This is a genomic window from Ornithinibacillus scapharcae TW25 (assembly GCF_000190475.1).
Lineage (GTDB): Bacteria > Bacillota > Bacilli > Bacillales > Amphibacillaceae > Ornithinibacillus > Ornithinibacillus scapharcae.
This window is the reverse complement of record NZ_AEWH01000059.1, coordinates 57,672-173,014: the sequence shown is the minus strand read 5'-3', so window position 1 is coordinate 173,014 and position 115,343 is coordinate 57,672. Positions and strand designations below refer to the sequence as shown.

The following is a 115,343-nucleotide window of genomic DNA, read 5'->3' as shown; positions in this document are numbered from 1 at the left end:
TAGACAAGGTTATGATCCATAAAGACACGGACTCCATGGTTAATACGATTATGAAAGCTCTATTTAAGAAGAAGTAGTTTTTACATTAACTAATGATAACTACCCGAAAATAGTTAAAAGCTTGAGGTTTGAAAGTTTCCTCAAGCTTCATTGTGTGCTATTTTTCTTGAGAGAAATAGTAAATCATTTAGTGACTAGTAACCGTCAACTGTTCTCCAAGATACTTCGCTATTTCCAACATACCATATCTTCCAGCTTTCGCCTCTGCATCCGAGTTATAATTCGTATTCGTATTCACATCGTAAGTGAAGATGTCTCCATCACTGTTCTGAATAAATTCAATGCCAGCAATTTGGATATTATTTTCAGCTAGGAACCTTTCGTATTTCTCAATAACTGGATGTTCAAAGCCTTCTATAATCTCAAACTTCGGTTTGGCATCGATTTCCTCTCCGACTGGGCAGAACATATCCTCAATGACACAGGCATCAGCAGGACAAAGCTCAAATCCCTCTGAAGTATCGACACGGACGGCATAGACAAATTTTCCGCCTACAAATTCACAACGTGTGATATAAGACTCTGGTGCCTGGATGTATTCCTGAATTAATGTAATACCATCGATTGAGGGCTCAAACGTAGGTCCATATACATAGTTTTCTAATGCTTCAATCGAATGGAATAGCTGAACACCGAGACCTTTTCCAGCTCGATTATGCTTCGTAATAAAGGAAGGGAGATTTAGTTCTTTTGCAGCTTGAATGATTTGCTCCTTTCCTACAGCGGCGATTGTCTTTGGTGTACGAATCTGATTGGAATCAAGTGCCATATATTGATTTACTTTACTAACTTCTAGCCTTAATGCCCTACTTCCGTTATAAACCTTCCTTCCGTGTCTTTCTAACCAGGCTAGAACAGCTTCTGTTAATTCGGGTGCGAATCGGTGGTCTCTTGTGTGTGATGAGGCACTGATTCGATTATAGAACACCCCTTCAGGAGGGGTATCTACTAGGTTAACGACACCTTCATCTAAAAACCATTCTTCATATGGGAGTTGAAGCTCTTCTAAACGTTTTATTAAATGATCTGTCCATTCACGATTTTCATGAATGATGTATATTTTCTCTGACATACAGGACACCTCACTTGGAATTGTTGTATAAATCATACCAAACAACTCGGGATTAGGATATGTATATGCATGAAATAGGTAAAAAAACTCCCAAAAGGGGAGTTTAGGAATTATTTTACGATTAATACTGGGCTGGTGGCTCGCTTTGCTACTTTATGACTTACAGAGCCTAAAACCATTTCTTGAAACTTATTAAGTCCACGGCTCCCGAGCACAATGAGATCGTAATTATTTTTATTAGCGTAATCGACTATAGTAGGTCCTGGATCACCATTTAGGAAAATCACTTCAAATTTCACACCAGACTTTTTAGCTTTCTGAACGATAAATTCGAGTTTTCCTTTTCTAGCATCCTCTGCATCTTTTCCCCAGTTACTTAACACTTCATCTTTGGAATGCTTTGGATCGACAACATATATGATATCTACTTTCGTATCAGAGCTTAGCTTGGCAAGTTCAAATACTTTCTCCCCTGCTCTAATCGAGTGCTCTGATCCATCTGCTGCATAGAGAATTTTTTTAAACATGGTAATCCTCCTCTACTATTCTAGTAAAGCTTACTTCTGGATTTATTTAATTATAGCATATGTGGGCGATTTTTTTAGAAAAATGAAGGAAAAACAAGATAATGGCATTTGTTACCGTTTTCTTACACATTTCACAAAATGGCAGATTCTCGATATAATACACTTTGTTTGTTACGGTCCCGACTTTCGTGAGAGTCGAAAGTCAAAAATATAGGAAATAGAGGTGCATGATGAATTTAGCAAACTTAAAAAATGAATGGTTTGGAAATATCAGAGGAGATATTCTAGCTGGTATCGTTGTTGCGATAGCGTTAATTCCAGAAGCAATTGCATTCTCTGTTATTGCTGGGGTAGACCCGATGGTTGGTCTTTATGCTTCCTTTGCCATTGCGGTTACCATTGCTTTTGTTGGTGGGCGTCCGGGAATGATATCCGCGGCAACAGGTGCAACGGCATTATTAATGGTGACTCTTGTTGCAGAGCACGGATTGCAATATTTATTAGCAGCAACTATTCTCACGGGTATACTGCAAATAATCATGGGTGTTTTAAAGCTAGGACGGTTAATGAAATTTGTTCCTCGTTCGGTGATGATTGGCTTCGTTAACGCACTAGCAATCATGATATTTATGGCTCAGCTTGAGCACTTTTCAGGGGCGAATTGGGAGATGTATGCGATGCTTGCTGGTGCGTTAGCAATCATCTATATTTTACCAAGATTTGTGAAGGTTATCCCTGCACCCCTTGTAGCAATTATTGTGATCACGGCGATCGCAATTTTTACTGGAAGTAATGTGAAGACGGTGGGAGACATGGGTGAATTAACCCAATCGCTACCTATTTTCTTGTTTCCAGATATTCCACTAAACTTTGAAACATTGCAGATTATTTTCCCTTATGCTTTATCTATAGCAATTGTAGGACTAGTGGAGTCACTTCTAACAGCATCGATTGTAGATGATATGACAGATACAAAGAGTGATAAAAACAAAGAAGCAAGAGGACAAGGGATTGCGAATATTGTTTCAGGGCTATTCGGTGGAATGGCAGGTTGTGCGATGATTGGGCAATCTGTTATTAACGTGAAGTCAGGTGGACGTGGTAGATTATCTGCCTTTGTAGCGGGCGCATTTTTAATGATGCTGATTTTACTGTTCAACGGGCTTCTAGTACAAATTCCGATGGCGGTACTGGTTGGAGTTATGTTTATGGTTTCCATCAGTACATTTGATTGGTCTTCTATAAAAAATATCCGTAAAACCCCAATAACAGATACGATTGTGATGGTGGCTACAGTTGTGACGGTATTGTTTACACATGATTTATCAAAAGGTGTTCTTATTGGTATTATTTTAAGTGCGATTTTCTTTGCTGCGAAAATTTCAAAAGTGAAAGTAACCACATTGGATAGTAATGATGCGAAGAAGAAGGTGTATCGTGTTTCAGGACAACTGTTCTTTGCATCTGTTACGGATTTTGTCGATAGCTTTGCATACAAAGAAAATGTCGAAATCGTGAAACTAGATTTATCCGATGCACATATTTGGGATGATTCTGGTGTAGGTGCAATTGACAAAGTGGTACAGAAATATTATCAAAATGGCATCACAGTAGAAGTAGTCGGGCTAAATGATGAAAGCAATAAACTAGTGGATAAACTAGCAAATTATAATAAACCTGGTGGGTTAGACAATGTCGCTAGTCACTAGAAAAGGAAGAGAGTTAACGTTCGGTTAGCTCTCTTTTTTTGCTATTCGGCGGAAGAACTGCAGATATCGCTGAACTAATTGGAAAATCCGTTTGACGTATTAAAATTATCGCCGATGCCTGTTTTTGTGTATGTACTAAAAAGGATATTCACCCTATAAGATAGAATATAATTAGATTAAACAATTAAAAAGGGGATTCAAATGAATACAAGAGAATTAAAAAGGAAACTTACCCAATTTAGAGAAACTAATTTTCAAGATCCTGGCGATATTGACATTCGTACATTAACCAATGCGATGCTTGAACAGATTGGTAATACAGACCCGGAATTAAGAGATTCATTAATATATCCTAGTTTAACGAATTTAATTATTAATGGCGTTTATCCACGGTATGAGTTAACAAGGATTTTAAACGTTTGTTTAGACGAGTATCATCTGTTTTATCAAATTGATAAGAGAAGTGATGATGCTGTATTTACCCGTTCCTTCTCTTCGTTAATTATTGCGGTGTTATTATTTGTGAACGGACAACAAACGATAGTCGATGAGGAGGGATTGGATGAAGTAGCAACTAAACTCATCGATTATGTCAAAAGAGAAGTAGATGTCCGTGGTTATGTGGAAGGTAAAGGCTGGGCACACAGTATCGCACATATCGCAGATACATTAGATGAGCTAGTTAAACAACCACAACTAAAAGAAACTAGATTACAAGAAATAGCTATGCTAATCCTCGATAAAATGAGTTTTGATCAGGATTATTTCTTGTATGAAGAGGACGAGAGAATGGTTATTCCAATGATTTCGATTTTCCAAAAAGGCTTGGACCGAGAATTGTTGATTGATAGGATAAATCACATAACAACTGAGCTACAGGAAAACTATTCAAATGGGGGAGTAAATCACTTTATCAAGCGAACCAATATCAAACAGTTCTTAAGAAGTTTGATGCTACATTTAGAGGTTTTGGATACAGAACCTGAAATTCGCGATCATATTAAAAAAGAACTTAATGCTATTAATCAACCATACTATAATCTTTCTAGTTAAGCAGTTCATTTCTAAGTTCAAGGCAAATTACCCGAAAAGTGGGTAACAAGGCCAATTAAATATAAATAGGAGGACATGATATGAATCCGATATTACTTGATTTTCCAAGCGAGTTTGAAACAGAACGATTACGAATTCGTATGCCAATGCCAGGTGATGGGAGGGCGGTATTTGAATCGAAGGAGGCTTCTAAAAAAGAGTTATTGCCCTGGGCAACTTGGGCACATCTAGAAGACACTGTAGAAAATAGTGAAATTAGAATTCGAGAAGCTCATATCAAATTTCTGGCTAGAGAAGACTTAAGACTTTTAGTTTTTCATAAGGATACAGGTGTATTCATTGCAAGTGCTGGCCTTCATGGTATTGATTGGAACGTGCGAAAATTTGAGGTTGGATATTGGATTGATTCTCGTTATAGTGGGAAAGGTTATATGACAGAGGCTGTGGACGGTATAACTAATTTTGCTTTTAACGAACTGCAAGCAAACCGGATTGAGCTTCGTTGTGATCTAAAAAATGTAAAAAGTAGGGCGGTAGCAGAAAGGGCTGGTTTTGAGTTAGAAGGGGTATTACGTAAGGAGTTCTTAGATGTGTATGGGAAAGAACTAAGAGATACGTGTGTCTATGCGAAGGTAAGATAAATATATAATTATGACTTTACATATACCTCGGAATTCTATATAGTATAGGTACCTAATATTTCTAGGTAGGTGAGAATATGTTTGATCGTGAACTCGTTAAGGGGAGTACATCTCTTCTGGTATTACAATTATTGAACGAACGAGATATGTATGGGTATGAGCTTGTTAAAGAAATGGATCGCCGAAGTGACCATAGCCTTCAAATGAAAGAGGGTACCTTATACCCAGCGCTCCATAAGCTCGAAAGACAGGAATTTATCACGTGTTACTGGCAGAATCAAGAGAAAGGTCCTGCTCGTAAATATTACCGTATTACTGCGGAGGGTAAAGAAATCTTACAAGCGAAAACCAGTGAATGGCACCGTTACGTTCAAGTGATGAATAACTTGATTGGGAGAAGTGAGTCGTGACTACAGGGGAAGAACGATTTCTTCAGGAGCTAGATCGAGCTCTTGCAGAGCACCCTGAGAAGGAACAAATCATTGCTGAATACAGATCTCACATATATGAAGTTCTTCGGGAAGAACTGAAAGCTGATAACGATAGTTATGAGTTGATTGTGAATCGCTTAGGTTCACCAAAGGAGATTGCCTCTCTATGGGCAGAAGAGGCAAAAGTAACTCCAAGACGAATGCAAATTTTATTTGTTGTTCTAAATATCTTGATATTCCTTGGTGGTATTGCTCTTACAGTTGCCTACAATGTTTTTCAATTTGAGTGGATTGAAATTCTTTGGGAAAGAGTAACTGCTGTACCATCCATTATAATTATGGTGTATATGATTTTTTGGGGCTTATTAGGTTATGAAATTGGAAAGGAATTCGGTAGTGGTGGACTAAAAATAGTACGCCGAACGTTTACATACGCAATAATCCCTAATTTAGTCTTAATGTATTTAATTGTTTTTAAACTAATACCGCACGAATGGTTTCAACCACTTTTAAATGGTCCATTCATACTTGCGTGTATTTTATTAACATTAGTGTTGTATCCGATTAGTTGGATTGGGTATCGATGGGGGAGGAAGGCATCACTTTAGTACACCTTACCCCCGATATCGCAGAACTATTTTTACCTATATACATAGAAATTCTAGGTATATAGGATATCATGCGGTGGTGGGAATATGGAAGAACGAAGAAAAACATTACTATTTTTAGTAATTTGTTTAATACTTGGTGGATTAGCGGAAGTTAGCTTATTGCATGGTGTAATTGGGGTTTCTTATCCCTTATTTATAGCTGTCTTTTATGCAGTACTGTATTTTCGCTTTGGATTTAAGTTTACACATCGGAGAATAGGGCTATTATTAATGATTGTTATTTGGTTACTATCCGCATCGTATATGTTCTTTGATAATGAGCTTTTTTATGTGTTAAATATGCTAGCCATTCCGGTCCTAATTTTTGTACATATTGTGTTAATCACAACTCCTAATCATATGGATTGGATCTCTATTCCATTTTTCCTTCGGTTAGTAGATAAGTTCTCAAGCGCAATCATGTATGGAAAACGACTGACTAAATTATTCTTCAAGCGTGTGTTGTTTAGAAAAGTAAAATCAGAAACTACTCATACGTTAAAAAAGATTGTGTTAGGGATGCTAGTTGGGAGTCCGATATTATTCTTTGTGACTATTCTCTTAGTATCGGCTGATGAGGAATTCAGGATAGTTATAATGGAAGTACCGGAGTTTATCGTGAAGTTTAACTTTATCGAAATACTATTAAGATCTCTGGCTGCTTTATTATTATCGTTATTATTCTTCTCGGTATTTCAGGTTCTAAAAAACCGATACGTCACTCCAGTTGTTAGAGTTTCCGAGGAAAAAATAGATAAGAACTGGGACGGAATTGTTGTTGGAACCATTTTAATATTATTAAACGGTATCTATGTGCTATTCGTTGCCATACAGTTTAAGTATTTCTTTGGTGAAGCAATCCAAGAAAATCTTACTTATGCAGAATATGCTAGAAGAGGTTTCTTTGAACTTCTAATAGTAACCCTTATTAACTGGTCTATTCTGTTAGCTTGTATAAAACTAGCGAAGGTAAGGAAGAAATCACTGGGCTATTTTCTTAAAGGTTTATATTCCTTGTTAATAGCAAACAGTAGCATTATTCTAACCTCAGCATATATGCGTTTATCTGAATATGAATCTGCTTATGGGTTTACGATGGATCGGGTCTTGGCTCATATCTTTATGGTGTTTTTAATGGTAATCTTTGCCTACACCTTTATTAGAGTGTGGTTAGAGGGGATATCCCTAAGTCATTTCTACTTAATTGCCGGTCTTATCTTCTACACGGGGTTAAATGTTGTCGATCTGGAAGAGATTATTGTTGGTAATAACCTCAATCGCTTTGAGGAGACAGGGAAGATTGATGTCCACTACTTAAATAACCTATCTTACAGTGGTATTAACGGATTAATTACGTTATATGAAATAGAGCCGACATATCCAGAATTAAGATTGTTATTAGTGCATCATAAGGAAAAAATAGCTGATTTAGATATAACTACTTGGCAGTCATTTAATTTCAAAAAACAACAGGTTGTTGAAAGACTTCGAGAACTGGAATTATAAAAGGAGGGGCCATATGATCCCAAAACATGTTGCAATAATTATGGATGGAAACGGACGTTGGGGAAAGAAAAGGGGCTTAACTCGTAGTGAAGGACATTATGCAGGATCGCAAACCATGGAAGAATTGATTGATGCCAGTGCGGAAGTTGGGGTTGAAATATTAACGCTGTATGCTTTTTCAACGGAAAACTGGAAGCGCCCCAAGGATGAAGTGAATTATTTAATGAATTTGCCGGTGAAGTTTTTTAATCAGAAACTTCCCGAGTTCATGAGACGAAATATAAAAATCTTAATATCTGGTGATATTGAAAACTTGCCTAAAGGAACGAAAAAGGCTGTCATAAATGCAATGAAGGAGACGGAGGATAATACGGGTTTAATTGTAAACTTCGCTTTGAACTATAGTAGTAGGAGTGAAATTGTTCAAGCAATCTATGGAATCATGCAGGATGCGAAAAGTAATCCACTACTGTTAGAAGAATTAGATGAAGAGACTTTCGAAAGATATCTCTACACAAGGGGATTACCTGACCCTGATATTGTTATTCGTACTGGTGGCGAAAAAAGAATAAGTAACTTTTTAATGTGGCAGTCCTCTACGGCTGATTTACGTTTTGTAGATGATTTATTTCCTGATTTCAAAAAGGAACAATATTTGAAAGTGATTGAAGATCAAAATCACGATGATGATTCTTGGAAGGAATGTGCTGGTTGATATGAAATAAGGTCCACCTCTCATCGAAGTGAAGTGGACCTTGTGACTTAACTCGATACTTCTCGAAAACCGATATCCACTACTTCTTCCGTATCATTAGTAAATGTAATATCAATAAAAATACCGAATTCTTTATCAGGGGCTTCAAGCCATAATTTGAATGTCTCTGTAGAAGTTTCCGCTCCTTTTTTTCTCCCAACATGAAAGTAGTCTACAATATTAGCATTTGGATATTTCTCATGTACTTTTTGCATTGCTAATCGTCCCCATTTTGCATAAGAAGGATTTGTATTTTGTGCCGTTACAACGTTAATAGGTTGTTGTATAATAAAGATACCGGCACTAAAAATGGAACAACAGATTAATGATATAATGGCTTTTCTCATCTTTGTTATAACCTCACTTAATCAGATTGGAGTGGAGAAATGATTATTGAGCTGACAATCCAAATACGTGTTTCAGATTTTCAAAGGGGATTACTTTGGTATCAATTATTATTAGACAGAGAGCCTGACTTTATACCACATGAGGGATTTGCAGAGTGGGAACTAATTCCTGGGAGTTGGCTACAAGTAGCAGAGGGTATTCCTGCTAAAGGAAGTGGTCCAGTAAGACTAGGAGTACAAAGTATAACAGAAATGCTTAAAAAATTAGAAAGAGATTATAGTATTGGAGATATAGAAGTACATACTAGGGAAGAAGTGCCAGTAAAATGGTGTACATTTTCCGATCCTTGGGGAAATCAGTTAGGGTTGTTTGAGTATCTCAATAAAGAGGAAGAAATGAAGTGCATGAGCAGGATTCATGGTCAACTGAATTAGGTAACAGGAACAGACTTATTCCGATTAAGGGATAAGTCTGTTTTACACCTATCTATTTATCTTTATTAATTAGCTGGGTCATTTGATGCCATATAGAACCTTTTGCTTCCTCTCCACCTTGAATTCTTGCAAGGGCCATCTTGATCTGCATTCTTACCTCGAATTCTGGATCATCCTGTGCTTCAAGGAGGGCGGGGATTGCTGTTTCGTCCCCTAATTCATATAAGAACATAGCGGCTCGCCAACGAACAAGTCTACTACTATCCTTTAATGTCTTTATCATTTCAGGCATAGCTTCCGTAAAACTTAAGTCGGATAAGCAATCTCCAGCAGTCCGTCTTACGTTAACTGCTTTATCTTTTAGCGCCTTATATAAGTAAGGAAGAACAGCCTTATCATCAATCATTCCGAGATATGCAGTAGCAAGTCTCCGGATGGAGGCTTTTTCGTCATCTAATGCTTTATCTAATACTGGCAAATCTTCGATAGATGGGTCCATTTTGTCTAAAACCGCGTAACGTTCTTTCCAATCTGGATGATCAAGCATCTCTAATGTTACTTTCCTCCATGGTGTTGGTGCGGTTTTATTCTCTAACGCAAAACGTACTAACTCTTTAAGTCGTTCATTATCATATGCTGCAGATATTTCTTCCAGAACTTCATTCCCGATTTCTTCTACCTCACCGTAACGTGGGCTTTGTTCGACCCATTTTCTTTCTGCTAGCATATTGTCTGATGCAACAGATGCCTCAATGGAAGCATGCATAAATCGTTCTGGTAATCCAAACCGGTATTCTTTTTCACCGTCTTCCAGCTTCACTTGTGTTGGGATGAAGCGGAACATCTGAATGAAGACTTTTATCTCCCCATAATGCTCATCAACAGCCTGTTCAGCCTTTGTTATATCATGCATATCTTTCTCAATCGAACCTAGAATCTGTCGAACCTCTGGAAGTATTTCCTCCCAAGGGGTTCGTGCATCACGCTCTAGGGCAATAAAATCGATTACCCTGTAGATTCCTTTGACCCCATTAATAGAGAATAAGCTTTGAATATAGGAAGGGGCAGTGGATAAATCATCACCAAGCTTGTAGTTTTCCGTCTTTCCATCTGGCATAATCTCATCTACATTAATTTTCATAGAATAAGGACTTGGAGTTGGTTCCATCGATACTATTTTCATCAATCATAATCCCCCTTATCAGTAACTATTATTATCATTCTATCAAAGGGGGAATAGGCATTCCAATATTTAGAGTGCATAGTAGGTGGGGGCGAAATTTCATGAATTCATAACAAAAAACCTGAAGGGAATCCTCCAGGTTTTTTGTTACTCTTACTCACCTTCTGCTTCTTTTACTCTCTTATCCTTCTCAAATAAAACAATCAAACTAGGTAATAAAATTCCTCGAATGATGAAGGTATCAATTAATATTCCTACTGCAACAATAAAGCCAAATACGAAGAGCAATTGAATAGGCTGTGTCATTAGTACAGCAAAGGTAGCCGCTAGTATAATTCCAGCTGAGGAAATAACCCCACCAGTGTTCGCGACGGCAATCTCGGTTGCTTTCTTAATGAAATGCTTTTCACGTTCTTCCATAAAACGCGATACAAGAATAATATTATAATCAATTCCAAGTGCAACTAAGAAGATAAAGGCATAAACAGGTACTCGAGTACTTATGGTGTCGATATCGAAGAATAGGTTTGTTAAGAACATTCCTAATCCTAATGCTGCAAAGAAGGAAACAATAATAGTTCCCATCATGTAGATTGGCATCTTGATTGATTTTGTTAGAAAAATAAGCATGATAAAGATCAGCAGTGTCTCTAACAAGACAATAATTATCATGTCTCGATTATTTGTATTGCGATCATCAAGGGATGAGGCAGTCTCCCCAGCAAAGTATAGTTCACCATTTATTTGGCTTCTCTCTAACAATTCGCCTGCTTTTTCTTGCATATCCTCTAATGCTTCAATCGACTCAAGTGCATAAGGACTATCATCGAACGTTAGACTGTAAGAGACGACTTTTTGATCCTCTGTTTGATTTTCTATTCGCACAGTGCTGACATGGTCTTGATTCGACAGTTCCTCTAACAAGGATTGTTTAGTTTCATCTGTCAATTCATTATCGGATTCTATTAACACGGTTGTAGGTGCAAGATCTCCTGGTTCAAATTTACTTTCCAGGAGCTCATATCCAACTCGAGATGGCATATCCTCTGGGAAGGATTTTATTAAATCAAACTCATATTTCAGATTAACATTATAAGTTGCACTTGCTAAGATAAATAATCCGACTACAATGATCGAAACGACCGGTTTCTTCGTTACAAATCTTCCTACTTTACTCCAAATCGAGCTCGATTTAACTGTCGTATCTCCAACCTTAGGAATAACTGGCCAAAACGATTTACGCCCAAAGATTGTAAATAAAGCAGGTACTAGTGTGACGGATGAAATCATAATAACCGCAAGTGCTGTACCAAAGATAGGTGCAAAGTTCTTGTAGTCACCAAGGTCTGCAAAGATAAGGATAATCATTGCAAGAAACACTGTTCCACCGGAGTAGAAGACAGGTAAACCCGTGCCCCTCATAGCTGTTTTCATCGCAGTATATTTATTATCGTGCTGTTTCAATTCTTCTCGGTAACGAGAAAATACGAATAGGGAGTAATCAATAACAGCTGCAAACAGGAGCACAGACATGATAGAAACGGACTGGGAGCTCATGAGTAATCCGGCTTTACCGAATGCTCCAAGAAGCTGTGTAACAACCTGATAAACAAATACTGCTGCTAGTAATGGAATCAATGCTATTAATGGTGAGCGATAAATCACAATAAGTAAGACAAGGATAATCCCAACTGTAGCCATGATTAATACGATATCTGCTCGCGTAAATAAATCGGTTGTATCTACTGCAATCCCCGCAGGTCCTGTCACGGATACATCAAGCTCAGCTTTGTCACCAATAATTGATGTAATCTGATCTAGTGTCTCTTTAATTTCGGGTGTATCTAGATTGGAATCTAGGTTAACGGGAATAATTGCAGTTGTTTTGTCTTCTGAGAAAAAGGACTCAGTTGCAGGTTCTGGAAGCATTCCAATGGGCACTACTTCTTTAACACCTTTTAAATCTTTCTCTATGATGGAATCTGTAATGGTAACTAAATCTTGTAACGCTACTTGGTCATTGGCTTGGAGTACAAGAATTGCTGGAAGTAGTTCACTATCTCCAAAGTAATCCGCAATCTTTTCATTAGCAATGACCGACTGCATATCATCAGGTAAAGAGTCAATACTTGTAACTTGATAATCCCGAACACTTGGGACGGCTACCGTTAGAATGACGGTGACAAGAATCCATACAAGGAGCGTCATCCACATTCCTTTTTTAGTGGATACTCTATCTGTAATATGTTGAAGAAGTTTCTTCATAAGATAAAATCCTTTCTCATTAAGTGGAATTTGGTTACATATGTGTAACTTTAAACAAAAAATAACGATTTATATCGTCATTCTTTTATTATCACGGAAGGTTACACCAGTGTCAATTTGCATTCCTGAACATTCCGTGACAGATAACTTTCTTTAGAGTATTCACCCACTCTAGGTGAGTTAGACCGGTTGTATTTGGTATATTAACCGTTTGGAAAATCATTCCTAATACAAGATTGCTGGGGATATCTTCTTTCAAAACTTTTTCTTCTCTTCCTAATCTTATGAAACCTTGTAAGGAATCATACAATTCTACATGTAGTCTATCCAACTTTTTTTTATAGGCAGCAACCTTATCATTGACAGTAGGAATATGCATACCAATTTCTCTGATTTTATATATGCTCATATCGTTAAAAATAATGTCAAATAGTGCCTCAAATTGGTCCATAAAGGTATCTTTTTTACTTATCTCTTTGAGATGTTGTAAAAAAGTATTTAATTCGAAAACCATATATTCTATTAATAGTTCCTCTTTGTTATCGTAATATTTGTAGATAGCTGCTCTCGACACTTCTAGTTGGTTTGCTAACAACGTAAAGGTATAGCCATCATAACCATGATCTAATAGTAGCTTCTTTGTTATTTGATAAAGTTCCTCTTTTGAAAATTTACGTTCACGCGCCATGTGCTTCACCTCACCCTACATTATAGAGTACTAAATGTTGTAGTGGAAATAAATATAACTGGTATAAAGACAAGCAAGCAAAACAGACTATACAAGGAAAGTACTATAAAGAAGTGAGTGGATAAATATGCCTTATCGGGAACAAATACCAATTGAAAAAGGATTAGATAATACCGCTAAGCTAATGCTGGAGGGATACAATTACATAACCAATCGTAGAAAGAAATTTGGACGAGATTTGTTCGAAACGAGGATTCTTGGTGGCCAAAAGGCAATCTGTATTGCAGGAGAAGAAGCTGTTAAAGTTTTTTATGATGAGGATAAGATCCAACGGAAAGGAGCAGCTCCAAAAAGAATAAGACAAACGCTATTTGGAGAACATGCCATTCAAACCCTTGATGATCAAGCTCATAGACATCGTAAAGAATTATTTATGTCTTTCATGACAAAAGAGAAACTAGATGAAGTTAGCGTAATACTGGAAAGACAATTAGATGTAGCCCTAGATAAATGGGTTGTTCAAGAGCGGATTGTTTTCTACCGAGAAATCGTTCAATTATTGACTAAGGTGGCCTTCGAATGGACTGGCGTTCCAATACGGCAAGATGAGATCAAAAAAAGGGCTAATCAATTAGAAGCCCTCTTTGATAGTGCGGGTGCAGTGGGTGTCCGCCATTGGAAGGGCAGGACCTCGAGAAATATATTAGAAAATTGGTTGAAACAAATTATTACCCAAGTTCGAAATGGTGACTTAACAGTATCCCAAGATACAATTTTATATCAAATGGCTTGGTATCAGGACAAGAATGGTGAACTATTGAATGAACAGATTGTTGCGGTAGAAGTACTGAATATACTTAGACCAATCGTAGCAATTTCAATCTATCTAACCTTTGAAGCATTGGCTATATATGAACACCCGAGTGAGCGGGAAAAGCTGAAGAAAGGTGGAGAGAAGTATCAAGAATTATTTGTACAAGAAGTTAGACGATACTATCCTTTCTTTCCAATGCTAATCGCTAGGGTAAGGGAAGACTTCTTGTGGAATGGCCATGATTTTAGAAAGGGTAATTTTGTGATATTAGATATTTATGGTACCAATCATCATCCTGACATATGGGAGATGCCGAATGTATTTAATCCAGAGCGATTTAGAAATCGAAAAGAAAATTTCTACGAATTCATTCCACAAGGTGGAGGAGATTACTACCGTGGTCACCGTTGCCCTGGTGAATGGTTAACGATTGAATTCATGAAAATCTTAGCAAATTTCATTGTGAATAAAGTGGAGTATTCAATACCTAGACAAGAACATCGCTATAGTATGATTCGAATCCCGAGTCTGCCAAAGAGCGGGCTTATCATGACACATGTCAAAAGAGTTTAAAAGGAAACAGGTAGCAATCAATCCTGACTGCTACCTGTTTCCTTGTTTTTTCGTATCGTTTTCTCTAGTTGAACTCTAAACTTTTGACGGTCTTCATCTGTAAATGGTTTTGGCCCCTTAGTTTTTTGACCACTTCTTCTTGCTTTCGCACTAAGATGACGAGTTTGTAGAAGTTGATCAATATTTTCATTGGTATAGGCAAATCCTTTGTGGTGTAGAACAAGGCAGCCCTTCCCTAAACCGAGAGAAGCGAGTCCATAGTCTTGTGTAATAATTAAATCATTCGGTCTAGCTAATTCCATTATCCGATAATCAGCAGCATCTGCACCAGTATCCACGTATATCGTTTCGACCCCAATAGGTTGTTCATCATGGGAGTAATGGCTAATACTCTTTACTAACACAACTTCTATCGCATGTTGTTTTGCTACCTCAATGACAATATCCTTAACAGGACTAGCGTCCGCATCAACATAAATTTTCATAAAATATCTCCTGAATTTTATTATCTTATCTCTCATGAAAGCGAATTATCGCTCATTTGTCAACATGATTAAGAATGAATAGTAATATTTATCTAATATTAGGTACTTTACAATAGTGTGTGTCATACACTATAATATCGGTAGGAGTTGATAAAAGATGAACGAACAAGAACATATCGACAAATTGATGCTCGAATTAAGACGTGGAACCATTACGATAGGCGTGCTGAGCCAGCTTTCAAGTCCTCAGTATGGTTATTCACTTGTCACATTGCTAGATGAAAAAGGAATTCACGTGGAGCCCGGGACCTTATATCCATTGCTGAGAAGATTAGAAAAGCAAGGTTTATTGGACAGTAGCTGGGATACAAATGAAGCCAGGCCAAGAAAGTATTATGTGCTTAGTGAGACTGGAAAAAGCGTGTATGAGCAGTTGTGTGTCGAATGGCAAAGCATTGTTAGTAGTTTAAATGATTTAATTCTTAATAAGGGAGACGATGTAAATGGAGATGGTTAATCGTTATGTTTATGCGGTAACACAAAGGTTGCCGCAATCACAGCGAGAGGATATCGCAATTGAACTAAGAGGGCTAATTGAGGATATGCTGGAAGAACGTGTTGGGGATGGTGGAAACAATACGGACAAAATGGTGGAAGAAGTATTAATGGAATTGGGTAGTCCTAGGACTATGGCACATAAGTACCGCGGTTCTAAAAGTTACCTAATTGGACCAGAACTATATGAATCCTTTATCCTAGTGTTAAAAATTGTATTGATTTCGGTGGGAATAACATTAGTAGGTGCTTTTGCTATTAAAACGGTTATTAACCCTGTGGAAATCCTAGATCATTTTATAGAATTTATTGTTTCCACCGTTACTGCAATTCCACAAGCGTTGGGTTGGGTAACACTTGGCTTTGCATTAGGAGAATATTATGGTGGGTTTAAAGCCGGAGATTTGAAATTAGATAAAAACTGGATGCCATCCATGCTCCCTCCTATTCCACATCCAAAGAAAACTATTAAACGGTCAGAACCCATCATTGCAATTGTATTTTATGTTATCTTGATGGGGATGTTTGGCTTTTCTAGCAACTACTTTGGGATATTTAGGTTTAGTGATGGTGAATTTGTAGGAGTTATTCCATTCCTGAATGAAGCGAAATTTCCAGAATATATGCCGTTCTTACTCCTATTGTTAGCACTGTTCATTGTAAAAGAGTGTTTAAAACTAATTTCAGGAAAATGGACGATGAAGCTAGTTGTTTGTACTACTGTAGTGAATCTAGTTGCTTTAATGGTCGTTTATTTCATGATTACTAGTCAGTCATTTTGGAACCCTCATTTTATGGAAGGTCTAATGAATGCCGGTATAGTCGAACAGGGAACAGAGGGTTACGAAATAATGGAAACAATATGGAAAAACGTAACGGGTGCTACTGTGATTATCTTTATCGTAGCCTTGTTATGGGATATTGTAGATGGCATGATAAAAGTTCGAAAAAAGTAGAAATATATTCTTTTCAAAGTACAACGAATTGATTATCATAGAAAATAATCAATTCGTTGTTTATTTGTTTTTAACAAGAGGGGGGAGTAACCATGCGGCTAGTTATACCTACTGCTGAATGGGAGAGAGCGCATCGGGAGTATTTGAATGAATGGGGTTCGTCTAGAGTCATTCCTAGTTGTTTTAATTTACATGACTTCGTAAATTATGAAAGTTATCTCGAGGAAATGATGAAAAGAAAAGATGGCTATGGTAATTGGTTACCATTCTCTAGTTATTTTTTAGTGAACCACAAGGATAGAATATTGGGAATGATTGATATTCGTCATGAACTAAATGATTTTCTATATCGAATTGGAGGAAATATCGGCTATAGTGTACGTCCTTCTGAACGACAGAAGGGTTATGCGACATTACTATTAAAAATGGGATTGGATAAATGTAGGGAATTGGGAATGGATAAAGTTTTAATCACATGCGATGAAGATAATATTGGTTCTGCCAAAGTAATCTTGAATAATGGTGGCCGAGAAGATAAGTCTGAAGTAGATGAAGACCAAACCGTTAAAAGGAGATTTTGGATTGACCTTTCCTCTAAGAACTAGTTTTAAAATGATTGAAATTACAAAAATAGTGAGTATGGTGAATAAATGGAAAAAGATATAGTGATTACATCGATGGATCCATTTGACTGGGATCAGGTTGAAGCAATTTATGTAGAAGGAATTCAAACAGGGAATGCTACGTTCGATATAGCACCTCCTATGTGGAAGGATTGGGATAGAGGACACTTAAGACATTGTCGTCTAGTAGCGAGAGAGAATAATCAGGTAGTAGGCTGGGCAGCGTTAAGTCAGTCGGTGCATAAGGAAGCTTATTCAGGTGTAGCAGAGGTCAGTATCTATATATCACAAGATGTAGCTGGTAAAGGTGTGGGTACAATGCTACTAGAGGAATTAATTCGTTCTAGTGAAGAACATGGTTTCTGGACGTTACAAGCTTTAATTTTCCCAGAAAACAAAGCTAGCTTGCAATTGCATACGAAGTTAGGATTTGAAGTGGTCGGTACCCGGAAAAGGGTTGGAAAGTTGCATGGCCAATGGAGAGATGTTGTATTTCTAGAAAGAAGAAGTACGATTGTTGGTGTTGATTAGATACAGAGATAAGAAATATTCTGGTAGAGATGCGAATGCATCTCTTTTTTATTTCAAGTAAAATTTTCAGACAAATATATGATTATATGATACTATAAAACTCCGGCTTTACATGTATCCAAAAAACTGGATAATTTAACTGTAGAATTGAATCAAGTTATACATGCTTTAAAGGCATGATTATTAATATACTCGCTATTTTAGAGAGTATTTTTTAGTTAGATAGGCACTTGACCTACACAAAAAATAATTAACCAATTTTTTTCCCCTGAATATACTATGGATGACATTAGTTTAATGGGGGTTCAAATGATGAATCATGTGAGAAGCGGTTTGGCGTTCTTCGGTTTTTTGATAACTGGTACGGGAGTTGGATTGTTCTTTCATAATATTGAAGCAGGAGGAGCGGTAGGGTTCGGATTAGGTATTCTATCCATTTTAGTATTGCGTAGAGATGATTAATCTTCCTTCTAGTGTAATGCAAGGTAATTAGGACAGGAACCCCAGTAATGTGACAGGCTGAAATAATCGTGTTTGTTTTGTGATTTGCGTTTCCACTATATTTCTAGATAAAAATGTGCGGGAATGATAAAAAGGTTGGTGCTATAGGATAAATCCGTAGCACCAACCTTTTTTTACTTTTCTTCAGACTCATAAGCACCATATTCTTTTCCATAGTAACGATTATATCGATTCCTGAACTGATCATAAATGTATGAAACCAGAACTTTTACGATTGCATATCCAGGTATTCCGAGAATGACACCTAATAATCCAAATAAGTTACCAGCTACTAGTAAAACGATAATGATGGTTAGTGGGTGAATTTTCATGGTTTTCCCCATAATATTAGGAGAGATGAAATTTCCTTCTAAGAATTGCACGATAATCCAAACCACCGCAAGCTTCAGCAGCATAAATGGAGAATTTACCATTGCGATAATTACTGCCGGTATAATAGAAAGCGTTGGACCCAGATAAGGGACAACACTCAGGACTCCTGCTAAGATTGCTAATGTAATGGCATAGTCAAGTCCGATAATTAAGTATCCAATATACAGGAGGATAGCGATACATGAAGCTACAATAATCTGTCCTTGAATATACGAACCAACTTGAGCGTCCATATTGTTTAAGATTTTATTGACATCATTACGATATTTCGGTGGCAATAATGTTAAGCTGTATTCCTTAAAACGATCTCCATCCTTCAATAAGAAGAATAAAATTATCGGGAACGTCACAATTACGACAACAAAGTTCGTGACAGTGCTTGCTAGGCTTCTAACTCCCGCAAAGGCATCTGCTACATAGCTGCCAATAATCCCAGGAATATTGCTAAAGTTCGATACGACCCAATCATATGCTTCATCATAGTACGGGGCAAGAAAAGAGTTTTGCACCCAATCATTAATATCTATCCATAGTTGTTGTAAGTACTTAGGAAACGTTGTGAATAATTCGGAGATCTGTCTCTCGATTGCTGGTGCGATTAATAGTACCAATCCTACTAATAAACCACTTATCCCAATAATGATGATAATAATTCCCCAAATACGTTTAATTTTAACTTTTTCTAATATATCCACTATCGGATTTAATAGATAATAGGCTACAAAGGCTAGAATGATAGGAGGTGTTATGGTAGATAGTATTACGAGTAACGGATTAAAGATAAACGAAACTTTATCAAATATAAACACCATTAATCCAATTAATATTAGTAATACTAATACAAATACTAGATTTTTACCTCCAAGGAATTTAATAAATCGGTTATCTGAATTCATTGAGGCGGTACTCCTTTTTATTTTTATTATAGTGGAAAGAGGAGAAAGTTTCCATTTAAGTTTTAAATCACACATGGATATAGGTATTAGGGATTATCCTTAAAATAAGTAAATCGTCCTGTTGCTGCCTTAATAGTCCTAAGACTATCATATTATATAATAAAAAATAAAAGGGAAGTGTAATGTATATGGGATATAGTAGATTGCTTGTTATTATAGTTTTTATATTAGTTCTTTTCATTACAGCTTGTGATAGCTCAGAAAAATCACAAAGCAAGGATGCCGCAGAAAAGTCCGAAGAAAATGTGGCTGAGAATGGTGGGGAAGCAGCGGACTCTGAGGATGAGGGGGATTCTAAAGAGGTATCTTTCGAAGTAGAAAATTCTAAGGCCCCAACCGATCAGGGAGATTTGAACGTATGGTTTAAAGGCGATGTCAACATTGAAGGAAACAAAGTTATAGCAAAAGGAACTACCAATCTTTTACCGGAATCCCGTATTTATCTAGATATGAGTCCAGAGGAAGGAACGTTTATTGGAGGAGATGGGAATGGTACAGTTGAACCTACAGGTGCCTATGAGATAGAAGCGAACATTCCAGATGGATTTGATGGATTATTACATATAGAACTTTCGTTTGACTCAAGCTCTCAAGTCAATGAAGAAATCCAAAAACATTATCAAGATGGGATAGAGGGAAGTTTTGCTAGAATTTATTATGATTCTTACGAGGAAAAGGTTTTGACAAAAGCAGCTTTTCGAAAGACTATTCTATTTGATAAAAATAAACAATCCTTCACTATTGAAGAACCAGAATGGGATATTCCAGAAGACCAAGGAGACCCAAATGTTTGGATAGAACCAACTGTTGAAAAGTTGAAGGATTACATGGTTATTAATTTGAAAAGCAATCTTGTGGAGGAAACCTTTATCCGTACAGACGCAAATTTACCAGACTACATCACGACAGGATTTAGCGGATTTTCTTATATTAATCCAGACGGATCAGCTGTGATTTATTTGGAGGATCCTGAGAAAGATAATAGAATAAAGAACTTGAAAGATTATACGATTGAAATTGAAGTGGACCCTTCACATGGTAACAATGGAAAACAAGTGATAGAGGCTTATGGAGAAAATGGTGAAAAACTTACAGGTGACCTTGTATATGATATGGGAAATGATAATGGAAAAGTCATTAAGCAAGAAATAACCATTCATGTGGAGTAATCCTATATACCTATACTTCATTCAAGCATTATCCCAAAAAGTTTGTTATACTTTATTTATGTTAAGCGTAAAATAACAATGGATAAAATATGGATTAAATAAAAGGGATTCTAAGAAAGTGGTAGCTTTCAAGGAATCCCTTTCACAAAAGAGCAAACTTTAGTGTTAGTTTTTAAGGAGGATATACCAGCTTGAGTGACGTGGTGAAGTTAGAAAAAGAAGTAATGCGCATGCTTAAAGAAACGAGCAGAACATTCTATATTCCGATAAAACTTTTAAAACCGAGATTACGGAAAACTGTTGCTTCTGCCTACCTATGTATGCGAGCAATAGATGAGATTGAAGACCATGAACAAATGGATGCTGAAATCAAACAACATTTATTACGTTCTACTAGTGAACTATTAAAAGATAATTTTAATGTCGAATCTTATATGCAATTAATTGAACCATACCAAAAGATGCTTCCAGAAGTAACGATAAGACTAGCTGACTGGGTTTCCTTTTGTCCGGAAGGTATAGTAGAAAAGGTACTAGATTCAACTAGTATTATGGCAAGAGGTATGGCTGATTGGGTTGGGAAAAATTGGCAGATAATAACGAAAGAAGACTTAGATGAGTATACATACTATGTAGCTGGTCTTGTTGGCGTAATGCTATCAGATATTTGGAGATGGTATGACAATACGGAAACGGACTCTGATTTAGCTATTGGTTATGGTAGAGGACTTCAAGCGGTCAATATTCTTCGCAATCAAGAGGAGGATGCTGATAGAGGAGTCAAATTCTTCCCAGATACTTGGACAAGGGATGATATGTTTGAATATGCATCAGCTAATTTAGCGAAAGCAGACGAATATATGAAAGATATCAAAACAAAGAATATCATTCTATTTTGTAGGATACCACTAGCTTTAGCTCACCGAACACTCCATGCGCTGAAAAATGGTCAGGATAAAATATCGCGCCAAGAAGTGGAAGCTACAGTTGATGAAATTATCAATAGCTAGAACTAATATTTGATAGATAATTACGAAGGTAAATCAGATGGAATAGAGGCCAAGAGGTAATGCACCCCTTGGCCTCTTTCTATGGTTCGATAGTATAAACAATAGATAAAAACTAAGATTTTGTATGCTTGGTAAAAAGTGCTCTAAAGGCAAGATGGATGATAGCGATGGCAAAGATTACGATGATAATTCCGCCAATCAGTGTTAGGACGGTTGAAACTGGTGATGTAATGATTGCTGAGGCTGGTACTAATGTTAAGGCAAATCCTGCTAAAATGGCTATGAGATATAAGCCTGCAAGTCTATCCCACACAAAAATCCCTCCTTCCACTATATCGTATGCAGAGGGAGGGGGAATGTTTTTTACATTTATATTAATTGTGTAAATTAGGCTAATTTAGAAGCATTGGAAAGAAGCGATGCGATTTAAGTCTATTCCAAAGTACACCCAACGATTTCCACGCCATCTGAATCCAGCAACAGAATTTCTACCAACAAAAGTAGGATAGTACCAGAACGCGTTACCGTTCGCGAGCCATACATAGGTGAAACGGAATAAACATCCTCTAATAGCACCAGGGTCTACAGCAAACGTTTGAAATTGTTGCTGTTGTGGTGTAAATGATGGTGGAGGGGAAGTCGGCGCACCTTGCTGCTGACCTCCTCCAGGCTGTCCAGGAAAGCCCCCTCCTGGAAAACCTCCTCCTGGAAAACCAGGGAATCCACCAGTTTGTCCTGGTGGTGTAAAGCCAGGCTGTTGACCGCCTCCGGGGAATTGAGGACCAAAGAATTGCCCCCATAAATATCCAGGTAAATTAAATTGTCTTTCGTCATCATGTGGTGATCCATATTCATAATAATTCAACTCGTATTCCTCCTTCGATAATTCTCCATTCGTTTTAATATATGGGGAAAATGACTAGAATGGGAGTTGATTCGTAAGAAATGGGCTGATGACTACCATATTGTGTAGGTGAATTATTGGAAAATGATACCGATACTAATTTTTTCCAAAAAACACTACCCTCTATATCGAATCATGTCGATATAGAGGGTAAAAGACAAGAAGAGATGGGTGAGCAGCATGAATCTAGTTAAAGATTTGATTCAAGCAGATACAATCAAGAAAAATACGTTAATGGTCATTACAATGGGGATTTCTTTATTTGCGGCATTTATGTTATCACTAACGACTGGTAATATGGATACAACGATTCTATATGGTGTTGATGTATTCTTATTGGTTGGTTTTTTCTTTTTATTTAAGGCACTCAAGAAACCGAACCTATTTCCATTAGCTACAATTATCCAGGTATATACTTTCTCCATAATTGGGATGTTTATTAGTGGAAGTAGTATACAAATCGTATTAATACTTTTGTTTTTAACGATGTTTTCGGCAATACAGCTCAGATTGGGCTGGTTCTTACTTGGTTATTTCTATGGTTTTGCAATTTTAATACTAAACCATGTTATGAGTACCGATTCGGCAGTTAAAGATTTATTTAGTTATATTATGCTTATATATATCTTGTTAGGTGTAATGTTCTTTGTTATTATTCGCTTGTCAGCGGGACAGTTTAAAAAAATTGAAGAGTTACTAAATGCGTCCTCCTTGGATGCAGAACTAAAATTAAAAGACAAAGAAATGCTTGAGTCTAACGTATCGCTTATTGTGGAAAATATTTCCGCGATGAACGAACGTATTCAACAAAATATGAATTCGCAAAAAGAAATAGCAACTTCAATTGATGAAATGGCAAGTGGAGTGGAAACGCAATCTAATCAAATTACAGATATATCTCAAAATGCATTTGAAACGAAACAAGGGATGCAAACAATCTATGATACTTCCAATCAATTGAAGGTAGAATCATCAGAAGCGTATACGGCTTCCTTAGAAGGTAAAAATCAAATTGATGAGTTAAAATTAGATATTCATGCCCTAAAAGCAACTATCGAGGAATTGAATTCAACCTATTTAACTTTATCTAGTAAACTTGAGGAAACAAATGAGTTTGCAGAAACCATTAGAGGGATAACAGAACAAACAAACTTACTCGCCCTAAATGCTTCGATTGAAGCGGCAAGAGCTGGAGAAGCTGGTAAGGGATTTGCCGTTGTAGCAGAAGAGATACGTAAGCTAGCGGAAGTGACGAGTAAGTCAACAGAAAGAATTACCGAAAACTTAATAGAACTAAATGAAAGTAACTCACAAGCCCTAGAGAAAATGAAAACTAGCAATGTTCAGATTGATACAAACGTCAAGACAACAGAGGAAGTATCTAATTACTTTATGAAAGTTACCGAAACATTACAAGTCTTGGATGAAAGCTTAACTAGTTTTACGAATCTTTCTAGTAAAGTAATGGATCAATCAACCGAAATTGAGGTATCAACGAATGATTTGGCAGCCATTATCGAAGAGACGTCTGCGGGACTCGAAGAAATGAGTGCCACAGTAGAAGGATTATCCACAGATAGTGAAGTAATCGCTAGAGATATGGATGTAACAGCGTCTAAGGCAAAAGAATTAATCAATCAAAACTAGACTGTATAAATGGTAGGGGAGAATCCTCTACCATTTTTTTTGCAGATAGAAAGTATAAATTAGCTATCTCCCCTGCATAACAAAAACTAGCGATTGCGAGTTTTCTAATAATCGATTGCCCAGTATATACGAACTTTGCAGATTTTTTTACAAATTAGTACTAGTCAATAAGAGCTACAAACGATACCATAGGTACATAGCCTGAATTTATCAGTCAGAACAAAGTAACATAATGGGGGATAATGGTTTCATGAACGTCTTATCGATACATAATTTAGAGAAACAAGATAAGGATATTCTTTTATTCCCGAAATTCAACTTAGAGATATCTAGAGGAGATACAGTATCTATTCATTCTAGTCTGAATATCCGAGAATCAATCTTGAAGTTGTTTTTAGGGAAAAGCACGATAAATGGAGAAATAACCGTACTGGAGAAAAAACTTTCGGAACGTAATAATCTTCATGAACTGGGAATAGGTATTAGTTTTCTTAACCAAGGTCTTTACCAAAGACTATCGGTACTTGATCATCTCAAGCTATTCAAAAAATTATATGATACGGATGTGTCGTTGGAGGATGTATTCACCATCACACAGTTAAGTCAGGTGAAGCACTCCGCGATACGGAATCTGACATTCTCAGAACAGAGAAGGGTACATCTTGCCATTTTATTAGTACAAAATCCGGAATTATATATTTTTGAGGAACCTGATTGGAATGTTGATATGGAAACGAGGCGAGTAATCCTCAATATCGTCAGCTACTTAAAAGAATCAGGAAAGGCAGTACTTATACTAACTGGTAATATGGAAAATGCGATTACAATGGCTGATTGTGTTTACCGATTAAATGAGGACGGAATACATAAAGTGGACATGCAGGATACAACTGTATCCCCTGAGATGGAAGTGGAAGAAGAGCCATTAGAGAAAGAGGATGTACCAATAACGGTAAACTTTAATAAGATTCCTACTAAGGTTCATGATAAAATCATTCTTTTTGATCCACCAGAAATTGACTATATCGAAAGTAATGATGGTCAATCACATGTTTATATAAAAGGAGACAGTTTTCCAAGTGTCTTTACATTAAACGAATTAGAGGAGAAACTAAAGCCGTTTGGTTTCTTCCGTTGTCATCGATCCTATATCGTAAATTTACAAAAGGTTCGGGAGGTCATCACATGGACCAGGAATAGTTATAGTCTTGTTCTTGATGATAAACCAAAATCGACAATCCCACTTTCTAAGACGAAAATGACGCAATTAAAGGAAATGTTGGGATTAAAATAAGCTCCATTCAACCTGAAAAATGCTCCTTTCATGGAAAAAATGCTGTAAAAAGCCTTGTTTTATACTAATCTAGCATTACAAGAAAAAATGAATTACACGGAGGAGAAACATGGAGAATATTATTGAGGTAAAAAACCTAGCCAAGGTTTTTGGTAACCAATCTGCATTAGAAGATGTAAATTTTCAAGTTAAAAAAGGAGAAACATTTGGATTTTTAGGTCCAAGTGGTTCTGGAAAAACTACGACAATTAAAATTTTAACGGGACAGTTGCTACAGACATCTGGTGATGCTGAAGTATTCGGTGTGAAAAACACTGCATTAAATACGGCTGCTTATCGAAAAAGAATTGGGGTCCTTTCTGATAATAGTGGATTATATCAACGTTTATCTATTGAAGAAAACTTAAAATTATACTGTGACCTGTATGATGTACCAAGAAAACGAATGGAAGAAGTATTAGATTTAGTTAATCTTAGCGGGGAAAGGAAGAAGGTTGTTTCTAAGTTGTCTAAAGGGATGACACAACGTGTGCTATTAGCTAGAACATTGCTTCATGAGCCAGATCTATTATTCCTAGATGAGCCGACGTCTGCTCTTGACCCAGCGAATTCTAAACAAATACATGATGGTCTTCGACTTTTAAACGAAAAAGGCACCACAATCTTTTTAACTACTCATGATATGAGTGAAGCGGAGACACTTTGTAATCGTGTTGCTTTCCTAAATAAAGGAAAAATTCAATTACTAGATGAACCTAAAACACTGCGCAGACAATTTGCGGATGGTAGTGTCAGGTTGGAATTAAAGAATGGCCAGATCATTAGCCTTCCAGGTGGGGCAGAAGGTGCGGATGAGGTTTATAAATATATGTCTAATAATGAGATAGTTTCGATTCACTCAAACGAGCCGACATTAGGAGACATTTTCGTAGAGATTACTGGGAGGGAATTAGTATGACATTTTCATGGAAGCGAATCTACGCAATATTCAATAAGGATTTAAAGGATTTATCTAAAAACTTGTTTGTTAGCTCTATTATTGTTCTACCAATATTGATGGCGTTTCTATATGGTGGAATGTATGATATGAATTTGGAGTTACATTATATGGTAATTAATTTAACCTTGGCTTCTGTTACTGCATTTATTCAATGTGCCGTAATAGCGGAAGAGAAGGAAAAGCATACATTAAGAGGGTTGATGCTTTCCCCAGCTTCTTTAACAGAGATTCTTACAGGAAAAAGTCTTGTTACGTTATTTCTAACTGCGATAACATTAGTTCTTTGTTCCATGATCATGGATTATGAACCAGCAAGTCTGGGTATGGTTGCTATTGCTCTAATTATTTCTATGTTATTTTACATTGGAATTGGAACTTTACTTGGACTATTATCACGTACAGTTGTTGAGGCATCTGTTATTATTTTACCGGTAATCTTTCTATTTGGTTTTGGCTCATTATTAATGGTATTAGTTGATAAGTATCCGGCACTTTCCTTTATTGAATACTTACCTAATATTCAATTAGTAGAATTTGCGTATAAAGTAGAAGAAGGCCTAGGCTTTGGTGACCTGTGGAGTCATTTAGCTATATTACTAGCATGGGCGGTTGTTTCCTTTATTGTCACTGCATTTGTTTATAAGAAAAGAGAGCTTGATTAATAGAATATCAGGTTAATAGATAGGTTCACCAGCCGCACAAGTCGACATCTGCTTGCAGTGTCTTCGTTTGGAGGTAGGTGAGCCTATTTTTGTAACGTATGAGGAGACTAAGGAAGTCTCTCGAAGTGACTTTGGCTAAGAATTCGATGGAAATGTAGTTGATGAAGCTTCTAGAGTACTTTACGACAGTGAATATCGGTAAAATTGGTAACTAACAGCTGTTTCATCACGTTCTCAGGAGTTAATCCCAATAAAAAGATGATGAAAGCTAGCTCTCATCACGTTCACGAGAATATAATTCAGTGATTTCATGATAATAACCACAATCATCATCTTATAGGTGAAAGTTTATAATACTGATATTCGCTAGAGGATCCTACTGGTATATTACAAAGGATAAGAATAGTTGATACAGTAACAATTCTTCTTGATAATCAGTACACTAAATAGAATTAGTATGGCACAACATGCCTTATCAAATTTTATCTCAATTCCTTATCCAGAAATGCGTAAAAGTCTACCCATTCATCTATAACTTTTGATGTAGGTTTTCCTAATCCGTGTCCTGCTTTAGCTTCAAGCCTCAAGACAATTGTTGAATCCTTATCAGCTTTCTCCATTAAGGTTGCTGCGAATTTCTTCGCATGGGCTGGAACAACACGGTCATCACTTTCAGCAGTTGCAATTAGAACTGGTGGATACACTACGCCTTCCTTAATGTTATGAAGTGGTGAATAGGCATATAGATATGGGAATTGCTCTGGGTTATCAGCACTACCATACTCAGGAATCCAATAACGGCCAATCGTAAACTTGTGATAACGAAGCATATCAATTACTGGCACACGACAGACAACTGCGCCAAACAAATCTGGTCTTTGCACCATACAGGCTGCAACTAATAGTCCTCCGTTCGATCCCCCCATAATAGACAGCTTTTCTTTTCTTGTATAGTTATTCGCAATTAACCATTCCCCAGCAGAAATGAAGTCATCAAATACATTTTGCTTGTTTTCTAGCATGCCTGCACGATGCCATTCTTCGCCATATTCCGTGCCGCCTCTTAGTACAGCCACCGCATATACGCCACCTTTTTCAAGCCAGCGGAGAATTGCCGGGTTAAAGGAAGGTGTCATGTTCACATTAAATCCACCATAACCGTATAAAATCACCGGGTTATCCCCGTTTAATTCTATCCCTTTTAAATAGGTTAAAAACATTGGAACCTTAGTACCGTCCTTTGAGGAATAGAAAACCTGTTTTGTTTCGAATTTGGAAATATCAATCGGTAATTCTGATTCAGTAAATACCATTAGTTCACGATTATCCATGTTGTAGTTGTAAACTACTGTTGGACTTAGAAATGATGTTATTCCAAAATAAATTTCGTTTGTGTCTTTGCTTTTTGTAATATCTGTCAGAGACCCAAGGGTTGGAAGTTCTATGTTATGTGAGAAAGTACCATCCATATTAAAAACTTTCAGCTGGTGATGGGCATCGTGTAATAATCCGATGATAAACTTATCATTTAATGATATGGCAAAATCAATTACATCATCCTGCTCTCGAATTACTTCTTCCCAAGAAGAATCAGGGTGATTAATGTCTACCTTAATAATTTTCCCGTTCGGAGTATTAAGGTCTGTTTTGAAGTAAAAAGTATTATCTTTATTCGTAACATAGAGATACTCTGCATCGGCTTTGTCCAATAGGCGCGTAAACTTGTCATTAGAGTCAATCGGCCTTAGGTAAAAGCGATTCTCTGTTGCTGTGCCTAAGAAAACGTAAAGGCAAAGATACTTATCGTCATCACTAGTAAAGGTTGAGAACATTAACTCCTTATCCTCAAGCTGTTCATGTATAAGCTGGTCGTTAGACTGGCTATCCCCAATCTTGTGGAAGTATACCTTGTTAAAATTACTTTCATCTTCAGGTTCTACATTACCAGGCTCTGGGAATCTACTATAAAAGAACCCAGTATTATCTGGTGCCCAAGTTATACTAGTGAATTTAACATATTGGATATGGTCTTCTAATTTTGAGTTATTTGTAAGGTCAAGAAGGTGAATTTCCTGCCAGTCACTACCATGAGTAGAGGTAGCATATGCTAGATAACGACCGTCCTTACTAAAGGAATAGTTTGTCATGGCAACCGTGCCATCCTCACTTAACTTGTTAGGATCAATGACAATAGTATCTGTATCCCCATCTTTCCGGAATAGAATGGCTTGATTTTGTAACCCATCATTTTTTTGATAGTAAAGTTGTCCTTTTACTACCTTTGGTACAAAATACTTCGGGTAATTCCAAAGCTCTTCTAATCTTTTTCGATCCGCATTACGAGTAGTTGTTGTAGAAAAATATGTATAACATTGTTCTCCCATCCATTGGCTCCACTCTAATGATTGCTCTGAATCGGGATCCTCTAACCAACGATATGGATCTGCGACTTTCGTTCCGTGATAATCTTCTATAATATTATCTTTCTTAATGGTTACCAATACTATTCCTCCTTTAAAAAAGTGTTACTAATATTATTCGAGGAATATAAGTAAAATCCCTTTTATATTCTAGAGAATTATGGAGTATACTTATTATTGAAACCATTCTGAGCTCATACACGTTATAAGATATATAGGGCAGAATAAAAGTATGAAAAGGAGGAAATATATTGGCTACTACAGAGGATGATCGCTTGTTTGCCATGCTATTATATGTATTAAGCATACCAGCTCCAATTTTGGGACCATTATTAATTTGGTTGTTAAAAAGAGATACTTCGGACTTTGTGGATTATCATGGAAAAGAGTATTTTAATTTCATCGTATCCTTCGCTATATACGGGTTTATAAGTGTTGTTTTAATGATTCTGCTGATTGGATTTTTACTGTCATTTGCGGTGGGGATTACAGCATTTATTTTGACTATTATTGCTGCGGTTAAAGCTTATCAAGGGGAAGCATACAAGATTCCTTTGGTTATTCCTTTTATTAGGACATAAAGAATAGAGTGTTAGGACTTTATTGTTTAAATATCGGGGAAGATTGGAATGGTTAATGGCTATCTCAATAAAAGATAGGGCGGTTCTCATGATTTCATTCATTGAATCACAAGAACCTTCCCTTTTTATCACTTAACTTCTGGTATTCCTAGCATTAGACCTACCTTTATTCCGTCTTTCTTCATCTGGTCTTTTTGCTTTATTTTGTTTTTCCTTTGGTGCATGTGAATCTTTAACCATATCGTTTCCTCCTTTGTTGGCTAAAATTAAGATTGTTGCCTAGTGTTATTGTTTTCGGATTTTGTGGTTCTATTCAGGGGATGGTTGGACGGGGATAAGTCACTCGTCTCAGTATTAACTGCATGTTCTGGAGTGCAATGAGACTATCAATATGGTTCAGAAGGAAGAGTATGTCGTGGATAACTACATAAATATCACCTAATTATCAACGAACATTATCAGTTGAGAATTTAGGTAATATTATACTTATCTTGTAGCTAACCACGGTTTTATATAAGTCCATCCTAACTTACCTAATCTTGTGTATATTTTCATCCAGAAAAATCTGCAATTCGTTTTATAATTGTGCAAAAAAATTAAAGGACTCAATCCCAATAATTATATGGATTGAGTTCTTTCTGTATCAATGGAGCATAGCGGGCTCGAACCGCTGACCTTTGCACTGCCAGTGCAACGCTCTCCCAGCTGAGCTAATGCCCCTAGGTTTAATCTTATTATACTCACTCCATAATCCTTTTTCAACATAATAAGGATACAACTATAATAGAGTAATAAGAGTAGAAAATTCTAACTTGGATATAGGAGAAGGAGTAGGAAATGAAAAAAATCACGTTTGCTCTTGGAATTGTAACGGTCTTTCTCGTCGTAATAGTTGCTGTTTTCGGACGAGATTTATTTACCTCACAGGCTACTTTTTCATTTCAGGAAGCAATGGAAATGGAAAGGGCTCCTATTGAAAAGGTCGGTATACATACCAATAGACTCATTCTACAGATTTTACAGGAGGCATCTGTAGGAAAGGTTCCGAATGTATCCATTACTGCTGGAGAATCCGATTGGAAAGAGATTGTAAAGGAGTGGGGAGAACCTACAGAGACAATCTGCACAGGAGACGGAATATTTGTAGATTATCCAGAGAAGCGTGTTAGCTTTGGCCATAAAGATTCGACTATATTTGAAGTGCGATCTTTTAGTCCTGAAATCACTTTTATCACTTTTGAACAGATTATGGAACTAGTAGGAGAACCAAAAGAACAACGTTATTATAAAGATGCTGAGGTAGATCAACTTATTCTAGTTTATCAAGTGAACGAAACCTATAAGCTAAAATTTGTCTTGTCTAGACCAACTAATACTAATGCAAATCCTAATGTTCACCATATTAATGTATACTCAGATCCGGCTAAACATTTACCATCGACTAAGAGATTACTAGAGTCTATGACTCTCGAAGAAAAGATTGGGCAAATGATTATTGCTGGCATAGATGGGACGACACCAACACCAGAAACAAAAAAGCTTATTAAAGATTATCATGTTGGAGGAATCATCTTTTTCAGTGACAATTTAACAAGCTATAAGCAATCATTGGCTTTAATAAATGTTCTAAAACAGCTAAATTCGGTTAATGAAATTCCATTATTCCTTTCTGTAGACCAAGAAGGTGGACGTGTAACAAGACTTCCTGGATTAGAGGAGCATCCATCTAATAAAGAAATAGGCTTACAGGATGACCCTCGGCTTTCCTACCAATACGGAAGCATCCTAGCAAAAGAATTACTAGCATTTGGAATGAATGTAAACTTTGCCCCTGTTGTAGATGTAAATAATAATCCCAAAAACCCAGTCATTGGGGACCGAGCATTTGGGAATAATGTTCCGCTGGTGAGTAGGCTAAGCATACCAATGATGAAGGGAATGAAGGACAATCAAATCATACCAGTTATCAAGCATTTTCCTGGTCATGGTGATACAGAGGTTGATTCACATTTAGAGCTTCCGCGGATTGATAAGACTATGCAAGAGCTCCAACAAGTAGAATTAGTTCCATTTAAGGAAGCGATAGCAGAAGGTGCCGAAGTCGTCATGGTGGCACATATTCTTTTTCCGCAATTAGATTCCCAATATCCTTCCTCAATGTCGAAACCGATTATTACCGATTTACTTAGAGAGAAACTAGGTTTTAATGGTGTTATAATTACGGATGATATGATGATGGATGCAATTGAAAATCATTATGAAATCGGTGAAGCTGCTGTTCAATCTGTAAAAGCTGGTAGTGACATCCTCTTAATTAGTGAACACTATGAGGATATAGTAAGGGCTATTGATGCAGTAAAGGGAGCGGTTGAGAACGGTGAGATAAGTGAAAAGCGAATTGATGAGAGTGTAGAGAGAATCATTCGTTTGAAGGAAAAATATGATATTAACGATAATCAAGTACAATATCAAGATTTACAGGATATTAATCAGCTAATTAAAAAAATAGAGGAGTAGGATTGCTTTTTTGGGGCAATCCTATTTTATTTCTTTGTATTCCTGGTATTCGATAGATTCTCCATTTCAGATTCGAAATCTCAGCCAAAATCGCATTGAGACGTTTTATCAACACCATTTCGACCGAAATCTCAGCCAAAATGGCGTCGAGAGGCTTTATCAACTACATTTCTACCAAAATCTCAGCCAAAATGGCGTTGAGACGCTTTATCAACTTCATTTCCATCGAAATCTCAGCCGAAATGGCGTTGAGAGGCTTTAACAACTTCATTTCCATCGAATTATCAGCCAAAATGGTGTTGAGAGGCTTTATCAACTTCATTTCCATCGAATTATCAGCCAAAATTGTGTTGAGACGCTTTATCAACTTCATTTCCATCGAAATCTCAGCCGAAATGGCGTTGAGACGCTTTATCAACTTCATTTTTGCCGAAAACTAAGCAAAATTTCCTCCCTAATCTTCCCAATAGAACAAGGCGTCAAATATTTTATAAGGCGGATCAGCAAGGATAGTTGGTATTTTTGCTTGAAAAGGCAGAGCTTGATGAAGGTAAGATTTATCCATAATTTTGTATTGGAATTTGTCTAACACTTTTTTAATGCTCTCAACCTGTTCTGTCCAGTCCCCAGGTGGAAGTCTATTTACAGTATGACTGTGAATGAAACCACTGCTTCCGCCGTTTCTATGCTTGGTAACTTGATCGCTTCCTAAAATTGCGATAGGTGCTAGTCTGTTTATATAGACCCGTATACCATCAATAGTTGTTTCGTATTCATCTATTTGAGTAGAAGTTCCATCCCTTTTCCAACAAAATACATCGACATAGGAAGCATACCCACTTCCATAGCTGTTGAAGTCTGCTTCGTGTAGTAGGTTTCTGATTCCGCCAAAAGAACCTACTACCTTTGAAATATAGGTATCTATTTCTTGATGGTTGTACTCTTTCAAGTTGTAAGGATAAAACACTCCAATAGGATCACCTGCAATTATTCTTTGCAGTTCTTGGTTCGAGAATGTAATGGACATTGTCACGACCTCCTTCTTTAGGAGTAAGTATTATTTTAATTAATTTTAGTGTTCTTGTGATCGTTTGTAAACTGGAATGGAGATTTACTAACAAGTGAGGAGCTGTCAGAAAAAAGTACTAATTATACCTATGGGTCATTCATACTGTTTTCTATAAAATCATAGTCTAATAGTAGTGATTTTTCATATCTTTACAAAAACACGATAGAAAGGGCACTTCTTATGTGGTATTAATGAATTGTAAGACACACTTAAGTAGGGTGTATCTATGAAAAAATGGAGGGAAAACATGAAGAAAGCATCAGTTAAAAAGTTATTCAATCTATTTCTTATCTTTTCACTAGTTTTCATGAATACGACAACTGTTCTTGCCAATACAGCTAGTGAAGCAGAGCAATTTGCCGAAGACTTATTTATCTCTGAGTATTTGGAGGGTGGTTCATTCAATAAGGCTATCGAGATTTATAATGGGACAGGAGAAGCGGTTGATTTATCAGCTTATCAATTGGAGTTATATAGTAATGGGGCTTCTTCACCAACCCAGACGGTAACATTATCGGGTGTACTTGCCCATGGTGATGTTTTGGTATTAGCACATCCTAGTGCAAGCGCAGAAATTTTAGCGGTTGCTGATGTAATAAATGGTGCAGTTATTAATTTTAATGGTGATGATGCAGTTGCACTTAAGAGCCAAGGTAGTTTACTAGATGTATTAGGTACGATAGGTACAAGAGATAATTATGGAGCTGATAAAACCTTAGTTAGAAATTCCTCCATCATTGCTCCAAGCGCAAGTTATAATTCTACTGAGTGGACTAATCAAGGGAAAGACAATTTTACATACTTAGGTTATCACGAGATGGATGGTGTAGATGCTGGTGACCCAGGGAACCCGGGAGAGCCTGGAGAACCAGGAGAGGTATCGCCAATTCAACAAATTCGTAATCTATCAGATGGTACTGTTGTAACGGTGGAAGGTATCGTACTTGCAGATAGTGACAAGATTAGTAATCCAGGACAATTTACAACGTATATACAGGATGAAACAGCTGGTATTAATATTTTTTCTTATGAAAAGGGAAGTCTACCTTCTTTATCGAAGGGTGATCGAGTTCAAATTGTTGGGGAACTAGATTCCTATAATGGATTAAAGGAGATTATTCCAACATCTATTGATATAATCGCAGAAAATCAACCTTTACCAGAGGTTCAAACGATAACTTTAGAAGATTTACAGAACCCTGCCATTGCGGAAAGCTATGAGGGGGAATTAGTTCAAGTTAATGCGTTTATCAATAATATTCCAGGTAGTCCTGCAGGTGGGGGATATAATGTTTCCCTAGTGGATGCGGATTTTAATGGTGCGACATTACGCGTGATGCAAAACGCGCTTGATATTTCTTTAGTAGAATCGGATAAGTGGTATGATATTACAGCCATTGTTAGCCAGTATAATGACTACCAATTAATCCCGACTGAACAGGCAGATATTAGGTTGGCTGATGAACAACCAGATCCACCTTCAGCGGGAGGGTACTATGAAACTACTGTTGCGAGTATAACAGACGGGGATACGATCCGTATTGCAACACCAGTTTTTGGTGAGACAAGAGTTCGTTTTCTAAATATGGATACAGCAGAAACCTATGATGCACATAATAATGACCCAGCACGAGCGGAAATTAACCGAAATCAAAAGTACTATGGTGAATTAGCGAAGTCGTATATTAGTGAGTTAATTCAGCCGGGTGATGAAATATACTTAAAAATTGGTGATGAGCCAACAGACGATTATGGACGAATTTTGGCAGAAGTGATTCGAAAAGAAGATAACTTAAATATTAACCTGGAAATGGTAGCACAAGGGTATGCATCAACATACTTCCTTGCACCTATTGATGAGGAAGCCTATCCACTGTACCAAGAGGCTGTTAGAGAAGCGAAGGATGCAGGTCTTGGTATCTGGAATCCAGAGGATCCATTACTGGAGCTTCCATTTGTATTCCGTGCGTTTGATGATAAAAAAGGATTATTACGATATGTTGGTAATTCAGATACACGACAATATGTAGCTCCAGAGGATTGGGCGGATGTACCAGTAGATAAACGAATTTTCTTTGTAAGCTCAGGAGAAGCGGAAAGCTATGGATTTACTCCTGCTAACGGGAATGGAAATGAAGAACCGAACCTATTGGATGTTCAAATATTAAGTATGAATGACCTTCACGGAAAAATTGATCAGGAGTATATGATTGATCCAAATGGTGATGGCGTACGTGATATGTATGGTCGCATGGATTACACAGCTTCCGCGATTAAAGAGCGTGAAGCAGAGAACCCTAATACATTAATCGTACATGCAGGAGATATGATTGGTGGAAGCTCACCCGTTTCTGGTTTATTACAAGATGAGCCAACGGTTGAGATTATGGAAGAGATCGGGTTTGATGTAGGAACAGTAGGTAACCATGAATTTGACGAAGGGCTTGCTGAGCTTCTTCGCATGGTAAATGGTGGGGACCATCCAGATGGAAAGGGAACAGAAGGGTATGATGGAATGAACTTCCCAGTCCTTTGTGCAAACTGTGTATATGAGGACAGTGGGGAGACCTTCTTAGATCCTTACTATATTGCAAATGTTGATGGCGTAGATATTGGTTTTATTGGAGTAAATACCGTTGAAACAGTCAACATGGTTATGCCTTCATCTCTTGAAGGAATAGCGTTTACAGATGAAGCGGAGGCAGTTAATCGTGCTGCAGAAGAGCTTGCGGATCAAGGAGTGAAAGCAATCATTGTATTAGCACATATGCCTGCTTACCAGTCTGGTGATAATGCAACCGGCGCTGCTGCCGACCTAGCTAATGCAGTAAACGATGAAGTGGACATTATTTTCGCAGCGCACAATCATGCGGTAAATAATGCAGTTGTGGACAATAAGTTAATCGTTCAAGCAAATGAATATGGTAAAGCCTTTGCGGATGTCGATATTCAGATTGACCGTACAACAGGTGACATTGTAACAAAAGAAGCAGAGATTGTATTTGTGAAACAAAGTGATTTTGCTCAGGATCCAGTCGTTGCTGAAACCCTTGCGCATTATGCTGAGGAAATTGCGCCAATCATAAATGAGGTCGTTGGTTATAACGCGCAGGATTTAACCGGCAGTTATTCCAATACGAGTGACCACGGCTTAGGAAATTTAATCGCAGATGGCATGAAGTGGGCGATGGGCAGTGACTTTGCGATGCAAAATGGTGGAGGAATTCGCGATATCTTATTGGCAGGCCCGATTACATGGGGTGAGCTTTATAATATCCTACCATTTGGTAATACCCTGATGACTGTTGAAATTAAAGGTGCTGACCTTTATCCAATTCTAAATGAACAATTATCTGGCTATGGAGCAGATTATAGTATTGCTGGCTTTCACTATACCTTTAACCCTGAATTGCAGCAGGTAGTGGATATTACTTTACCTGATGGTTCACCAATCGATATGGATGCTGTTTATACCTTAACAGTTAACAATTATATGGGAACATCAGATGGTCCAATAAAAGAACTAGGTAAAAATCCTACAATGGGACCAGTTGATGTTGACGCAGCAGTAGACTTTGTACGCAGTCTTAATAGTAGCGAAGCGAATCCAATCGTATATGAATCAGAAGGTAGAATCTCAACTACAGATAAGGTTCCAGGTGAAGAGCCTGAACCAGAGCCGACATTTGTGGAGATACCAGTTAAGAAAAATAATGGTACAGCAACCGTTCAGACAATTCATTTAGAAGCATTAGAACATGGTGCTCATGCTGTTATAAACATTTACAATGCAAAGAAACCTCGTAATTTACTGTTGAATAAAAAGCAAGTTGATATATTAAAAGAAAAAGAGATTGTGTTAGTGGTGACCAACGGCACTACATCTAAAACATTCGTGATGGCAGATGTAACAGATAAAGTGCTAAAGGTTAGTTTAGAAGAATAGTATTAGAGGGTATCTCCGTTTAGGGAGGTACCTTTTTTTGGTTGGAATTGCCTGAGTCCCAATAAGAATGGCCGAAAAGGATGGGGATATCGCCGTAGGTCCGGTTGAAATCGCCGATACATCAGGGAAAATTGCTGAACCCGAGATCAGGATTGGCCGCAGTATGCTGGTGAAACGTGTTCACCGAGGCTGGATTGTTTGAAAATAAAAAGGCGAACCTAATTGAGGTTCGCCTTTTGCATATCAAGGTGTCCACTCTCGATGCAACATACCGACAAGTTTCCATTCACCTTGATATTCTTCAAATATTAATGTTAATTGCATCCAACTTAGGTCATCACCTTTCACTGTCTCATAGAATGAGTACTGAACCATATGAGCAACAGGGAATACATCTCTAATTGTCTCAGTGAAAAATTCTGGACCGGATAAATTCTGTTGATTGACGTAGAAGGTATCAGGCTGTGCTTTCGTATATAGATATTCATCAAAGAAACCTGCTGGTGTCAATTCTATTGGTAAACCACTTGAACCATGATCACCCCAACGATACACGGTTGTATCTTGTAATAAGCTTGGTATTTCTTCTGTATGAAAGATTAAAGGCTCATGATTCTCAGACATGTCATTAGGCTTTACCTGAAGAAACGGTGCTATTAGTACACCTTTTTCAGGATGAACATGGCTAGATAGTTCTTCCATGTTATGTTCTGCAAGTATGCTAAATACGGTATCCGCATGTTCCTTAATACCTGGCTTTTTATAATGCAACTCCATCGCTATAATGTCTGTTTCGTTTTTTGGGTAGGAAACAGTTCCATCGTAAATGAACCGTAGCTCATAGTGCTTCAGATTATAAGACATGATACTCATAGATTCAGCATCGTTCAAAGAGCTCGGAGCACCTAGAGCATTTTCTATATCGGCTACAGTCACGTTATCTCCTGGATTCAATTCATAGCGGTAAGCCGAATACATATTTTCATCATCGTTTTTAATGAAGATGTGATCGCCATAAACATCTGCCGTGCCACCCTCTAATTTATAGGATTCAAAGGGCTCTTCAAATTGAGCAGGAAAAGAAGTGGAATCTGCTGGCACCTGAATTGCTGGCAATTTCGGCAATCTACCAATATCAGACAATGATAGAAGACCACTCTCTGGAACTAACATCTCGGACAAGGATGGTTTCTGGCTAACCAACCAATTTTCTAGTTCATATCCTTCCTTTGGCGTAGCACCATGCTGAAGTAATAGGTCACTAATTGTCTTATTACCTACCTTGCCAGCCATCCATAGTACGGAAACATCACTGTTGGAAGTAACAGTTGTATTTGGATTTGCACCAGCTTCTAAAAGGATCTTCACCATTTCTGATTGGTGCCCATAAACAGCAATGACTAAAGCATTATAATCACGAGCATTCCGATGATTTATGTCTGCCCCGTTTTCTAATAGAAGGGAGGCTACCTTTGTGTTAGTAGTTATCGTTAATGGTGTGTCTAGTTGATTGTTTGTTACATTAGGGTTTGCGTTTAACTGTAAAAGCTTTAAGACAATAGATTCTAGATTTTCCTTTGCGGCGATAAGAAGTGCTCTATCCGGGTTAGCGCCTTGCTGTACAAAGTCAATAATTTTATCCCAGTTTCTTTCGCTAGGTGCCTTAGCTAGTTCATCATCAAATAGTACTGAAATCTCCTCTCCATTATCATCCTCTGACTTTCCTTCTCCGTCCTCTTGCGATAATAGGTATTCATCTGTAAAGAACTTCTCTTTAAATTCCAGCCATTTGGAAGATTCAACTTCATACAGAATGCCATCAATGGAGACTAGTTCAGAATTACTGTTAAATTGAAGCACCTGTAGCAGTTCGCCATCTTTATCATAGAGCTCGACTTTTTCTTCTAAACCATTTAAACTCTTTACATTGCTTTCAGTGAGTTCCATAGATCCAACAGTCTCCATAAATAATGTAATCATCGGTGACTCTTCCGTTGAATAGTGTTCCTCGTTAATAGCTCCATCTATTTTTACGATATCCCCCTCAACTAAATCCAACAGTGGTAATGTAGCCTGAGTTTGTTCTTGCCCTGCATTCCCAATTACTAATACCGCAAAAATTAAAATAGCTGCTAGTGCTCCAATCGTAGAACTAATTGCTCTAAAATTACGTTTCTTCTTTCGAGTCGCTTGTGTAACACGTGTATTTAAAATCGTTTGTTTGATTTGTAAAGCTCTATGTTTGGTTATGTCCGGTTTGGGCATCATTCGTAATTGTTCATCTAACGATTCTAGGTGATTTGGTCTCTTCATAAGAGAAACACCTCCTTAGTTCTTCATGTAATGCTAGCTTTGCCCGATGATGTGTCGACTTAACTTTACTTTCACTCCATCTTAGAATTTTTGCTGTCTCTTGAACGGAAAGTTCTTTTATTCCTCTTAGAATAATGACATCTTGATAGTTTGATTTTAATTGGTGGATACAACGGTATATTGCTTTCGTATCCTCATTGAGGTCCATGATGGTTTCTGGTGATACATTTGTACTTGGTTCATTGGCATCATCAAGTGGAACCGTATTAGCCCATTTCTTTGCTTTTTTCTTCCTCGATTCATCAATAGCTAGATTGCGCGCAATACTAAATAACCACGTCTTTGGCGTAGCATTCTCTTTAAAACTGTTAAATCCCTTTAATGCTTTTATGAAGACTTCCTGCAGTAAGTCTTCTGCTTCGGATGGACCCACACGATATATTAAAAAATGATAAATATCATTCCCATAGCGTTCAAACCAATCTGAAATTGTTTCATGCGACACGTACATCACCCCCTGGTTTTCAATACATTAGACGAATAATAAGCAACAAAATTGCATTTTTTATTAAATTAATTAAAAAATAGGATAGGAAACTTTAAAACCCATCAGGTGTTGGCGGGTATTTCCATTTATATACCTTATACTATATAGTAGAAATATGATTTGTACATATGACCAGTTAAGGAGGTTCAGTCGTGCAGGATAAAAAACATAACTGGATTAAAATTGCTAACCGGGAGGCCTTGATAGGAGTAGGTTTAGTAATTATAAATTTTATATGGTGGTATGCTTTTGCATATGGGTTAGGTAGTAAGGACCCAGATGAATATCGCTATATTTTTGGACTACCAGATTGGTTTTTCTATAGTTGTGTAGTAGGTTTTATTGTTATGGTTGTTTTAGTCATCTTGGTAATCAAAATGTTTTTTGTTGAAATTCCCTTCGACGAGGAAGAGGAGAATGAATAAATGAATTGGGTTGCTATTATTCCGTTAATTATTTTTTTAGCTATCATTTTTTGGGTAGGTTTATATGCCAGTAGGTATGTGCAGTCGTCTAAAACCTTTATGCAAGAATACTTTCTTGGTGAAAGAAGTTTAGGTGGCTTTGTCCTAGCGATGACGATGACGGCCACGTATGGAAGTGCGAGCAGTTTCATCGGTGGTCCTGGAACGGCTTATACACAGGGACTTGGCTGGGTGTTGTTAGCTATGTCACAAGTAGTAACAGGTTATTTTGTTTTAATGGTACTTGGGAAAAAGTTTGCTATTGTGACAAGAAGATATAAAGCAATTACAATGGTAGATTACTTAAAAGAGCGATATAAATCTCCAGTGGTTGTCATCCTTTCTTCTATAAGTATTATTGTCTTTTTGTTTTCTGCTATGGCTGCACAATGGATTGGTGGAGCTAGATTAGTTGAATCGTTAACAGGTTTATCTTATATAACAGCGTTATTTATTTTTGCTGCATCAGTACTTATCTATGTGACCATTGGTGGATTTCGAGCTGTTGCACTAACAGATGCAGTACAGGGGACCGTTATGTTCATTGGGACATTAATATTACTAATTGCCACGATTATTGCCGGTGGAGGGATACCGAATATTATTGCTGATTTAAAAGCAGAAAATCCGAATCTCATTACTCCCTTTGGTGCAGAAGGAACATTAAGTCCAGCGTATGTGTCATCCTTTTGGATATTAGTTGGGGTCGGAGTGATTGCACTACCTCAGATAGCAGTACGCGCAATGTCGTATAAAAATGCTAAATCCATGCATCGGGCGTTAATAATCGGAACTATTGTGGTTGGATTTATTATGTTAAATATGCATCTAATTGGTGTTTTTGCGCGTCCTATCTTACCAGGTATTGATGTAGGGGATAAAGTAATGCCATTAATCGCACTGGAAACTATGCCTGCTTGGCTTGCTGGGATTGTGTTAGCTGCACCAATGGCTGCTATCATGTCGACAGTAGATTCTTTATTGATATTGGTTAGTTCTACTGTTGTAAAAGATGTTTATATCAACTATATCAAGCCAGACGCCACACACCAAACAGTAAAGCGATTGAGCCTTGCAGTTACCGCGATATTGGGTGTGATTGTACTGATAATGGCATTGGATCCACCAGATTTAATCATATGGCTGAATCTGTTTGCCTTTGGGGGTCTTGAAGCAGCATTTATTTGGCCAGTAGTTCTTGGACTTTACTGGAAGGAAGGTAACAAGTATGGAGCAATCGCATCCATTATAACTGGTGTAAGCCTATATACGTTATCCGATCTCTTACCAAAGGCATTAACCAACGTTCTATCTGCAAGTTCTCTTGATTCTATTTCATCTCTTTTCCAACCGTTTGGTATGCATGCCGTAGTAGTTCCAGTGATAGCTTCGTTCTTTGCTTATATCATTGTAAGTCTCTTAACGAGAAGGCTAATCCCAGAGCAGCTGAAACCTAAATATTGAGAAAAGCGCTCTAATATGAGCGCTTTTCCTACATGAACAAGGGGGAGTTACATTTGAAACGAATCATCTTCTTTGATGGTGAATGTAATTTGTGCAATTCAAGTGTCCAATTTGTCATTAAAAGGGATCCAAAAGGGATATATCAGTTTGCCTCGCTTCAAAGTGATTTTGGTCAACAAGTTATCTTGAAACATAGATTGCCTAAAGAGATTGATAGTTTTATCTATTTAGAGGGTGGAACCTTACATATTAAGTCAACTGCTGCCCTTAAGGTATGCAAAGGGTTAAGCGGACTTTGGAAAGTACTGTATGTATTTATCATAGTCCCAAAACCAATACGCAATCTCGTCTATGAATGTATTGCTCGGAACCGCTACAAATGGTTTGGAAAAAGGGAATCTTGTATGATCCCAACACCGGATATGCGAGACCGCTTTATTGATAATTAAATTCGGTCTTGAGACGGAGGGATTCTCCTTCATAAGGATGTTGTTTATATGAACCATTCCTGTAAACTTAATATAAATAACAGGACATAAGGGGATGAATACATGGGGATTCTGAAAGGTTTATTAAATAGTTCAAGAAAAACGATAGGGCAGGAACGATCATTTGAAATCCGAAAGCTACACGATTTTAACCTATCAGCAGATATAGCTGATGTTGGGATTATTGTACACGATCAACCAAGAATTTATATAAGCTTTGAAACATATGAAAATGGTCCGGTGTTAGAAACGATAGAGAAGGAAGATTCGTTTACAATAAGTGCAAAGCGAGAAAGTAATGGCCCGACGATCGTCATTGGAAATATTCCTAAATGTCGATTAGATATCTATGTACCTAGTGATATAGCTACCAACTGGGATATACGTGTTACATCAGGAAGAATTACAGCAGAGAATCTACTAGCAAAAACGATTCGGGTCAGTGCGACCTCAGGTAGTATAAAGTTATCCAATGTGATTACAGAGAGAGCCGAATTGAATACTAAATCCGGAAAAATCTCTGTAAATAAGTTAAACGTAGATATGTTAAAGTTTAGAGCACTCTCAGGAAAGGTTATGATTAGATCTTCCTATGGTGATATTAATGGTGAAGTAGGGTCTGGAGAAATTGCAGTTTCGGAAATTAAGGGCGATGATTTAACACTTTCAACAGGGTCTGGGCGAATTAATATAAAAGAAGTTTACTATAAAAATGTAACATTAGAAGCGGGTTCGGGAAAAATTAGTGCGGAAAGTTTTTGGGGAGAAAAGACAAATGCTCGAGTGGGATCAGGGGTAATTGATTTTAGGGATTTCCAAGGGTCTATGAAGGGGAACTCCTATTCTGGAAATATTAAAATATCTATTTCCGAAAATTCTTCTTTAGACCTAAAGACTGGAAGCGGTAATATTAATGTGGAGTTTCAAGATTTTGACATACATTCGATGTTTGATGTGAAGACTGGTTCGGGCGGTATTGTTACCAATCTCCCAATGCAAATGGAAACGCAGAAAAAGCATCACATGGTAGGGAAGGTTGGACATGGTGACAATCTAATTCGGCTTCGTACTGGTTCTGGAAAGGTCGTCATGTACACAATGAAATCTAATTAACGAAGAAGGAAGGGAAGCATACGCATTCCCTTCCTTCTTTTTTATTTTGTAATATTGAGCCTTTCTTTAGCAAATTGCTCAAAAAATACGAGTGATTCTGGATTACTTAAGGACCCTTTATTCGCAACTACATCGATTGGTTGCCCCATTAATATCTTCTTAACAGGAATCTCTAACTTTTTCCCATTTAATGTTCTGGGTAAATCATTAACCGGAATGACATCAGTAGGAACGTGTCTTGGTGAACATTGTGTTCGAATTTGATTTCGAATAGCTGTAACAATTTCATCTGTAAGTTCATGATTGTCCTTCATTAAAACAAATAACGGTACAAAGGAGTCGCCATTTACCAATGGAATATCAACTATTAAACTATCATCAATTTCCTTTATTTGATCGACTGCTCGATAGATTTCACTCGTACCTATTCTAATGCCACCGCGGTTAATTGTTGCATCGGAACGACCGTAAATGATACATGTTCCATGCCCTGTAATTTTAATATAATCACCGTGTCTCCAAATGCCTGGATACATATTAAAATAACTATCATGCATTCGACTGCCATCTTCATCATTCCAAAGATAGATGGGCATGGCTGGAAAAGGCTCTGTTAGTACCAATTCACCAACCGCATCTATCTGGGGTTCCCCTTGATCGTCGTAGCTTTCCACCTTTGCTCCAAGGCCACGACATTGAAGTTCTCCAGCATATACAGGAAGGGTAGGAACGCCTAATACGAATGCTGTACAAACATCTGTCCCTCCGCTAATTGAAGCGATGGAGAGGTCTTCTTTTACATGGTCATAGCACCACTTAAATCCTTCAGGTGGGAGCGGTGAGCCAGTTGATGAAATAGATTTTAAATGGGTTAAATCAAATTCATTACTAGGTGAAAAATCATCTTTCATACATGCCGTAATATAACTAGCAGATGTTCCGAAAATGGTCATTTTAGTTTCTTCTGCAAATTTCCATAGCATTTTTTTATCCGGGTATGCGGGATTCCCGTCATAAAGAATAATAGTGCTTCCAGTAAGTAAGCCACCAACTAGGTAATTCCACATCATCCAACCAGTTGTTGTAAACCAAAAGAAGCGGTCATTTTCATGTAAATCAGTATGGAAAGTTAATGCCTTTAGATGTTCTACCAACATTCCACCTTGGCTATGAACAATTGGCTTTGGTTTGCCAGTCGTTCCAGAAGAGAATAATATCCAAAGTGGATCATTAAAGTTCACATGCTCATAGGTTAGTTCATCACTAAAATCATGAATGGCTTGATTCCAAAGTGTTACGGAATTCAAGTCTGTGAAGGATTCCGATTCATTTAGGTAGGGTATAGCAATTGTTGCCTTTAATGTTGGTAGCTCACGTTGTATCTCCTCTACAACATCCATTCGATTAAAAATTTTGCCACCATAACGATAGCCATCGACTGTAATCATAACCTTTGGTTCGATCTGTTTAAAACGATCTATTACACTTTGTTTCCCGAAATCGGGGGAGGCGCTAGACCAAATTGCTCCAAGGCTAGCGGTTGCCAGTAAGGCTACAACAGATTCATAAATATTAGGGATATAAGCAACAATACGGTCTCCTTTAGTGACTCCTAGGCTTTTAAGTGATTTTTGGAGAGCAGTCGTATCTTGATATAGCTTCTCCCAAGTAACTTCCTGATTTCCAGTGCGGATTTCAGAGGTATGAATGATCGCAGTTTTATCTCTTTTATAATTTCTAAACACATGCTCCGCATAATTTACCTTTGCACCTTCAAACCATTTTGCACCAGGCATTTTATGAGAAGATAGGACTTTATCATAATTAGTTGGTGATTGGATATCAAAATACTCCCATATGGTTTCCCAAAAACTTTCGATATGTTGAACCGACCAATGCCAAACGGAGGAATAGTCATGGAAGTCAAGGCCTTTTTTATTCTTAAGCCAATTCATGTAAGTCGTGATATTTGCTTGATGGATTCGATCTTTATTCGGTTTCCATAATAAAGTACCTTCTTCTATTTGATTCATAATACTCCTCCCCAGTTCTTTTCATTAATCTTATTATATGTAAACGTTTTCTGTGTGTAAAGATTAGTAAAGACATCTCTGACAAAGGAAAACCCATTAATTAAATAATGGGTTCCTTCCAAATCTCTATAAATCTACGAAATAGACTTACCACTTAAACCGAAAGACTAATCAGCTTTCTGCCAGCTTATCTGCGAATGCTTTGACATAAGGAGGTAAATCAGGTGGCCTTCTACTGGAAATGATGTGGTCATCGATAATAACTGGCTCATCAAACCAAGTTGCGCCTGCGTTTTCCATATCATCTTTAATGCCAGGGGTACTGGTTACTTTTTTTCCATCTAGAATTTTAGCGGAAATTAGTACCCATCCAGCATGGCAGATTTGACCGATAGGCTTTTTGGCTTTGTCCATTTCTTTCACAAAGTGAAGTACTTCAGGATATCGTCTTAATTTGTCAGGAGCCCATCCTCCAGGTACAAGTATTGCGTCATAATCAACTATATCTATGTCATGAAATGCGTAGTCCGATTTGGCCGGGACACCGTATTTCCCTATATATTCTTTATTAGCTTCTTGGCCTACTAAATGTACAGTGGCCCCTTCTTCACGTAGGCGTAAAATAGGGTACCATAGCTCTAAGTCTTCAAATTCTTGATCGACTAATGCAATTACTTTTTTATTATATAAACGCATAAAATAACACCTCCATAATAAGTGTAACAGAAAAACACTTGTTTAAGTAATCCAAAGTCGCGATAAGAAATATTTGAGATTCACTTGCTGCATTTTGAGAGTGGTAAATTTCATAACTTTGGCTTGCCGATTTTAACGTTTCCTAACATATAAAAACCACAGTTATATCTGTGGTTTCTAAATAGGACGTTCGCCGAACTTAATAAATGTATTTTCATCTTCAACCAGTCCACATGACCCACATTGAATCCGATATTTTGGACCATTATATAGAGTGTGAAAAGGCTCTACTTGGCTGTTCGTGTAGTCATTTAAGATATCCCCGGTTTCTGGATCTAATTTTACTGGTTTGGCTACTTGCTCAATTATATTAAAGCGTGAACGATTGGTTTTACAATTAGGACAACGATACTTTTGTGTCATCATACACACCTCCAATCTTAGTATGGAGTGGAGGTGCTAAAATATACGGGGAGATATCTTTAAAAAAGACGCTTTAACTTAGACAGGAAAGATGTTTTTTTCTCTACCTCATCTTTTGTTAGTTGCTCATGATTCATATCTTCAATATAGATTTCTTCTTTATCGATTGCGTAATCATATGCCAAAACGGCTCCGATATCAGTTTCTACCTCTTCATTTGAGACTATGGTGTAAGGAACGTGATACTTATTAGCTAACTCCTTCTCTACTTTAAGGAATTTAGAAGCAATTTTGCCATTAATTAAGAGCTTCGCATTTTTATGTTGTTGTAAGCTGTTCTCGAGTTGTTGTATACCTTTGTCAGACATCACTTGACCTATCGTAAGTGCAATGACAATTCGCTCTCGCAACGTACCTAAATAATAATCCCTTTCTTCTTGCTTAGGGAGACGCGTTCCATAGATACCTTCTGTAAGATAATCCTCAACATTTTTCTTACTCATCTATTGATACCTCACTTTAGTTTTATTGTATAAAAGAACATACTAGACTGCAAAGAAAGAGGATATTTATATAAAATGGAGAACTATTTAGTGTAAGGGAGGAGATGTATTTGAAATATTTTCTAGTATGCTTGATTGTTATATTAAGTATAGCGTATCTCGTATTTGCCATATATTTAAATAAACAGGCATGGAAATACATACTAAAGCCAGGTACGATGTTATGTATTATAATTTTAGCCATGTATATAAACCCATTACATACTTCATATAGTTTCTATGTATTATTAGCATTGATTTTTTCGTTAGCAGGTGATGTGTTTCTGATGCTTGAAGATAAATGGTTTATCCATGGTTTAGCTAGTTTCCTGCTTGCGCATATCATCTATATTGTAGGATTTTTGACATCATGGACATTCGTATTTTCGAATACTTCGGCAACACTAATTATATTCATCCTAATATTAGCTACAGTATTTTTAAAAATACTCTATCCAAAGGTTTATAAGCAAGGCGGAAAATTATTCATCGTGGCAGTTGCTATCTATATTGTTATTATCTCCACCATGCTTAGCTTAGCAATACTTACCGGGTCAGTACTAGTGATAACCGCAGCTTTTTTATTCTTTATTTCGGATGCAATATTAGCATGTAATAAGTTTTATGTAAGGTTTAGATTGGCTGATTATATGGTGATGGGTACTTATTTCAGTGCGCAACTTCTTTTTGCAATTAGTGTAGGCAGCCCATTATAGGCCACCTACCATATATTACTTTTTTTTAACTCGACTATCAGCTGCAGCAGATCTCGCCTGTGCCTCTTTATCATCATGATCTGCCAGCTCTTCCGAATACTCTACATCAATTCCATCAGACAATTGATTCTTCGGAGTTTGAGCCAGAAAGTTTTTACCACCTGCACGATTATGGTCACCACGTCCCATAATATCACCTCATTTCTGGAGTATTCAATGATTAGTATAAGCAAAGCGCAAAAATAAAAACGAGTAATCGAGAGGAAAAAATTCCTTCAGATTACTCGTTTAGTTTATTTCGTGATATATGGTTGTCGTTGATCTAATGGTATTTCTGGTTCTTGTTTTACTTGAAATGGAACTCCAGATTCATTACCATAACGATATTCTGATGGATCAACAGGTGTCCAATCTTCATTTGGTGAATAGAAACGTAGAAGATCTCCATTTAAAAGCTTATCAGAAAGTTCAAGTTCACGTAGTACTTCATCTTTCGTTTTTAGCATCTCTTCTGTTGGTTCTATCTCTTCACCTTCGTTATTGTAGAAGGTTCCAGAAACTACACTGTATTCTGGTGTTATATAATCTCCATTACGGAATGGAATGATTTCCTTATGTCCTTCTGAGAATAGGTCTGTTCCAAATTGGATATAATCTTGTGCATCAATTCCTACTAGGTGTAACAATGTAGGCATCATATCAGTTTGGCCAGAGAATTCATGGACTGTTCCCATTCCTTCTACTCCAGGAACCTTTATGATGAAAGGTACACGTTGTAATTGAGCATTTTTATAAGGGGTGATTTCTTCCCCTAGCAGTTCTTCCATAGCACGATTATGGTTCTTAGAAATACCATAATGGTCTCCATAAAGAAGGATGACAGAATCATCATATAATCCTGCTTCTTTTAAATCATTAAAGAACATTTCTAGTGCTTCATCCAGATATCGTGCTGTTTGGAAGTACGTATCAACGGATTTGTCACCAGTTTCAGCAGGTGCAAGCGTTGCTAACTCTTCCGGTACAACATATGGATGGTGATGTGTTAGTGTCATCAAATGAGCATAAAACGGTTCATCTAACGATTCAAGCATTGGAATAGATTCTTCAAAGAATGGTTTATCCAATAGTCCATAGTTGATCACATTTTCTTCGCTCATATTATAGTAACTTGCATCAAAGTAAACATCGATTCCAAATTGTTTATACACTTCATCACGATTCCAGAACGATTTGTAATCTCCGTGGAAATTGGCTGAAGTATATCCTTGTTGTTGGTGCAAAATTGCTGGTAGTGCTTGGTACGTATTAGTACCTCTTGTAACAAATGCTGACCCTTGTGGTAATCCGTAAATAGAATTATCGGTAATTAACTCAGCATCAGCAGTTTTACCTTGCTCTGTTTGGTGGAAGAAATTATCAAAATAGGTAAAGTCTTGTTCCGGATCATTGATTAATGAATTGATGAAAGGTGTAACCTCTTCACCATGAAGTTCATAGTTGATTAGGAAAGATTGGAAAGACTCTAAATGGATTTTAATAATATTTTTCCCTTTAGCAACCCCAAATAATTCGGGATTTGGTTCTGCGTATTTATTTTTGGTGTAGTTCTCTACTTCTGTAATGTCATCACTGTCCGCTAAAACACGCTGTGATGATGATTTAATATTTTGAACCGCATCATAGATGGCGAAGTTATAAATTCCTAAATACTTCACAATATAATTACGGTCAAATGTCCTTTTTAGTAGTTCTGGTCTATCCGCTTCTGCTAAACCTAAGTTAAATGAAAATGCAATAAGACCAATAATAAGAACTAATATTGGTTTTCTACGACTAATTCTTTCTGTACTCCATCCTTTTTTAAACCACATAAATAATGCGATTAGGATGACGATATCAAGCGCGTAGATAATGTCGGTACCTTGAATTAGACTTGCTATACTACCACCTAAGCTACCGAAGTTATCAGTTTGTGTTAGAGTTGGCAATGTGATGTAGTCATTATTAAATCGGTAAAACACGACATTGGCATATATTAGTATACTCATTAAAGCATCTATGATGATAATCCATATTCCAGCTCGTTTTCCTTTAGCAAATAATGCGAAACCAAGGAAAACCAGTGCAGAGCTTAATGGATTAAAGAAGAGTAGGAACTCTTGCATTCCATTTTTAATATCTAAGTTGAATTCATTTACGTAAATTAGATACGATTTTAACCAGAGTAATAGTACAGCTACAAAAAAGAAGGACATTTTTGATGTTAAGATTTTTTTCATCGTATTCACCCCATCTTTTTTTGCAAATAAGAAATTATAGATTTTATTCCAATCTGCAGATACAACTATTTATATATAAACTTTCAATGAGAAAGTCGTCAAGTTTTGATTTTAACGCAAAACAATCTATGAATCAAGTGAATTACCAGAAATTTCTATTGGGAAAGTTTGGGCAAATGGTGTTTTTGTGGGTCTTTAGACCTAAACGACGGTGTTCAATTCAATAGATTTTTATGATAGAATATTATTTGCTTGTCGGAATCAGAAAGGAAAAGAATATGAAATCACAACATAGAAGATTGATAAGAGAGTATTTATTAGTAGTTTTAGGTGCCACATTAGTTGCATTATCGTATAACGTATTTTTACTACCATCTAAATTAGCCGCAGGTGGTATCTCAGGAATAAGTACCATTTTATATGAAATGTTTGAGCTTAGTCCAGCAATTACTCAGTTTGTCATAAATATACCTATATTTATTATTGGATGGTTGGTTTTAGGAAAAGATTTTGGTGGGAAAACCTTGCTGGGTACATTTTGGGTACCGTTTATTATCGGTCTAACTTCCAATACTCCAATTACAATTACCGATCCATTTTTAGGCGCGCTTTATGGTGGAATAGTGCTGGGTGTCGGATTAGGTTTTGTTTATTTAGGAAAGGGCTCCACCGGTGGCACAGCATCTATTGCGCAGATTTTAAAAAAATTCACTGGTAAATCGAGCGGCTATACACAATTGATCGTTGATGGTGTAGTGGTAACATTTTCTATATTTGTTTTCAGCTTGGAATTAACTCTTTTTGCATTAATGGCTATTTTTATATCGAGTAAAGCGATTGATTTTATCCAATTACGTACGTCTGCCAATAAGCTAATTGTCATCATAACAGAAGAAGAAGAGAGAGTTCAGGAATTAATAAGAACGAATATTGACCGTGGACTAACGAAGGTTCGCTCTGTAGGTGGATATTCCAATTCGGATAAAACACTAATTCTATGTGTAGCGGAACAAACCGAAGCGGTAAAACTAAAAGGAGTTTTACAACAAGAAGTACCAGATGCTTTTGTCATATTTGTTAATGCTTCAGAAATATTAGGTAGAGGTTTCTCTATAGATAAATATTATGGACAAAAACTATAGATAGAGGAAATTAGATAGAGGAAATTTCATGCGGAATCCATCCCAAATGAAATTTCTTTTTTTGCTTCTAATTCATGCTATTGGAATAGCAAAAAATAGGTATTCTGTACTAAATTTAACTTTCCATGACTATATGTATTACACCGTATAGAATTCCTAAAGATTCAGTCATAATAAGAAGGTGCTCAGAACCTCGAGCACCTTCTAATATTAATGTGGCATGGTTCCTTGAACAGGTGCAAAACTGTTGATATAGTTTTGCATGTCTTCTGGCTTTAATTGAGGAACTTGATAATATTGATGTTTGTTTTGATACAAGAAAACCTCATATGCCATTTCAATGATGTTTGGAATACTGTCTGCGAAGACTCTTCTTAAGACTGGGTTCGTTGTTTCTAGTGCAGCCATCGTAAACGCTGAGGCACTAGATTTCAGACAGCCCATCATAAAACCAGACACACATTCATCGTTTATTTCAGAAACAGATTGCGCGGGCTTCTTTGGTTGTGATGGTGTCATTCCATAAAGGACATCATTGCCTGTTGCCATGTTATAAGTCTGTGTCTTAACCGAAGGCTCATTTCCTGTTTTTAACGTTTCCACAAGCGTGTTGTATGTTTGCGTTAAAAAAGCCTTGTGCTGTTGCATCATCGTCTTTAGCTGCGGGTCTTGAACATATTGCTCATAAATCATATATTGTTCCATGCCGCCTACTAAGCCACTAATTGCTTCATGTGCATCGAACAGTTCATGCCCACCGTGGCTAATTTGAGCGGGCATTTGAGAAGTACCGGTAAGATTTTGCGTTTGTTGTTGGTTGTTCATCATGTTCATGGAATACCCTCCTTAAGAAGAATCAAGTATATTATTTTCTATTGCGACATTATATATCCCAGGTATTTATTAGGTAAAATATAAAAGTTTTGGTTGTATTTCTAATTACGATTAGAAGGATGTAACATGAATATAATGAAATTTCAAAAGGTAAATGCTACGATAAGGGTATAGAAAATAAAGGAGGGGAAGTATGCTAGGAAGATTACCGATTCAGTTAACAGACCGCATTCAATTAATTGATGGCTTTGATATGGGAGTTCCTTCTAGAACTGGTACATATGTTATAGAAGAAGAAGAGCTAACACTTGTGGAAACTGGGCCGAGTCCCTCAATCAAGTATATAAAAAAAGGATTAGAGGACTTAGGACATCGTTTGCAAGATGTGAAATACATCATCGTTACCCATATCCATTTAGATCATGCTGGTGGTGCAGGAGTTCTGTTGAAGTTATGTCCTGATGCAAAGGTTATTGTTCATCCCCGTGGGAAAAGACATTTAATGGATCCTAGAAAATTAGCTAGTGGAGCAAGAGCTATCTATGGCGACAGTTTCTCTGAATTCTTTGATCCAATTGATCCGATACCGGAGGACAAATTAATTGAAAAAGGTGAAGGAGATACGTTACAAATAGGTCCCAATTGTACGCTCCAATTTTTAGACACACCAGGTCATGCGCGTCACCATTTCAGTATTTATGACCCTGTCAGTAATGGTTTATTTACTGGCGATACAGCTGGAGTCCGTTATGAACAATTAGATTCCCTTGGTATTGATCTGTTCTTACCTTCTACATCGCCCAATCACTTTGACCCGATTGCTATGCACGAATCGATTGACCGTATGTTGGATATGAATTTAGATTTTATATATTATGGTCATTTTGGATACACACTTAAAACAACAGCAGCATTACATCAGGTTAAGGAATGGTTGGATATCTTTGTAGTTGAGGGGAAGAAGATTTATTCAGAAGGAAAGGGTTATGATGTTCTTGCAGAGCGATTACTTAGCAAAGTTCGAGAACATTTGCGATCGCTACAAGTGCCAGATGATCATCCTGTGTATATATTGATAAATTTGGATATGCAAGTTAGTGCATTAGGTATGATTGATTATTTTCAAAAAATGAAACAATAGGAAGGTACGGAAGCCGATACTACAGGCTTCCGTTTCTTTACTTCATAAATTGCGCACTATCTAGGATAGCGGTTGAATGTAGAACATCTATGATTTTTTGATAGGCATCATCTATATTTTGTACCTGTATGGTGATTATTTCACCTTGGAATTCCTTTGTGGAATGTTTATACCTAGGGTCATAATAATGCTCAAGCAAAAGCTTTGTTGCTTCTATAAAGCTACGATGTTGCAATAACCCTTCGATCTCTTTTGCGATAGGCGTGTGTATTCTCTTTTTTATAATGTTAAAAGCTTCCATGAATCGTTCTGGAGTATTCCACGGAGAATAATCATCTAGGATGTTTTTTACACGTTCTTCCAATGGCATTTGAAGGATAAGTTGTAGTCCTTTTTGTTTTTTCTCATAAATAAAATCAGGAATTACTACTTTCCCTATTCTCCTGCTCTCACCTTCTACAAAGACAAAAGGTGCTTGCTGGTAATTCATCATGCTTTCTACTAGTAGAGAATCGAACCGTTTTTGATTACTAGGATGTAAACCAATATGGCCAAATATTGACCCGCGATGCCCGGCGATTTGCTCAAAATCAATAACTGGGAAGCCGTTTGCTGCGAGCTTCTTAAGAATTGCTGTTTTGCCGGTTCCTGTAAATCCATTGAGAACGATGAATTCAGGCATGAATTGTTTCTTTTCTAATATATAGACAACAAAATCACGGTACGTTCGGATACCGCCTATAAGTCGATTTGCTTCTATACCCATTAAATCTAGAACTGTAGCTGCCGTTTTACTACGCATTCCACCCCTCCAGCAAAATACAGTAACAGGCTTGTTAGACTGCTTCCTGAACTCTGCAATATATTGAGGTAGTTTTTTTGAGAAAATTTCTAGTCCACGTTCTTTAGCTGCTTCAGGGCCAATTTGTTTGTATATGGTACCAACTTCTGCGCGTTCTTCATTGTTGAAGATTGGTATGTTGATACTTCCCGGAATAGTCGCTTCCTCAAATTCTTTAGGTGATCGAACATCTACTAATGTACGGCTGTTTTTATTACGTTCTTCTAATAAATCTTGTAAGGAAATATCCTGAAACATAATTACACCTTCTATTTTATTAACGTACGATAATTTTACCTTTATTCTCTTCTGTAACTTCTCCAATAATACGAGCTTCTACATCATTCTCTTGTAGTTCTGATAGCAAGGTTTCAGCATCGTTTTTGTCTACGGAGATTAGTAGTCCTCCTGAGGTAACCGCATCACATAGAATGTGTCGATCAATCAGGTCCATGTAATCTGGATAGGTTACGACGTCCTTGATATGATTATAGTTGTTTTTCGTACCACCAGGCATAGAGCCAGCTTTTGCTAATTCACGAACACGGGGAAGAATTGGAACGTTATTGGCTTCGATAATGATGCCTACATCACTACCAATTGCCATTTCTGAGCCATGACCTAATAGGCCAAACCCTGTTACATCTGTTGTTGCGTGTACATTATATTTTTCCATTACTTCGGCTGCGGTTTTATTTAGGGTTGCCATAACGGAAGTAACGCGTTTTATTTCTTCTTCTGACAACAGATTCTTTTTAATAGAGGTTGTCAAAATACCAACTCCGATTGGCTTCGTTAAAATTAATTTATCGCCAGGTTTTGCGCCTGCATTTGTTCTCACTTTATTAGGATGGACAACTCCTGTTACTGCTAATCCAAATTTGGGCTCTTTATCATCTATGGAGTGACCGCCAACTAATGTTACGTTTGCTTCTTTTAATTTATCACCAGCACCGCGCAATATCTCGGATAATATTTCTTTGTCTAAAGTTGAAATAGGGAAAGCCACGATGTTTAATGCTGTTAGGGGTTTGCCTCCCATTGCATAGACATCACTAATCGCATTTGCTGCAGCAATTTGTCCGAAATCATACGGATTATCGACAATTGGAGTAAAGAAATCTAGTGTTTGTACAATCGCGATATCATCTGTAAGTTTATATACACCTGCATCATCACTGGTATCTAATCCAACTAAAAGATTCGGGTCAACTGTTGGGGTGGGAAGATTGCGGAGGACCTGTGATAAATCCGCAGGACCAATCTTACATCCACATCCGCCTTTGGAGGAGAGAGAAGTTAATTTGATTTCTGTTTCCATTTATATCATCCTTTCGAGGTGCTATGCACCAACTAATTAGTTTAATCAAGACAAGCTTATATCTAGCACGATAGGACAGTGATCACTTCCAAAAATGGCTGTATCTGCTTTAGAATCGATGAGCTTCTCTCGTAGTCTCTCGGACACGATAAAATAGTCGATTCTCCAACCTATATTTCGCTCTCTGACAGTCTTCATATAACTCCACCAAGTATAGATACCTTCCGTATCTGGGTGAAAATATCGAAGTGTATCAATGAAACCAGCATTTAAAAATCGTGTCATTTTTTCACGTTCTTCATCCGTAAAACCTGAGTTACCATAATTTGATTTATAATTACGGATATCAATCTCTCGGTGAGCAACATTCAGGTCCCCACAAAGCACAACAGGTTTAATTCTATCATGTGCAAGTACGTGCTCAAGTAAAACATCCTCCCATTCCAATCGTACATCTAACCGGGCTAAGTCACGCTGAGAGTTTGGTGTATACACATTAATCAAGAAGAAGTTCTCAAACTCTAAAGTTAGAATTCTTCCTTCTACCTGAGATTCTTCATTGCTTAATCCATACTTAACCGAGATAGGCTTAAATTTTGTGAATACAGCAGTACCAGAATAACCCTTTTTCTCAGCATAATTCCAATACTGATGATAACCATTTAATTCTAGTTCTATTTGGCCTTCTTGTAATTTCGTTTCCTGAATACAAAATATATCAGCATCTATTTCATTAAAATAATCTAAAAAACCTTTTCGGACACAAGCACGTAATCCGTTAACATTCCAGGATACTAACTTCATATTTTCCCCTCTTTATGTTTATATTTATTATCCTAGTAACCATCATGGTATGTATTTAATCATATCACCTAAGAAAAAATTATAAAACCAGTTGACTCCAATCGTGTATTAAGCATATAATACACATTAGAGGTGTACTAAGGGCTTAATACATATTTTTTTGACTTTAGTGTATTATTAGCTTAATACAGTAAAAAGTCATCATGAACGATTAGGAGTTGTGACCATGAATATAAAATTTAATAATCGGGATCCCGTGTATATTCAAGTGATACGGCATTTCAAGGAGCAAATAGCTACTGGAAGGTTCGAGCCTGGACAAGAAATCCCGTCACGGCGTGAGTTGGCCAATCAGTTAAAGATTAATCCGAATACAGCACAAAGAGCCTATAAGGAAATGGAGGAACAAGGATTGATATATACAGAGGGGAATTTACCAAGTCGTATTACAAAAGACGCATCCATAATAAAAGCAGTTAGAGAGGAATTGATTCTTGAGGCGGTAAATTCGTTTATTGCTTCAGTTCAATCCATAAATGTTCCTTTAGATGAAGCACTTCAGTTGGTCAAGAATAATTATGAGAATTTCACTGTAGAACAGGAGGATATCCATGATTGAGATAAACGGAATGGTTAAAAGGTTCGGTAGAAAGACGATTCTCAATGGCGTATCTTTTACCGCTAATAAAGGTGAAATCACCTGTTTGATCGGAATAAATGGTGTGGGTAAGACCACTATCCTTAATGCCATTATGAATTTAACTCCTATCAATAGTGGGGAAGTTCTAATAGATGGTCAGAATATAGACAAAGGTAGTTATGAAAAGGTTGCCTTTATACCAGATGCGATTACAATGCTTCCGAGTATGAAAATAGAGGAAGCAATGGAATTTATGAAAGATTATTACGACTGTTGGAACCAGAAGAGAGCAGATGAAATGTTAGATTTTTTTAAGTTAAATCGAACCGACCGCATTGCTACCCTTTCTAAAGGAAATACAGCTAAAGTGAACATGTTGTTAGGATTAGCATTAGATGTTGATTATCTTCTAATGGATGAGCCATTTTCGGGAGTGGATATCTTTAGTAGAGAACAAATAACGAATGTGTTTACGAGTCACTTAGTCGAGGATCGAGGCGTTATTATCACAACACATGAGATTAATGATATTGAACATCTGATAGATAAAGCAGTAATCCTAAATGATGGAATCGTGTTACGAGAATTTAATGCAGAAGAGGTACGGGAGAACGAAGGTAAGTCGATTATTGATGTAATGAGAGAGGTGTACCAAGCATGATTCGCTTTTTAAAACTAACAAACTTTGAGCTTAATCGCTTCTTTAAGATATATCTGTCCTTAATCGGAATCACATTTGTTATGCAAATATTAGCTGTTGTGATAGCCTCTAGGAATTATATGAACGAGGTAAAAGAGCAGTTAGCAAATGGAAATACAATGGAATATGTGCTAAACAATTCAGGAATGTTCTCGTTGAATAATGTCACGAGAGGAATGTTGTTTACTGCTCCGGTTGCATTATGCATTGTGACATTATTAATTTATGTATTCTTTATCTGGTACCGCGACTGGTTAGGGAAGAATACTTTTGCGTACAGGCTTCTAATGCTACCTATTTCAAGGATTAAGGTTTACTTTGCAAAAGCTACAGCTATTTTTTTGATGGTACTTGGTTTAGTATCTCTGCAGATTGTATTTTTACTTATTCAAAAAGAGATTATGGTTCAAATGGTTCCAGATGTATTTCGTATCGATCAAAACTTACATGAGATTATTTTTGGTTTTGATTATATGAGAGTAATTTTTCCATTATCATTTATGGAATTCTTGATACACTATGGGATTGGTTTTATGGCTGTACTCGTTGTTTTTACCGCAATATTATTAGAAAGAAGCTTCCGTTGGAAAGGAATTTTGCTTGGCTTAGCATATGTTGGAGCAGCAGTACTTGTTTTTATTTCTCCTGTTTTATTACAGATTTCAATCTTAGAAGAATTCTTTTATCCGACCGAACTATTTATTTTAACCGTAATCACTGGGTTAGTAGTAACTGCTGGTTCCATATGGATGAGTCATTACTTGCTAAATAAGAAGATAAGGGTGTGATGAGATGTTGCTTAAACGATTATGGAAGCTAATAACGTTAACAATAGTAATAGTAGCGGTTCTCGTAACCTATTTTGTATATACATCTTTAGTTGTTGCAAAACAATTTCCGGAAGTAGTAATAGAGAATATAAAAGGTGATGAAGAATTCATAAAAGATGTTACCGTATCAGGAGATTATTACCAAGATAATGAAATCTATATGAGTGCTTTCATGGTGTCTACAAAAGGATCGAAATATAGAAGTAATCTTTCTTTTATAGAAGACCTAAACCCTAATTTTCCACCTGATGAAGTTTCTACTTTGCAAAAAGACTATAAACGTTTCATGAGAGGGAAATGGAATATACCTGGCTATTACTTTCAGAACGATGAATATCTAGCATATGCAGTGGCTAAAACGGATGAGTGGAATGGCGTTAATAATCCGGAATATTATTTTGAAGTTGAGGTACTAACGAAGGAAACGAACGAAACTAATTCATTTACTATAGATATTCCTGATCGAGAGAATTTCTATAATGTTCAAGTGGTAGATGTTCAGGTATTTAATGGGGAAGTAAAGGTTGTCACCCAAATAGGATATTACACTACCAATCAACGTTATGAGTATGAGATCAAGGTATACGCTATAGATATGAAGAATGGCAAGATTACGAGTGATGAAACCATCGGAAGAGATGAAAAAGGCCAAGAAAATTCTGATGAAGGTTCAGGGTATTCTCTTCTGAATGACTTTGGAAACATCAGTGAACAAAAACATCTAATCGTACAAAAAGAGGATCAACGTGAAGTGAAAGTAACAACGGAAGATAACATGGAATCGGTAGAAACACAAACTGTTGATCGAACATTTTTTGTATATGATTTGGAAAGTAATGAACGACAGGAATTAACCTTATCGAAAGAAATACAAAAAGAAATTATGTCTTTAGACTATTTGGTAGCTGCGTCTTCAGTGGATGGTTATGTGTATCTTACCTTTATAGTGAATGGGGACCTATCAATAGTAGGATATGATTTAGAAAATGGTAACGAGGAAATAGAATACAGGATTAACCTAGAAAAATTTGGAATGGAAGAACCGAGAGTTTTGAAAATAAAGGATAAAAGATTTTATTTATCCGATTACCAATTAACCAATGAATCTTCCGCAAAGGTTATTGTTGGGGATATTACTACTGGTAAAGTATTGTACGAGGGCGAGATAGTATTGAAAGATGCGAAGTTCAAAAGTGAAAAAGACCGACTAGAATTGACGAACATCGTGATTAATTAATGTTGGGGGAAATAACTTGATAAAAATAAAGGATTTAAGTCACCAATTTATATTGGGTAAAAAGGATCAACAAACAACGATATCCGTTTTGGAAAAAATAGATCTGAATGTGAATGAAGGTGAAATTGTCACGATTGTAGGAAAGAGTGGTTCAGGAAAGTCGACACTACTAAATTTAATAAGTGGGTTCATAAGGCCCACTCAAGGAACGATATGGATTGATGAAGTTTGTGTTACAGAGTTATCTGAAGCCAAATTTGCCGACTTCCGGCTGGATCGTGTTGGTTTTATCTTTCAAAGCTTTCAATTAATCCCAAGTATGACGGCATACCAGAATATAGAATTACCCTTAATATTAAAAGGTGTAAATGAAGTGAAACGCAAAGATATCGTTCACAGTTTACTAGAAAAGGTAGGATTAGATGATTTTCAAGATCATTATCCTAGTGAGCTTTCTGGGGGACAGCAGCAGCGAGTTAGTATTGCGAGGGCCCTGGTGCATGAACCAGCACTAATTCTAGCTGACGAGCCAACGGGTAGTTTAGACAGCGATACAGAGATGGAAATCCTAGAGATAATAAAACAACTAAATCAAGAGATGGGCATTACATTCCTTATTATCACACATGATGAGGAAGTTGCTCGAATTGGTCATCGCAGCATCGCTATTAAAGACGGCCGTCTGCTGGAGGGAGTTCAAGAGAGATGAAACTAAAGGATAAATTAAGATTTATACGGCAAAACATAAAAAAGAACAGGGCTCGTACCTTTATGACGATTCTAGCAACAGCAATGGGATGTGCATTTTTAATCGTGTTAGCTTCTGTTGGGTACGGTTTACACCAGAGTTTTGTAAAGGATACGCTTGAGGATCAAATTGTCACAGAAATTGAGATTTATGGAAAAGAGAAAGATGGTGAATATCTACCCTTAACCATAGATGATGTAGAAGAACTGGAAAAAATAGATAGAGTGAAAGCTGTAACAAGGAAGAATGAATTAAGGCAGATTCCTACCTATACAGTAGATGACTATAGAGGAGAAACACTAGCAGTTTCTGTGGATTATCCTTCGGAGATCGCTTCCGGCCTTGAACTTGAGAAAGGTAGACTGCCGGAGAAGGCTAATGAAGTTTTAGTCGGATATCATTTTACAGAATACCTATTCTTCCTAACAGAAGAGAATATATATGACCAGGAGACTGGGGAAGTAAAGGAAGAATATGTATACTCGGATGAAATTGTTGGGAAAGAGATAGTAATGACGGTAAAAAAGGATGAAGAAGTATCTGAGACTATCCCTCTAACAATTGTGGGTGTGATGGAGAAACCCACCAAGGATTGGGAAGTTGATCCATCTGTTTATATTTCGGGTGAAGTATTTAGACAAGTTGAAACCTTTACAGGGACACCTGGTGGTGAATTGGGGATTGAAACAGAACAACTTCACACGGAAACTTTTGCTTCTGTAAGTGTATACGCTGAAAATCTGGAAGCGGTAGAGGACATCGTAGAGATTCTTAAAGAGGATAATTATGCAACGTACTCGGTTGTGAGTGAAATGGAACAAATTAATGTCGTGTTCACTATAGCTAAGGCCGGTTTAATTTTAGTCGGTACCATCGCATTAATTATTGCTTCCATTGGTATATATAATACGATGACAATGGCGGTTACGGAGAGAGCACCAGACATTGGTATTATGAAGGCTATTGGGGCCAATCCAAAAACGATAAAACAGATCTTTTTATTAGAAAGCAGCTATATTGGGTTGATGGGGGCGTTTATTGGAACAGTAGTCTCATATGTAACTAGCGCACTAGTAAATGTAGGGCTCCCGCTAATCATAGAAACTGTATTTGAAGAACAGCTACCAGAAGGGTTACAATTCTCTGCTATTCCTTGGAGTCTGGTCGCTATTTCGGTTGTAATCTGTCTTATTGTAACGATTTTATCTGGTATGCGCCCAGCGAAACGGGCAACACAAATTGATGTTTTAAAGGCTATGCGTAGAGAAGTATAGAATGAACATGTGGTTGGATCATTTATCCAACCACATTTTTATAGATTTTATCAATTTTTTCTTGAAATAAGTCCATATGGACAATCCTTGCTTCACGAATGTATTCTTTTCCTTCAACAAATAGTAGAAGGACCGGAACGGTAAAGATAGAGAAGTGGCCTGCAATCTCTTCCACTTCAGCAGCATCGATGTGACCTAGTTGTATTTCAGGATATTGCTTCATGAGTTCTTTCACTTGTGGTTTAAGTCCATGACAAACACTACATTCAGGTCTAGATATGTATAAAAAAGTTAGTGTACTAGATTTGATGAACGTTTCTATAGCTTCTATTGTATGGAAATCCTTAAATTCGGGCATATTCATTCCTCCTAGTATTACTATATCCAGTATTACTATATCCGAATATGGAGAGTGTATCCATTGGTTAGAATTGTTAGCTTATCTATTATATTAGGGTGGGAAAAGTGAGAACCCCAGTCCCATAGGAATGGAACTAAGGGGTTCATCATCATTATTCAGCTATTGGTGTGACTGGGTCTAGGCATTGGATTGCACAGAAACAATGTAAATCTACTGTGATACAGATACCTGTTTCAATGAAATCTCCTGTAGTGTTTGGTGGAATGAAGCAATGGTTAGAATGTCCTTTTTGACCAACAATACAGCCTGCGTCTGTGTCAAACTTTAGCAATTCAAGCTCTACACAGCAACCTTTTTTGAACTTCTTAGCTTTAAAGACTGGAGTTTCTACGCAAGCGAATGCACCTGTTCCTGCTGCAGCGCCATTTGTGTTCTTAACGCCTGTAGCAAAGAATAGATCACAATCACCTTTGCAATATAGAAGGAATGGAATGGTGGTTGGACCATCAGGGCTAACTGTTGTTGGGTTTAATAGTTTATCAATAGCTTGAGAACAGCCTGTTGAACAGCAATCATCTTGAGCATCGGCTACTTCGTTTTGTGCAAGGACAATTTTTCTAACAACATCACAAACACATTCCCCAGATTGCTTGCCATGCGAACAACAACTCATGCTATATCTCTCCTTTACATAGTGATTTTGTTCTTACACTATAATCTATGTTGGATGAAATATCATGGTTGTTTACTAGTCTATTTCTATTAAAAATGAGTTGAATATCCCTATTAATGTGAAAATATGTGTTGATGTATCAAGTCAAAAGCCAACACTGTAGAGCGTTTTGGTGAGTAGATATATACTATCTCTACGGTTGGCCACCAGAGATATATCCTACCCATGACGAAAGGAGTCAGTTCATACTGGCTCTTTTTTTGCGTATAGGGTAGTATAATAATCATTTTCGGCTACATAAAAACTAATACATTCGTAAAAAAAGGAGTTCACGAATGTATTAGTTTTTCAAAGATGTATTTTATCTGGTAGGGGGGAGCAGAACTAGGATACGTAGCGAAAGCTATTCAGGAGTTATGATGTATATGTGGTTCTATCTCGAAAATAGGAACATCTCTTAAAGCTATAAATAGAATTGTTATGACGAATACATATAGATATGGGTGCAGCGTTAAAGTTAGAAGACGATTGTGGTGCTTCGTTTTAATAGACTTTTCTGTCAAGTATGTGATGATTAATAGTATCATCAAGACAAAAAAGGCAAGTAGTTTAACGGTTGCATCTGGATTGGACATTGTAATCATATCACCAAGCATGGCACCCATCATACCTCCCATCAAGCCAGATACACTACCATCAATTACAGCTATAATATGAAAAGGTATACCTGCAAGAAACCCTATCGTTACTCCGATAAGGATAGATATGAATGTGGAGATAAATAGGTTACCATTAAAAAATACACCTATAATAGTACCGTAAAATATACCAGCTAACATACTAACTGTCATGGAGAAAATCATACCATGCATTGACGATAATTGTTTATGATGTTTTATATTTAGGTGAAAAGCACGTATAATTTGTAAGGTGCATATCGTTAAAATAAGGCCTAAAGCAACTGTCATTTGTTCATCTCCCTAGAGTAGTTGTCCATGATTCAATTTATTCTAGAAGAGGTATTATTATGAATTGTATTAGGTCCTAGAAGGTAATTTAATATTTTTTGATGTTGGTACTATTAAAAACAAGCTAAACTGTGCTATTTTATTTTTATAGCAAGTTAGATAGTTAGGAAAGGACGTCTTTAATTTGAATAAGAAAAAAGTTGGCATCATCTTTGGTGGTAAGTCGGCAGAGCATGAAGTATCTCTTCAATCGGCCAAAAATATTGTCGATGCAATTGATAAAGAAAAATTTGATGTCGTTTTAATAGGAATTGATAAAGCAGGAAAATGGCATCTAAACGATAAATCTTCCTACTTATTAAATGCAGAAAATCCAAAGCTAATCGCGCTTAATAAAACGGATGATAATGTTGCAATTGTACCTGGATCGAGTAACAACCAATTAATACATGCCGATAATGCTGCAGGACTAGACCAACTTGATGTGGTATTCCCTATTGTCCATGGTACATTAGGTGAGGATGGAAGTCTTCAAGGAATGCTTCGTATGGCTAACTTACCTTTCGTTGGTCCAAGTGTCCTTGGTTCTTCTGTATGTATGGATAAGGATATTGCAAAGCGTTTACTTCAATCTGCAGGAATAAATGTGGCAAAAGGAATTACAGTTAAACGCTCTAACAAAGACCAGATTCGGTTTGATGAGGTAAGCAAGGCATTAGGTACTCCAATGTTTATTAAACCAGCAAATCAAGGGTCATCTGTTGGAGTCAGCAAAGTCAAGAGTGAAGAGGAATTCAATATTGCTGTGGAAGAGGCTTTTCAATATGACCATAAGATTGTGATTGAAGAAAATATTGTGGGAAGAGAAATTGAGGTTGCTGTGTTAGGAAATGACGATCCAAAGGCGTCTGTTCCTGGAGAGATATTACCTAATACTGATTTTTACTCCTATGAATCGAAATATATTGATGAAAAAGGTGCCGACTTAGCAATCCCTGCAGAGCTAACGGAGGACCAAGTGAAGAAAATTCAAGCTGCTGCAATAGAAGCTTTTAAAACGTTAGAATGTGAAGGATTGGCACGTGTCGATTTCTTCCTGACAGAAAATGATGAGCTCTATGTTAATGAGGTAAATACACTACCAGGATTTACGAAGATTAGTATGTATCCGAAACTTTGGGAGTTAAGTGGTGTTCCGTATTCTGAGTTAATCAGTCGTTTGATTGATTTAGCATTGGAAAGACATCAAAACGATGCGAAATTGAAAAGTACGATGTGGGATTAAACTTAAAGAGTCTTGTCCATTGGGCAAGACTCTTTTTTTTATTTTATATTATCCGATTTGGAATGTTTTGAGCTTTTGGCGTACGGGAATTCTTTCTTTCTTTTCTGGTGCAGCGTCAAAATAACCCATGTGTAGAAAGCCGATAATTCTTTCATTTGGACCAACTTGAAGAATTTCTTCTACTTTCGGATCATATATATGGGGATTTGTTTTCCAAACAACACCAAGCTCTTGCTCCCACGCCAAAAGTTGGAAGTTTTGAATCATACATGCAGTAGCACCGAAATTCTCATCATCTTTCTTCTGGTTATCGCCTTTTTCCATAATCACAACAAGAATGGCACTTGGTTCATTTAAATAATCTTCACGATTTTGCTGTTTTTCTTCTGGGTACGTACTAGCAATTTTTTTTGCGAAGTCTTGTTGTTGTTTTTCCCCAACAAAGATAAATCTCCAAGGCTGTCTCATTCCGTGTGTAGGAGCCCAAATGGCATCTTCCAATAATTCGGTTACAATTTCTTCCGAGACAGATTTATTATTATAGCCTTTCTTGATAGAACGGCGTTCACGAATAATTCTAGCTAATTCTGTATGTTGTTTGATGAATTGCATGGTCGACACCTCATTTGGTAATAGGTTAAATAACATGTGCGATTGATAATCATTTTCAATTAACATAGTAAAGGATTTGAAATCGAAAAGCAAATCCATTTTGAAATTATATTTCGATTAAGCTGAGATGATGATTATGTGGTATAAATCACGTACAGAAAACTTTCAAAAGGTGTATGATATGGATAAGTGAAATACAAATAGGGGGGCATTAGAATGTCGGTTTATGAAGTACTTGTATTCATTCATATTTTTTCTGCAATTTTAGGCATGGGACCTGGTTTCATGATGACATTAATCGTCTCGAAACCTTCCAACTTAGTGGAATTAAAACATGGGTATGCTATCCGTAATCGACTACATAAGATTACGATGATAGGCGGGACAATACTGCTTGTGTCTGGGTTATTGATGGGAGCGATAAACCCTTATCTATTTCAACAAGGGTGGTATATGACAAGCTTGCTTCTTTTTTTAGTTGCCTTAGCTTTTGGGCCACTATTACTATCTCCAAGGTCAAAGCCAATTAAGGAACTATTGAAGGATGCTACTGGTGATCAAATCCCAGTTGAATATGAGGGTTTAGCTAGGAAGCTGTTCTTTGTTGAGCGAATAGAGAATATGATATTTCTAATTATCATTGCATTTATGATATTAAAGCCTTTTTAAAATTTTCTTTTTTGGAAGGAAACGCTAAAGACTGGCTAAAGCTTATGTCAATAGCCATATATTCTCTATCATCGAATAAAATAGAACCATGATATATGTTAAAATAATGAAAACTAGAGTGATAGGAGAGGTTATCGTGAAGGAATGGACTAAAGACATAGAAATTAACGCCCCAATTGAACAGGTATGGAAACTATTCAATGGAACTTTAGAGGACATGCAAAAGATAATGCCTAATGTGATGGAGAATACGCTTGTAAAAGAAACAGAAAACGTTGTTGGGACAATTTATCGTCAGAAATATCGTGAAGGGAAACGTGTACAAGAATACGATGTGGAGACACTAGAATATCAAAATGAGGAAGACTTTAAACGGATGAAGGTGGGGTTTAATCTGGCAAACATGTTTGATATAACGGCAACATACGAAATGAAAAAGCTGGATGGAAATAAAACCTACTTTCGTTATTCTACATCTAATAGCCCGCAAAAATGGTTCTTAAAATTATTGGTAAAGCTTGCGAATAGTGATAAAGTGGTTGTTCAATTTGTTGAACGCGTTAAAAGTGTAGCAGAAGCATCCGCAACAGAATAAATCTGGAGGTGTGGTGTGAGAAAGAAACTATATTTGGTAAGGCATTGTGAAGCAGAGGGACAGGCATTCGGAGCTGATTTGACAAAAGTAGGCCACAGACAGGCTCTGGAATTAGAGGAATTCTTCTCAGATGTAGGCATAGAGAAGATTGTTTCTAGCCCGTTTAAAAGGGCAGTGGATTCTATTTATCCACTGGCGACTACTAGAAATCTAGAAATCCAGATCGATAAACGACTCTCGGAACGTGTACTTAGTACCATGGATTTACCAGACTGGCAGGATAAACTAAAAAAACATTCACAGACTTGGATATGATCTATGATGGAGGGGAATCTAGCAGACAAGCAATGGAACGTACAATTGAACTAGTGAATGAACAGATGCTAGGTAAGGAACAAAAAATCCTGTTTGTAACACATGGAAATTTACTAGCATTATTAATAAAGTATTATCAACCTAACTTTGGATTTGAGGAATGGGGAAAACTTTCTAATCCTGATGTGTATCTTCTGGAAATGAATCAGATGACAGTTGCAATCAATAGAATTTGGAAATAAAAGAACGGATATCTCGTAAATGTGAAATATCCGTCCTTTTATTAATCCGTGAGCTTTTCTTCCAAATATTCTTCTAACGTAATTCCGCGCTCCATGATTTCAGTAGCTGCCTTTACTCCAACATAGCGTAAATGCCATGGTTCATACTGATAGCCAGTAATATCCTCTTTCCCTTTAGGATAGCGAATAATAAATCCATATTCAGCCGCATGTTTTTCTAGCCAGATCCCTTCTTCTGTTTCGCCGAACTCTGTTACTAAAGCATAGTTGACATGTGGACTAGTGACATCCATTGTAAGACCCGTTTGATGCTCACTTTCACCTGGACGGGCGCTAAATTTATTTGCTTCTTCTTCACCATAATTACTAGCATAAGTGGCAAATAGAGAGACCTGTCGTTCATATGAACGATATCCAGACTGTGCAAATAAATCTAAGCTCTCAGCATCTGCATCAGTGAACATCTTTTCTAAAGCATCTGCTGCAACTTGACGCATTTGCTTCTTCGGTAAGTCTTCCACAAATGGAAAACGTACATCTGGAACAACGAGGTCACTAGGTATAAAGCCTTCAGGAAGTGCGTGTTGTTTATTAATTAATGCTAATACTTCATAAGGATTTCCGATTATGATCGTATCTTCATCTAAGAATTCATCTTCTTTAAATGGTAAACCATCACCTGGTTTCACGACTAATTCCTGTTCTAGGTAATTGTCTAGTTCTTGTCTCGTTTCTTCGTCGTATATTCCGGTTATAGCTAAATTTCCAGATTGAAGTTGGAAATCTGTAAGCGCCCAAACAGTTTCTTGAGAAAAGGTTTCAGAAATTGTAATTTCATAACCTAGTTCGGTTAGCACCTTTTGCAGGTTCTTAACATCTTCACTATTGTCACCTTTTTGTAGCACTACATCTGGTAATACCAGAGTGGCTTCCTCAGGCTCATTTTTTGTTGTTCCGGTATCATCTACATGTTCTGATGTATTGTTTTCTGTTTCATCTTTCGCAACAGCTTCTTTATCTTGATTACATGCAGCTAGTACGAGAAGGATGCACCCAATCAGAAGTATGTAGAATGCTTTATGGTTAAACATCGAGGTCATCTCCCTTTAGAAACTAAAATACTTATCTATTATACTATGAAGCAACTCGAATATTGTGGAAATCTATCAAAATAGTTCATTGGTAATAGAGGATATAAATGGAATTATATCTATGTTATACTATTAAGTGCAGGGATTAATTGTGCTTTTTCAATAATAGGAGGAAAGCATAATGAATCAATTATTAGATAGAAAAGTAGCGGAAATCGTGGGCAAAGTTGAGTTTTCTGGAGCACTACAGGTTCGGAAGAATGGAATGGTTATGTACGAATCGGCCTTTGGGCAATCAAACCGTTCAGATCAGTTAGCAAACACGTTAGAAACTCGTTTTGGTATTGCATCTGGTTGCAAGGTTTTTACGGCAGTAGGAATTGGTATCCTTGTTGATGAAGGAAAGTTAACCTTCCAAACTCGTCTAAAGGACTGTTTGAATATTGATTTTCCCCATTTCTCAGAGGATGTTACGATTCATCATTTACTAACACATACATCAGGAATTCCGGATTACTTTGATGAGTCGGTTATGGATGATTTCGAAGAACTTTGGAAAGAAAATCCTATGTATAAGATGTGTGCCCCTAAAGACTTTTTACCTATGTTCCAAAATCGGGAAATGATGTTCCAATCCGGAAGCAAGTTCCAATATAATAATGCTGGATTTATCGTATTAGGCTTGGTAATAGAGTATTTATCCGGAATGAGCTTTACGGACTTTATGGAAACAAAAGTGTTTGCGAAGGCTGGTATGCACCAATCAGGCTATTTTTCATTAGATCAATTACCAATGGATACGGCGATTGGTTATATCGATGATGAGGAAGCTGGAACCTGGAAAAGTAATATCTACTCTATTCCGATAAAGGGTGGTGCTGATGGTGGTGCGTTTACTACGGTGGAAGATATGATGACATTCTGGAAGGTTCTCAAGGATCATACATTATTAACAAAGGAAACAACCGAACAGCTTTTAACTCCGCATGCTTTAAGTGATGAAAATGAGTATTATGGCTATGGAATATGGATTGACAAGGCTGATGACAAGATTACGAAGCATCATGTGATGGGCTATGATCCAGGGGTTAGTTTTCATGCAGCAGTGTATGTAGATGGGACGGAATTAGTTATTCTTTCGAATAAAAGCGTTGGCGCCTATGGCATCATGTTAGCAATAGAAGAAGTGCTTTCACTTTAATAGGAAAAGCACATATACTCCCACGAATTCATATCTTGAGTAGGAGATAATCTAGAAGGAGTGGGAGTAAGATGAATCAAAATGTAATAGAGCAACCATTAGGTAGAGTGCGCTACAATTTAATTACATTTATCTTGTTTTGGTGTGCATTAATCGTTGTTTCGGGAGCTTATGTAACGACACCACTCTTTTCTGTCTTTGAAAGTACGTTTCAAATATCGAAAACGATGTCTGCTTGGACGAGCAGCTCGTTTTCTTTTTTTATGCAGTAGGTTTTTTATTGTTTGGACCACTAGCAGACCGATTTGGACGAAAGCCAGTTATATTATTTGGCCTGGTTTCCTTAACTGTTATTACACCACTAATTAGTATCGCAAATAGTTTTACGAGTTTAGTAATTTTGCGAGGTATTCAAGGATTTGTAGCATCAACTTTTGCACCATCTGCCTTAGCATATGCTTTTGATGTATTACCGCAGAAGAGATTGGTAACAACCATAGGTTTTATTAGCTTCGGTTATGTGACTTCTGGTATTTTTGGTCAGGTGCTTGCGGATTTGTTGTATCAATGGAATAGTTGGAATATGGTCTTTATCGTGTTTGGTGGATTGTATTTCATTACCTTTGTAGCAAGTGTTCTATGGTTGCCAAACCCAGGAAAGCCTATGGTGAAAAAAGGTATAACGTATTATCTTCATCATAGTAAAGGGATTTTTAGACAGAGAAACTTTCAATTAATCTATCTAATCACGTCTGTGTTATTGTTAACCTTTATGGGGATGTATACATTACTCGGAAGCTTTTTAAGCAGCGAACCATTTTTCCTGAGTGATAAAGAAATATTAGGCATTCGTGCAATTGGAATTATGGGGATGCTAATATCTCCTTTTGTAGGAATGGTAGTGCGAAAATTTGGGGTATTAAGAACCCTTAGAGTTGGCTTGGGATGTGCGGCGATGGGGCTTTTCTTCCTAGGGATAGGTCATGGTGTAACATTTGTTGTGTTCATGAGTATTATTTATGTCTTTGGTATTTCGTTGATTTTCCCTTCGATTATGGTCTTGATAGGGGAACTTGGTGGAGATAAGCGAGCGCTCGCTAATGCCTTTTATGCGTTTATCCTTTTCTTAGGAGCGATGCTTGGTCCAATAGTGGCACTATATTTATTTAATATTAGTAGTTATTTTATCACTTTCTTCCTATTGGCAGTGCTATTAGTTATAGGACTAATATTTTCAATTTTTATTGTTTATCAGGAAGAACCATAAAAAATCGAAGGCTGCATTATGAAGAAGTTTAACTTCATAATACAGCCTTATGTATGTTAGTTTTCTATTTTCTTGCCTCGAATAACTTACAAATCTCTACAATTACTTTTGTTGCTTTTTCCATATTATCTACTGAGATGTATTCGAACTTTCCGTGGAAGTTCTCCCCACCAGTAAATATATTTGGTGTTGGTAATCCCATATAGGATAACTGTGAACCATCGGTACCACCACGTACAGGTTCAATTACTGGTTCAATATCTAAATTCTTCATTGCTCGTTTTGCTACATCGACGATTTCCATTACAGGCTCAATTTTTTCACGCATATTGTAGTATTGATCCTTCATCTCAAGCACTACATTATTTTCGCCATATTTTTCTTTCATCTCATTAACGAAAGTTTCTAATGTAGATTTTTTTTGTTCAAAGCTATCGCGGTCAAAGTCACGAATGATATAGTATGCGCGAGTTTTTTCAACATCTCCAGTAATCGAGATGAGGTGATAAAATCCCTCATATCCTTCTGTTTGTTCAGGTGATTCCTGCTCAGGGAATTTGTTTACAAATTCAGCAGCCATTTTACCTGCGTTAACCATTTTGTTCTTAGCAGTGCCAGGATGTACACTATTACCTTTAAAGGTTACTTTGGCGGCTGCAGCATTAAAACTCTCATATTGCAATTCACCAAGTGGTCCCCCGTCGACTGTATAGGCAAAATCAGCATTAAACCGTGCTACATCAAATTTATGAGGTCCACGACCGATTTCTTCGTCTGGAGTAAAGGCAACGCGAATTTTTCCATGCTTAATCTCTGGATGGTTAATTAAGTAATCCATAGCAGTCATAATTTCCGCAATACCTGCCTTGTTATCTGCCCCTAGTAAAGTCGTTCCATCCGTTGTGATTAGTGTATGTCCTTTATAGCTAGGAAGCTCGGGGAAATCCTTGCTTGATAACACAACATCCAATTCCTTATTCAAAACAATATCATTTCCATCAAAGTTTTCAATAAGCTGTGGGTTTACATTTTTTCCAGTAAAGTCAGTAGCTGTATCGACATGAGCAAGAAATCCAATGGTAGGGACTTGCTTATCCGTATTAGAAGGCAGTGTTGCAAAGACATATCCATTGTCATCAATAGTTACTTCTTCCATACCGATATTTTTTAATTCATCCACCAATAAATTAGCTAGTTCTAGCTGGCCTGGAGTGGATGGTGTTGTTTCACTATCTTCATTAGATTGTGTATCTACTTTTACATATGTAGTAAATCGTTTAATAATATCTTCTCTCAATTTCATTCTCTCCTTATAGGAAAATAAATTCTATGATGCTAATTATAACGTATTTCGAAATAATTAGGAAACTTAAAAAGTTTGTTTGAAAAAGGAAAATAACATTGTCTGTCGAATATCAATACTAGTGGGATTTGTTTGAGGAGGTCTAACATGAGTTATATAATCACGGTAGAAAAACTAAGGAAAAGAATGAAGGAAGACTCTAAGAATCTAGTCATTGTCGATACTCGTTTCCGATTAGATGATCCGGAAATGGGGAGACGGGAATACGAACAGGATCATATCCCTGGAGCTGTTTATTTTGATTTGGAAAAAGATTTATCTGATGAAGCTCGGGAACATGGGGGAAACCATCCCTTGCCTAACATCACTACGTTTGCAGAAAAACTTGGAAACGCAGGTATTGATCAGAATACCATGGTCGTCGTATATGATAAGGGAAATGATATGTTTGCACCTCGTTTCTGGTGGCTTTTACACTATCTTGGGCATGAAAATGTTTATCTGTTAGAGGGAGGCTATGGGGCTTGGGTCCAGGCGGGTTATTCCGTTACAGATGAGATGACAGAGAAGAAGAAAAGAATTTTCACTCCAGTTGTTCGGCATCAAGAGATTGTTGACATTCAAGAAATTAAAGAAAATATAAAGAAAGCGTATGCGACACTGATCGATTCCAGAAGCTATGACCGTTATATTGGAAAGGTGGAGCCACTTTATAAAAGGGCTGGACATATACCAGGTGCAAAAAATTACTTCTGGATGGATGTAGTAAACGAGGACGGAAAGTGGAAGAGCAAAGAGGAATTAGAAAAGCATTTCGAAGAACTGGATAAAAACTCCGAAATCATTGTGTCATGTGGGTCGGGGGTTTCGGCCACTCCTAATATTATGGCACTAAAAATGGCTGGATTTAAGCATGTGAAACTCTATCCGGGTAGTTATAGTGACTGGATATCTTATCATGAAAATCAAGTAGAGACAAGGGATGAAACCAATGAGTAAGAACCGTTGTGTATGGGTACCAGAGGATGATAAATTGTATCAAGATTACCATGACCAGGAGTGGGGAAGACCAGAGCATGATGACTATAAGCTCTTTGAAATGCTGATTTTAGAGGGGGCCCAGGCTGGGTTAAGTTGGATTACTATTCTTAGAAGACGTGATAATTACCGGGAAGCGTTTGATTTTTTTGATCCTACCATTATCCAATATTATGATGAGGATAAAATACAATCGTTGTTAGCAAATGATGGAATCATCCGTAATGAGCGGAAAATTAGGTCCGTTGTTTCGAATGCTCGTGCCTTTTTGGACATTCAGAAAGAGTTCGGTAGCTTTGACCAATATATATGGTCGTTTGTCGGTGGGAAGACAACGTATAACCATAGGAGTAGTAGTAAAGAAGTACCTTCACAAACGATGGAATCTGAGCTCATGAGTAAGGATTTAAAAAAACGAGGATTCAACTTTGTTGGACCAACCATTTGTTATTCGTTTATGCAAGCAACTGGAATGGTAAATGACCATACAAAAGATTGTTATTTGTACCGTGAAAAGTAAGAAAGGCTGGGATTTCCCAGCCTTTCTTACTCCTATCTTATAATCTAAACACCTTTAATTCATGATTAAGCTGTTCAGCTAGTTTCTCTAACTCTTCCGCACTATTCGATACTTCTTCCATAGAGCTTGAAGTTTGTTGTGCTGATGCAGCTGCTTGTTCAACCCCTGCAGCAGACTCCTCTGAAACCGCCGCAATTTCCTCGATTAAGTTATTCATATCGTTGCTATTGTTGGCGATCTCTCTTAAGTTAGCAGAGATTGTGGAAATTTTAGTAGTCATTTCATTTACAGAGTTATGGATTGAAACAAAGTTCTTGCCTGTCTCTTCAATCTGTGCAGCGCCCTCTTTTACCTCTGTATAACCACTGTTTAGAGAATTAACAACAAGACCAGTTTCATTTTGGATTCTGGTTACAATAGTAGTAATCTCCCCAACAGAAGAAGCAACCTGTTCAGATAGCTTTCTTACTTCTTCGGCAACTACAGCAAATCCTTTACCATGTTCACCAGCTCTTGCAGCTTCAATTGCAGCATTTAAGGATAATAGATTTGTTTGACCTGCGATATCTTTAATAACGGATACTAGTTTTGTAATCTCTGCAGATTGCTTATCAAGTCCACGAACCTTTTCAACAGCCTCAGAGACAATTCTGTCAATCTGGTTCATTTGAACAACAGATGATTTCATTAATTCTTGTCCTTCATTTGTTAGTGAAAGTACATTGGAAGAAGTGCTAGCAATCTCTAACCCATTCTCCTCAGATTGGCGTACCTTTGTAACGAAGTCATTCATGCGTTCTGCTAAATTAGAAGCACTGTTCGCTTGATTTTCAGACCCAGAGGATAGTTCTTCCATCGTTGTTGCAATTTGCTCATTTCCCTCGCGTACCTCTTCGGCCGATTGGGACAGCTCGACACTTCTTGATGAAAGTGTATTGGAGGCAGTAGCAACTTTCGATAGAATACCTTGAATATTGTCCTTCATTGTATTGACTGCAGCTGCAAGCTGACCAATCTCATCTTTTCCATTATAATCAACTGGCTTAACTAAGAGGTTACCTTTTGCAACTTCTTTGGTCATATCTACAACCTTTTGCAGGTTAACAGTGATTCGCTTACTAATAATTAGCAATAGAACTATTCCAAGAATGATTGCTGTAATAGTTCCGATACTTAAAGCAGTGATACCAATTTGTAGACTGCTTTTAGATTGAGCTACAACGGATTGTTGTTCTTGTTTCACAATTTCCATAAGTTGATTGACAAGATCGACAGTTTCCCCACGTAATTCTGATGAACGAGTACGAATGGAGGCAGCCATGTATTCTTGATTGTTTTTTACGGAGTCACTAATGTCCCCATAAAACATCTCATTAATTTTCTCGTCATTTTCGACGATTTGATTAAAGAGATTCTTTTGTTCATCTGTATCTAGAGTCGGACCTATTTTGGCTTTTAATTCGTCAAATTGAGTGCGGTAAACTTCGAAATTTTCCACAAAGCGATTCTTTTTGGAGAGTAAATAATCTGCAATTTGAACGTCCTTAATCTGAATTAATGCAGATAAATCTGCCATATCGTTGACACGAGCACTATACGTATCAATTGCTTCCACATCTTGTTGTCCTTTTGCCATCAATGTATATACAACGGTACCAGCTAAAAAGAAAAGAACGGCAGTAACCAAAAATACATATAAATATTTACGGCTTAGCTTCACGTTTTGTAAGAAATTAAGATTGAGATTGAATTTAGGTAATGTCCTTGTTTTAACTTTCTTTTGTTTCATTTCCTTTTTAATCTTCGGAATTTTTAACTTAGATTTCTTCATTTATGAGCCCCCATTGTAGAAATTATGTACAGTTTTTTCTTTATATCGGAAATTTTGTCGAATTTTAAAGTATTATTTGAAAATAGTTTACAAAACCAACCTTTACTTGAATATAAACTACTTATCTAGTACAATAGCAAACTGTATGCCTTTTTAAGTAGAATTGGGTGGGAGGTGAACTGGATGTACCAATCGGCATTTCTACAAAAACAGAAAAACAAAGAAGAAATAAAGAATGAACTGGATACGTTAGAGATTCAACTTTTTCGTATGCAAAATAATATAAAAGAAATTGCCAAAAAGTCGGAAGTAATTAGTATAGATCAGACCCCCGAGGAAGAATGGGTTGTTGTCTATGCAGATCGCGAAGAAAATACCTGGCAACTTATGCTCAATAGTTGTATGGAAGCATATAAAGGTAACTGGCACTCTGCATTGCAGGCTCGACTGATTGACGATAGTACCATTCATATTGCAGCAATAAAAGGGGAAGAGAATAAAGGTTATGGGTCTGTACTGATGGAACATTTGAAAGAAATAGCTAGAGAAGAAAATGTTCAATATATAACAGGAGACCTTGTTGAACGAGACTTTGATCATGTGGATAGGCTAAAGCATTTTTATAAGAAACATAACTTCGAAGTGAAGGTCGATCATGAGGAGAAATGTGGCGAAATAATTTGGAATGACGACGAATGATAATTTGGACTGCTTTATGATTAGGAAGCGGTCTTTTTTTATTTTTTCTTCCGTGGTAAAGATTATAGTGACAATGTAAAATAGGGAGAAAGATTCCCCCTATGAATGAATTTTCTTTTATTAAGAATAATCGCTAAACGCGCTCAAACAAATGAAAGTGAAGCCCATATGGATCTGATAACATGATGCTCTTATCACTGTATTCACGGATGATTTGACAACCATGCTGAAGTAAAATGGATTTTGCTTGCATCATGTCTTGGATAGCAAACTCGAAGAAAACCTTGTTTGCGTCATTATCTTCTATATATAAATTTTGCCCTCCAATAGTTAGTTTGGATTCAGCTTTATTCTCCCAGACCTTTTCCATACCGAGAATAGTTGTATAGAAATGTTTTGCCTTTTCATAATCACTCACTTGTATCGCGATGTTATTAGTTAGTTCAAAACTTGCATTTCTATTAATCTCCCTTGCTGGCTGGTATCCTTTTCGTCCTGATGGAAGTAGATCGAATAAGTACCAGACAGAACAAAATTCATCTCCTGGTCCAAAAGGAGCATCAGCAACATGATAGATATTTCCTTCATCATCCTTTTGAAAGGTAGACACACCTGGGTACTGGTATCCATCCTTCACAAAGCCCATATCCTCTTTAAAGGTGTTGTCCATGGTGGAAACCATTGGGAATTGCCACCTGCGCTCTGCTGCATAAGCATCTTGAACCTCTGGGGAATCAGGAGAAGCTACTACAAATGCTGCCTTTTTCACGATATGGTGATAGACGCCATTGAACCCATCTGCCCACATCGTACAGTAAGAACATGATTTACCCATGTTTTGAATAACGATAAGCTCATCCTTATCCCCGAATAACTCCAGGAGACTTATTTCTTTATTAAAGGGACCTCTAAACGCGTAGTTTTGTACATTAACTCTTGGAACGGATTTACGCAGCTCCATTAACGTTGTTTTCTTTTCGTGTATCTCTTTTTCTAAAGCATTGATTTCTTCTAATATCTCATTTGGTTGCATGCTTATCTCTCCTAATTTGTAAATTCAATAATTTCAATTTGATTGCCGGAGTAATCTTCTATGACAAAGAAGTATCCTGGTGGACATGGTAGCGGCTCGTTGGAGAGTATGTTTACTCCTTTATCACGAAGCTGCTCAAAATCATTCCTTATGTTTGTAGAAAGAACTCCCAGCAGTGTTCCTGAAGAAGTTGGTTTATTCGTATCCGAGGCTTTCTCCAAAATAATCGGTAATCCGTTATGTTCTAGAAGGGTGATGTTTTCTCCATATCGTTCTGCAATCCTAAAATCAAGTATTTCCGTGTAGAACAGTAAATCCTTTTCCATGTCCTGAATTTTTATCGTAATGACACAAAGCTGATTTAGCATTTGATTACCTCCACGTTGATTCAATTCGTATCCATTAAAACATAAATTGTTTTAGGAAATTTCTTCTTGTTTGCGAATTTTATCAAATAATAGTTTTGGCAGGTTAACTAAAATAGGTGGGTCATATGGTAGTGGATCTCTTAGTTGGATTTTTACATCTTTATGATTAGCGCTAATAATCTCGATTCGACTATCTGTCTTTCCTCTTAAGGCACTGTCTAGTATGAAATAGTTCTTTGGATTCAAGCTTTTCGGTATCCCTGCGGCCAGCACATAATAATCTCCTAATGGAACCTTTGAAAATGTACATCTGGTCTGGTTGTGCGTTAATGCAGTTCCTACAATTGGGGCTTGGTCAGGAATGGGCTTAGGAAATAACCCAACAAAGATAATCCCCTTAAACGAAGGTGGTGCAATAATGTGACAGGTAATAGATGGCCCAATGTCTTCTAAGGGGAATCCTTCATTAGGGAAGTTGTACTCATGTATAAATTGATGTAAGGAATGCATGTTTTTTTGAAACTGTTTTGGTGATAAACCAACAAATTGTTTAAATTTAGAACTATACGTACCAAAACTACGAAAACCAACCCCTAATAATGTCTTTAATATGGAATTAGAAGAATTCACCAGTAATTGCTTTCCAGATTCAATTCGTAATGCAGATAAATAATGGCGAGGCGGTACACCTGTAACCTCTTTAAATACTCTACTAAAATGATAGGGACTGTACCCAACGTACTTTGCAAGGGAATCAGATGTGATTTCCTCATCTAAATGTTCTTTCATGTACTGAATTGCCTTCATAACCACTTGAACTTTGACATCTGACATAAGGACCCCCCATATACGTAAAATTGTTATATATATCTTTTCGACATTTTTCTTCCCATACCTTTTTTTACTCGAAGGCTAGTAGTTTTTTCTTCTGCTTTGATTATGGTAAAATGAAAATAATTCTATAGGGAAAGAAGTGGATAATATGGAATTTGTTACATTAAACAACGGCTTACAAATGCCGAAGTTAGGTTTCGGGGTTTGGCAAGTGCCTGATGATGAGGCAGAAGCGGCAGTAAAAAAGGCAATCGAGGTTGGATATCGCTCTATTGATACGGCGATGATTTATAAAAATGAAGCTGGTGTTGGTCGTGCAATTGCTTCTTCTGGAGTCTCAAGAGAAGAGCTCTTTATTACGACGAAGGTCTGGAATAGTGACCAAGGATATGATACTACGCTGAAAGCTTTTGATGAAAGTCTAGCTAGGCTAGGTCTTGATTATGTTGATTTATATTTGGTTCACTGGCCAATGCCAAATGATGATCTTTATGTGGAAACATATAAGGCATTAGAAAAGCTTTATCATGACGGAAAGGCTAAGGCGATTGGTGTATGTAACTTTAATATTGACCACTTGCAACGCTTACTAGATGAATGTGAAGTTCCTCCTGTACTTAATCAGGTAGAATGTCATCCATATCTACAACAAGTTGAGTTAAAAGCATTCTGTAAAGAGCATGATATTTATTTAGAAGCGTGGAGTCCATTAATGAATGGTAAAGAAGTGCTAGAAAACGATGTAATTAAAGAAATTGCTGCAGCACATGGTAAAACTGCCGCTCAGGTCATTTTACGCTGGCACTTACAGTACGATAATATTGTCATTCCAAAGTCTGTAACTCCTTCACGAATTGAAGAAAACTTCCAAGTATTTGACTTTGAATTAAGTGCAGACGACATGAGAAAAATCGAAGCACTCAATCAAAATAGAAGAAACGGCGCAGACCCAGCCGAATTTCATGTAAAATAATTGGACAAGGGGACAGGTTCCTTGTCCCTTTTCCTTTTTCCCCATTAATCAAGAAAGCTTTCTTCCGTGTAAGATAACCTCAGCTGCCTCCGCTGAATAGGCTTTTAATATGCGGACGGAATCATTAGCAAGTACGCCACCTAAATAGCTATGTACACGTTTTTCAATATATGGATTAGAGGCGATAAACGGCTTCATGTTCATATATTTATCCTCTATTGCAAATACAATATTGCGGATATTCGCCATTACAATTGTAGTCAAACACATAATACAAGGTTCTACCGTTGTGTATATAATACAATCTTGGGCGTGTTCCTTTAAAAAAGCTGCACATTGATGCATCGCATCTATTTCAGCGTGAAGTAGATTACTGTTTGCAGTTTCGATACGGTTCGATCCTCTAGCGATTATAGTATCCTGGTGTACAATGACCGAACCTATGGGTCGATCGCCACGTTTTCCTGCCTTTTCAGCTTCTTTCAATGCTTCCAACATATAATATTTATGATCTAGATTATCCATCATAATTGTCACTCCTACATCCACCTCGGTACCCCTTAGTAGGAATATTATCATACACGATTGTTTCGTTTACAAGTAGAAATAACAGAAATATTTCTGTTATTTGAATTTTTTAGTGGCATTTTGCTAAAAATATAGTATTCTAATATAGAATAAATTGGTTCATCCATATTAAAGGAGTGGTGTTTTATGAGAGAAATGATTCGTAATGAGGTAAACCAACATAATACTTTTAATTTGGAGGAACGGTCGGCATAAGAGCGTATCCTCCTGAAAATCAAGGAGGAAGCTATTTGAATAATTTAGTAAAACTAGGTTGGAATAATGAGGTAGAATGGAACGAGGAAACTGTAGCCCGTGTTTTGACCATTCAAAAAAACAGCTACCAAATTTCTGATGGAGAATTGGAATACCATGCACATTTAAGCGGAAAGTTTATTAATGAAGCAATGAATTCATTAGATTTTCCTGCGGTTGGTGACTGGGTAGAGGTTCAAAAAATACCTGATGAAAGTAAAGCAGTAATCAAAAGAGTACTGCCTAGGAAAAGTCAATTTGTTAGACAGGCTGCTGGAAATCGTACGGATGCACAAATAGTAGCAGCTAATATCGATACTATTTTCATCGTAAACTCGTTAAATCATGATTTGAATGTTAGAAGAATAGAGCGATATATCTTATTGGCCTATGAAAGCGGAGCAACGCCTATATTGCTACTTACGAAAAAAGACCAGGCTACCGAAGAAGAGATAGACAACGCTCTCTCATCTGTAAACGAAGTGGCAATTGGTATTCCGATTATTCTAATCAGTAGTATAGATGGTGATGGAATAGAGGAATTGAAAAGCCACTTATCACCTGGAAAGACTGCAGCGTTATTAGGGTCTTCAGGTGTAGGGAAATCGACCTTAATCAATACGTTATTTGGCGAAAAGATACAAGAAACAAAAAAAATCCGAGAAGATGATAGTAGAGGGCGTCATACCACTACCCACCGAGAATTGTTTCTCCTTCCAAACGGTGCGATGATAATTGATACACCAGGAATGCGAGAGATTCAGTTATGGGATGGGGAAGATGCCATAGATACGACTTTTCAGGATATTGGGGCATTACAACTAGAATGTAAATTCTCTGATTGTACGCATACTAATGAACCTGGTTGTCGCGTACAAGAGGCAATAGAGGATGGCAGTTTATCTGCCGAGCGTTACAAGAGTTATGTAAAGTTGCAACGAGAAATTGCATTTGAAAAACGAAAACAAGATCAAAAAGCGAAGTTAGAAGAAAAAAGTAAGTGGAAAAAGATTAGTAAACAGCAAAAGAGCTTCTACAAGAAAAGATAAAAAGAAAGGCGTTGGTCCTCTAGGGCAAACGCCTTTCTTCTTTATAAAACATAACTAACCAGGCTATAAAATATATAGAAGCCTGCTAAATGGATGGTAGCAGTCCTAATGTCATTACGTGAAATGTACAAGTATGATGTCATAAATACCCCGACATATAAAAGTGTTCTAGCTAAAGAACTCAACCAATAATGAATCGTAACATCCAATAATTCTAGGGGGATAGAAAGTAGCAATAATATACTTGGTATCACCAGTAGAGCCCCTAATTTTTCTAAGAAAAAGTTAATTTCATACGGAGTACCAGTCTTAGCTGCTTGGTTCTTAAATACAAATAATAAAAGGATAAGAGCTAATGCATAAGAAATAGTGCTATTAAAGTAAGAAAAATAATCTTTAAAGCCAAAGTATTCAAGTAACTCTTTTTGTGATACTAGACCAAGCAAATTACTGATTAAGATAAGTGCAAGAAACGAAATCATCGTGATCAGTCCAAACTGATGCTTCGCTTGAAATTTGTCAGACAAGATATCTTCAGGGTGTTTTATCGTTTGAACAATGTATTGCACATAGTTGTTAATCTGTCCATTACCCGAGGGCTTTTCTTGCCCGTCAACTATTTCGGCCTTGTTTTGATTTTCCATCCTCTATTCATTCCTCCAATATAATAGTCTATCGTTCCTATCATATATAAAATATAGAATTCTGAATATAAGATATTGGAAAAATAGTCCTTTTTAACCATACATTACCTAGAAAGGGTGAAAATGTTTAACCGAACACTTTTTTGACTAAATTCTCATATTCAAGAAAATAGGCTGGTATTTCATGTTCATGAAGACCATTTTTCATATATTGTGCGATGGATTCGTTGTACCACTTTTGCTCCTCTATTCCAGCATTAAAGTTTTTCCAGACAGAGGGACCTAACATTTTTAAATCCCGTTCTAAACCTATTAGGTTATCTAGCTTATCCGCAACAATTAAATATTTAATTTCTTTATCCGCTTGTTTTATTGTATCAATCGTATGTTGCTTTCTATCTTTCCATGATTTTGATTTATCCTCCGTGTGGGCGGCGACCATATCCGCAACTTTTATACCGAATAACCTTTCAATGTCTTCTCTCTCATAGATAGTATCCTCGACTACATCATGTAAATATCCTGCACAGACTAATTCATCAGAAAATCCTTCCCTTTCCAATCTTTCTGCAACCCGAATAGGGTGTGTGATATAGTCGTCATTCGAATTTTTTCTCTTTTGTCCGGCATGTGCTTTTGTGGCAAATTCCCTAGCTTTTTCTCTCATAATCAAGACACCTCTTTATTGTTTATTTCCTTATTATATAGGATAGAGCGTAGCTTGTTAAAAAGTCATCACTTTACTTTCATTCGGTGATGGAAACAAGTAAACTATAGATAGATAATTTTTGATTGGAAGTGTTATGATGGCTGAACAAGGAATAAACAAACGAAAAACAGAACATATTCGTTTATGTCTAACAGACCAAGTAGAAGGCGTTAATAAGTCAACCGGATTAGAGGGGATTTCCTTTATTCATAATGCATTACCAGAAATAGATTTTAATAAAATTGATATAAAAACTTCTTTTTAAATAAAGCCTTAAATGCTCCTTTTCTAGTAAGTTCCATGACCGGTGGTTCTGAATTAGCAACGGAAATCAATCAAAACCTTGCCATTGCAGCAGAAAACAGGGGTTGGGCCATTGCCCTTGGTTCAACAAGGGCATTGCTTGAAAGTGATAAACACCAGGAATCATTTCTAATTAGAAAACAAGCACCAACCGTCCCGCTTATAGCCAATCTAGGCGCTGTTCAGCTAAATTACGGTTACGGCCCAGAACATGCTCAAAGGATAGTGGATTTAACCGAAGCAGATGCACTTTATCTACATTTAAATACGCTACAAGAAGTCATTCAGGATGAGGGTGACTTGAACTTTGAAGATTTGCTTCCGAAAATAGAAGCAGTTTGTAAAGCACTTACCGTCCCGGTTGGTGTGAAGGAAGTTGGATTTGGAATAGATGGTTCTACGGCGAAAAAGCTATACGATGTAGGGGTGTCATTTATTGATGTAGCAGGTGCAGGTGGTACGTCATGGAGTCAGGTAGAAAAGTTACGCTCTAATGACCCACTACGCAAAGCGGCAGCAGAAGCCTTTAATAGCTGGGGAATGCCAACGAAGGATTGTATTGTATCTGTACGAAGTGAGTTAGGACAGGTTCCGCTAGTTGCTAGTGGAGGTATGAAAACGGGACTAGATGCTGCTAAAGCTATAACAATTGGAGCAGACATAATTGGTTTCGCAAGATCACTGCTACAGGCGGCAACCGAATCTGTTGAAGCAGTGGAGAGAGTAATGGAACAGATTGAATTTGAGCTTAAGATAACCATGTTTGGTATTGGAGCCCAAGATTTAGGGGAACTAAAAAATACAAAGCGTGTTTCGATAATGGGCAAATCATTGTTAGATCAAGACTAAGTGGTAGTTACTTAGTCTTTTTTCTTTAGTTAAAGGAAGAGAAGATATTACTAAATAATTTTTCATGGACACTTTTCTCAAAAGATATCTAATAAGCACAACGTTATTACCGCAAAATAATGTTGTGCTAAAATATAGTTAGTTAAGAGAGAGGTGCAGTTATGAAGATAGAGATATGGTCGGACTTTGTCTGTCCATTTTGTTATATAGGTAAACGTAGGCTAGAGCAAGCATTGCACGAATTTGAGCATCGAGATCAGGTAACCATTCACTTCTTAAGTTATGAATTAGATCCGGATTCTGAAGCGAAGCCTAATCAAAACATTCATGAATACTTAGCAACTAGAAAAGGAGTGTCTGTCGAGCAAGCCAAAAGATTGAATGAAAATGTTGGGCTTGAGGCGAAAAAGGTTGGACTGTTATTTAACTTTGAGACAATGCAGCATACCAACACATTTGACGCACATCGGGTTGCAAAGTATGCCGATACTCAAAAGTTAGGTAAAGAAATTACGGAGAAATTTCTACATGCTTATTTTACAGATTCAGAATTAATCAGTGACCATAAAACATTAAAAAAACTATCTTTAGAGGTTGGTCTTAATGAAGAGGATGTAGAGGAACTTTTGGGCACAAATCGTTATGCAAACCGAGTTCGTGATGATCAAGAGCTTGCTAGACAAATTGGCATTCAAGGAGTACCTTTCTTTGTTTTCAATGAAAAGTATGCGGTATCTGGGGCACAGCCGAAGGAAGTGTTTATGGAAGTACTTACAAAAGTATGGGATGAGGAAAGTAAAAACTCCAATCACAAATCGCTTACCAAGACATCCTACTGTACTGGTGAAGGTTGCGAAGTGGAAGAATAATATGGTGAGAGTGGCTTGCTGGAAATCCTAGCAAGCTTTTTTTGTGGACGGAATAGTAAACATACGTTGTCTCCATATACTAAAAACCTAACAAATTAACTAACATGCGGTTGTTTTGTTCAAAAAGGGTTTCAGAACTTTTATCACTGTTAGTCATTCTGAAATAGGAAAGAGTTTGTTAGGAAGAATAGAAAAGTTGTTACATATTTGATAACGGTTTCTCAGAAGCTTGATTTTATTGCTATCTATTTATATAATGAAGCTATACTTGGAATGATAATCATTTTCAATTAATATTCTAAGAATAAACAGTTATGAGGAAAACATATGCGATTGTGGATGTTAATAATTTTAGGTATAATCCTGTCCATTATATCACTATTTATAGGTGCTATAGATATTAGTATAAGTGATTTACTAGACTTGGATTCTGATAAGCTACAAATCTTCCTAGTCAGTAGAGTACCGCGTCTGTTAGCAATTATTCTGGCAGGTGCTGGGATGAGTATTGCGGGCTTAATCATGCAAAGCTTAAGTCGAAATAAGTTTGTATCCCCAACAACGGCAGGGACGTTAGATGCAGCTAAACTAGGAATCATGGTTTCCATGCTGTTCTTAACGAATGTAACGTATACACAACAAGTTATTTTCAGCTTTGCGTTTGCATTAGCAGGAACATTTATTTTTATGCAGATTTTGGATCGTATAAAATTTAAAGATGTCATCTTTGTCCCCTTAATCGGAATTATGTATGGAAACATTTTGTCTTCCATTACAACATTCCTAGGATATGAAGCAGATCTTCTTCAGAATGTCTCATCTTGGTTAATGGGAAGTTTTACTTTAATTATTGCGGGACGTTATGAATTGTTATACGTAAGTATTCCAGCTGTCATTCTAGCTTACCTTTATGCGAATAAGTTTACTGTTGCAGGAATGGGCGAAGACTTTGCAAAGAATCTAGGATTAAGCTATAAATTTATTTTAAATATCGGGTTAGTTCTTGTTGCAATTATTTCAACATCTGTCGTACTAACTGTCGGTGTGATACCATTTTTGGGTCTTATTGTACCAAATATCGTATCACTTTATATGGGTGACAATTTAAGAAAGACCATCCCCCATACAATGGCACTTGGCGTAGTATTTCTATTAATCTGTGATATTATCGGCCGTGTCATCGTTCATCCATATGAAATACCTGTAAATGTTACGGTTGCTGTTATCGGAAGTGCGATCTTCTTAATTATGCTGTTTAGGGGGAGAGCATATGCGAAAAAATAGCTTAAAGTTAATTACTTTATTTATATTAGCGATTATTAGTATACTGCTATATGCTTTTTATGATATTAAAGGTGGCTTTGACTATGCCTTTCCAAGACGTGTACTAAAAATTGCGGCGATGGTCGTAACTGGGGTTGCCATATCCTATGCGACGGTCGTCTTCCAGACGATTACTCAGAACCGTATCTTGACCCCATCTGTTATGGGAATGGACTCGATGTATGGAGTAGTACAAACATTAATCTATTTCTTTGCAGGATCAATGTCCGTTTGGGTAGTTAATAAGTACTTGAATTTTGGTGCGGCAATTATTGCGATGGTTCTATTCGCCCTTATTCTATATCGATTCCTATTCCGATCGGATAAACATCCTATTTATTTACTGCTTTTAATTGGTATGATCATAGGAACGCTATTGGGTAGCCTTGTCACGTTTATGCAAGTACTAATTGACCCGGTAGAATATTTAGGATTACAATCCATGTTATTCGCTAGTTTTACGAAGGTCAAAGCAGAACTACTATATATTGCGATTGCGATATTAATAGTCTCATTTATATATGGATTCCGAATTATGAGCAAGCTGGATGTCATGTCACTTGGACGCGAGAATGCGATGAACCTAGGGGTTAATTATGATCGCATGGTAATGAATATTTTAATCCTATCTTCAGTCTTAATTGCCACATCGACTGCATTAGTTGGGCCGATTACATTTTTTGGATTAATAGTAGCAAACTTATCCTATCAGTTTTTAGTAACATATAAGCATTCTATTTTAATATTAGGTGCAAGCTTAATTAGTATTATCGCATTGGTTGGAGGACAATTCCTCGTCGAGCATATATTCGAATTACGTACTACTTTAAGTGTCATTATCAACTTTATCGGTGGTATATACTTCATTTATTTATTACTAAGAGAAAGTAGGGCTGCAAAATGATAAATATTAAAGATTTGTCAAAGCGCTATGGAAAGAAAAATGTTGTAGAAAAAGTGTCACTCACGATTCAGCCTGGAACCATTACATCGTTCATTGGGCCAAATGGTGCAGGGAAGTCAACATTATTATCAATGGTCAGTCGTCTATTAGAAGCAGATACAGGTGAAGTATTACTCGATCAAAATAACGTGAAAAAGTGGAAATCTGACGAGTTTGCCAAGCGTGTTTCTATCTTGAAGCAGTCTAACTTTATGAATGTACGTTTAACAGTTCGTGAATTGGTATCATTTGGACGTTATCCTTATTCAAAGGGGCGTTTAACAGATATAGATGAAAAACATGTGGACCAAGCTATTGATTATATGAATCTGCATGATATGGAAGATCAATTTATTGATGAACTATCTGGTGGGCAAAAACAACGAGCATTTATTGCAATGGTAATTGCTCAGGATACGGATTATATTTTGTTGGATGAACCATTAAACAATTTAGATATGAAACATTCTGTACAAATTATGAAGATATTACGGAAGCTTGTGGATGAGCTTGGTAAAACGGTTGTAATCGTCTTACACGATATCAATTTCGCTTCCGTGTATTCAGACCGTATCGTTGCGTTGAAGGATGGTAAACTAGTGAAGAACGGTCCTACTAGTGAAATTATTAATTCAGCATCTCTACGCGAAATATACGATATGGATATTCCAGTTCAAGTTCAAAATGGCTGTCGTATTTGTGTATATTTTAATTCCCATGGCTAAAACTATTAATAAATAAGATGAAGCGTCTTGAATAAAGAGTTCGTTACCTACGGCTATTTGTTTAAGGCGTTTTTTTGGCAGATAGGCTAGCATAAAAAATCTTTCCCTATTGCATAAGGAAAACTAGCAGCACAAGGATGAGCGATTGCAAGTTTTTCTAGTTAGAGGTAAATATAATCAATACGAGGATTGATTAAAATAAGGAATCACGCTATTCAGGCAAGACTTAGCCAAGTTGAAAAAATATTAGTAAATATTTCATTTTTATGTTGACTATTGGTAAACAGCCATTTATAATGAGAATTGTTATCAGTGATAATGATTCTCATTATTAATAAAATACATATTAAGGGAGAAGAAAATAATGAAAAACTGGAAATTACTTAGTGTAATATTTATCACATTAATTCTTGTTCTTGCCGCATGTGGTGGGGATGATTCAGAAAAAGAAGAAAATAATTCTTCTAATAATAATAAACAAACTAGTCAAGAAGGAGCAGAAGAAACAAGTTCTGCCTATCCGATGACAATCTCACCTACAACTACAGAAAGTACTGGAAGAGATGGAAGTGAATCCTATACATTCGATGAAATAACATTCGAATCAATGCCTGAGAAAATTGTTGTCTTTGATTATGGCTTCTTAGATACGTTAGATGCACTTGGAGTGGAAGGAATTGTTGGGGTTGCTAAAGATTCTACATTACCAGAACACCTTGAAAAATATGCAGGTGACGAGTACGAAAGTATCGGAACGTTAAAAGAACCTTTACTAGAAGATATTGCAGCATTAGAACCGGATGTAATCTTTATTTCTGGTCGTCAAGCACCATACTATGAACAATTAAAAGAGATCACTCCAAATGTTGTGTTTGTTGGAGCAGTACAAGAAGATTATTGGAACACTTTCTTAGCTTCAGTTGATATTGCAGCTGAAATGTTTGGAAAGGAAAAAGAAGCAGAGGAATACCTTGCTAAGTTTGATTCATCTCTAGAAGAAATTAAAGCTCTAGCTGGAAATTATGAAACTAGTTTAGTAACGATGTATAACGAAGGTAACTTATCTGGCTTCTCTACAGGATCCCGTTTTGGATATGTATATGATGTATATGGATTCAAACCGGTAACAGAAGATATCGAATCTTCATCACATGGTTCCAATTTTGGATTTGAAGCAATTCTAGAATTTGATCCAGAAGTATTATTTGTAATTGACCGTACTGCAGCTACTGGTGGAAAATCAAATATCGACAAAGATATGGAAAACGATATTATTAAACAAACTGCAGCATATAAAAATGACCGCGTTATCTACTTAGATGGTCCATTATGGTATTTAAGTGGTGGTGGACTTCAATCTGAACTTGCTAAAATTGAAGAAATCCTTAATGAATTAAAGTAGCTCTATATGAATCTGAAAGGCTCTCGATAAGTTAAGTAATACGGACTTATCGAGAGCCTTTTTCTCCATGTATAAGAGTGAGGATGAGCGGGAGTTTCCTGGCAATTATGTTAGAGGATGTCGTAGCTTCTTGCATTTAGGGGGCTGAATATGGTTGAATAGAAATACAACTTTAGGAAATGAGGAATAGTATGAAGAAGATAGTAAGTATACTTATCATCGGATTAGTTTTAGTACTAGCTGCATGTGGAAACGATGAAGAGGAAAGTAGCAAGACAGTTAGTAATCCTGAGGAAATAAAAATGGATAAGGACGAAACGGTAGATGCAGACAAAGTTGTTGTTAGTATTAATGATACGGAAGTAAAAGGAGAACGATACAATGCCATTTACTTGCAAACGAAAATGAGAGCTTATCAGTTCGGACAAGATATAGAAGACAAAGATAATATTAAAGAAATCACATTAAATGAAATAATTGCGCAAGAACTAATTAAACAAGAAGCAGCAAAACAAGGTATTGAAGTGACAGAAGACTCTGTCCAAAAAGAATACGAATCATTAAAATCTCAGAATGAAGGGAAATTTGATGATTATTTGAAGCAGTATAATTTGACAGAGGAATCGTTAAAAGAACAGATTCGTTTCGCACAGACACTAAATCAATATATGGAGAAGGAAATCAAGGTAGAAGAAGTAACTGAGGCAGATGTGAAAGAGGCATATGAAAAGTTAAAAAAGATATGGATGACATCATGAAGTTTGAAGATGCAAAACCTATTATTGAAGATCAGCTTACACAACAACGAGAAGCAGATGCACTTCAGGTTAAAGTGGAAAAATTAATGAAAGAAGCAGATATTAAGGAACATATATAAGAATAGTAAAGCACATAGTCGAATGGACTATGTGCTTTTGGGTTCTAATGTTAACCATTTTTCGTCTCTCTGATAATTTTTGTTAGCTTATTTTTAAACACCTCCATCTGTTCAGCTGTTCCTATTGTAATCCGCAAGTAATTGTTTATTGGCTGTTTATTGAAATGTCGAACCAGTATGTTGTCTGCCTTTAACTGATTATATAAATAAAGCGCCGGTACTTCCTTATGTGTAGCGAACACAAAATTAGCTTGTGATGGTAGCACCTGAAATCCAAGCTGCGTTAGCGTTGCGGAGAACCACTTCCGCGTTTCCTTTATAGATTCTGTCGTTTGTTGATAATAATCTATAGCCTGCCATGCAGCTGTTGCACCGACAATGGCAAGTCGGTCAAGTGTATAAGAATTAAAGGAATTCTTAATTCTCTCTAGCCCCTCAATTAAGGAAGGATGTCCTATTGCACAGCCTACACGTAATCCAGCAAGTGACTTTGATTTTGAGGTTGTCTGAATGACAAGTAGATTGGGATACTTATGAATAAGTGGTACAGCAGATTCTTGAGCGAAGTCTATATAGGCTTCATCAATGATGACAATGCTATCTGGATTGTTAGCAATAATTGCTTCTACGTTATCTAATTCTAAATAGATCCCAGTAGGTGCATTGGGATTTGGAAATATGACACCACCATCAGAATGAAAATAAGATGGGGGATTGATGGTAAGGTCATAAGTTAGATCTAATTCCTTATAAGGGATATTAAAAAGTTTGGCGTAAACAGGGTAGAAGCTGTAAGTGATGCTTGGAAAAAGTATCTGTTTACCAGGTTCAAAAAATGCCATAAATGAAAAAGCTAGCACTTCATCAGAGCCGTTTCCAATAAAGATGTTTTCCTTTTGTAAGCGAAAATGTTTCGCAATAACGTTCCGCAGTCCGTCAGTAGTTGGTGATGGATAAAGCCTTAAAGAATCCCCTAATTCCTTCTGGATAGCTTCTATTACTGATGGAGCAGGAGGATAAGGGTTTTCGTTGGTATTTAGCTTTATAATGCTCGAGTTATTCAATTGTTCACCAGGTATGTAAGGGTCAGCACGTTTTGCAAAGGAACTCCAGTACTTATTCACCTAAATCCCCCACTTTTGTGACATGTCTTTTCACTAATTCAGCTTTCACATCTGAAATGGTGATATCCTTCACTTCCATCAGAACCAATAAATGAAAAATAAAATCGGAAATCTCCCAGATAAGCTCATTCTTATTCGTATTCTTTGAGCCGATAATGATTTCACTAGCTTCTTCACCGATTTTCTTCAATATCTTATCAATCCCCTCACGGAAAAGATAAGAGGTATAAGAACTTTCTGTGGGGTTTGCTCGTCTATTCTTTATCGTATTGACTACTTGTTGAATGATGAGAAACATAGCTTGGTCATCCTGGAATAATGTGTTGTGAAAACACGATTCCATACCAGTGTGACAGGAAGGACCTTTAGGGCTGACTTGAATAAGGAGACTGTCAGAATCACAGTCAAAATCAATACTTTTGACGACTTGTTTATTACCGGATGTTTCTCCTTTGTTCCAAAGTTTTTTTCTTTTCCTTGAAAAAAACCATGTTTCTTTCGTTTCTAATGTTTTTTGCAGTGATTCTCTATTCATATAGGCTAACATTAATACCCTTCCACTAGCTTGATCCTGGATAATGGCAGGTATTAATCCGCCTTCAGAAAAGGTAAGGTTATCTAATAAAGTTGGCATGATGGTACGCTCCTAACGGGGACACTTTTTTCAACAAGATAATTCTTTAATGCCGGGATGCTAATGGTATTATAGTGAAATACAGAAGCGGCAAGTGCTGCATCGGCTATATCACTATGTAGTACTTGATAGAAATCTTCCATTATGCCAGCACCCCCACTTGCAACAATTGGAATATAAACGGCATTTGCGATTGTCTTTGTAAGTTGCAAATTATAGCCTTTTTTCACACCATCTACATCAATCGAGTTGATTACAAGCTCACCTGCACCGAGTCTTTCTCCCTCGAGAGCCCATTCAATGGCATCTAATCCAGTATCAATTCTCCCTCCATTTTGGAACACGTTCCACTTGCCTGTATTAATCTCTTTTGCATCGATGGATAGGACGATACATTGTGATCCAAATTTTGAGGCAGCAGTTTCAATTAATGTGGGATTCGTGATTGCTGCACTATTAATGGAAACCTTATCAGCTCCGGATTGAAGTGCTTGATAAATGTCCTCGACACTTCTAATTCCTCCGCCAACAGTAAATGGGATATTGATAGTAGCGGCAACTTTTTCAACGATATCTAAGAAGGTTTTTCGTTCTTCATGTGAAGCGGTGATATCATAGAATACTAATTCGTCTGCACCTTCATGGTTATAACGTAGGGCTAATTCAACAGGATCGGCGATATCTTGAATATCTTGAAACTTCTTTCCCTTTACAACCCGTCCTTTATCAACATCCAAACAGGGAATAATTCGTTTAGCTAGCATGGTTCATAACCTCCAGTAATTCGATTAACTCGATTCTCCCGTCATAAAGTGCTTTTCCGATAATTGTCCCATAAAGGTTCATCTGCTGTAATTTCACTACATCTCCTATGGTGGTTATGCCACCTGAAGCAATTACTTGTATAGAGGTAGCCTGATTAATAGTTGCTAACTCCTCGAAATTGGGACCTTGTAACATACCATCTCTTGCAATATCCGTGTAAACAATTGTTTGAATCCCAATCTTCTCCAAATTCTCGACTAAATCAGTGGCGGTTATCGTACTTTCCTTTATCCAGCCTTCTGTTGCAACCATGCCGTTACGAGCGTCTATCGAAACAATGATTCTGTCGCCGAACTTTTCTACTGCTTGTTGTAGAAGTGGAAAATCATGAATAGCAGTTGTTCCGAGAATAACCCTTTGTACTCCAATGGAGAAATATTCTTCTATTTGCTCTAAAGAACGGATTCCTCCTCCCACTTGGATGGGAAGATTACTAGATTGGGCAATCTGACCAATAATCTTCTTATTAGTGGCTGTTCCTGATTTTGCTCCATTTAAATCAACAATATGTAATGTTTCTGCACCGTATTTCATCCATTGTTCTGCTGCGTTAAGGGGAGATTCATTGTATAATTTTTGTTGATTGTAATCTCCTTGAATTAAACGAACACATTTGCCATCTAAAATATCAATTGCAGGAAAAATTATCATGAAACCATCTCCCAAAAGTTTTTTATGAGTTGCATACCGACATCACCGCTTTTTTCAGGATGGAACTGCATTCCAATAATATTGTTGTGCTGTACGAGTGCTGGTATGTTCTCTCCATGTTGACTTGTAGCAATAAGATCGTCATTATCGATATCAGTGGCATAATAGGAATGAACAAAGTACACATAAGTTTGGTCTGGAATGTTCGTTGTAATGTGCTTATTACGCCTAATTTGAAGTGTGTTCCATCCCATGTGCGGCACTTTTACATTGGCGTTTATCCGTTCAATTTTCCCCTTTATTAAACCTAGCCCTGTTGATAGGCCACCTTCGTTACTAGTTTCATAGAATAGCTGCATTCCAAGACAAATTCCTAGAATAGGCTTTCCTGCTGCAGCTTGCTCTTGTAGGATTTTATCCAAATTATCGCTTCTTAGTTGATGCATAGCATCTTGAAAAGCGCCTACACCAGGCAAGATGATGGCGTTACTGTCTCGTATAACCGTTTCATCACGAGTTAAAGTGCTTTCTATGGATAATGTGGTCAGAGCAATCTGAAGGCTTTTAATATTACCAGCCCCATAATCAACGATAGCAATCATTGGTAACTCTCCTTTTTATAAAGAACCTTTTGTAGAAGGAACTCCAATTATTCTTGGATTTTTACGGCTGGCCTCATCTAATGCACGCCCAAACCCTTTAAATATAGACTCAATAATGTGATGACTGTTCTTTCCATACGAGAGCGTTATATGTAAGTTGATTTGAGCATGGTTAACAAAAGCTTGGAAAAACTCTTCCACGAGTTCTGTATCGAAGTTTCCAACTTTATCCTTTAACCCTTCCACCTGGTATACTAGATAAGGTCTACCACTTATATCTACGGTGACAGATGAAAGTGCGTCATCCATTGGTGTAACAGCGTGTGCATAGCGATTTATGCCCTCTTTGTTACCTATACATTGTGAAAATGCCTTGCCAAGTACGATTCCCACATCTTCTACGGTATGGTGATAGTCAACGTGTAAATCGCCATTACAAGTTATATCTAGATTGAATAGACCATGCCTTGTCATGAGTATTAACATATGATCTAGGAACCCAATTCCTGTCTCGATGGTAGATGTACCCTCTCCGTCTAAATTCAACTTCAGAAATATATCTGATTCATTAGTGGTTCGGGTTAAATTGAATTCTCTCAACCTAATCTCCCCTTCTAATTTGTACTGATTTTGCATGTGCTTCTAACCCTTCCCTAACAGCTAAGTATTGAATCGCATCAGATGCCTGCCCTAGGGCTTGTTTAGAATAATGAATAATACTAGATTTTTTGATGAAATCATAAACACCTAGAGGTGAAGAGAATTTAGCTGTTCCATTGGTTGGCAGTGTGTGATTAGGACCTGCAAAATAGTCTCCTAATGGCTCTGGAGAATAATCTCCTAAGAATATTGCCCCAGCATTCTTGACGAACTCTAACTTTTCAAACGAATTTGTAACCATAAGCTGCAAATGTTCTGGAGCAATTAAATTTGCAATTTCGAAAGCTTCCTCTTCAGAAGTGGCAAGAATAATGAATCCATTTTTACGAATCGATTCTTGAGCAATTTCTCGTCTGGAAAGATGGGATAATTGTTCTTTGATTTCTTCTGTGATTTGATTTGCTAGTGATGGTGATGTCGTAATTACAGTGGTTCTAGCTGCTTCGTCATGCTCAGCTTGTGATAATAGGTCTGCTGCGATAAATTTTGGATTGGTACTGTTATCCGCAATAATACAGATCTCACTTGGGCCAGCAATCATATCTATCGCTACATCGCCATACACCGATTTTTTCGCACTGGCAACATATGAATTCCCTGGCCCGACGATTTTATATACGCGCTCAATGGTCTCCGTTCCGTAGGCTAAGGCTGCTATGGCTTGAGCACCACCCATTTTATATATCCGATTCACTCCGAGTAGTGTAGCGGTAGTAAGTACATAGGGATTAATTGATCCGTCTTCTCTCGGTGGAGTGGCAATAGAAATATATGGTACTCCAGCAACCTTGGCTGGGATGACATTCATGAGCACGGTGGATGGATAGTTTGCTTTCCCACCAGGTACATAGATACCAACTTTTTCAATTGGTGTTATTTTCTGTCCTAGGATAATTCCATTTGCAGGATTGATATGCCAGGACTGTTCCTTCTGATTTTCATGAAATGCTTCGATGTTTTCCTTTGCTTGGAGGATAGTGGTTAGAAATGTATCATCGACTAACTTTTTAGCCTTCTCTATTTCCTCATTTGTCACGATAAAGTTATCCAAAAGAGGACCATCAAACTTTTCTGTATAGGACCTTAACCCAGAATCTCCTTTCAGCCGTATTTCATTGATGATGTTCTGTACCGCTCTATCAATCTTTTCGTTAAAGGTAGATGCATTTCGAAATAGGGAGTCCTTATTAAACTTCTTAGCAGTTACAATCTTCATTATTCTCCCTCCAACCCTAGTTTTAGGTTATATATAAATCTTTCAATTGAAGCTGTTTTCGTAGCATAACTAGCTTTATTTGTAATTTAGTCTAGTAGTGATGTCCTCTAATTCTTCTAATACAATAAGTCCATTTTCTTGTAGGGTTTTGCCGGTTTCCATAATATCGACGATTACGTCTGCCATCCCGATAATAGGTGCTAGTTCTACAGAACCATTTAGTTTTATGGTTTCGGCTTGTATGCCATTTTGCTGAAAAAAAGAATTAGCAATGAATGGGTATTTAGAAGCTACTGTAAGTCTGTTCTTCTGCAGAACGGACTTATTCTTTCCAGCTACGACAAACTTGCATTTGCCTTCCTTCAAATCGAGCATCTCATAAACGTCAGCCTGAGATTCGAGAATATTATCTCTACCGACAATCCCGATATCTGCAGCGCCTTTCTCCACATAGGTTGGTACATCAACTGCTTTAACAAAAATTAGTTGAATTTGGTTAGTGGAATCAAGGAATACTAGTTTTCTACTTTTTTCATGAAAACCATCAAAGTCATAACCAGTCTTGCGTAATAATCGAAGAATGCCAGTTACGGTTCTTCCCTTTGCAAGCGCGAGAATAATTGGTTGCATATTTGTTCCTCCTAATTTGAATCTTCACATCATCCCTTGAAGTAATGGTAATAAATCATTTAATCCCGTAAAGCTGTACCGTTTTTCTTTATCTATAAAGGTGTTACCAGTGCTATTCATAGAAATAGTATAAGAGGTAGTGGGTAACGGCGAATTGTTTATAGTAATCGGATAGTTCAAGTCTCGTAATTGTTTGGACAGTTTTAATGCTTGAGTTCGGCTGCTATCGTCATATTTCAGATAAATAGGCTTAGGAATACTAGGTGAAAAAGGACTGGACTCTAAAAGGGATTCCAAGTCAAAGGCAAATCCTACAGCTGGAGTGGGATTGGTAAATTGCTCAGCTAGATGGTCATATCTTCCACCTAAAAGAATAGGTTTGCCGATTTCTGTAATAAAGCCTTGAAAGATTAATCCAGAATAATAGTCCATATGATTGATTAGCCCTAAATCGATTACGATTTCATCTTCAAAGCCATAGATTTCAAGCATTTCTGTAACTAGTAATAAATGTTTTATTTTTCCTATCATTTCTTCTGATAACGAGATTGATAGTGCCTTATGTAAAACTTCCTGGGGTTTCCCGTAAAGAAAAGGAATCGTCATAATCTTTTTTTGATAGCTGGTTCAATTGTTAGTGTCTTCATGAATTCTTCCAGACCGGCAATGTTTTTTGAATGAATTAGTTGCTTAAATTGCTCTTCCTTTTTAGGGGGGAGCGATAGTATATCTAATATTTCATTCACTACTCCCGCATGACCAAGCTGTATCTTAAAGCCATCAAACCCTAAGTTGGTTAAGCAATCAATCGCTAAGGAAATTACCTCCATATCAGATTCCGCACTGGTACTTCCAAATAACTCTACTCCTGCCTGCATTTTGACATAGCCATAATTTGTTTCAAATGAAGAACGGAATATATCTGTTATGTATGAATATCTCGACTCAGATGTTTGCCCGGTATACGGTATAGCAACAAGTTGAGTTACAGGAATTGTAACGTCAGGTCGTAGAACAAGGACTTTACCATTAGGAGAAATAACTTTTAACATCTCATCTTTTGATATGGTTCCTTGTACGGTTGAATACAGATCATAATTTTCAAAAGTAGGTGTGTTGATTTGGTTAAAACCATATGTTTTAAAACGATTCCTTAGTATTGAAATGAAACTTTCACGAGCAAAAAAATCTATTAATTCGGGTCTATATTTCATGTGTAAGACTCCTTTTTTATGCACTTTATCACTTTAACACTTTATCTAATTAAAGTTATATAGTATTCTATAATCAATTCGGATAATTGTCAATTCTGAGAGGAGAGAAATTTATGTTTGATTATCATATTCATAGTGATTTTTCTGCAGATTGTAAGACACCAATGGAAAGGACTGTCGAGAAGGCCATACAGATAGGTCTGAAGGAAATATGTTTTACGGAGCATATTGATTTTGATTATCCAGATCCGACTATTTCGTTTGATCTGGATTTGGAACAATACAACGCGCAAATTAAGCAAATGCAAGTAAAGTATAGTGACCGAATTGCTATAAAAAAAGGTATTGAGATAGGGATAGAGCCAGGTTATATCGAACGATTTCAAACCATGTTAAAGAACGAACAATTTGATTTTATTTTGTGTTCCATGCATACAACAGAGAGAAAAGACCTTCATTCAGGGAGTTTTTTCCACGGCAAAACGGTGGAGGAGGCCTATGAGCGGTATTATGAGGAATTGTTAACTTGTGTGAAGCAATTTGATAACTTTTCTGTATTAGGTCACTTGGATTTGGTTAAACGGTATAAAAGGGGGGCTATTCATCACTTTCATGAGCTAATAAGTGAAATCTTTAAAGAACTAATTAATAGGGGGAAGGGGATTGAACTAAACACCTCTGGTTTTCGTTATGGATTAGGTACTGGTATGCCGAGTAATGATATTTTGAGATTATACCGATCTCTCGGGGGAGAAATTATCACGATCGGATCTGACTCGCATACAGAGGATACATTGGCATTTGCTTTATATCCCTCACTTGACCTATTAGAATCGTTAGGATTCACTTATATTAATACCTTTCAAGACAATGAGCCTATATTTCATTCCTTAAATGAAGTAAAGCAGATGTCAAAGAATCTTACGAAATAAGCAAGAATTGACGAATAGCGGGATGGTATAATATTTAGGGAAGTACCCAACTAAAATAACAGCTGGTGATGGACATGTATGTGAAGCGATTATTGTTGATTATCGTAGGGTTATTGTCATTAGGACTAGCTATTATCGGGATATTCTTACCACTTATCCCGACAACGCCATTGCTATTACTCGGTGCGGCATGCTTTGTAAGGAGTTCTGATCGGTTATATGATTGGTTAATCACCAATCAACATCTAGGCCCATATATTAAGAATTATCGAGAGGGAAAGGGTATTCCATTGTCTGCAAAGATTATGGGTGTCACGTTTTTATGGTGTTCCATGCTCTTTACTATATTGTTTGTGGTGCCACTTCTAGTAGTGAAGCTTCTTTTAGCAGGAATTGGTGCTTATTTTACATGGTTTATTCTAAAGCAAAAAACACTCGTAAAAGCTTCATAACTAAAAAATGGAATGCATAAGAAAGGCTTGCATATAAATACGATAGTGCGTTTCTTAATAAGTGGCGAGAAAGCGAAAAATAACTTACAATAAGACAGATGGTTAATAATATGGATAAGATTAAAGGAATGATTTGTAGTGACCAATCATCACGTATATGAAGAACTAATCTCCATTACCGCTGAAGAAAATGTAATGGTTAATGAGCCGTTAAGAGACCATACGTATACACGCTTAGGCGGAGCGGCAGACTTACTCGTAACACCAGAAACATATGAGCAAGTAAGACAGATTGTGAAGCTAGCTAATAAAAAAATATTCCGTTTACATTACTAGGGAATGGATCCAATCTTATTGTCAAAGATGGTGGCATTCGCGGAATTGTCATGAATTTAAATAGACTAAATGAAATAAAAACGGATGGTTTGAAGCTGGTTGCACAAAGTGGTGCACGTATTATAGACGTTTCGCGGGAAGCTTTAGCGCAGCGGTTAACAGGATTGGAATTTGCTTGTGGTATACCTGGTTCAGTTGGTGGTGCACTGTATATGAATGCTGGAGCATACGGTGGAGAAATAAAAGATGTACTAGAGAGCACTGTTGTTGTCGATAAAAATGGTGAATTATTGACGTTAAGTGCCGATCAATTAGATTTAGAGTATCGTACAAGTAATATACCTGATAATGGTTATATTGTCTTAGAAGGTACATTTGCCTTGAAAGAAGGCAATTATGATGAAATTAAAGCAGTGATGGATGATTTAACATTCAAAAGAGAGTCCAAGCAACCATTAGAGTATCCTTCTTGTGGTAGTGTATTTAAACGCCCGCCAGGTTATTTTGCTGGTAAATTAATTCAGGATAGCGGTTTACAAGGTACACAAATTGGCGGTGCACAAGTATCGCAGAAACATGCGGGATTTATTGTTAATAAGGACAACGCAACTGCTGATGAATATATCCAGCTAATTCGTCATGTCCAGACGATTGTTAAAGAGAAGTTTGGTGTAACACTTGAACGTGAAGTACGTATTATCGGTGAAGATCTTGAATAATGTAAAATAAAAAAACGAATCTGTGTAGATAGATACACAGATTCGTTTTTGTTTACATGTATAATACTAGTTCCTAAATCGATGTAAGAATTGCTGAAGTCGCTCATTATTCGATTCTTCAAGGACTTCTTTAGGGCTACCTTGTTCAGCAATAACCCCGTTATCTAAAAAGATTACTCGGTCTGCTACATCAAGTGCAAAGTCCATTTCGTGAGTTACAAGTACCATTGCCATGTCACCTTCTTCAGCGATATCACGAATTACTTCAAGTACTTCACCTACCAATTCCGGATCAAGCGCAGAGGTTACCTCATCAAATAGCATGATTTTTGGCCGCATAACAAGTGCCCGGGCCATTGCAACACGCTGTTTCTGACCACCAGAGAGTTGATTCGGATAGCTATCTAGCTTATCGCCAAGCCCAACCTTTTCTAACATCTCAATAGAACGTTTTCGTGCACTTTCCTTATCTTCTTTTTGGACTTGTATCGGTGCTGTCATACAGTTTTGTAGAATCGTCATATGTGGAAAAAGATTAAAATGCTGGAAAACCATCCCGATATCCCCACGTAGTTCTCGTAAATGTTTTTCGTTTGCAGGTACAAGCTTTCCTTTCCTTTCCATATGCCAAAGATTCTTTCCGTCGAAGATAATCTCACCAGCTGTCGGTTGCTCTAATGTCATTAACATACGAATAATCGTCGTTTTACCGGAGCCACTTGGCCCAATTAAAGCAACTTTCTCACCGGGGTAAATGGATAAATTCAAACCTTTAAGTACTTCTACATCCCCATAAGATTTTTGGACATTTTTATATTCAACTATAGGCTTTGTGGTTTGGTATTTCATGTCTGACCTGTTTATTTTATTAATAGCTTCAACCATTATGCAACCGCTCCTTTATTTGTAGTTAAGAAAGTATCAACAAAGATGTCTAGCTCTGGGCGCCTGGTGCTTTTCTAATCTTGAATCGCTGCTTTCTTATCAAAGCGGCGATTCATTTTCTTTTCTAATTTATTGATTAAAATTGCAGAGGGATAACTTAATGCTAAGAAAATAATAGCGACAATCGTATAAGACTCCAACATGCGGAAGTGTTCTGTACCATACGTATCTGCTAATGCTAGTATCCCAACTACACCAATCGTAGATGCAAGCGGAACTTCTTTGAACATAATAATTAAATAGTTTCCTAGCATGGGAATCGTTGGTGGTATCGCCTGAGGTAAAATAATTTTCAACCATTTTTGTCCAGTTGAAAAATTGAGTGCCGTAGAGGCCTCCCACTGACCTTTTTCCACTCCTTCAATACCAGAACGATATACTTCACCAATATACGTACTAAAATGTATGCCAAGCCCTAAAACGGCACTTTCAAATGAAGATAATGACGCGCCAACTCCTGGAACCATTGGCCAAGCATAGTAGATAAAGAATAATTGGATTAATGGTGGAGTGGATCGGATAAACTCCATTATCCAGGTAATGAACCAGTTGATGGGCTTAATGGGTATTCTTCTTAATAATACCCAAACAAAGCCAAATATTAAAGCAAATAAAAAACAAGCAAATGTTAACCCGATTGTAACCCCTATACCTTTTAATATAAAAGGGAAGGCATCAAAGAACATATCCCATTTCCAATTAATATTCATTAACGAGCCACCCCTTTCTTAGAGATTTGCTCACCTTTTCGAGTAAGAAGGATTAGTGGCAAGGCCATAATAAAGTAGAACAATAATAACAATAAATAAACAGTAGGTGCTGCAGATAAATCAGTACTTCTTAAAATATTTCCATGATATAAAATGTCTGTCATTCCTATTAATGAAACGAGCGATGTGGCCTTAAGCATTTGAATTAAATAATTACCGAGTTCTGGTAACATCATCCGTAATGCTTGTGGGAAAATGACCATCCTCATACGTTGGAATGGAGATAAATTAAGTGCAATTGATGCTTCTGTTTGTCCTTTGTCAACAGCTAAAATAGATCCTCGTACGATTTCGGACATATAGGCACCATAGTTTAAAGAAATGGCTAATACACCAGCCATCAGTCGATTATCAATCCCAACATTGAATAGCATTGGAATCGCATAGTAAAGCCAAAATAGTTGCACAATTAACGAGGTACCTCGAAATATTTCCACATAGAAACTAGTTATACCACGTACAACAAGATTATGAGACAAGCGGCATAAGCCCGCAATAATGGCAAATAGATAACCGAATATCGCGGATAATAGGAAGACGGTTATCGTAATGTTGATTCCCTTCATTAATACCGGGAATACATCTATAATTGCATGAATAGTCATCACTCCTCAATCTCAATTAAACTATTTTTCTGTGAAAAAACTCCATAGGGATTACCCCTTAGGTGGGGAACCCTATGGAGTCTAGTTGTCAGTATTACACTTCACCATTACAAACTTTTGCTGTCGTAATGTCATCGGGCACCATATTCATTTGTTCGCTAAACCCATTTTTCTCTAAAAGCTCAGCAACGGTACCATCAGCTTTTAATTCTGCCAAAACCTCATTATATGCTTCTAAAAGTTCCTCATCATCTAGATTGAAGGCTGAGGCTCCATAGCTAGGTACCCCTTCAACATCTGGCTGCTCGAATGTCTCAACAAATTCAAGTTCATCTGTGTTCGCTGATGCAAGTGCGTCCTTAATGGTAAATTCTGTACCTGTTGTAGCATCTGCACGACCAGACTGTACTGCCGCTATAGATGCGGGGATGTCTGGTACCGAGAGTATTTGATCCGGATCCACACCAGAGTTCTTCAGAAAGTCATTTTCTGTTGCCCCTTGCATAACAGCAATAATTACCTCTGGGTTATTCGCAATATCCTCATAGCTTTCCAGTTGAAGCGGATTCCCTTTTTGTACGATTAATCCTTCCCCATACATCATTTCTGGCTCTCCAAAAGCAACGTTTTCACAACGGTCAGGCTTTATCGCCATACCAGCTGTGATAACATCGAATTGACCAGCGTTTAATCCTGAGATAAGCTGACCAAATTCTAGTAACTCTGAATCTACTTCTTCTACACCAAGCTCTTGGAAGACTGCTTTTGCAATATCAACAGCTGCACCCTTCAACTCGCCATTTTCTTCATATGCGTATGGTTTTTCGTTGGCAAACCCAATCGTAACCTTTCCTTCATCTTGTAGCTTGGCCAACTTACTTTCCTCTTCTGATCCACATGCAGCTAGGAAACCAACTGCTAAAAATAGGATAGAAGTAAGTAATAATTTCTTCATGAAAAAATAAGACCTCCTAAATATTGAATACCCTAACGTTAAATGTTAGATGTATTGGTAAAACAATGGATAATTTTGAATTTAATAGAACAACTGCGTGGAGATGAATTTAGTGAATATGTAAAGGGAAAAGGGACATAACATCGTACATAAATAATGGTATCGGTTTAAATAATTCATTTCAAACGTGATATTTTTAGATAATTGGAAATTATTTATGGCTGGGAAGGGTTGAGAGAGAAAGAGCTCATCTATCCTTAAAGATGCTAGTAGATTGTGTTTGATACTCCATAATCCTTACAAATCGACAGAACCAACTAAGAATAGTCATAACTTTATTTTACTTTTCATGCTAAAATAGTAAGCAAAAGCTTTCAATTGCTCTAGGGTTTTATTAAGGGGGGAATGAAAATGATATGGATTGTCGCTATTATATGTATTGTCATTACCGTAATTGTTGTCTTTTTATCTATACTGACATTAGATAAAGGTTATGGATATAAGCATAAGGTGGATCCTCTTCCAACGAGCGTGGAAGGAGAAAAGGGTAGTACGCAAGATTCTGAATCAGATAAAAGCTAATGAATAAAGCGGCTGAGACAAAAACTAATTTTTCTACTAGAAAAGCGAACAATGAACTACTTTAGCTCCGGAAATATGCGGAGACTCCTGCGAGAGGGAAGGCAACGGTGAGACCCCACAGAGCGCTATACGCTCGAGGTGGCTCACCAGCCACCCGCTGAAAGCGAAGTATATTTCCCGGGTTTTAAACCTATCCTAATTGTTCAGATTTTGCTAGTTGGGAAATACTAATGCCCCAGCTCCTTTTATATGCAATACATGATTAATCATTTGTCGTTTGAAGTGGTTTTAAGTTCGCTTCTATTTCAGCTCTTCTATCTTCGAAAAATGGAGGAAGAGCTAATGTTTCACCGAGGTGATCGGGGCTTTCATCAGTTGCAAATCCCGGACCATCTGTGGAAAGTTCAAACAGTATTCGATTAGGTTCTCTAAAATATAACGCTTTAAAGTAATATCTATCCACTATACCTGAGTTTGGTAATCGGGCATCGATTAATCGATCTCTCCAATGTTCTAATTCTTCATCATTTTCAACTCGAAATGCGACATGATGAACACTTCCTCTTCCAGGTCTCTCTCGAGCTAAATCTTTCCTTACTTCCAAATGGATTTCTGCACCATTACCACCTTCACCTGTAGCGAAGACTAATATTTCCTCTTGTCCTTCTATAGTTGATGGGTAGCTTCCAACTTGCTTAAAGGATAATACGTTGGTAAGTACTGCAATAGTTGGCTCAGGGTCAGGAACCGTCAATTTCACAGGCCCAAGTCCAATAATCCCGTGTTCAATGGAAGCATTGCTCTTTATCCATGGTTTTCCACCGGAGACCCCATTATTATGTTCATCTGAAATCAATGTGAGGCGCTGATTTTCTGGGTCTTTAAAGTGGATTACTTTATTGCCATTTTGCCCCGTAACCCCTTCATGTTCTACGTTATATTGATTAAACCTATCTAACCAGTATTCCAAAGCTTCATCATTCGGAACTCTTAAAGAGGTATTGGAAATACTATTATTTCCTGGGTAGGTACGACCAGCATTTGGAATCTCAAAGAAGGTAAGATCTGTTCCTGGATTACCTATTTCATCCGCATAGAATAGGTGATATACTGATGGATCATCTTGATTAATAGATTTTTTTACAAGCCGCATACCAAGTATATCCGTATAGAATTTGTAGTTTTCCTTAGCATTTGCGGTTATGGCAGAAACATGGTGTATTCCTTTTAAATACATATTACGTCGCCTCCTAAAATCGATTATCTCGAATTCGAGATAATTATATTTTATAGTAATATTGTCTGCTAATCAATAAAATCGTATTCAATTATTACGTAATATAATAAAATGAAACTAACAGATATGGGGGAGGGATATCATGTACTTCCTGGTCAGCCTATTATTAGGGTATATGTTTGGTTGTATACATGGTTCTCAATTAGTCGGAAAGTATAAGAAAATCGATATTAAGAAGTCTGGTGTTAAAAATGCAGGAGCTTCCAATACTACCATCCTATTAGGGTGGAAATACGGTATACTTGTTGGAATGATTGATATATTTAAAGGGACACTAGCGGTATTACTAATGTTGTATATCTTGGATGGGAACGGAATTACTGGTGACACACAAATTCTATTTATCTATGTAACAGCATTTGGTGTGATCATTGGTCATAATTACCCAATTACGATGAAATTCAGTGGGGGAAAAGGTACGGCATCATTAGTTGGAATTCTACTTGCCATTGATTGGAAAATTGCTATTATTGGAATTGGTATCTTGTTAATATTTACGTTAACAACTGACTATCTAGTTATTGGTGTATTCATGATGTATATATCTTTCTTAGTAACGACATTTTATTTTTTTGGTTTGGAACCTACAATGATTGTTGTATTATTATCCGTAATTAGTATTTTGAAACATATAGAGAATTATAAACGTATAATCAATAAGGAAGAGAAAAAGCTCTCCAGTATGTTCCAAAAATAGTAGAGGGGTTAGCATATGGTAGATATTTTACTTTGGATTTTAATTGTCGTGATGTTTTTATTAAGTTTTGTAGGTCTCATATACCCAATCATTCCATCGGTTATCGTTATCTGGATTGGTTTTCTCGTGTATCAATTTGGCATTAATGGCGATGAGTTAGGCTTTCTATTCTGGACTATCATGGTAATCTTTACAGTGATATTATTTGTCGCTGATATTTTAGCCAATAGTTACTTTGTAAAGAAATTTGGAGGGAGTAAATGGGGGGAACGTGGTGCAGCTGTTGCGGTAATTGTGGGTTCGTTTGTTATTCCTCCATTTGGAATAATAATCATCCCATTTATTGCGGTCTTCATTATTGAAGTAATGCAGAAAAGAACGATTACAGATGCATTTAAAGCTTCCATTGGTTCCTTACTGGGGTTCCTAGGCGGTACCTTAGCAAAAGTAATTATCCAACTAGTCATGATTATTCTGTTTGTGATTAATATTATTTTTTAATAAAATCTGTAGCTTATATTGCAGCATATTTTCTAGGAGGGGGAGAGTTTCTAATGTTTCGAACGCAACAATTCGATGAATATTACGTACGAATAGCGACAGAAGAAGACTTGGTTAGTGTCTTAGAAATTCTTAAAACAGCAGCAAAATGGGTTCAATCAAAGGGTGTAAATCAGTGGGGGTATTTGCTAAGCGGTGGAGAAGATGACGAAATAAAGGATGACCTGTTAGCAGGTAAGACATACATTATTCAATCAAAAGACGGGGATCCTGTGGCCACATTCAACTTTTCCAATGAGCAAAACGAATGGGATATTGAGATGTGGGGAAAAAGAGAAGACCGTGCCTTTTATATCCATCGTTTAGCAGTAAGTCAAGTGCATCATCATAAGCAGGTAGGAAAAAGATTATTAAAATGGATTGATGAAAATATCGTGTTAGATGAGGGGTATATACGACTAGACTGTGTAGGGAACAATAGCGTATTGAATCTAATCTATCAGGATGCAGGATTTGAACATGTTGGTTACGTAGGAGAAGGAGAAGATAAATTCTCCCTTTATGAAAAATGGCTTGGTTAGAAACTTGACTTTCCTTTCATACGTGATTATATTTAAAGTTACATATCAAATATCGCAAACGTCGAAAAGGATTAGTACGATTTAGTTGTCTATTCAGAGAGGAAATGGTTGGTGTGAATTTCCATAGACATAGATTGGAACCTGCCTTGGAGTTCGCCTTCGGATTGGTTTTTCACCTTGAAGTTGCGCGCGGTCATAGACCGATATCAAAGCTAAGTGTACTACTATACCGATGGTAAGTAGTAAACAAGGGTGGTACCACCAGTCCTCGGTCCCTTTACGGATGGAGGTTTTTTTGTGTTCCTAGAAAAAGGAAGCATAAGAATTAAGAAGTTCTTTAATAATGTTCATTAAAAAATATTATAAAAAGAGGTGCTAACATGGGAAAAAAGAATAAAGATTTCGTAGAGAAAATTACTGCCATGGAAGATGATTTCGCTCAGTGGTATACCGATGTAGTAAAACAAGCTGAGCTAGTGGATTACGGCCAAGTAAGAGGGACAATGATTATCAAGCCATATGGTTATGCTATATGGGAAAATATCAAGGACGAATTAGACCGCATGATTAAAGAAACTGGTCACTCCAATGTTGCTTTCCCATTATTTATTCCAGAAAGCCTACTTCAAAAGGAAAAGGACCATGTTGAAGGATTTGCACCCGAGGTAGCATGGGTAACACATGGTGGGGAGGAAGAGTTGGTGGAACGTATTGCCGTGCGTCCGACATCAGAAGTGTTATTCTGTGACTATTACTCTAAGAACATTCATTCATACCGTGATCTACCGAAGCTTTATAATCAGTGGGGGAATGTAGTTCGTTGGGAAAAAACAACAAGACCATTCCTTCGTTCGTCTGAATTCCATTGGCAAGAAGGACATACAGCACATGCGACAGATGAGGATGCTTCTCAAGAAACAGACCGTATGCTTGATGTATATGCAGATTTAGTTGAAAACTATTTAGCTGTACCGGTTCTACGTGGCCGTAAAACAGATAAAGAAAAATTTGCAGGTGCTAAATATACCCTAACAATTGAGGCATTAATGCATGATGGTAAAGCATTACAATCAGGTACGTCACATCACTTTGGCTCAGGTTTTGCAGAAGCATTCAATATTACTTATCTAGATGAAAATGGAAAGAGCCAATATGTACATCAAACTTCTTGGGGTCTATCGACAAGAATTATGGGTGCTTTAATAATGGTTCATGGTGATAATAGAGGTCTAGTTGTACCACCAAGAATTGCACCAATACAAGCAATGATCGTACCAATTGCTCAACATAAAGAAGGGGTGCTAGATAAAGCATATGCATTACGTGACCAATTAAAATCGATAGTACGTGTAGACATAGACGCTAGCGACAAGATGCCAGGATGGAAGTTTAATGAATATGAAATGAAAGGGATCCCTGTCCGAATTGAGATGGGACCAAAAGATATCGAAAATGAGCAAGTGGTGCTTGTACGCCGTGACACAGGTGAAAAAGAATTTGTTGCATTAAGTGATTTAGAAGGTCGTCTACCTGCTTTATTAGACGAAATTCAGCAAAACCTATATGACAAGGCGCTTGCTCTTCGAAATGAGAAAACATCTATCGCAACCAACATGGATGAATTCAAACATACGCTTGATGAGAAAGGCGGATTCATTAAAGCAATGTGGTGTGGTGATGTTGCATGTGAGGAGAAAATAAAGGAAGAAACAACGGCTACATCCCGCTGTATTCCTTTTGAACAAGAAAATGTCTCTGACACATGTGTTTGTTGTGGAAAAGAAGCAGAAGAAATGGTTTATTGGGCTAAAGCATATTAATAACCAAACCATGAAAGATGAAAGAGCTTAGGGAACTAAGCTCTTTTTGTATTCCTGTTAAGGTTGTGAACAGATATCTAGTTCATAAGGAATATCTATACGAGGAAAAAACGAAAAAACTATTGTGTTTTTTTACAATAGGTGGTATAAATATACACGTAACCTAATAATTATACATAAGGGTGAATAAACATGAAGGAAAAACTAAAGATCGAGTTATCTAGCATTCAACCGGAGTTATGGAAAATTGTCAATCAAATGTTTGAGAATCCAGAGCTAGGTGATCAGGAATTTGAATCTATGAAATTATTAACTAGTTTACTAACCGAACATAGTTTTCAGGTGGAAACAGGAATAGTAGGAAGGGAAACGGCATTTAAAGCGGAGTTTGATAGTGGAAACCCAGGTCCAAAGATTGCCTATTTAGCGGAATATGACGCACTACCTGGTGTAGGGCATGGGTGTGGTCATAATTTAATTGGGACGATGAGTATTGGGGCAGGAATTATACTAAGTAAAATTATTCAACATACTGGCGGAAGTGTGGTTGTACTTGGAACTCCAGCAGAAGAAACGAATGGTGCTAAGGTAGCGATGAGCGAGCAAGGTGTTTTCCAAGATATAGATGTTGCGATGATACTACATCCAAGTGATCAGTCCTATGTAAGTGGCGATTCTTTGGCAATGGACGCAATTCAATTTGCTTACACTGGGAAGGCTTCCCATGCAGCAGCCTCACCAGAAGAGGGAATTAATGCTTTAGACAGTGTGATTCAATTGTTTAATGGAATCAACGCGTTAAGAGAGCATCTACCTTCTGATGTAAGAATCCATGGTGTAATTTCAGAAGGTGGGAAGGCAGCGAATGTTGTTCCAGACTATGCGGTAGGACAGTTTTATATCCGTGCAAAGAAACGAGCTTATTTGGATGAAGTAGTGGAAAAGGTAAAAAACATTGCCAAAGGTGCTGCATGTATGACTAGTGCAACTCTTGACATGTCAAATTATGAGCTTAGTTATGATGAAATGATCACAAACCAGGTTCTGTCTGACGCCTTTACGAAAAATTTACAACAAACTAGTAATCTACCAGTTCTACCAGCAAAACAGTCCTATGGATCGATTGATATGGGCAACGTTAGTCAAATTGTTCCAGCAATTCATCCGTACATTGGTTTAAATAAACCGGGATTAGTTGCTCATACAAGAGATTTTGCAGATCAAACGATAACCAATGATGGTTTGGAAGCATTAAAATCAGGAGTATTGGCATTAGCTTCTACAGGTTATGATATTCTATCTGATAAGCAATTGCTAGAATCCATCCAAACAGAATTTCAGAGAAAGTAATTTTTATGCATAGTTATGTATATTTATTTATCACTATTAATGTTTATTAAGGAGATGATTCATTTGAAGAAATTTATCTTAGGTATATTGGTTTTATTAGTTGCAGGTATTCTTGCAGCGTGTGGAACAGGTGAAGCGAATTCGTCAGAAAAAGTGGATAAAAAGGTGTTAAAAATGGCAACTTCAGCAGATTTTCCTCCATTCGAGTCCTATGATTCGGAAGGGAAATTTATTGGATTTGATGTGGAATTAGCTCAAGCAATTGCAGATGAACTAGGTTATGAGTTGCAAATTGAGGATATGGATTTTGATGGTCTAATTGGTTCGCTTCAAGCGAAACGAGTTGATATGGTCCTTGCTGGAATGAGTGCAACAGAGGAAAGACGTCAAAATGTGGATTTTTCAGCTTCCTATCATAGTTCAGGTGAAATGTTCATCTCGAAACAAGAAGATAAATTTCAAGACCTAGCTAGTCTGGAAGGGAAAATAGTAGGTGTCCAGCTCGGAACGATACAAGAAGAAGGTGCGGATTTATTAGCGGAAGAGTATGGATTTGAAGTGAAAAAAGTAGACAGTGCAAGCATCTTGATTCAAGAGTTAAGCTCAAACCGTATAGATGTTGCTTACATGGATAAAACCGTAGCGACTGGTTATATCAATTCGCAAGGTTTGGTAGGATTTGATGATCCAACCACAAGTTCTCCAGGAATGGCTATCGCATTTCCAAAAGGTAGTGAACTAGTAGATGAAGTAGATGCAATTCTGAAAAAGTTTGAAGAAGATGGGACATTACAAGAGCTAAAAGATAAATGGCTATCAGATTATGAATGATTTGTTCAACTAGAAAGTGAGGTGTGAGGGCATGAATTTGGACTTTAGCCAAATCGTGCCTTCCATTCCTTTTATATTAGAAGGAATAGGGGCAACGTTAAAGTTTGTAAGTGTATCCATCATTTTTGGATTAGTTTTAGGAACAGTCTTAGCACTATGTAAAATAAGTAAACGTAAATGGCTAAAGTGGCCAGCAGATGTATATACGTCGATATTTCGTGGAACACCGTTAATCTTACAGCTGATGATTATTCATTATGCTGTTCCACAATTGTTTTTATATGATATTCCAGTGTTCTTAAGTGCAGTTCTTGCATTCGGTCTTAATTCTGCAGCTTATGTGTCTGAAATTATAAGGGCAGGAATTATGGCTGTTGATAAGGGGCAAGTCGAAGCAGCAGAGGCATTAGGTGTTTCGTATCGCCCAATGATGGTGAATATTATTTTACCACAAGCCTTAAAAAATATTTTGCCAGCATTGATGAACGAATTTATCACCCTAACAAAAGAATCCGCACTGGTATCTACTATCGGATATATGGATTTAATGAGAAGGGCAGAAATTGTCGGAGCGCAATTATATCGTAACTTCGAACCATTGCTCGTTGCAGGAATTATTTACTGGGTGATGATCTTTATTTTAACCAATATAGGTAGTTGGGTAGAACGGAGGATGAGACAGAGTGATTAAAACAATCAATCTTACCAAGACATTCGGGGACAATATGGTATTAAAAAATATTACAACAACTATCAATCGAGGAGAAGTTGTTGCTGTCATTGGTCCGTCTGGTTCAGGAAAATCCACCTTTTTACGCAGTTTAAATCTATTGGAGAGCCCTTCTAATGGATTTATATGGATTGATGATAAGGAAATAACGAATCCTAAAATTAATAAGTCAGAAATAAGAAAGCATATTGGAATGGTTTTTCAACACTTTCATTTATTTCCGCATATGACCGTACTTGAAAATGTGATGTACGCACCGATAAAGGTGAAAAATCAGTCAAAAGCTCAAGCAGAAGAGAGTGCTCAGGAGCTACTAGCAAAGGTAGGTTTAATGGATAAGATTAATGCTTATCCAAACCGATTGTCTGGCGGGCAAAAGCAACGTGTAGCAATTGCAAGAGCACTAGCCATGAAACCTGAAATTATGCTGTTTGATGAACCGACCTCAGCACTTGACCCCGAGATGGTTAAGGAAGTGCTGGATGTTATGAGAGATTTAGCAAAGACAGGAATAACCATGATAGTTGTGACTCATGAGATGAATTTTGCAAAAGAGGTTGCAGATAGAATTCTATTTATGGATGATGGAAGACTAATGGAGGAAGGAAGACCAGAAGCCTTTTTCTCTAAACCAACAACAAAAAGGGCAGAGGAATTCTTATCAAAGGTTTTATAAATAAAAGTCCCCTCTAAGGTTGACCTTTATCCTGGAGGGGATTTGATTGTTTAGCTCAATAATTTTTCAATATCTTTTATCATTTTTTCAGGAGCTGTTTGAGGTGCATAACGTTTTACTACTTTGCCAGTTTGATCTACTAAGAACTTGGTAAAATTCCATTTAATATCCTCACTTAACAACCCTTTTACTTCTTTGGTTAATAATTGGAATAATGGATGGGCGTTCGGCCCCTTTACATCAATTTTGTCAAACATTTGGAAGGAAACCCCATAATTTTTTTGGCAAAAACTTGCGATATCTTCACTAGTTCCGGGTTCCTGATTGGCAAATTGATCACATGGAAATCCAAGCACTTCCAATCCTTTATCCTGATATGTTTCATATATCTTTTGTAAACCATCAAATTGAGGAGCAAATCCACATTTACTTGCAGTATTAACAATCACTAACACTTTACCTTTATAATCACTGAAACTCTTTGTTTCTCCTTGTAGCGTTTCGGCAGATATATCGTAAATACTCAATTCGTAAACCCCTCCTTTTCTATAACCATCATACCAAATAACCCTGATTTATATAAAGTAAGAAGACGGCCAAATTGACTGGCCGTCTTCTATATTTTACGCTTGTTGAGCTATTTTATCTTCATTTGCAATAATAGCAAGTCTATTCTCAATCTCTTCTGGAGAAAGATTATGTTCTTGCACATATAAGTTGCGTGGGTGCACACGGCATTCATGTGTACAACCTCTCATATATTTATGCTCATTTTCTTCTGAGCAGAGAATTTGTTTATTACATTCAGGATTTCCACAATTTACATAGCGTTCACATGGCTCGCCGTCAAAGTAGTCTTTACCAACTACTACATGTTCTTTACTGTTGATATCAACTGCAATACGCTCGTCAAATACGTAACACTTACCATCCCATAGTTCTCCTTGTACTTCTGGGTCCTTACCGTACGTAACAATACCACCATGAAGCTGTGCTACATCTTCAAAGCCTTCCTTGATCATCCAACCAGTAAATTTCTCACAACGGATACCGCCAGTACAGTACATTAAAATCTTTTTACCTTCAATAAGGTGTCTGTTCTTACGTACCCATTCTGGTAAATCACGGAAATTATCAATATCTGGGTTAAGTGCTCCACGGAAATGACCTAATTCGTACTCATAGTCATTTCGTGTATCAAAGATAACCACATCATCACGTTCCATCGCTTCACGCCACTCTTTTGGAGAAAGGAACTCACCTGTTAATTCTTTTGGATCTGGATTCTCTTCTTCATCTAAACGTAATGTTACTAGTTCTTTTCGTGGGCGTACATGCATTTTCTTAAATGCATGACCATCATGTTCGTCTACTTTAAAGACTAAGTCTGCAAAGCGAGGATCATTATGCATCATTTCCATGTACTTATTCGTATTTTCTACTGTACCAGAAACTGTTCCATTGATACCTTCTCTTGCCACTAAGATTCTACCCTTTAGATCATTTCCTTTACAAAATTCCAGATGTTCTTTTGCAAAAGCTTCAGGGTCTTCGATGTCTACATACTTGTAGTACAACAACACTCGATAATCTTCCATTTTTTCATTACCACCTATCATTCATATTTGCAAGATATAAATGTTGGTAGTTGTTATTTACTTTTTATAATCTTGCAAGTGTATAGTTTAACAAGTTTTTGTGAAAAATTCAATAGGGTTTGCAGTTGGCACGTTACAAAAAGGCAACGCTATTGTCGAATTTTAGCCTTATTTAGCTAATAAAGTCGTATAATATGTTGTGCTTGAAAAAATCCACTAAAAATTTATGATTTACTTGCATTTTTTTTTGCAAACGGTTAAAGTTAAAAGTAGCAAAAGGTAATTGAAATTGGTAATACTTTACGATCTCTTATTAGAGTAGGTGTAAAAGTATTAGGTTCAATTGTACTTTGCAAGCTATTCAATAAGGAGGTCATATAAATGACTGGTAAAGTAAAATGGTTTAACGCAGAAAAAGGTTTCGGTTTCATCGAGCGCGAAGACGGAGACGATGTATTCGTACACTTCTCAGCTATTCAATCTGAAGGTTTCAAAAC

The 115,343-nt window shown here is 37.1% G+C and carries 120 protein-coding genes, 1 tRNA gene, 3 pseudogenes and 1 other annotated feature (1 of these 125 only partly in view); of the genes and pseudogenes, 70 read left to right on the top strand and 54 right to left on the bottom strand.

Going from position 1 to position 115,343, the window contains the following annotated elements; genetic code table 11:
* Positions 1-187: 187 nt before the first annotated feature.
* Positions 188-1,132 (bottom strand): ATP-grasp domain-containing protein, encoded by a 945-nt coding sequence (locus G5W_RS0116480; protein ID WP_010098360.1) that lies wholly within the window; start codon positions 1,130-1,132, stop codon positions 188-190.
* Between the two features lie 110 nt (positions 1,133-1,242).
* Positions 1,243-1,659 carry a universal stress protein gene (locus G5W_RS0116475; protein ID WP_010098359.1) on the bottom strand — a complete coding sequence of 139 codons (417 nt, stop codon included), beginning with the start codon at positions 1,657-1,659 and terminating at the stop codon, positions 1,243-1,245.
* Positions 1,660-1,889: 230 nt separating this feature from the next.
* Between G5W_RS0116475 and G5W_RS0116470 the strand changes: the two genes are divergently transcribed.
* The 7 genes from G5W_RS0116470 (at position 1,890) to uppS (ending at position 8,364) form a co-directional block, all read left to right on the top strand.
* Entirely contained in the window at positions 1,890-3,368 is a 1,479-nt protein-coding gene (locus G5W_RS0116470) for a SulP family inorganic anion transporter (RefSeq protein WP_029191171.1), read from the top strand.
* Positions 3,369-3,569: 201 nt separating this feature from the next.
* Positions 3,570-4,421, top strand: a complete 852-nt coding sequence (locus tag G5W_RS0116465; protein ID WP_010098357.1) for a DUF2785 domain-containing protein — start codon at positions 3,570-3,572, stop codon at positions 4,419-4,421.
* Positions 4,422-4,501: 80 nt separating this feature from the next.
* Entirely contained in the window at positions 4,502-5,062 is a 561-nt protein-coding gene (locus G5W_RS0116460; RefSeq protein WP_010098356.1) for a GNAT family N-acetyltransferase, read from the top strand.
* Positions 5,063-5,139: 77 nt separating this feature from the next.
* Positions 5,140-5,472, top strand: a complete 333-nt coding sequence (locus G5W_RS0116455; RefSeq protein WP_010098355.1) for a PadR family transcriptional regulator — start codon at positions 5,140-5,142, stop codon at positions 5,470-5,472.
* Positions 5,469-6,101, top strand: coding sequence for an HAAS signaling domain-containing protein (locus G5W_RS0116450; RefSeq protein ID WP_010098354.1), 633 nt, complete (start codon positions 5,469-5,471; stop codon positions 6,099-6,101). The genes G5W_RS0116455 and G5W_RS0116450 overlap by 4 nt, the downstream gene beginning before the upstream one ends.
* Positions 6,102-6,188: 87 nt before the next feature.
* Positions 6,189-7,649: a DUF4153 domain-containing protein gene (locus G5W_RS0116445; RefSeq protein WP_010098353.1), complete on the top strand. Its 1,461-nt coding sequence runs from the start codon at positions 6,189-6,191 to the stop codon at positions 7,647-7,649.
* Positions 7,650-7,662: 13 nt separating this feature from the next.
* Complete coding sequence (gene uppS, locus G5W_RS0116440) at positions 7,663-8,364, top strand: polyprenyl diphosphate synthase (protein WP_010098351.1); 702 nt, start codon at positions 7,663-7,665, stop codon at positions 8,362-8,364.
* 47 nt (positions 8,365-8,411) lie between these two features.
* On the opposite strand, the gene G5W_RS0116435 is transcribed toward uppS, so the two are convergent.
* Positions 8,412-8,750: a DUF3889 domain-containing protein gene (locus G5W_RS0116435; protein WP_010098349.1), complete on the bottom strand. Its 339-nt coding sequence runs from the start codon at positions 8,748-8,750 to the stop codon at positions 8,412-8,414.
* Positions 8,751-8,789: 39 nt separating this feature from the next.
* Between G5W_RS0116435 and G5W_RS0116430 the strand changes: the two genes are divergently transcribed.
* A complete protein-coding gene (locus G5W_RS0116430; RefSeq protein ID WP_010098347.1) occupies positions 8,790-9,185 on the top strand; it encodes a VOC family protein in 396 nt (131 codons plus the stop codon).
* Positions 9,186-9,237: 52 nt separating this feature from the next.
* On the opposite strand, the gene G5W_RS0116425 is transcribed toward G5W_RS0116430, so the two are convergent.
* The 3 genes from G5W_RS0116425 to G5W_RS0116415 all read right to left on the bottom strand — a co-directional run bounded on the left by G5W_RS0116425 (position 9,238) and on the right by G5W_RS0116415 (position 13,321).
* On the bottom strand, positions 9,238-10,368 hold the full coding sequence (locus tag G5W_RS0116425; protein WP_010098345.1) for a conserved virulence factor C family protein: 1,131 nt from the start codon (positions 10,366-10,368) through the stop codon (positions 9,238-9,240).
* Between the two features lie 153 nt (positions 10,369-10,521).
* Complete coding sequence (locus tag G5W_RS0116420) at positions 10,522-12,633, bottom strand: MMPL family transporter (RefSeq protein WP_010098343.1); 2,112 nt, start codon at positions 12,631-12,633, stop codon at positions 10,522-10,524.
* Positions 12,634-12,745: 112 nt separating this feature from the next.
* Positions 12,746-13,321, bottom strand: coding sequence for a TetR/AcrR family transcriptional regulator (locus G5W_RS0116415; RefSeq protein ID WP_010098341.1), 576 nt, complete (start codon positions 13,319-13,321; stop codon positions 12,746-12,748).
* 127 nt (positions 13,322-13,448) lie between these two features.
* Between G5W_RS0116415 and G5W_RS0116410 the strand changes: the two genes are divergently transcribed.
* On the top strand, positions 13,449-14,708 hold the full coding sequence (locus tag G5W_RS0116410) for a CYP152 family fatty-acid peroxygenase CypC (protein ID WP_010098339.1): 1,260 nt from the start codon (positions 13,449-13,451) through the stop codon (positions 14,706-14,708).
* Positions 14,709-14,725: 17 nt separating this feature from the next.
* On the opposite strand, the gene G5W_RS0116405 is transcribed toward G5W_RS0116410, so the two are convergent.
* On the bottom strand, positions 14,726-15,193 hold the full coding sequence (locus G5W_RS0116405) for a YaiI/YqxD family protein (RefSeq protein ID WP_010098337.1): 468 nt from the start codon (positions 15,191-15,193) through the stop codon (positions 14,726-14,728).
* A gap of 157 nt (positions 15,194-15,350) precedes the next feature.
* Here G5W_RS0116405 and G5W_RS0116400 point away from each other — a divergent pair, with 157 nt between their 5' ends.
* The 5 genes from G5W_RS0116400 (at position 15,351) to G5W_RS23835 (ending at position 18,320) form a co-directional block, all read left to right on the top strand.
* Entirely contained in the window at positions 15,351-15,710 is a 360-nt protein-coding gene (locus G5W_RS0116400; RefSeq protein WP_010098335.1) for a PadR family transcriptional regulator, read from the top strand.
* Positions 15,697-16,704: an HAAS signaling domain-containing protein gene (locus G5W_RS0116395; RefSeq protein ID WP_010098333.1), complete on the top strand. Its 1,008-nt coding sequence runs from the start codon at positions 15,697-15,699 to the stop codon at positions 16,702-16,704. Before G5W_RS0116400 ends, G5W_RS0116395 begins: the two co-directional genes overlap by 14 nt.
* Positions 16,705-16,796: 92 nt before the next feature.
* A complete protein-coding gene (locus tag G5W_RS0116390; RefSeq protein WP_010098331.1) occupies positions 16,797-17,309 on the top strand; it encodes a GNAT family N-acetyltransferase in 513 nt (170 codons plus the stop codon).
* Between the two features lie 45 nt (positions 17,310-17,354).
* Positions 17,355-17,858, top strand: coding sequence for a GNAT family N-acetyltransferase (locus tag G5W_RS0116385; protein WP_010098329.1), 504 nt, complete (start codon positions 17,355-17,357; stop codon positions 17,856-17,858).
* 312 nt (positions 17,859-18,170) lie between these two features.
* Positions 18,171-18,320: a hypothetical protein gene (locus G5W_RS23835; RefSeq protein ID WP_010098327.1), complete on the top strand. Its 150-nt coding sequence runs from the start codon at positions 18,171-18,173 to the stop codon at positions 18,318-18,320.
* Between the two features lie 173 nt (positions 18,321-18,493).
* On the opposite strand, the gene G5W_RS0116375 is transcribed toward G5W_RS23835, so the two are convergent.
* On the bottom strand, positions 18,494-19,648 hold the full coding sequence (locus tag G5W_RS0116375; RefSeq protein ID WP_010098325.1) for an AI-2E family transporter: 1,155 nt from the start codon (positions 19,646-19,648) through the stop codon (positions 18,494-18,496).
* A 188-nt stretch (positions 19,649-19,836) separates the two neighbouring features.
* On the opposite strand from G5W_RS0116375, the gene G5W_RS0116370 reads away from it, so the two are divergent.
* Both G5W_RS0116370 and G5W_RS0116365 read left to right on the top strand, forming a co-directional pair.
* Complete coding sequence (locus G5W_RS0116370; RefSeq protein WP_010098323.1) at positions 19,837-20,877, top strand: hypothetical protein; 1,041 nt, start codon at positions 19,837-19,839, stop codon at positions 20,875-20,877.
* 191 nt (positions 20,878-21,068) lie between these two features.
* The gene (locus tag G5W_RS0116365) at positions 21,069-21,887 is read left to right on the top strand and encodes a squalene/phytoene synthase family protein (RefSeq protein WP_010098321.1); all 819 of its coding nucleotides are present in this window, start codon (positions 21,069-21,071) and stop codon (positions 21,885-21,887) included.
* Between the two features lie 112 nt (positions 21,888-21,999).
* Here G5W_RS0116365 and G5W_RS0116360 read toward each other — a convergent pair whose 3' ends face one another.
* Positions 22,000-22,200, bottom strand: coding sequence for a hypothetical protein (locus G5W_RS0116360; RefSeq protein WP_010098320.1), 201 nt, complete (start codon positions 22,198-22,200; stop codon positions 22,000-22,002).
* A gap of 84 nt (positions 22,201-22,284) precedes the next feature.
* Positions 22,285-22,752 (bottom strand): hypothetical protein, encoded by a 468-nt coding sequence (locus G5W_RS0116355; protein ID WP_010098318.1) that lies wholly within the window; start codon positions 22,750-22,752, stop codon positions 22,285-22,287.
* A 219-nt stretch (positions 22,753-22,971) separates the two neighbouring features.
* Here G5W_RS0116355 and G5W_RS0116345 point away from each other — a divergent pair, with 219 nt between their 5' ends.
* The 4 genes from G5W_RS0116345 (at position 22,972) to G5W_RS0116330 (ending at position 27,394) form a co-directional block, all read left to right on the top strand.
* Positions 22,972-24,438: a methyl-accepting chemotaxis protein gene (locus G5W_RS0116345; protein WP_010098314.1), complete on the top strand. Its 1,467-nt coding sequence runs from the start codon at positions 22,972-22,974 to the stop codon at positions 24,436-24,438.
* A gap of 250 nt (positions 24,439-24,688) precedes the next feature.
* The gene (locus G5W_RS0116340) at positions 24,689-25,732 is read left to right on the top strand and encodes a LytTR family transcriptional regulator DNA-binding domain-containing protein (RefSeq protein ID WP_010098312.1); all 1,044 of its coding nucleotides are present in this window, start codon (positions 24,689-24,691) and stop codon (positions 25,730-25,732) included.
* Positions 25,733-25,841: 109 nt separating this feature from the next.
* Positions 25,842-26,690, top strand: coding sequence for an ABC transporter ATP-binding protein (locus tag G5W_RS0116335; protein ID WP_010098310.1), 849 nt, complete (start codon positions 25,842-25,844; stop codon positions 26,688-26,690).
* The gene (locus G5W_RS0116330; RefSeq protein WP_010098307.1) at positions 26,687-27,394 is read left to right on the top strand and encodes an ABC transporter permease; all 708 of its coding nucleotides are present in this window, start codon (positions 26,687-26,689) and stop codon (positions 27,392-27,394) included. The genes G5W_RS0116335 and G5W_RS0116330 overlap by 4 nt, the downstream gene beginning before the upstream one ends.
* A 482-nt stretch (positions 27,395-27,876) precedes the next feature.
* Here the strand turns inward: G5W_RS0116330 and G5W_RS0116325 are convergent, their stop codons facing one another.
* Positions 27,877-29,895: a prolyl oligopeptidase family serine peptidase gene (locus tag G5W_RS0116325; RefSeq protein WP_010098304.1), complete on the bottom strand. Its 2,019-nt coding sequence runs from the start codon at positions 29,893-29,895 to the stop codon at positions 27,877-27,879.
* A gap of 170 nt (positions 29,896-30,065) precedes the next feature.
* On the opposite strand from G5W_RS0116325, the gene G5W_RS0116320 reads away from it, so the two are divergent.
* A complete protein-coding gene (locus G5W_RS0116320; RefSeq protein WP_010098303.1) occupies positions 30,066-30,395 on the top strand; it encodes a magnetosome magnetite crystal formation protein family in 330 nt (109 codons plus the stop codon).
* A gap of 647 nt (positions 30,396-31,042) precedes the next feature.
* Here G5W_RS0116320 and G5W_RS0116310 read toward each other — a convergent pair.
* Positions 31,043-31,115, bottom strand: a tRNA-Ala gene (locus tag G5W_RS0116310).
* A 117-nt stretch (positions 31,116-31,232) separates the two neighbouring features.
* On the opposite strand from G5W_RS0116310, the gene nagZ reads away from it, so the two are divergent.
* Positions 31,233-32,912, top strand: coding sequence for a beta-N-acetylhexosaminidase (gene nagZ, locus G5W_RS0116305; protein WP_010098299.1), 1,680 nt, complete (start codon positions 31,233-31,235; stop codon positions 32,910-32,912).
* Between the two features lie 454 nt (positions 32,913-33,366).
* Here the strand turns inward: nagZ and G5W_RS0116290 are convergent, their stop codons facing one another.
* Positions 33,367-33,939, bottom strand: coding sequence for a hypothetical protein (locus tag G5W_RS0116290; RefSeq protein ID WP_010098295.1), 573 nt, complete (start codon positions 33,937-33,939; stop codon positions 33,367-33,369).
* Between the two features lie 289 nt (positions 33,940-34,228).
* On the opposite strand from G5W_RS0116290, the gene G5W_RS0116285 reads away from it, so the two are divergent.
* Positions 34,229-37,927 carry a 5'-nucleotidase C-terminal domain-containing protein gene (locus G5W_RS0116285; protein ID WP_010098294.1) on the top strand — a complete coding sequence of 1,233 codons (3,699 nt, stop codon included), beginning with the start codon at positions 34,229-34,231 and terminating at the stop codon, positions 37,925-37,927.
* A 243-nt stretch (positions 37,928-38,170) separates the two neighbouring features.
* Here G5W_RS0116285 and G5W_RS0116275 read toward each other — a convergent pair whose 3' ends face one another.
* A complete protein-coding gene (locus tag G5W_RS0116275) occupies positions 38,171-40,240 on the bottom strand; it encodes an ankyrin repeat domain-containing protein (RefSeq protein ID WP_010098292.1) in 2,070 nt (689 codons plus the stop codon).
* The gene (locus tag G5W_RS0116270; RefSeq protein ID WP_033445731.1) at positions 40,206-40,751 is read right to left on the bottom strand and encodes an RNA polymerase sigma factor; all 546 of its coding nucleotides are present in this window, start codon (positions 40,749-40,751) and stop codon (positions 40,206-40,208) included. The genes G5W_RS0116275 and G5W_RS0116270 overlap by 35 nt, the downstream gene beginning before the upstream one ends.
* Positions 40,752-40,939: 188 nt before the next feature.
* Here G5W_RS0116270 and G5W_RS0116265 point away from each other — a divergent pair, with 188 nt between their 5' ends.
* From G5W_RS0116265 to G5W_RS0116250, 4 genes are all read left to right on the top strand, one after another.
* Positions 40,940-41,212 (top strand): YhdT family protein, encoded by a 273-nt coding sequence (locus tag G5W_RS0116265; RefSeq protein ID WP_010098290.1) that lies wholly within the window; start codon positions 40,940-40,942, stop codon positions 41,210-41,212.
* On the top strand, positions 41,213-42,715 hold the full coding sequence (panF, locus tag G5W_RS0116260) for a sodium/pantothenate symporter (protein ID WP_010098288.1): 1,503 nt from the start codon (positions 41,213-41,215) through the stop codon (positions 42,713-42,715).
* A gap of 53 nt (positions 42,716-42,768) precedes the next feature.
* Positions 42,769-43,164 carry a thiol-disulfide oxidoreductase DCC family protein gene (locus tag G5W_RS0116255; RefSeq protein WP_010098286.1) on the top strand — a complete coding sequence of 132 codons (396 nt, stop codon included), beginning with the start codon at positions 42,769-42,771 and terminating at the stop codon, positions 43,162-43,164.
* Between the two features lie 102 nt (positions 43,165-43,266).
* Positions 43,267-44,316 carry a DUF4097 family beta strand repeat-containing protein gene (locus tag G5W_RS0116250; protein WP_010098284.1) on the top strand — a complete coding sequence of 350 codons (1,050 nt, stop codon included), beginning with the start codon at positions 43,267-43,269 and terminating at the stop codon, positions 44,314-44,316.
* A gap of 41 nt (positions 44,317-44,357) precedes the next feature.
* On the opposite strand, the gene G5W_RS0116245 is transcribed toward G5W_RS0116250, so the two are convergent.
* From G5W_RS0116245 to G5W_RS0116230, 4 genes are all read right to left on the bottom strand, one after another.
* Positions 44,358-46,349, bottom strand: coding sequence for an acetoacetate--CoA ligase (locus tag G5W_RS0116245; protein ID WP_010098282.1), 1,992 nt, complete (start codon positions 46,347-46,349; stop codon positions 44,358-44,360).
* A gap of 171 nt (positions 46,350-46,520) precedes the next feature.
* Complete coding sequence (locus tag G5W_RS0116240) at positions 46,521-47,045, bottom strand: type 1 glutamine amidotransferase domain-containing protein (RefSeq protein ID WP_010098281.1); 525 nt, start codon at positions 47,043-47,045, stop codon at positions 46,521-46,523.
* 177 nt (positions 47,046-47,222) lie between these two features.
* Complete coding sequence (locus G5W_RS0116235) at positions 47,223-47,468, bottom strand: hypothetical protein (RefSeq protein ID WP_010098280.1); 246 nt, start codon at positions 47,466-47,468, stop codon at positions 47,223-47,225.
* A gap of 59 nt (positions 47,469-47,527) precedes the next feature.
* A complete protein-coding gene (locus G5W_RS0116230) occupies positions 47,528-47,971 on the bottom strand; it encodes a YueI family protein (protein ID WP_010098279.1) in 444 nt (147 codons plus the stop codon).
* Between the two features lie 110 nt (positions 47,972-48,081).
* Here G5W_RS0116230 and G5W_RS0116225 point away from each other — a divergent pair, with 110 nt between their 5' ends.
* Positions 48,082-48,726: a lysoplasmalogenase gene (locus G5W_RS0116225; protein ID WP_010098278.1), complete on the top strand. Its 645-nt coding sequence runs from the start codon at positions 48,082-48,084 to the stop codon at positions 48,724-48,726.
* 15 nt (positions 48,727-48,741) lie between these two features.
* Here the strand turns inward: G5W_RS0116225 and G5W_RS23405 are convergent, their stop codons facing one another.
* Both G5W_RS23405 and ltaS read right to left on the bottom strand, forming a co-directional pair.
* Positions 48,742-48,915 carry a YfhD family protein gene (locus G5W_RS23405; protein ID WP_010098277.1) on the bottom strand — a complete coding sequence of 58 codons (174 nt, stop codon included), beginning with the start codon at positions 48,913-48,915 and terminating at the stop codon, positions 48,742-48,744.
* A 104-nt stretch (positions 48,916-49,019) separates the two neighbouring features.
* Positions 49,020-51,008, bottom strand: a complete 1,989-nt coding sequence (gene ltaS / locus G5W_RS21445; RefSeq protein ID WP_010098275.1) for a lipoteichoic acid synthase — start codon at positions 51,006-51,008, stop codon at positions 49,020-49,022.
* Between the two features lie 278 nt (positions 51,009-51,286).
* Between ltaS and G5W_RS0116210 the strand changes: the two genes are divergently transcribed.
* Positions 51,287-52,150, top strand: a complete 864-nt coding sequence (locus G5W_RS0116210; protein ID WP_010098273.1) for a YitT family protein — start codon at positions 51,287-51,289, stop codon at positions 52,148-52,150.
* Between the two features lie 210 nt (positions 52,151-52,360).
* Here the strand turns inward: G5W_RS0116210 and G5W_RS0116205 are convergent, their stop codons facing one another.
* The gene (locus G5W_RS0116205) at positions 52,361-52,975 is read right to left on the bottom strand and encodes a spore coat protein (protein WP_033445743.1); all 615 of its coding nucleotides are present in this window, start codon (positions 52,973-52,975) and stop codon (positions 52,361-52,363) included.
* Between the two features lie 202 nt (positions 52,976-53,177).
* Between G5W_RS0116205 and G5W_RS0116200 the strand changes: the two genes are divergently transcribed.
* Entirely contained in the window at positions 53,178-54,125 is a 948-nt protein-coding gene (locus tag G5W_RS0116200) for an MBL fold metallo-hydrolase (protein WP_010098271.1), read from the top strand.
* Between the two features lie 37 nt (positions 54,126-54,162).
* Here G5W_RS0116200 and mnmH read toward each other — a convergent pair whose 3' ends face one another.
* Genes mnmH through G5W_RS0116185 form a run of 3 tightly spaced genes read right to left on the bottom strand, consistent with a single transcriptional unit; the run spans position 54,163 to position 57,091 of the window.
* On the bottom strand, positions 54,163-55,224 hold the full coding sequence (gene mnmH, locus G5W_RS0116195; RefSeq protein WP_010098270.1) for a tRNA 2-selenouridine(34) synthase MnmH: 1,062 nt from the start codon (positions 55,222-55,224) through the stop codon (positions 54,163-54,165).
* 19 nt (positions 55,225-55,243) lie between these two features.
* Positions 55,244-56,287, bottom strand: a complete 1,044-nt coding sequence (selD, locus tag G5W_RS0116190; protein ID WP_010098269.1) for a selenide, water dikinase SelD — start codon at positions 56,285-56,287, stop codon at positions 55,244-55,246.
* Between the two features lie 45 nt (positions 56,288-56,332).
* Positions 56,333-57,091: an exodeoxyribonuclease III gene (locus G5W_RS0116185; RefSeq protein WP_010098267.1), complete on the bottom strand. Its 759-nt coding sequence runs from the start codon at positions 57,089-57,091 to the stop codon at positions 56,333-56,335.
* Positions 57,092-57,317: 226 nt separating this feature from the next.
* Here G5W_RS0116185 and G5W_RS0116180 point away from each other — a divergent pair, with 226 nt between their 5' ends.
* From G5W_RS0116180 to G5W_RS0116155, 6 genes are read left to right on the top strand one after another with little or no spacing between them, the layout of a single operon-like run.
* Positions 57,318-57,710: a GntR family transcriptional regulator gene (locus tag G5W_RS0116180; protein WP_010098266.1), complete on the top strand. Its 393-nt coding sequence runs from the start codon at positions 57,318-57,320 to the stop codon at positions 57,708-57,710.
* Positions 57,703-58,392 (top strand): ABC transporter ATP-binding protein, encoded by a 690-nt coding sequence (locus G5W_RS0116175; RefSeq protein ID WP_010098265.1) that lies wholly within the window; start codon positions 57,703-57,705, stop codon positions 58,390-58,392. The genes G5W_RS0116180 and G5W_RS0116175 overlap by 8 nt, the downstream gene beginning before the upstream one ends.
* A complete protein-coding gene (locus G5W_RS0116170; RefSeq protein ID WP_010098264.1) occupies positions 58,389-59,219 on the top strand; it encodes a hypothetical protein in 831 nt (276 codons plus the stop codon). The genes G5W_RS0116175 and G5W_RS0116170 overlap by 4 nt, the downstream gene beginning before the upstream one ends.
* 4 nt (positions 59,220-59,223) lie before the next feature.
* A complete protein-coding gene (locus tag G5W_RS0116165; RefSeq protein WP_010098263.1) occupies positions 59,224-60,498 on the top strand; it encodes a hypothetical protein in 1,275 nt (424 codons plus the stop codon).
* 16 nt (positions 60,499-60,514) lie between these two features.
* The gene (locus tag G5W_RS0116160) at positions 60,515-61,207 is read left to right on the top strand and encodes an ABC transporter ATP-binding protein (RefSeq protein ID WP_010098261.1); all 693 of its coding nucleotides are present in this window, start codon (positions 60,515-60,517) and stop codon (positions 61,205-61,207) included.
* On the top strand, positions 61,204-62,520 hold the full coding sequence (locus G5W_RS0116155) for an ABC transporter permease (RefSeq protein ID WP_010098259.1): 1,317 nt from the start codon (positions 61,204-61,206) through the stop codon (positions 62,518-62,520). The genes G5W_RS0116160 and G5W_RS0116155 overlap by 4 nt, the downstream gene beginning before the upstream one ends.
* Before the next feature lie 22 nt (positions 62,521-62,542).
* On the opposite strand, the gene G5W_RS0116150 is transcribed toward G5W_RS0116155, so the two are convergent.
* From G5W_RS0116150 to G5W_RS21430, 3 genes are all read right to left on the bottom strand, one after another.
* Positions 62,543-62,878, bottom strand: coding sequence for a thioredoxin family protein (locus G5W_RS0116150; protein WP_010098258.1), 336 nt, complete (start codon positions 62,876-62,878; stop codon positions 62,543-62,545).
* A gap of 154 nt (positions 62,879-63,032) precedes the next feature.
* Entirely contained in the window at positions 63,033-63,554 is a 522-nt protein-coding gene (locus tag G5W_RS22965; RefSeq protein WP_010098257.1) for a CotY/CotZ family spore coat protein, read from the bottom strand.
* A gap of 407 nt (positions 63,555-63,961) precedes the next feature.
* Complete coding sequence (locus tag G5W_RS21430) at positions 63,962-64,522, bottom strand: hypothetical protein (RefSeq protein ID WP_010098256.1); 561 nt, start codon at positions 64,520-64,522, stop codon at positions 63,962-63,964.
* A gap of 184 nt (positions 64,523-64,706) precedes the next feature.
* Between G5W_RS21430 and ddlA the strand changes: the two genes are divergently transcribed.
* On the top strand, positions 64,707-65,807 hold the full coding sequence (ddlA, locus tag G5W_RS0116135) for a D-alanine--D-alanine ligase (protein ID WP_010098255.1): 1,101 nt from the start codon (positions 64,707-64,709) through the stop codon (positions 65,805-65,807).
* 48 nt (positions 65,808-65,855) lie between these two features.
* On the opposite strand, the gene G5W_RS0116130 is transcribed toward ddlA, so the two are convergent.
* Positions 65,856-66,419 (bottom strand): nitroreductase family protein, encoded by a 564-nt coding sequence (locus G5W_RS0116130; protein ID WP_010098254.1) that lies wholly within the window; start codon positions 66,417-66,419, stop codon positions 65,856-65,858.
* Positions 66,420-66,635: 216 nt separating this feature from the next.
* On the opposite strand from G5W_RS0116130, the gene G5W_RS0116125 reads away from it, so the two are divergent.
* The 4 genes from G5W_RS0116125 to G5W_RS24725 all read left to right on the top strand — a co-directional run bounded on the left by G5W_RS0116125 (position 66,636) and on the right by G5W_RS24725 (position 68,240).
* Positions 66,636-67,088, top strand: a complete 453-nt coding sequence (locus G5W_RS0116125) for a DUF2269 family protein (protein ID WP_010098253.1) — start codon at positions 66,636-66,638, stop codon at positions 67,086-67,088.
* A 136-nt stretch (positions 67,089-67,224) separates the two neighbouring features.
* The gene (locus tag G5W_RS0116120; protein WP_010098251.1) at positions 67,225-67,683 is read left to right on the top strand and encodes an SRPBCC family protein; all 459 of its coding nucleotides are present in this window, start codon (positions 67,225-67,227) and stop codon (positions 67,681-67,683) included.
* Positions 67,684-67,698: 15 nt separating this feature from the next.
* Positions 67,699-67,998 carry a histidine phosphatase family protein gene (locus G5W_RS24730; RefSeq protein ID WP_010098249.1) on the top strand — a complete coding sequence of 100 codons (300 nt, stop codon included), beginning with the start codon at positions 67,699-67,701 and terminating at the stop codon, positions 67,996-67,998.
* Positions 67,999-68,030: 32 nt separating this feature from the next.
* Positions 68,031-68,240 (top strand): hypothetical protein, encoded by a 210-nt coding sequence (locus G5W_RS24725; RefSeq protein ID WP_010098247.1) that lies wholly within the window; start codon positions 68,031-68,033, stop codon positions 68,238-68,240.
* Between the two features lie 41 nt (positions 68,241-68,281).
* Here the strand turns inward: G5W_RS24725 and G5W_RS0116110 are convergent, their stop codons facing one another.
* Entirely contained in the window at positions 68,282-69,331 is a 1,050-nt protein-coding gene (locus G5W_RS0116110) for a D-alanyl-D-alanine carboxypeptidase family protein (protein ID WP_010098246.1), read from the bottom strand.
* A gap of 181 nt (positions 69,332-69,512) precedes the next feature.
* Between G5W_RS0116110 and G5W_RS0116105 the strand changes: the two genes are divergently transcribed.
* The 3 genes from G5W_RS0116105 (at position 69,513) to G5W_RS22450 (ending at position 71,799) form a co-directional block, all read left to right on the top strand.
* Positions 69,513-70,532, top strand: coding sequence for a serine hydrolase domain-containing protein (locus tag G5W_RS0116105; RefSeq protein WP_010098245.1), 1,020 nt, complete (start codon positions 69,513-69,515; stop codon positions 70,530-70,532).
* A gap of 71 nt (positions 70,533-70,603) precedes the next feature.
* Entirely contained in the window at positions 70,604-70,804 is a 201-nt protein-coding gene (locus tag G5W_RS23635) for a hypothetical protein (protein WP_010098244.1), read from the top strand.
* Between the two features lie 8 nt (positions 70,805-70,812).
* A complete protein-coding gene (locus G5W_RS22450) occupies positions 70,813-71,799 on the top strand; it encodes an MFS transporter (RefSeq protein WP_010098242.1) in 987 nt (328 codons plus the stop codon).
* A gap of 64 nt (positions 71,800-71,863) precedes the next feature.
* Here G5W_RS22450 and pepT read toward each other — a convergent pair whose 3' ends face one another.
* Positions 71,864-73,102, bottom strand: a complete 1,239-nt coding sequence (gene pepT / locus G5W_RS0116095; RefSeq protein WP_420178611.1) for a peptidase T — start codon at positions 73,100-73,102, stop codon at positions 71,864-71,866.
* Between the two features lie 147 nt (positions 73,103-73,249).
* Between pepT and G5W_RS0116090 the strand changes: the two genes are divergently transcribed.
* Both G5W_RS0116090 and G5W_RS0116085 read left to right on the top strand, forming a co-directional pair.
* Positions 73,250-74,101: a sulfurtransferase gene (locus G5W_RS0116090; protein ID WP_010098239.1), complete on the top strand. Its 852-nt coding sequence runs from the start codon at positions 73,250-73,252 to the stop codon at positions 74,099-74,101.
* The gene (locus G5W_RS0116085) at positions 74,085-74,660 is read left to right on the top strand and encodes a DNA-3-methyladenine glycosylase I (protein WP_010098238.1); all 576 of its coding nucleotides are present in this window, start codon (positions 74,085-74,087) and stop codon (positions 74,658-74,660) included. The genes G5W_RS0116090 and G5W_RS0116085 overlap by 17 nt, the downstream gene beginning before the upstream one ends.
* A gap of 37 nt (positions 74,661-74,697) precedes the next feature.
* Here the strand turns inward: G5W_RS0116085 and G5W_RS0116080 are convergent, their stop codons facing one another.
* Positions 74,698-76,491 carry a methyl-accepting chemotaxis protein gene (locus G5W_RS0116080; protein WP_010098237.1) on the bottom strand — a complete coding sequence of 598 codons (1,794 nt, stop codon included), beginning with the start codon at positions 76,489-76,491 and terminating at the stop codon, positions 74,698-74,700.
* Between the two features lie 183 nt (positions 76,492-76,674).
* On the opposite strand from G5W_RS0116080, the gene G5W_RS0116075 reads away from it, so the two are divergent.
* Positions 76,675-77,190 (top strand): GNAT family N-acetyltransferase, encoded by a 516-nt coding sequence (locus tag G5W_RS0116075; protein ID WP_010098236.1) that lies wholly within the window; start codon positions 76,675-76,677, stop codon positions 77,188-77,190.
* 133 nt (positions 77,191-77,323) lie between these two features.
* Here G5W_RS0116075 and G5W_RS0116070 read toward each other — a convergent pair whose 3' ends face one another.
* Genes G5W_RS0116070 through G5W_RS0116060 form a run of 3 tightly spaced genes read right to left on the bottom strand, consistent with a single transcriptional unit; the run spans position 77,324 to position 79,425 of the window.
* Positions 77,324-78,223: a DUF899 family protein gene (locus G5W_RS0116070; RefSeq protein WP_010098235.1), complete on the bottom strand. Its 900-nt coding sequence runs from the start codon at positions 78,221-78,223 to the stop codon at positions 77,324-77,326.
* Positions 78,224-78,234: 11 nt separating this feature from the next.
* Positions 78,235-78,591 carry a VOC family protein gene (locus G5W_RS0116065; RefSeq protein ID WP_010098234.1) on the bottom strand — a complete coding sequence of 119 codons (357 nt, stop codon included), beginning with the start codon at positions 78,589-78,591 and terminating at the stop codon, positions 78,235-78,237.
* A gap of 51 nt (positions 78,592-78,642) precedes the next feature.
* Positions 78,643-79,425: a helix-turn-helix transcriptional regulator gene (locus G5W_RS0116060; RefSeq protein ID WP_010098233.1), complete on the bottom strand. Its 783-nt coding sequence runs from the start codon at positions 79,423-79,425 to the stop codon at positions 78,643-78,645.
* Between the two features lie 148 nt (positions 79,426-79,573).
* Here G5W_RS0116060 and G5W_RS0116055 point away from each other — a divergent pair, with 148 nt between their 5' ends.
* Complete coding sequence (locus tag G5W_RS0116055) at positions 79,574-80,398, top strand: aldo/keto reductase (protein WP_010098231.1); 825 nt, start codon at positions 79,574-79,576, stop codon at positions 80,396-80,398.
* Between the two features lie 48 nt (positions 80,399-80,446).
* Here G5W_RS0116055 and G5W_RS0116050 read toward each other — a convergent pair whose 3' ends face one another.
* Positions 80,447-80,926, bottom strand: a complete 480-nt coding sequence (locus G5W_RS0116050; protein ID WP_010098230.1) for a nucleoside deaminase — start codon at positions 80,924-80,926, stop codon at positions 80,447-80,449.
* 290 nt (positions 80,927-81,216) lie between these two features.
* Between G5W_RS0116050 and rsgA the strand changes: the two genes are divergently transcribed.
* Positions 81,217-82,269 carry a ribosome small subunit-dependent GTPase A gene (rsgA, locus tag G5W_RS0116045; protein ID WP_010098229.1) on the top strand — a complete coding sequence of 351 codons (1,053 nt, stop codon included), beginning with the start codon at positions 81,217-81,219 and terminating at the stop codon, positions 82,267-82,269.
* Positions 82,270-82,310: 41 nt separating this feature from the next.
* Here rsgA and G5W_RS0116040 read toward each other — a convergent pair whose 3' ends face one another.
* Together G5W_RS0116040 and G5W_RS0116035 are read right to left on the bottom strand one after the other, a co-directional pair.
* On the bottom strand, positions 82,311-82,913 hold the full coding sequence (locus G5W_RS0116040; protein WP_010098228.1) for a hypothetical protein: 603 nt from the start codon (positions 82,911-82,913) through the stop codon (positions 82,311-82,313).
* A gap of 127 nt (positions 82,914-83,040) precedes the next feature.
* Entirely contained in the window at positions 83,041-83,580 is a 540-nt protein-coding gene (locus G5W_RS0116035) for an HD domain-containing protein (RefSeq protein ID WP_010098227.1), read from the bottom strand.
* 139 nt (positions 83,581-83,719) lie between these two features.
* Between G5W_RS0116035 and fni the strand changes: the two are divergent.
* The 8 genes and pseudogenes from fni (at position 83,720) to G5W_RS24555 (ending at position 90,913) form a co-directional block, all read left to right on the top strand.
* Positions 83,720-84,774, top strand: a pseudogene (fni, locus tag G5W_RS22445) (type 2 isopentenyl-diphosphate Delta-isomerase).
* Between the two features lie 161 nt (positions 84,775-84,935).
* On the top strand, positions 84,936-85,643 hold the full coding sequence (locus G5W_RS0116025) for a DsbA family oxidoreductase (RefSeq protein ID WP_010098226.1): 708 nt from the start codon (positions 84,936-84,938) through the stop codon (positions 85,641-85,643).
* Between the two features lie 327 nt (positions 85,644-85,970).
* Positions 85,971-86,927, top strand: a complete 957-nt coding sequence (locus G5W_RS0116020; RefSeq protein ID WP_010098225.1) for an ABC transporter permease — start codon at positions 85,971-85,973, stop codon at positions 86,925-86,927.
* Complete coding sequence (locus tag G5W_RS0116015) at positions 86,914-87,870, top strand: iron chelate uptake ABC transporter family permease subunit (protein ID WP_010098223.1); 957 nt, start codon at positions 86,914-86,916, stop codon at positions 87,868-87,870. Before G5W_RS0116020 ends, G5W_RS0116015 begins: the two co-directional genes overlap by 14 nt.
* The gene (locus G5W_RS0116010) at positions 87,867-88,634 is read left to right on the top strand and encodes an iron ABC transporter ATP-binding protein (protein ID WP_010098222.1); all 768 of its coding nucleotides are present in this window, start codon (positions 87,867-87,869) and stop codon (positions 88,632-88,634) included. The genes G5W_RS0116015 and G5W_RS0116010 overlap by 4 nt, the downstream gene beginning before the upstream one ends.
* A 364-nt stretch (positions 88,635-88,998) precedes the next feature.
* The gene (locus G5W_RS0116005; RefSeq protein WP_010098221.1) at positions 88,999-90,036 is read left to right on the top strand and encodes a siderophore ABC transporter substrate-binding protein; all 1,038 of its coding nucleotides are present in this window, start codon (positions 88,999-89,001) and stop codon (positions 90,034-90,036) included.
* A 191-nt stretch (positions 90,037-90,227) separates the two neighbouring features.
* On the top strand, positions 90,228-90,794 hold the full coding sequence (locus G5W_RS0116000) for a SurA N-terminal domain-containing protein (RefSeq protein ID WP_010098220.1): 567 nt from the start codon (positions 90,228-90,230) through the stop codon (positions 90,792-90,794).
* The gene (locus G5W_RS24555; protein ID WP_010098219.1) at positions 90,791-90,913 is read left to right on the top strand and encodes a hypothetical protein; all 123 of its coding nucleotides are present in this window, start codon (positions 90,791-90,793) and stop codon (positions 90,911-90,913) included. Before G5W_RS0116000 ends, G5W_RS24555 begins: the two co-directional genes overlap by 4 nt.
* A gap of 50 nt (positions 90,914-90,963) precedes the next feature.
* On the opposite strand, the gene hisC is transcribed toward G5W_RS24555, so the two are convergent.
* The 9 genes and pseudogenes from hisC to hisZ all read right to left on the bottom strand — a co-directional run bounded on the left by hisC (position 90,964) and on the right by hisZ (position 98,469).
* Positions 90,964-92,037: a histidinol-phosphate transaminase gene (gene hisC / locus G5W_RS0115990; protein ID WP_010098218.1), complete on the bottom strand. Its 1,074-nt coding sequence runs from the start codon at positions 92,035-92,037 to the stop codon at positions 90,964-90,966.
* Positions 92,030-92,671, bottom strand: a complete 642-nt coding sequence (gene hisIE, locus G5W_RS0115985; protein WP_010098217.1) for a bifunctional phosphoribosyl-AMP cyclohydrolase/phosphoribosyl-ATP diphosphatase HisIE — start codon at positions 92,669-92,671, stop codon at positions 92,030-92,032. Before hisIE ends, hisC begins: the two co-directional genes overlap by 8 nt.
* Complete coding sequence (gene hisF / locus G5W_RS0115980; protein ID WP_010098216.1) at positions 92,656-93,435, bottom strand: imidazole glycerol phosphate synthase subunit HisF; 780 nt, start codon at positions 93,433-93,435, stop codon at positions 92,656-92,658. Before hisF ends, hisIE begins: the two co-directional genes overlap by 16 nt.
* Complete coding sequence (hisA, locus tag G5W_RS0115975) at positions 93,425-94,147, bottom strand: 1-(5-phosphoribosyl)-5-[(5-phosphoribosylamino)methylideneamino]imidazole-4-carboxamide isomerase (protein ID WP_010098214.1); 723 nt, start codon at positions 94,145-94,147, stop codon at positions 93,425-93,427. The genes hisF and hisA overlap by 11 nt, the downstream gene beginning before the upstream one ends.
* Positions 94,144-94,749 carry an imidazole glycerol phosphate synthase subunit HisH gene (gene hisH / locus G5W_RS0115970; protein WP_010098212.1) on the bottom strand — a complete coding sequence of 202 codons (606 nt, stop codon included), beginning with the start codon at positions 94,747-94,749 and terminating at the stop codon, positions 94,144-94,146. The genes hisA and hisH overlap by 4 nt, the downstream gene beginning before the upstream one ends.
* 15 nt (positions 94,750-94,764) lie before the next feature.
* A complete protein-coding gene (gene hisB, locus G5W_RS0115965) occupies positions 94,765-95,349 on the bottom strand; it encodes an imidazoleglycerol-phosphate dehydratase HisB (RefSeq protein ID WP_010098211.1) in 585 nt (194 codons plus the stop codon).
* Between the two features lies 1 nt (position 95,350).
* Positions 95,351-96,625 carry a histidinol dehydrogenase gene (hisD, locus tag G5W_RS0115960; RefSeq protein WP_010098208.1) on the bottom strand — a complete coding sequence of 425 codons (1,275 nt, stop codon included), beginning with the start codon at positions 96,623-96,625 and terminating at the stop codon, positions 95,351-95,353.
* Positions 96,626-96,700: 75 nt separating this feature from the next.
* Positions 96,701-97,255, bottom strand: coding sequence for an ATP phosphoribosyltransferase (gene hisG, locus G5W_RS22440; RefSeq protein WP_010098206.1), 555 nt, complete (start codon positions 97,253-97,255; stop codon positions 96,701-96,703).
* A 24-nt stretch (positions 97,256-97,279) separates the two neighbouring features.
* Positions 97,280-98,469 (bottom strand): annotated as a pseudogene (gene hisZ / locus G5W_RS24720) (ATP phosphoribosyltransferase regulatory subunit).
* A gap of 113 nt (positions 98,470-98,582) precedes the next feature.
* On the opposite strand from hisZ, the gene G5W_RS0115945 reads away from it, so the two are divergent.
* The 3 genes and pseudogenes from G5W_RS0115945 to murB all read left to right on the top strand — a co-directional run bounded on the left by G5W_RS0115945 (position 98,583) and on the right by murB (position 100,908).
* A complete protein-coding gene (locus G5W_RS0115945; RefSeq protein WP_010098203.1) occupies positions 98,583-99,401 on the top strand; it encodes a histidinol-phosphatase HisJ family protein in 819 nt (272 codons plus the stop codon).
* 74 nt (positions 99,402-99,475) lie between these two features.
* On the top strand, positions 99,476-99,853 hold the full coding sequence (locus tag G5W_RS0115940; RefSeq protein WP_010098201.1) for a YbaN family protein: 378 nt from the start codon (positions 99,476-99,478) through the stop codon (positions 99,851-99,853).
* A gap of 195 nt (positions 99,854-100,048) precedes the next feature.
* Positions 100,049-100,908 (top strand): annotated as a pseudogene (gene murB, locus G5W_RS22430) (UDP-N-acetylmuramate dehydrogenase).
* 66 nt (positions 100,909-100,974) lie between these two features.
* Here murB and ehuA read toward each other — a convergent pair.
* The 4 genes from ehuA to ehuB form a co-directional block, all read right to left on the bottom strand.
* The gene (gene ehuA, locus G5W_RS0115930; protein ID WP_010098195.1) at positions 100,975-101,793 is read right to left on the bottom strand and encodes an ectoine/hydroxyectoine ABC transporter ATP-binding protein EhuA; all 819 of its coding nucleotides are present in this window, start codon (positions 101,791-101,793) and stop codon (positions 100,975-100,977) included.
* 74 nt (positions 101,794-101,867) lie between these two features.
* Positions 101,868-102,563: an ectoine/hydroxyectoine ABC transporter permease subunit EhuD gene (ehuD, locus tag G5W_RS0115925; protein WP_010098193.1), complete on the bottom strand. Its 696-nt coding sequence runs from the start codon at positions 102,561-102,563 to the stop codon at positions 101,868-101,870.
* Positions 102,563-103,228 carry an amino acid ABC transporter permease gene (locus G5W_RS0115920; protein ID WP_010098191.1) on the bottom strand — a complete coding sequence of 222 codons (666 nt, stop codon included), beginning with the start codon at positions 103,226-103,228 and terminating at the stop codon, positions 102,563-102,565. The genes ehuD and G5W_RS0115920 overlap by 1 nt, the downstream gene beginning before the upstream one ends.
* Positions 103,229-103,322: 94 nt before the next feature.
* On the bottom strand, positions 103,323-104,183 hold the full coding sequence (gene ehuB, locus G5W_RS0115915; RefSeq protein ID WP_010098189.1) for an ectoine/hydroxyectoine ABC transporter substrate-binding protein EhuB: 861 nt from the start codon (positions 104,181-104,183) through the stop codon (positions 103,323-103,325).
* Positions 104,184-104,594: 411 nt separating this feature from the next.
* Here ehuB and ytzI point away from each other — a divergent pair, with 411 nt between their 5' ends.
* A complete protein-coding gene (gene ytzI, locus G5W_RS23400; RefSeq protein WP_010098187.1) occupies positions 104,595-104,765 on the top strand; it encodes a YtzI protein in 171 nt (56 codons plus the stop codon).
* Positions 104,766-105,027: 262 nt separating this feature from the next.
* Here ytzI and G5W_RS0115905 read toward each other — a convergent pair whose 3' ends face one another.
* Complete coding sequence (locus tag G5W_RS0115905) at positions 105,028-106,002, bottom strand: ring-cleaving dioxygenase (RefSeq protein WP_010098186.1); 975 nt, start codon at positions 106,000-106,002, stop codon at positions 105,028-105,030.
* Positions 106,003-106,144: 142 nt separating this feature from the next.
* Here G5W_RS0115905 and G5W_RS0115900 point away from each other — a divergent pair, with 142 nt between their 5' ends.
* From G5W_RS0115900 to G5W_RS0115865, 8 genes are all read left to right on the top strand, one after another.
* Positions 106,145-106,759, top strand: a complete 615-nt coding sequence (locus tag G5W_RS0115900; RefSeq protein ID WP_010098185.1) for a glycerol-3-phosphate acyltransferase — start codon at positions 106,145-106,147, stop codon at positions 106,757-106,759.
* Positions 106,760-106,774: 15 nt separating this feature from the next.
* Complete coding sequence (locus G5W_RS0115895) at positions 106,775-107,260, top strand: DUF456 domain-containing protein (RefSeq protein WP_010098184.1); 486 nt, start codon at positions 106,775-106,777, stop codon at positions 107,258-107,260.
* A 53-nt stretch (positions 107,261-107,313) separates the two neighbouring features.
* Positions 107,314-107,841, top strand: coding sequence for a GNAT family N-acetyltransferase (locus G5W_RS0115890; RefSeq protein ID WP_010098183.1), 528 nt, complete (start codon positions 107,314-107,316; stop codon positions 107,839-107,841).
* A gap of 52 nt (positions 107,842-107,893) precedes the next feature.
* Positions 107,894-108,121, top strand: a binding site (T-box leader).
* 100 nt (positions 108,122-108,221) lie between these two features.
* Positions 108,222-109,661, top strand: coding sequence for a proline--tRNA ligase (gene proS, locus G5W_RS0115885; protein WP_010098182.1), 1,440 nt, complete (start codon positions 108,222-108,224; stop codon positions 109,659-109,661).
* Positions 109,662-109,853: 192 nt separating this feature from the next.
* Positions 109,854-111,011, top strand: a complete 1,158-nt coding sequence (locus G5W_RS0115880; protein WP_010098180.1) for a M20 family metallopeptidase — start codon at positions 109,854-109,856, stop codon at positions 111,009-111,011.
* A gap of 54 nt (positions 111,012-111,065) precedes the next feature.
* On the top strand, positions 111,066-111,842 hold the full coding sequence (locus G5W_RS0115875) for an ABC transporter substrate-binding protein (protein WP_193372407.1): 777 nt from the start codon (positions 111,066-111,068) through the stop codon (positions 111,840-111,842).
* A 31-nt stretch (positions 111,843-111,873) separates the two neighbouring features.
* A complete protein-coding gene (locus G5W_RS0115870; protein WP_010098176.1) occupies positions 111,874-112,533 on the top strand; it encodes an amino acid ABC transporter permease in 660 nt (219 codons plus the stop codon).
* The gene (locus G5W_RS0115865; protein ID WP_010098174.1) at positions 112,526-113,248 is read left to right on the top strand and encodes an amino acid ABC transporter ATP-binding protein; all 723 of its coding nucleotides are present in this window, start codon (positions 112,526-112,528) and stop codon (positions 113,246-113,248) included. Before G5W_RS0115870 ends, G5W_RS0115865 begins: the two co-directional genes overlap by 8 nt.
* Before the next feature lie 50 nt (positions 113,249-113,298).
* Here the strand turns inward: G5W_RS0115865 and G5W_RS0115860 are convergent, their stop codons facing one another.
* Both G5W_RS0115860 and trhO read right to left on the bottom strand, forming a co-directional pair.
* Positions 113,299-113,775: a glutathione peroxidase gene (locus G5W_RS0115860; protein ID WP_010098172.1), complete on the bottom strand. Its 477-nt coding sequence runs from the start codon at positions 113,773-113,775 to the stop codon at positions 113,299-113,301.
* Positions 113,776-113,871: 96 nt separating this feature from the next.
* The gene (trhO, locus tag G5W_RS0115855; RefSeq protein ID WP_010098170.1) at positions 113,872-114,846 is read right to left on the bottom strand and encodes an oxygen-dependent tRNA uridine(34) hydroxylase TrhO; all 975 of its coding nucleotides are present in this window, start codon (positions 114,844-114,846) and stop codon (positions 113,872-113,874) included.
* A gap of 381 nt (positions 114,847-115,227) precedes the next feature.
* Between trhO and cspD the strand changes: the two genes are divergently transcribed.
* On the top strand, positions 115,228-115,343 hold the 5' portion of the coding sequence (cspD, locus tag G5W_RS0115850; protein ID WP_010098168.1) for a cold-shock protein CspD. 82 nt of this gene lie beyond the right edge of the window; only the first 116 of its 198 coding nucleotides appear in the window; it begins with the start codon at positions 115,228-115,230; its stop codon lies beyond the right edge, outside the window.

Excerpts from the sequence above, each read along its gene's own strand:
- G5W_RS0116480 (WP_010098360.1), bottom strand. The coding sequence starts at position 1,132 with ATGTCAGAGAAAATATACATCATTCATGAAAATCGTGAATGGACAGAT.
- G5W_RS0116475 (WP_010098359.1), bottom strand. The coding sequence starts at position 1,659 with ATGTTTAAAAAAATTCTCTATGCAGCAGATGGATCAGAGCACTCGATT.
- G5W_RS0116470 (WP_029191171.1), top strand. The coding sequence starts at position 1,890 with ATGAATTTAGCAAACTTAAAAAATGAATGGTTTGGAAATATCAGAGGA.
- G5W_RS0116465 (WP_010098357.1), top strand. The coding sequence starts at position 3,570 with ATGAATACAAGAGAATTAAAAAGGAAACTTACCCAATTTAGAGAAACT.
- G5W_RS0116460 (WP_010098356.1), top strand. The coding sequence starts at position 4,502 with ATGAATCCGATATTACTTGATTTTCCAAGCGAGTTTGAAACAGAACGA.
- G5W_RS0116455 (WP_010098355.1), top strand. The coding sequence starts at position 5,140 with ATGTTTGATCGTGAACTCGTTAAGGGGAGTACATCTCTTCTGGTATTA.
- G5W_RS0116445 (WP_010098353.1), top strand. The coding sequence starts at position 6,189 with ATGGAAGAACGAAGAAAAACATTACTATTTTTAGTAATTTGTTTAATA.
- uppS (WP_010098351.1), top strand. The coding sequence starts at position 7,663 with ATGATCCCAAAACATGTTGCAATAATTATGGATGGAAACGGACGTTGG.
- G5W_RS0116435 (WP_010098349.1), bottom strand. The coding sequence starts at position 8,750 with ATGAGAAAAGCCATTATATCATTAATCTGTTGTTCCATTTTTAGTGCC.
- G5W_RS0116430 (WP_010098347.1), top strand. The coding sequence starts at position 8,790 with ATGATTATTGAGCTGACAATCCAAATACGTGTTTCAGATTTTCAAAGG.
- G5W_RS0116425 (WP_010098345.1), bottom strand. The coding sequence starts at position 10,368 with ATGAAAATAGTATCGATGGAACCAACTCCAAGTCCTTATTCTATGAAA.
- G5W_RS0116420 (WP_010098343.1), bottom strand. The coding sequence starts at position 12,633 with ATGAAGAAACTTCTTCAACATATTACAGATAGAGTATCCACTAAAAAA.
- G5W_RS0116415 (WP_010098341.1), bottom strand. The coding sequence starts at position 13,321 with ATGGCGCGTGAACGTAAATTTTCAAAAGAGGAACTTTATCAAATAACA.
- G5W_RS0116410 (WP_010098339.1), top strand. The coding sequence starts at position 13,449 with ATGCCTTATCGGGAACAAATACCAATTGAAAAAGGATTAGATAATACC.
- G5W_RS0116405 (WP_010098337.1), bottom strand. The coding sequence starts at position 15,193 with ATGAAAATTTATGTTGATGCGGACGCTAGTCCTGTTAAGGATATTGTC.
- G5W_RS0116400 (WP_010098335.1), top strand. The coding sequence starts at position 15,351 with ATGAACGAACAAGAACATATCGACAAATTGATGCTCGAATTAAGACGT.
- G5W_RS0116395 (WP_010098333.1), top strand. The coding sequence starts at position 15,697 with ATGGAGATGGTTAATCGTTATGTTTATGCGGTAACACAAAGGTTGCCG.
- G5W_RS0116390 (WP_010098331.1), top strand. The coding sequence starts at position 16,797 with ATGCGGCTAGTTATACCTACTGCTGAATGGGAGAGAGCGCATCGGGAG.
- G5W_RS0116385 (WP_010098329.1), top strand. The coding sequence starts at position 17,355 with ATGGAAAAAGATATAGTGATTACATCGATGGATCCATTTGACTGGGAT.
- G5W_RS23835 (WP_010098327.1), top strand. The coding sequence starts at position 18,171 with ATGAATCATGTGAGAAGCGGTTTGGCGTTCTTCGGTTTTTTGATAACT.
- G5W_RS0116375 (WP_010098325.1), bottom strand. The coding sequence starts at position 19,648 with ATGAATTCAGATAACCGATTTATTAAATTCCTTGGAGGTAAAAATCTA.
- G5W_RS0116370 (WP_010098323.1), top strand. The coding sequence starts at position 19,837 with ATGGGATATAGTAGATTGCTTGTTATTATAGTTTTTATATTAGTTCTT.
- G5W_RS0116345 (WP_010098314.1), top strand. The coding sequence starts at position 22,972 with ATGAATCTAGTTAAAGATTTGATTCAAGCAGATACAATCAAGAAAAAT.
- G5W_RS0116340 (WP_010098312.1), top strand. The coding sequence starts at position 24,689 with ATGAACGTCTTATCGATACATAATTTAGAGAAACAAGATAAGGATATT.
- G5W_RS0116335 (WP_010098310.1), top strand. The coding sequence starts at position 25,842 with ATGGAGAATATTATTGAGGTAAAAAACCTAGCCAAGGTTTTTGGTAAC.
- G5W_RS0116330 (WP_010098307.1), top strand. The coding sequence starts at position 26,687 with ATGACATTTTCATGGAAGCGAATCTACGCAATATTCAATAAGGATTTA.
- nagZ (WP_010098299.1), top strand. The coding sequence starts at position 31,233 with ATGAAAAAAATCACGTTTGCTCTTGGAATTGTAACGGTCTTTCTCGTC.
- G5W_RS0116290 (WP_010098295.1), bottom strand. The coding sequence starts at position 33,939 with ATGTCCATTACATTCTCGAACCAAGAACTGCAAAGAATAATTGCAGGT.
- G5W_RS0116285 (WP_010098294.1), top strand. The coding sequence starts at position 34,229 with ATGAAGAAAGCATCAGTTAAAAAGTTATTCAATCTATTTCTTATCTTT.
- G5W_RS0116275 (WP_010098292.1), bottom strand. The coding sequence starts at position 40,240 with ATGAAGAGACCAAATCACCTAGAATCGTTAGATGAACAATTACGAATG.
- G5W_RS0116270 (WP_033445731.1), bottom strand. The coding sequence starts at position 40,751 with ATGTACGTGTCGCATGAAACAATTTCAGATTGGTTTGAACGCTATGGG.
- panF (WP_010098288.1), top strand. The coding sequence starts at position 41,213 with ATGAATTGGGTTGCTATTATTCCGTTAATTATTTTTTTAGCTATCATT.
- G5W_RS0116250 (WP_010098284.1), top strand. The coding sequence starts at position 43,267 with ATGGGGATTCTGAAAGGTTTATTAAATAGTTCAAGAAAAACGATAGGG.
- G5W_RS0116245 (WP_010098282.1), bottom strand. The coding sequence starts at position 46,349 with ATGAATCAAATAGAAGAAGGTACTTTATTATGGAAACCGAATAAAGAT.
- G5W_RS0116240 (WP_010098281.1), bottom strand. The coding sequence starts at position 47,045 with ATGCGTTTATATAATAAAAAAGTAATTGCATTAGTCGATCAAGAATTT.
- G5W_RS0116235 (WP_010098280.1), bottom strand. The coding sequence starts at position 47,468 with ATGACACAAAAGTATCGTTGTCCTAATTGTAAAACCAATCGTTCACGC.
- G5W_RS0116230 (WP_010098279.1), bottom strand. The coding sequence starts at position 47,971 with ATGAGTAAGAAAAATGTTGAGGATTATCTTACAGAAGGTATCTATGGA.
- G5W_RS23405 (WP_010098277.1), bottom strand. The coding sequence starts at position 48,915 with ATGGGACGTGGTGACCATAATCGTGCAGGTGGTAAAAACTTTCTGGCT.
- ltaS (WP_010098275.1), bottom strand. The coding sequence starts at position 51,008 with ATGAAAAAAATCTTAACATCAAAAATGTCCTTCTTTTTTGTAGCTGTA.
- G5W_RS0116210 (WP_010098273.1), top strand. The coding sequence starts at position 51,287 with ATGAAATCACAACATAGAAGATTGATAAGAGAGTATTTATTAGTAGTT.
- G5W_RS0116205 (WP_033445743.1), bottom strand. The coding sequence starts at position 52,975 with ATGAACAACCAACAACAAACGCAAAATCTTACCGGTACTTCTCAAATG.
- G5W_RS0116200 (WP_010098271.1), top strand. The coding sequence starts at position 53,178 with ATGCTAGGAAGATTACCGATTCAGTTAACAGACCGCATTCAATTAATT.
- mnmH (WP_010098270.1), bottom strand. The coding sequence starts at position 55,224 with ATGTTTCAGGATATTTCCTTACAAGATTTATTAGAAGAACGTAATAAA.
- selD (WP_010098269.1), bottom strand. The coding sequence starts at position 56,287 with ATGGAAACAGAAATCAAATTAACTTCTCTCTCCTCCAAAGGCGGATGT.
- G5W_RS0116185 (WP_010098267.1), bottom strand. The coding sequence starts at position 57,091 with ATGAAGTTAGTATCCTGGAATGTTAACGGATTACGTGCTTGTGTCCGA.
- G5W_RS0116180 (WP_010098266.1), top strand. The coding sequence starts at position 57,318 with ATGAATATAAAATTTAATAATCGGGATCCCGTGTATATTCAAGTGATA.
- G5W_RS0116175 (WP_010098265.1), top strand. The coding sequence starts at position 57,703 with ATGATTGAGATAAACGGAATGGTTAAAAGGTTCGGTAGAAAGACGATT.
- G5W_RS0116170 (WP_010098264.1), top strand. The coding sequence starts at position 58,389 with ATGATTCGCTTTTTAAAACTAACAAACTTTGAGCTTAATCGCTTCTTT.
- G5W_RS0116165 (WP_010098263.1), top strand. The coding sequence starts at position 59,224 with ATGTTGCTTAAACGATTATGGAAGCTAATAACGTTAACAATAGTAATA.
- G5W_RS0116155 (WP_010098259.1), top strand. The coding sequence starts at position 61,204 with ATGAAACTAAAGGATAAATTAAGATTTATACGGCAAAACATAAAAAAG.
- G5W_RS0116150 (WP_010098258.1), bottom strand. The coding sequence starts at position 62,878 with ATGCCCGAATTTAAGGATTTCCATACAATAGAAGCTATAGAAACGTTC.
- G5W_RS22965 (WP_010098257.1), bottom strand. The coding sequence starts at position 63,554 with ATGAGTTGTTGTTCGCATGGCAAGCAATCTGGGGAATGTGTTTGTGAT.
- G5W_RS21430 (WP_010098256.1), bottom strand. The coding sequence starts at position 64,522 with ATGACAGTTGCTTTAGGCCTTATTTTAACGATATGCACCTTACAAATT.
- G5W_RS0116130 (WP_010098254.1), bottom strand. The coding sequence starts at position 66,419 with ATGCAATTCATCAAACAACATACAGAATTAGCTAGAATTATTCGTGAA.
- G5W_RS0116125 (WP_010098253.1), top strand. The coding sequence starts at position 66,636 with ATGTCGGTTTATGAAGTACTTGTATTCATTCATATTTTTTCTGCAATT.
- G5W_RS24725 (WP_010098247.1), top strand. The coding sequence starts at position 68,031 with ATGGAACGTACAATTGAACTAGTGAATGAACAGATGCTAGGTAAGGAA.
- G5W_RS0116110 (WP_010098246.1), bottom strand. The coding sequence starts at position 69,331 with ATGTTTAACCATAAAGCATTCTACATACTTCTGATTGGGTGCATCCTT.
- G5W_RS0116105 (WP_010098245.1), top strand. The coding sequence starts at position 69,513 with ATGAATCAATTATTAGATAGAAAAGTAGCGGAAATCGTGGGCAAAGTT.
- G5W_RS23635 (WP_010098244.1), top strand. The coding sequence starts at position 70,604 with ATGAATCAAAATGTAATAGAGCAACCATTAGGTAGAGTGCGCTACAAT.
- pepT (WP_420178611.1), bottom strand. The coding sequence starts at position 73,102 with ATGAAATTGAGAGAAGATATTATTAAACGATTTACTACATATGTAAAA.
- G5W_RS0116090 (WP_010098239.1), top strand. The coding sequence starts at position 73,250 with ATGAGTTATATAATCACGGTAGAAAAACTAAGGAAAAGAATGAAGGAA.
- G5W_RS0116085 (WP_010098238.1), top strand. The coding sequence starts at position 74,085 with ATGAAACCAATGAGTAAGAACCGTTGTGTATGGGTACCAGAGGATGAT.
- G5W_RS0116080 (WP_010098237.1), bottom strand. The coding sequence starts at position 76,491 with ATGAAGAAATCTAAGTTAAAAATTCCGAAGATTAAAAAGGAAATGAAA.
- G5W_RS0116075 (WP_010098236.1), top strand. The coding sequence starts at position 76,675 with ATGTACCAATCGGCATTTCTACAAAAACAGAAAAACAAAGAAGAAATA.
- G5W_RS0116070 (WP_010098235.1), bottom strand. The coding sequence starts at position 78,223 with ATGCAACCAAATGAGATATTAGAAGAAATCAATGCTTTAGAAAAAGAG.
- G5W_RS0116065 (WP_010098234.1), bottom strand. The coding sequence starts at position 78,591 with ATGCTAAATCAGCTTTGTGTCATTACGATAAAAATTCAGGACATGGAA.
- G5W_RS0116060 (WP_010098233.1), bottom strand. The coding sequence starts at position 79,425 with ATGTCAGATGTCAAAGTTCAAGTGGTTATGAAGGCAATTCAGTACATG.
- G5W_RS0116055 (WP_010098231.1), top strand. The coding sequence starts at position 79,574 with ATGGAATTTGTTACATTAAACAACGGCTTACAAATGCCGAAGTTAGGT.
- G5W_RS0116050 (WP_010098230.1), bottom strand. The coding sequence starts at position 80,926 with ATGATGGATAATCTAGATCATAAATATTATATGTTGGAAGCATTGAAA.
- G5W_RS0116040 (WP_010098228.1), bottom strand. The coding sequence starts at position 82,913 with ATGGAAAATCAAAACAAGGCCGAAATAGTTGACGGGCAAGAAAAGCCC.
- G5W_RS0116035 (WP_010098227.1), bottom strand. The coding sequence starts at position 83,580 with ATGAGAGAAAAAGCTAGGGAATTTGCCACAAAAGCACATGCCGGACAA.
- G5W_RS0116025 (WP_010098226.1), top strand. The coding sequence starts at position 84,936 with ATGAAGATAGAGATATGGTCGGACTTTGTCTGTCCATTTTGTTATATA.
- G5W_RS0116020 (WP_010098225.1), top strand. The coding sequence starts at position 85,971 with ATGCGATTGTGGATGTTAATAATTTTAGGTATAATCCTGTCCATTATA.
- G5W_RS0116015 (WP_010098223.1), top strand. The coding sequence starts at position 86,914 with ATGCGAAAAAATAGCTTAAAGTTAATTACTTTATTTATATTAGCGATT.
- G5W_RS0116010 (WP_010098222.1), top strand. The coding sequence starts at position 87,867 with ATGATAAATATTAAAGATTTGTCAAAGCGCTATGGAAAGAAAAATGTT.
- G5W_RS0116005 (WP_010098221.1), top strand. The coding sequence starts at position 88,999 with ATGAAAAACTGGAAATTACTTAGTGTAATATTTATCACATTAATTCTT.
- G5W_RS0116000 (WP_010098220.1), top strand. The coding sequence starts at position 90,228 with ATGAAGAAGATAGTAAGTATACTTATCATCGGATTAGTTTTAGTACTA.
- G5W_RS24555 (WP_010098219.1), top strand. The coding sequence starts at position 90,791 with ATGAAGTTTGAAGATGCAAAACCTATTATTGAAGATCAGCTTACACAA.
- hisIE (WP_010098217.1), bottom strand. The coding sequence starts at position 92,671 with ATGCCAACTTTATTAGATAACCTTACCTTTTCTGAAGGCGGATTAATA.
- hisF (WP_010098216.1), bottom strand. The coding sequence starts at position 93,435 with ATGCTAGCTAAACGAATTATTCCCTGTTTGGATGTTGATAAAGGACGG.
- hisA (WP_010098214.1), bottom strand. The coding sequence starts at position 94,147 with ATGATAATTTTTCCTGCAATTGATATTTTAGATGGCAAATGTGTTCGT.
- hisH (WP_010098212.1), bottom strand. The coding sequence starts at position 94,749 with ATGATTGCTATCGTTGATTATGGGGCTGGTAATATTAAAAGCCTTCAG.
- hisD (WP_010098208.1), bottom strand. The coding sequence starts at position 96,625 with ATGAAGATTGTAACTGCTAAGAAGTTTAATAAGGACTCCCTATTTCGA.
- hisG (WP_010098206.1), bottom strand. The coding sequence starts at position 97,255 with ATGCAACCAATTATTCTCGCGCTTGCAAAGGGAAGAACCGTAACTGGC.
- G5W_RS0115945 (WP_010098203.1), top strand. The coding sequence starts at position 98,583 with ATGTTTGATTATCATATTCATAGTGATTTTTCTGCAGATTGTAAGACA.
- G5W_RS0115940 (WP_010098201.1), top strand. The coding sequence starts at position 99,476 with ATGTATGTGAAGCGATTATTGTTGATTATCGTAGGGTTATTGTCATTA.
- ehuA (WP_010098195.1), bottom strand. The coding sequence starts at position 101,793 with ATGGTTGAAGCTATTAATAAAATAAACAGGTCAGACATGAAATACCAA.
- ehuD (WP_010098193.1), bottom strand. The coding sequence starts at position 102,563 with ATGAATATTAATTGGAAATGGGATATGTTCTTTGATGCCTTCCCTTTT.
- G5W_RS0115920 (WP_010098191.1), bottom strand. The coding sequence starts at position 103,228 with ATGACTATTCATGCAATTATAGATGTATTCCCGGTATTAATGAAGGGA.
- ehuB (WP_010098189.1), bottom strand. The coding sequence starts at position 104,183 with ATGAAGAAATTATTACTTACTTCTATCCTATTTTTAGCAGTTGGTTTC.
- ytzI (WP_010098187.1), top strand. The coding sequence starts at position 104,595 with ATGATATGGATTGTCGCTATTATATGTATTGTCATTACCGTAATTGTT.
- G5W_RS0115905 (WP_010098186.1), bottom strand. The coding sequence starts at position 106,002 with ATGTATTTAAAAGGAATACACCATGTTTCTGCCATAACCGCAAATGCT.
- G5W_RS0115900 (WP_010098185.1), top strand. The coding sequence starts at position 106,145 with ATGTACTTCCTGGTCAGCCTATTATTAGGGTATATGTTTGGTTGTATA.
- G5W_RS0115895 (WP_010098184.1), top strand. The coding sequence starts at position 106,775 with ATGGTAGATATTTTACTTTGGATTTTAATTGTCGTGATGTTTTTATTA.
- G5W_RS0115890 (WP_010098183.1), top strand. The coding sequence starts at position 107,314 with ATGTTTCGAACGCAACAATTCGATGAATATTACGTACGAATAGCGACA.
- proS (WP_010098182.1), top strand. The coding sequence starts at position 108,222 with ATGGGAAAAAAGAATAAAGATTTCGTAGAGAAAATTACTGCCATGGAA.
- G5W_RS0115880 (WP_010098180.1), top strand. The coding sequence starts at position 109,854 with ATGAAGGAAAAACTAAAGATCGAGTTATCTAGCATTCAACCGGAGTTA.
- G5W_RS0115875 (WP_193372407.1), top strand. The coding sequence starts at position 111,066 with ATGATTCATTTGAAGAAATTTATCTTAGGTATATTGGTTTTATTAGTT.
- G5W_RS0115870 (WP_010098176.1), top strand. The coding sequence starts at position 111,874 with ATGAATTTGGACTTTAGCCAAATCGTGCCTTCCATTCCTTTTATATTA.
- trhO (WP_010098170.1), bottom strand. The coding sequence starts at position 114,846 with ATGGAAGATTATCGAGTGTTGTTGTACTACAAGTATGTAGACATCGAA.